Genomic DNA, 84,464 nt, shown 5'->3' on the forward strand with positions numbered 1-84,464 from the left:
ACGGGCGCGGGTCGGAGTTCCGTACGCCGTTGTACGGACCGTATGAGGGGTCCCGCCGTTCGCGCGGCGGGGGCGCTACCAGTGACACGGGCCGCGCACCGACGGCCGGAGGCCGGCGCAGCCGGGTGAAGCCCGGGAGGCCGCCTGCGGCCGAGCGGTGCGAGCCCGGCGTCCAGAAGGAGTCATGGCGGGCGCGGGTCGGAGTTCCGTACGCCGTTGTACGGACCGTATGAGGGGTCCCGCCGTTCGCGCGGCGGGGGCGCTACCAGTGACACGGGCCGCGCATCAAAGCGGTGCGAGCCCGGCGTCCAGAAGGGGGCTACACCATCAGCGAGCGGTCCGTCGGCTTGACCGGGTACGGGAGGGTGCTGGTGCCGGTCAGGTAGCGGTCCACGCCGCGGGCTGCCGAGCGGCCCTCCGCGATGGCCCACACGATGAGCGACTGGCCGCGGCCCGCGTCACCGGCGACGAAGACGCCGTCGGCGTTGGTGGCGTACGAGGCGTCGCGCGCGATGTTGCCGCGCTCGTCCAGGTCCACGCCGAACTGCTCGACGAGGCCGTTGGCCTGGTCGGTGCCGGTGAAGCCCATCGCCAGGGTGACCAGCTGGGCCGGGAGGACCCGCTCGGTGCCGGGCTTCTGGACCAGCTTGCCGCCCTCGAAGGACACCTCGACCAGGTGCAGGGCCTGGACGTTGCCGTCCTCGTCGCCCTCGAAGTGGGTGGTGGAGACGGAGTAGATCCGCTCGCCGCCCTCCTCGTGAGCCGAGGTGACCTTGTACAGCATCGGGAAGGTCGGCCACGGCATGGACTCCGGGCGGTCCTCCGACGGACGCGGCATGATCTCCAGCTGGGTCACCGAGAGGGCGCCCTGGCGGTGGGCGGTGCCGACGCAGTCCGCGCCGGTGTCGCCGCCGCCGATGACGACCACGTGCTTGCCCTCGGCGGTGATCGGCGGGGCCAGGAAGTCGCCCTCCTGGACCTTGTTCGCGAGCGGGAGGTACTCCATCGCGAAGTGGATGCCCTTGAGGTCACGGCCCGGGACCGGCAGGTCGCGGGAGACCGTGGCGCCCGCCGCGACGACGACCGCGTCGAACCGCTTGCGCAGGTCCGTCGCCGTGATGTCACGGCCGACCTCGATGCCGGTGCGGAACTTGGTGCCCTCCGCGCGCATCTGCTCGATGCGGCGGTTGATGTGCACCTTCTCCATCTTGAACTCGGGGATGCCGTAGCGCAGCAGGCCGCCGATGCGGTCGGCGCGCTCGTACACGACCACGGTGTGGCCGGCCCGGGTCAGCTGCTGGGCGGCGGCGAGACCGGCCGGGCCGGAGCCGATGACGGCCACGGTCTTGCCGGACAGGCGCTCGGGGGCCTGCGGGGTGACGTCGCCGTTGTCCCAGGCCTGGTCGATGATCGAGACTTCGACGTTCTTGATCGTGACGGCCGGCTGGTTGATGCCGAGGACGCACGCCGACTCGCACGGAGCGGGGCACAGGCGGCCCGTGAACTCGGGGAAGTTGTTCGTCGCGTGGAGGCGCTCCGACGCGGCCGCCCAGTCCTCGCGGTACGCGTAGTCGTTCCACTCGGGGATCAGGTTCCCGAGCGGGCAGCCGTTGTGGCAGAACGGGATGCCGCAGTCCATGCAGCGGCCGGCCTGCTTGCTGATGATCGGGAGCAGCGAGCCCGGGACGTAGACCTCGTTCCAGTCCTTGAGGCGTTCGGCCACGGGACGGGTGCAGGCGGTCTCGCGCGGGGTGGTGAGGAAGCCCTTCGGGTCAGCCATTGGTCGCCGCCTCCATCATCTTCTCGGTGGTCTCGGACTCGGAGAGTCCGGCCAGCTCAGCGGCGTCCTTGGCGGCGAGCACTGCCTTGTACGTGGTCGGGATGATCTTGCTGAAGCGGGCCGCGGCGGCGTCCCAGTCAGCCAGGAGCTTCGCGGCCACGGTCGAGCCGGTCTCCTCCTCGTGGCGGCGCACCACATCGTGCAGCCACTGCTTGTCGGCGTCCGAAGGGGCCTCGACGGCCTCCGCGTTGCCGACGTTGACCTGGCGGGGGTCGAGGTCGATGACGTACGCGACGCCGCCCGACATGCCGGCCGCGAAGTTGCGGCCCGTCTCGCCGAGGACGACCGCCGTACCGCCGGTCATGTACTCGCAGCCGTGGTCGCCCACTCCCTCCGAGACGACCAGGGCGCCGGAGTTGCGGACGCAGAAGCGCTCGCCGGTGCGGCCGCGCAGGAACATCTCGCCGCCGGTGGCTCCGTAGCCGATGGTGTTGCCAGCGATGACGGAGTACTCGGCGAGGTGGTCGGCGGCGCGGTCCGGGCGGACCACGATGCGGCCGCCGGAGAGGCCCTTGCCGACGTAGTCGTTGGCGTCGCCCTCCAGGCGGAGGGTGACGCCCTTCGGCAGGAAGGCGCCGAAGGACTGGCCGGCCGAACCGGTGAAGGTCAGGTCGATCGTGTTGTCGGGCAGGCCCGCGCCGCCGAACTTCTTGGTGACGTGGTGGCCGAGCATGGTGCCGACGGTCCGGTTGATGTTGCGGATCGCCACCTGGGCGCGGACCGGCTGGGCCGCCTCGGCGGTCTCGGCGTTCAACGCGTCGGCGGCGAGCTCGACGAGCTCGTTGTCGAGGGCCTTCTCCAGGCCGTGGTCCTGCTCGACCAGGGCGTGACGGACCGCGCCCTCGGGCAGGTCGGGCACGTGGAAGAGGGGCTCCAGGTCGAGGCCCTGGGCCTTCCAGTGCGTGACGGCCTTGCTGGTGTCGAGGAGCTCGGCGTGGCCGACGGCCTCCTCGATGGTGCGGAAGCCCAGCTCGGCGAGGAGCTCGCGCACCTCCTCCGCGATGAACTCGAAGAAGTTGACGACGAACTCGGGCTTGCCGGAGAAGCGGTCGCGCAGGACCGGGTTCTGGGTGGCGATGCCGACGGGGCAGGTGTCCAGGTGGCAGACGCGCATCATGACGCAGCCGGAGACGACGAGCGGCGCGGTCGCGAAACCGAACTCCTCGGCGCCGAGCAGCGCGGCGATGACGACGTCGCGGCCGGTCTTGAGCTGGCCGTCGGTCTGGACGACGATGCGGTCGCGCAGCCCGTTGAGCAGCAGGGTCTGCTGGGTCTCGGCGAGGCCGAGCTCCCAGGGGCCGCCCGCGTGCTTGAGCGAGGTGAGCGGGGAGGCGCCCGTTCCGCCGTCGTGGCCGGAGATCAGGACGACGTCCGCGTGGGCCTTGGACACACCGGCCGCGACCGTACCGACGCCGACCTCGGACACGAGCTTCACGTGGATGCGCGCGACCGGGTTGGCGTTCTTGAGGTCGTGGATCAGCTGGGCCAGGTCCTCGATGGAGTAGATGTCGTGGTGCGGCGGCGGCGAGATCAGGCCGACACCCGGCGTCGAGTGACGCGTCTTGGCGACCCACGGGTAGACCTTGTGGCCGGGCAGCTGGCCGCCCTCGCCGGGCTTGGCGCCCTGCGCCATCTTGATCTGGATGTCGTCCGCGTTGACCAGGTACTCGCTCGTGACGCCGAAGCGGCCGGAGGCGACCTGCTTGATCGAGGAGCGGCGCGCCGGGTCGTACAGGCGGTCGGGGTCCTCGCCGCCCTCACCGGTGTTGGACTTGCCGCCCAGCTGGTTCATGGCGATGGCGAGGGTCTCGTGCGCCTCCTTGGAGATGGAGCCGTACGACATGGCGCCGGTGGAGAAGCGCTTGACGATCTCGGAGACCGGCTCGACCTCGTCGATGGAGATCGACGGGCGGTCGGACTTGAAGCCGAACAGGCCGCGGAGCGTCATCAGGCGCTCGGACTGCTCGTTCACCCGGTCCGTGTACTTGCGGAAGATGTCGTACCGGCGGTTGCGGGTCGCGTGCTGGAGGCGGAAGACCGTTTCCGGGTCGAACAGGTGCGGCTCGCCCTCGCGGCGCCACTGGTACTCGCCGCCGATCTCCAGCGCGCGGTGCGTGGCGGGGATGCCGGAGGCCGGGTACGCCTTGGCGTGGCGCGCGGCCACCTCCTTGGCGATGACGTCCAGGCCGGCGCCGCCGATCTTGGTGGCGGTGCCCGCGAAGTAGGTGCCGACGAACTCCTCGTTCAGGCCGACGGCCTCGAAGACCTGGGCGCCGCGGTAGGAGGCGACGGTGGAGATGCCCATCTTCGACATGACCTTGAGGACGCCCTTGCCGAGGGCGTAGATCAGGTTCTTGATGGCCTTCTCGGGCTCCAGGCCGGAGAGGAAGGTGCCGGCGCGCAGGAGGTCCTCGACGGACTCCATGGCCAGGTACGGGTTGACTGCGGCGGCGCCGTAGCCGATGAGCAGGGCGACGTGGTGGACCTCGCGGACGTCACCGGCCTCGACGAGCAGGCCCACCTGGGTGCGCTGCTTGGTGGCGATGAGGTGGTGGTGCACGGCGGAGGTGAGCAGCAGCGACGGGATCGGCGCGTGCTCGGCGTCCGAGTGGCGGTCCGAGAGGACGATCAGGCGGGCGCCGGCCGCGATGGCGGCGTCGGCCTCGGCGCGGATCTCCTCGATGCGGGCGGCGAGGGCGTCGCCGCCGCCGGAGACCCGGTAGAGGCCCGACAGGGTCGCGGCCTTCATGCCGGGCATGTCGCCGTCGGCGTTGATGTGGATGAGCTTGGCGAGCTCGTCGTTGTCGATCACCGGGAAGGGCAGGGTGACGCTGCGGCAGGACGCGGCGGTCGGCTCCAGCAGGTTGGACTGCGGGCCGATCGAGGACAGCAGCGAGGTGACGAGCTCCTCGCGGATGGCGTCCAGCGGCGGGTTGGTGACCTGCGCGAAGAGCTGGGTGAAGTAGTCGAAGAGCAGCCGGGGGCGCTCGGACAGGGCCGCGATGGGCGAGTCCGTGCCCATGGAGCCGAGGGCTTCGCCGCCCGTGCGGGCCATGGGCGCGATGATGACGCGCAGCTCTTCCTCGGTGTAGCCGAAGGTCTGCTGGCGGCGGGTGACCGAGGCGTGGGTGTGCACGATGTGCTCGCGCTCGGGCAGGTCCGTCAGCTCGATCTCGCCGGTCTCCAGCCACTCCGCGTAGGGGGCGGCGGCGGCCAGCTCGTCCTTGATCTCGTCGTCCTCGACGATGCGCTTCTGCGCGGTGTCGACGAGGAACATCTTGCCGGGCTGGAGGCGGCCCTTGCGGACGACCTTGGCCGGGTCGATGTCGAGGACGCCGACCTCGGAGCCGAGGACGACGAGGCCGTCGTCGGTGACCCAGTAGCGGCCGGGGCGCAGGCCGTTGCGGTCGAGGACCGCGCCGACCTGGGTGCCGTCGGTGAAGGTGACGCAGGCCGGGCCGTCCCAGGGCTCCATCATCGTGGAGTGGTACTGGTAGAACGCGCGGCGGGCCGGGTCCATGGAGGCGTGGTTCTCCCAGGCCTCCGGGATCATCATCAGCACGCTGTGCGGCAGCGACCGGCCGCCGAGGTGGAGCAGCTCCAGGACCTCGTCGAAGGAGGCCGAGTCGGAGGCGTCCGGGGTGCAGATCGGGAAGATGCGGTCCAGGGCGGCCTCGCCGAAGGCGGAGGTGGCCAGCTGGGACTCGCGGGCCTTCATCCAGTTCCGGTTGCCCTTGACCGTGTTGATCTCGCCGTTGTGCGCGACGAAGCGGTACGGGTGGGCGAGCGGCCAGGACGGGAAGGTGTTCGTCGAGAACCGGGAGTGGACCAGGGCGAGCGCCGAGGCGAAGCGGCGGTCGGAGAGGTCCGGGAAGAAGGGCTCCAGCTGGCCGGTGGTCAGCATGCCCTTGTAGACGATGGTGCGGGCGGAGAGCGACGGGAAGTAGACGCCGGCCTCGCGCTCGGCGCGCTTGCGCAGGACGAAGGCCTTGCGGTCCAGCTCGATGCCGGTGCTGCCGTTGCTCACGAAGAGCTGCGAGAAGGCGGGCATCGTGGTGCGGGCGCCGTTGCCGAGCAGGTCCGGGGTGACCGGGACCTCGCGCCAGCCGAGGACCGTGAGGTTCTCCTCGGCGGCGATGGCCTCGATCTGCTCCACGGCGACGGCCTGTGCGGTGCCGTCGGCGGGGAGGAAGGCGATGCCGACGGCGTAGGCGCCGGCCTCGGGGAGATCGAATCCGGCGACCTCGCGGAGGAAGGCGTCCGGCACCTGGGACAGGATGCCCGCGCCGTCGCCGGAGTCCGGCTCGGAGCCGGTGGCGCCGCGGTGCTCGAGGTTCCGCAGGACGGTCAGGGCCTGCTCGACGAGGGTGTGGGTGGCCTCGCCGGTGAGGTTCGCCACGAATCCGACGCCGCAGGCGTCCTTCTCGTTGCGCGGGTCGTACATGCCCTGCTGGGCGGGGCGACCGTCCATGGGCGACCAGGCGGTGTTGCTGAGGCCGGTCGCGGAGTGCGTGGATGCGGAACGCATCGGCTCTCCCGTCGTCGTCGTGGCAATGTGCTAGCCGAGGGACGACGTTGGCCCTCTGCGAAATTTCGTGCAGGTTACATGATGACGGTAATTCCGAGAACCGGATATCACATTCCAGCATGCGGACACTGCGCGAGGCAGAAAGAAGGGACCTTCAAGGGGTTTCTCGGGGGTGCAGAGGCTCCTGCGAGGAGTGCCGCGGCTCTGCGGGGGCTTCGCGGAGGCTTCTGCTGGGACAACACGGGTCGAAGGTCCCGGCGCGAGAGGGCATCGTTGCCCGGCGCCCTGGTCTGATGCCCAGCGGTGACGGAACCGAAACCACCGGGTAACGGACTACTTATGTTGCGTACTGCATAGTGTCTCACTCCCGACGCCGTTAGCCTATGGCGCCGCCGATCCAGGTTCCCAGGATGTACGTCACACCCGCGGCGGCGCCACCCAGGACAAGCTGGCGCATACCGCTGTACCACCACGACCGGGCCGTGACCCGCGCGACCACCGCGCCGCAGACGAAGAGCCCGAGCAGCGCCAGCAGCACGGCCGGCCACAGGGCGGTCGCCCCGAGCAGGTAGGGCAGGACGGGGAGCAGCGCGCCCAGCGCGAAGGAACCGAAGGACGACACGGCCGCGACCAGCGGCGAGGGCAGGTCGTCGGGGTCGATCCCGAGCTCCTCGCGGGCGTGGATCTCCAGCGCCTGGTCCGGGTCGCGGGAGAGCTGCATCGCGACCTCGCGGGCGAGGGCGGGCTCGACCCCGCGCGAGACGTAGAGCTCGGCCAGCTCCTCCATCTCGTCGACGGGGTGCTTGCGCAGCTGCTGGCGCTCCACGTCCAGCTCGGCGAGGACCAGCTCGCGCTGCGAGGCGACGGAGGTGTACTCGCCGGCCGCCATCGAGAACGCGCCGGCCGCGAGACCGGCGAGGCCGGTGATGACGATCGTCGCGGGGGCCACCGCACCGCCGGCCACACCGGTCATCAGGGCCAGGTTGGAGACGAGCCCGTCCATGGCGCCGAAGACAGCCGGCCGCAGCCATCCGCCGTTGACGTCGCGGTGGGTGTGGTTGTCGCGGTGGGCGGTGTGCAGCGGTGCTTCGATGTCGATGATGGACATGCGGCATATCTCCCCTCTTGTACGAGCGGGGACGAGCGGGTACGCGAAAGCAACGCGCAGCTGTGCCCGGGCGCGGGGCGCTCCCCCTGAACACCTCGAAAGTACGCACGATTTTCGGCTCCCGCCAGCAAGGAAGGCCGTACTTACCTGGGGTTTCGCGGGTCGGCGACCGGGTGACGGGGGTGCGCGGGGGGCGTTTCGCGGCGACCGACAAACCTCATGCCGTGGCACAAATCCCCCAAGGGCTCATGATGGGTCCCCCACCAAGTGGAGAGGCGCGCCATGGAGCTGATTGCATGCAATCCGCAGGTCCTCCTCGAACGGGCCAGGGGCGCGCTCCTCGGCCTCGCCGTGGGTGACGCGCTGGGCGCCCCCGCGGAGAACATGAAGCCGTCGGAGATCCGGGCGAAGTGGGGCCGGATCGAGGGGTTCGTCTCGGACGACCCGGCGGGCACCGACGACACCGAGTACGCGATCTTCTCGGGCCTGCTGCTGGCCCGCCACGGCTCCGCCCTCACCGTCGCGCACGTCGAACGGGCCTGGCACCACTGGATCGCGGACCTGGACGAGGGCCCCTTCCGGGGCGCGGGCTTCTCGGAGCGCGGCACGCTGGAGAACCTCCGCCGGGGCCTGGCGGCGCCGATCTCGGCCCAGCACCGGCACGCGTGGTCGGACGGCCTGGCGATGCGGGCGGCGCCGTTCGGGGTGTTCGCGGCGGGCCGCCCGGCGGAGGCGGCCCGGCTCGTCGCCATCGACGGCACGGTCAGCCACGACGGCGAGGGCATCTACGGCGGCCAGGCCGTCGCCGCCGGGGTCGCGGCCGCCATGGCCGGCGGCTCCCCCGCCTCGGTCGTCTCGGCCGCCCTGTCGGTCATCCCCTCCGACTCCTGGACGGCCCGCTCGCTGCGCCGCGCCGTCACGGCCGCCCCGCGCGGGGAGCGGGCGGTGCGCTCGGCGGTGGTCATCGGCGGCTACCCGTGGACCGACCTGGCGCCGGAGGCGGTGGGGCTGGCCTTCGGGGCCTTCGCCGCCTGCGGGGGCGACTTCCCGGGCTCGGTCCTCACCGCAGTGAACATGGGCCGGGACGCCGACACCACGGCGGCGGTGGCGGGCGCCCTGGCGGGGGCACTGTCGGGCGCCGCCGCCGTCCCCGCCCCCTGGGCCGCGGCCATCGGCCCGGTCCGCGGCAGCTGCCTCCCGTCGATGCGCGGCTACCACGTCCTGGACATCGCCGACCTCCTCACCCCGGAAACCGAGCCCGCCCGATGACCCCGGACACCGCCCTCACCGACCCGCCCGCCCAGGACCTCCCCCGCACCCCGGCCCCAGCGGCCGAGGGGCCGCACCCGGGCGACGGAGCCGGGCCGGGCACGGCCCCGCGCCCGCCCACCGCCCCGGGGGACGCGACGCCCCCGGCCACTGCCGGCGCCCCGCCGCCCACCGGCATCACCTGGGCCGGCCGGCCCGGACCGGCGGCGCCCACCCCCGCCACCGCGACCGCCCCCGCAGCCGGGGCCGGGACGCGGGCAGCCGGAGGCGGGGCCCCGGGGGCCGGGGGCTCGCCCCCGGTTCCGGGAAGGGGCGGGGCGGGGGACATCGCCGCCCCCGGCCGGACCCCGCGCACGGAGCCGCGTACCGCACCGGCCCCGCCGCCGCAGGCGAGCCGTGCCCCCGCCACCCCGCCGGAGGCCGCCCGGCGGATCGAGGGGGTGCTCCTCGGGCTCGCCGCGGGCGACGCCGCCGGGTGGCCCGCCGCCCGGCACCGGGCCAGCCGGATGCCCGAGTGGACCCGCCGCCTCACCCGCGAACTCGACACCTTCGCCGAGCAGAACGCCACCACCACCCTCCCCGTCCCCATCGCCCTCAACCAGCCCCCCGAACCGCTGCGCCTCGGCCCCTCCGACGACGCCGAATGGGCCGCCTTCGCCGCCGAATCCGTACTCACCGCCGCCGGCGTGCTGCTCAGCGACCTCTCCCGCTCCCGCCGCATGCGCGCCGCCATCGACCTCGCCTGGAACGCCCTGGCCAGCGAGGTGGCCGCCGCCGCGGAACGCGCTCCCGAGGTCGAGTCCGCCGTCCTGCCCATGCGCGCCCGGATCTCCGTACGCGCCGGTCTCGGCAACCTCGCCGCCGGGCTGCGCCCGCCCGCCACCGGCCACGACAACCCGCACTACTTCGACGACGCCGCCTGCGTCCGCGCCTGCGTCCTCGCCGTCGTACACCCCGGCGACCCCGAAGCGGCGGCGGACCTCGCCGAGTTCGACGCCCGCTACACCCAGGACGGCGACGGCGTCCACGGCGCCCGCGCCATGGCCGCCGCCGTCGCCGCCGCCCTCGCCGGAGCGGACACCGACACCGCCGTCGAGGCCGCGCTCGCCCAGCTGCCCGCCGTCACCGAGGTCGGCCGCAACGCCCGCCACGCCGTCAAGCTCGCACGCGCGGAGACCGGCGGCGCCTTCGCCCTCGTCCCCCTGCTGGAGCACCAGATCGTCGACCACGTCTACAGCTACGGCATCGCCGCCGCCGAGACCGTCCCCGTCGCCCTCGCCCTGGCCACCGCCGCCCGCGGCAGGGCCTGCGAGGCCGTCCCGGCCGCCGCCTGCCTGTCCCGCGTCGCCGACTCCGCCCCCGCCCTCGCGGGCGCCCTCACCGGCGCCCTCGGCGGCGGCGGCTCCCTGCCCGCCTCCTGGCGCGAGGCCTGCCGCACCCTCTCCGGCTGCGCCCTGCCCCGGCTGGCCGGAACCGACCTCGTCGAACTCGCCGCGCTGCTCTCGCGTACGGAACTCACCACCCTGAAGGGATGATTCGGGCATGACCCTCACACTGGAGGACCGGTTCTCGGGCGCTCTCGTCGGCGCCGCCGTGGGCGACGCCCTCGGCGGGCCGGTGGAGGGCTGGTCCCCGGAGCAGATCAGCGAACGGCACGGCGGCCGCGTGCACGGCATCGTCGGCCCCTGGCACGAGGACTGGCGCACCGCCCGGCCCATCGCCCCGTACCACAAGGGCGACGGCCACGTCACCGACGACACCCTCATGACGCACGCGCTGGTGCGCGTCTACGCGGCCGTACGCGACCACCTGGACGCCTACGCGGTCGCCGAGCACCTCGTGCCCGACCTGATGGGCACCCCGCGCTGGATCCCCGAGCTGGAGACCGAGGCCCTGCCCCTCCAGCGGATCTTCCTCGCCGAGAAGTGGATCGTGGCCCGGCTGCACTACGCGCACGCGGACCCGCGCGAGGCCGGCGCCGGCAACATCGTCAACTGCGGTGCGGCGATGTACATGGCGCCCGTCGGCCTGGTCAACGCCGGCAACCCGGCCGCCGCCTACGCCGAGGCGCTGGACGTCGCGGGCGCGCACCAGTCCTCGTACGGGCGCGAGGCGGCGGGCGTCTTCGCCGCGGCCGTCGCGGCGGCCTGCGCCCCGGGCGCGACGGCCGCGTCCGTCGTGGACACCGCGCTGGCCCTGGCCAAGGACGGCACCCGCGACGCCATCGCGGCCGTACGCGAAGTCGCGCTGCGGCACCGGGAGTTCGAGTCGGCGCTCGCCCCGCTGCGGGCCGCCGTGGCCCCGTACGACTCGGTCGGTCCGGACTACCGGGCGCCCTCGCTCGGCGCCCGGCGCCCCTCGCGGCTGCACTCCATCGAGGAGCTCCCGATCGCCCTCGGGATGCTGCTCGTCGCCGGCGGACGGTACGAGACCTCGGTGCTCGGCGCGGTCAACTACGGCCGCGACTGCGACTCCACCGCCACCATGGCCGGGGCGATCGCCGGCGCCCTGGGCGGGGAGTCGGCGGTACCGGCCGCCTGGGCGAAGCAGGTCGCCGAAGCCAGCCGGCTCGACCTGCACGCCCCGGCCGCCGCACTGGCCGCCGTGGCCCGGGAGGTCTTCGACCGGGACCGCGCCCGCCGGCGCGCCCACGAGGCCGCCTTCGCCGCCCTCACCCCCGCGCGATGACGGCCCCCTGCACCGGGCACACCCCGGCCCCCGCCACCGCCCCGGGCAACGCCGCCGCCTTGGGCACCCCCGCCAACACCGCCCCGCCCACCACCGCCGCCCTGGGCAGCACCGACGCCTTGGGCACCCCCGCTCCGGCCACCACCGCCCCCGGCCGGGTGCGGCTCACCTGGGTGCAGCCCGAGGACCTGGTCGGCCACGAGCTGCGCCAGGCCGCCGAGGACGGCCGCGACCCCGGCCCCGCCCTGCGCGCCTGGCTCGCGGCGGGCGGCCGCCCGGCCCCCGCCCGGGCCGGGGCCTCCGCCGCCCCGGCCGCGCCGGACCTGCGGGCGCTCGCCACCCGCCTGCTGACCGGGCTCGCGGAGCTCCCCGTCCCCTCGGCGGCCGCGGAGCCCACCGACTGGCCCGCCATCCGGGCCACCTGGCCCGCGCCGCAGACCCGGGAACCGGCCGCGGCCGGGACCGGCCCCGCCACCGCGCCCGCGCACCCCGGCCCGCCCGGCACGGCGCCGGAACCCGGGCTGCGCCGCAGGCTGGAGGCCGCCTGGCTCGGGCGGGCCGTCGGCTGCGTCCTCGGCAAGCCCGTCGAGAAGCTCCCCCTCGACGGCATCCGGGCCCTCGCCCGCGCCGCCGGGAACTGGCCGCTGGACGACTGGTTCACCGCACGCGGCGTCCCCGCCGGGCTGCTGGCCGCGTACCCGTGGAACCGCCGCTCCGCGTCCACCTCCCTCGCCGAGAACATCGACGGCGCGCCCGAGGACGACGACCTCGACCACCCCCTCCTCGGGCTGCTGCTGCTCCGGCGGCACGGCAAGGGCTTCACCACCGCCGACCTGGCCCGCCTCTGGCTCGACGAACTCCCCGCCGGCCGCACCTTCACCGCCGAGCGCGTCGCCTACCGCAACCTCCTCCAAGGGCTGGAACCCCCGCGCACGGCCACCCACCACAACCCCTTCCGCGAGTGGATCGGCGCCCTCATCCGCGCCGACGTCCACGGCTGGACCAACCCCGGCGACCCGGCCGCGGCCGCCGAACAGGCCTGGCGGGACGCCACCCTCACCCACACCGCCAACGGGGTGTACGCCGCCCTCTTCGCCGCCGCCGCCATCGCCGAGGCCGCCTCCGGCCGGGCCGACGTGCACCGCGCGCTGCGGGCCGGGCTGGCCGTCGTACCGCCCGCCTCGCGCCTCGCCGAAGCCGTCCGCTTCGGGATCCGCGCGGCCGGCGAGGAGGCCTGCTTCGACCGCGTCGTAGACCGGCTGCACGCCCGCTACGGCCGCTACCACTGGGTGCACGCCGTCCCGAACACCGCCCTGATCGCCGCCGCCCTCACCCACGCCGACGGGGACTTCACCCACTCCGTGTGCCGGGCCGTGTCCGGCGGCTGGGACACCGACTCCAACGGCGCCACCGCCGGATCGCTCGCCGGGCTGCTGGCCGGCTCCCCCGACCGGATCCCGGACCGCTGGACCGCCCCGCTGGGGAACCGCCTCGCCACCACCGTCGCCGGTTTCGACGGCGTCGGCTTCGACACCCTCGCCCACCTCACCGCCCAGGAGGCAGCCCGCTCATGACGGCCATCGCCGTGCTCGGCAGTACCAACATGGACCTCGTCGCCTACGTGCCCAAGGCCCCCCGCCTCGGGGAGACCGTCACCGGGCGGGAGTTCCGCACGGTCCCCGGCGGCAAGGGCGCCAACCAGGCGGTGGCCGCCGCGCGCCTCGGCGGGGAGGTGGTGATGATCGGCGCGGTCGGGGCGGACGAGTTCGGCGTACGGCTGCGGGCCGGGCTGGCCTCGGCCGGGGTCGAGACCGCCGCCCTGCGCACCGTCGAGGGCGCCAGCGGCACCGCGCACATCACCGTCGACGACGAGGGCGCCAACAGCATCGTCGTCATCCCCGGCGCGAACGGCCTGGTCACCGGCCTGGAGGCGGGCGACGCCTCGCGGATCGGCGCCGCCGACTGCCTGCTGCTCCAGCTGGAGCTGCCGCTGGAGGCCGTCGTCGCCGGGGCGGAGGCGGCCCGCGCGCACGGGGTCCGCACCGTCCTCACTCCGGCCCCCGCACAGCCGCTGCCCGCCGGGCTGCTGACCGCCACCGACCTCCTGGTGCCGAACGAGCACGAGGCCGCCGCGCTCACCGGGCTCACCGATCCGCACCGGGCCGCCGAGGCGCTGCTGCGCGAAGTGCCCGAGGTGGTGGTCACCCTGGGCGCGGCCGGCTGCCTGTACGCGGCCCGGGGGCGCGAGCCCCTCACGGTGGCGGCCCCCCGGGTGCGGGCGGTGGACACCACCGCCGCCGGGGACACGTTCGTCGGGGCGCTGGCGGTGGCGCTCGGGGAGGGCCGCGCCATGCCCGAGGCGCTGCGCTGGGCCTCGCTGGCGGCGGCGCTGTCCGTCCAGCGGCCCGGGGCGCAGGACTCGATGCCGACCCGCGCCGAGGTCACCCGGGCCGAGGCCGCCCGGGCCGCCGAGGGGGCGGCGTGGTGACGCGCCCGGAGGCGACGGGGACGGCCCCGGCCGGGACGCAGGCGTCCGGCGGCCCCCTGGCGGGGCTGCGCGTGCTCGACCTGGCCACGCTCTTCGCCGGACCGCTGGCCGCCACCCTGCTCGGGGACTTCGGCGCCGAGGTGGTGAAGGTCGAGCACCCCCGCCGGCCCGACCCCTCCCGGGGCCACGGGCCCGCCAAGGACGGGGTCGGGCTGTGGTGGAAGCTGCTCGGGCGGAACAAGCGGACGATGACCCTCGACCTGTCCACGCCCGGCGGCCGGGACACCCTGCTGCGGCTGGCCGCCACCGCCGACGTGGTCGTCGAGAACTTCCGCCCCGGCACCCTGGAGCGCTGGGGCCTGGGCTGGCCGGAGCTGTCCGCCGCCAACCCGCGCCTCGTCCTGGCCCGCGTCACGGCCTTCGGGCAGCAGGGCCCGTACGCCCATCGCCCGGGCTTCGGCACCCTCGCCGAGGCGATGAGCGGCTTCGCCTCGATCACCGGGGAGCCGGACGGGCCGCCGACCCTTCCACCGTTCGGCCTCGCCGACTCCATCGCCGCGCTGACCTGCGCGTACGCGGTGATGACCGCGCTGGCCGGGCGGGAGCGGACCGGTCACGGGCAGGTGGTCGACCTGGCGATCATCGAACCGATCCTGACCGTCCTCGGCCCGCACCCCCTCTGGTACGACCAGCTCGGTTACGTCCAGCCCCGCACCGGCAACCGCTCCGCCAACAACGCCCCCCGCAACACCTACCGCAGCGCCGACGGCCGCTGGCTGGCGGTGTCCACTTCGGCGCAGTCCGTCGCGGAGCGCGTGCTGCGGCTCGTCGGCCGGCCGGAGCTGATCGCCGAGCCCTGGTTCGCGACCGGTTCCGGCCGGGCGGCGCACGCGGAGGTCCTCGACGGGGCGGTCGGCGGCTGGATCGCCCGTCACAAGGCCGACGACGTGCTCGCGGCCTTCGAGGAGGCCGAGGCCGCCGTCGCCCTCGTCTACGACGTCCGGGACGTGATGGCCGATCCGCAGTTCGCGGCCCTCGACACGGTCACCGAGGTCGAGGACCCCGAGCTGGGCCCCCTCCGGATGCAGAACGTCCTCTTCCGGCTGTCCGAGACCCCCGGCGGGATCCGCTGGGCCGGCCGCCCGCACGGCGCGGACACCGACTCCGTCCTGACCGAGCTCGGCCTCACCGGCGCCGAGATCTCCGCTCTCCGCCTGGAGGGGGCCCTGTGATCCTGACCTGGCTCTACGCACCCGGGGACCGCCCCGAGGTGGTGGCGAAGGCCCTGCGCAGCGGGGCCGACGCCGTCATCGTCGACCTGGAGGACTCGGTGTCGGTCTCGCGCAAGGAGTACGCCCGCGCGGCCACCGCCGAACTGCTCACCGAGCGGCCCCCGGTCCCCGTCCACGTCCGCGTCAACGCCCTCGGCTCACCCTGGTCGGGCGCCGACCTCACCGCGCTGTCCCGGCTGCACGGCCTCGCGGGTCTGCGGCTGCCGAAGGTCGACGCGCCGGAACAGATCGTCCGGGTCGCGGACCGCACCGGAGGGGTGGCGCTGTACGCGCTGCTGGAGTCCGCGCTGGGGGTGGAGAGGGCGTACGAGATCGCACGCGCCCACCCTTCCCTGCAGGGGCTGACGCTGGGCGAGGCGGACCTGTGCGCGGACCTCGGCGTCTGCGCCGAGAGCGGGCTGGACTGGCCGCGTTCCAGGGTCGTCGTGGCCGCCCGGGCCGCAGGGCTGGCTCCGCCGGCCCAGTCGGTCTTCCCTGACATCCGGGACCTGGAAGCGCTGGCCGCCTCCTGCGCGCGGGGCCGGGCCCTGGGCTTCCTCGGCCGTGCGGCGATCCACCCGCGGCAGCTGCCGGTGATCGAGCGGGCCTTCCTCCCGGGGCCCGAGGAGGTCACCGCCGCCGAGGAGATCGTCACGGCCGCCCGTGCCACGCCGGGGGCCCTCGCCCTCCCGGACGGCCGCTTCGTCGACCCCGCGGTGGTCGCGGCCGCCCACCGCACCCTGTCCTTGTCCCAGCGCGCCCATTCCTGACGGGCCGGGGCCGGTGTGCGTGGCTGGGGGCGGTGGGTCGTGTGCGGCTGGTCGGCCGCTGCGCGGGGCCCCTCCCCGCCCTTCACCCGTTCTCGCCTCAATCGCCGGCGGGGCTGGATCTTCCAGCCCCGCCGGCGATTGAGGCGCGGGGTCTGGGGCGGAGCCCCTGGGAACGGCGGAAGGGCGGGTAGGGGACCAGCCCCGCGCAGCGGCACGCCCGACGGCAGCGGCCGGGTACGCCGGAGGGGGCACCGCTACCCACGCGGCGCCCCCTCCGGTACGACCTGGTCAGCTCTTGTCGGCCTCCGCGGCCTTCGTGAGGCTGGTGGTCGGCTTGGCGTCGGCACCTGCCTCGACGGCCCGGACCGCACCGCCCTTGGCGTCCTTCGGCTCGGCCTCAACGGCCTTGGCGTCGGCCTTGGCCGCGTCAGCGGAGGCGGCGTCAGTGGAGGCGGCGTCACCCGCCCCGGAACCCCCGGAGGGACCCGGCTCGACGACCGCCTCACGCCCCGGCCGCAGCTTCGCCGACACCACGAAGTAGACCACCGCGAGCACCAAGCACACGATCGCGGTCCACACGTTCAGCCTCAGGCCCATGATGTGGTGCGCCTCGTCGACGCGCATGTACTCGATCCACACGCGCCCGGAGCAGTACGCCGCCACGTACAGGGCGAACGCCCGGCCGTGCCCCAGCTTGAAGCGCCGGTCCGCCCAGATCACCAGCGCGGCGACACCCAGGCACCACAGCGACTCGTACAGGAAGGTCGGGTGGTAGGTGCCGGCGACCCGGTTCGGGCCCTCGCTGATCTTCAGCGCCCACGGCAGGTCCGTCGGGCGGCCGTACAGCTCCTGGTTGAACCAGTTGCCCCAGCGTCCGAAGGCCTGGGCGATGGCGATGCCCGGGGCGAGCGCGTCGGCCCAGGCGGGCAGCGGGATGCCGCGCAGCCGGCAGCCGATCCAGGCGCCGACCGCGCCGAGCGCGATCGCGCCCCAGATGCCGAGGCCGCCCTCCCAGATCTTGAAGGCGTCGACCCAGTCCCGGCCCTCGCCGAAGTAGAGCTGGTAGTCGGTGATCACGTGGTAGAGGCGACCGCCGACCAGGCCGAACGGCACCGCCCACACGGCGATGTCCGCGACCGTGCCCGGCTTTCCGCCGCGCGCGATCCACCGGCGGTTGCCGAGCCAGACGGCGACGAAGACGCCGATGATGATGCAGAACGCGTAGCCGCGCAGCGGGATCGGTCCGAGATGGATCACGCCGGTCGACGGGCTGGGGATGTAAGCAAGGTCCATGGCAGACATGACGCTACCTTGCCGGGCGGTACGGACCGCAACCCGCCCGGCAAGCTGAAACCAAAACCACACATGGCGGGGCCGCCCAGGTCAGCCTCCCGAACCCGTCCCGGCCCCGGTCCCGGCCCCCGTCCCGGCCCCGGTCCTGGTGCCGGAAGCGGAACCGGATCCGGACGCCGTGGAAGCCTTGGCTCCGCTCTTCGGCGCGCCGTTCCCGGAGGCGGACGCCGACGGGGACGCGGACGGTGACGGGGCCGTCTTGCCGGCCGCGCCCTCGACCTTCTCCTTCAGCTTCTGCGGGGTCAGCGGGTTGGCCTGGTCGGAGAAGATGTCCTTGCCGTCGAGCAGCACGGTGGGCGTGCCCCGGAAGTTCCCGGCGCGGAACGCCTCGTGCGACTTGCCCACCCAGCTGTTGTGGGTGCCCTCCTCCACGCAGGAGCGGAAGGCCGGGGTGTCCAGCCCGTCGACCTTGCCCGCCAGCTCCAGCAGCCTGGCGTTCTTGCCGAAGGCGTCGTCGGTCTCCTGTGGCTGGTTCTGGAAGAGGAGGTCGTGGTACGCGGCGAACTTGCCGGCGTCCTGGGCGCAGGCGGCGGCGTTCGCCCCCTTCAGGGAGCCGGTGCCGCCCATGTTGCCGTCGATCAGGGTGACCAGGTGGTACTCGACCTTGAGCAGCCCCTTGGCCTCCAGCTCGTGGATGGTGGTGCGGTAGTTGTCCTCGAAGGCCTTGCAGGCGGGGCAGCGGAAGTCCTCCCAGACCGTCAGGGTGGACTTGGCCTCGTTCCCCCCGGTCTGGATGGCGAGCGCGTCCTTGCCGGTGGCTCCGGAGGGCGCGGCCACCGGGCCGGACTTGGCGGACTTGTCGCCCTTCCCGGCGTTGGCCGCGATCACGCCGACGACGGCGGCCAGGCCGAGCACGCCGACGACCGCTCCGGCGACCAGGAAGGTCCGCCGGCGCTTGTCCCGGCTCTTCTGCCGCTCGCGCTCCTCCTGGAGTCGCTCCCGGGCCGATCGTTTCGTCGCATCGCGGTTCGCACCGCCGTTCTTCTCGCTCACGTTCCGCCAAACGAAGCGGGGAGGCACTCGCGTGCCTCCCCGCCGTCGAATCCACCCGATCGGGCTACAGAACCTCGTTCCGGGCCCGCGCTGGGTCAGGACCTGCGTACGCCTTCCGCAAGCTCGCCCGCCAGGGCCCGCACGGCGGACAGGCCCGCCGGCAGGTCGGGGGCGTCCAGGAGCAGCTTCACGAAGGCCGAGCCGACGATCACACCGTCGGCGAAGCCCGCGACCTGCTTGGCCTGTACGGCGTTGGAGACGCCCAGGCCCACGCAGACGGGCAGCTCGGTGGTGGCCCGGGTGCGGCGGACCAGCTCCTGGGCCTCGTCGCCGACGGACTCGCGGGTGCCGGTGACGCCCATCAGGGAGGCGGCGTAGACGAAGCCGGAGCCGGCGGCGGTGATGGTCGCCAGGCGCTCGTCCTTGCTGCTGGGGGCCACGACGAAGACGGTCGCCAGACCGTGCTTGGCGGCGTGCTCCCGCCACAGCGCGGACTCCTGGACCGGCAGGTCGGGCAGGATGCAGCCCGCGCCGCCGGCGGCCGCCAGTTCGGCGGTGAAGCGCTCGACGCCGTAGCGGTCGATCGGGTTCCAGTACGTCATGACCAGGATCGGGACCCCGGTGGCCTCGAAGGCCTCGCGGACGGTGCGGAGCACGTCGGCGATCTTGACGCCGCCGCGCAGGGCGATGTCGTCGGCGGTCTGGATGACGGCGCCGTCCAGGACGGGGTCGCTGTGCGGCAGGCCGATCTCGACGACGTCGGCGCCGCCCGCGATGACCGCCTTGGCGGCCTCGATGCCGCCGTCGACGGTCGGGAAGCCGGCCGGGAGGTAGGCGACGAGGGCCGCGCGGTCCTCGGACTTCGCCTTGGCGAGGGTGTCGCTCAGCAGCTGGATGTTGCCCGTGGTCACTTCGTTTCCCCCTCGGCGCCCTCGCCGTCGTACAGCCCGAAGTAGCGGGCCGCCGTGTCCATGTCCTTGTCGCCGCGGCCGGACAGGTTGACGACGATCAGGCCGTCCTTGCCCAGCTCCTTGCCCAGGTCGAGGGCGCCCGCGAGGGCGTGCGCCGACTCGATGGCCGGGATGATGCCCTCGGTGCGCGACAGCAGGCGCAGGGCCTGCATGGCGGCGTCGTCGGTGACCGCGCGGTACTCGCCGCGGCCGCTGTCCTTGAGGTAGGAGTGCTCGGGGCCGATGCCCGGGTAGTCCAGACCGGCGGAGATGGAGTAGGGCTCGGTGATCTGGCCCTCCTCGTCCTGGAGGACGTAGCTGCGGGAGCCGTGCAGGATGCCGGGCTCGCCCGCGGTGAGGGTGGCGGCGTGCTCGCCGGTCTCCACGCCGTGTCCGGCGGGCTCGAAGCCGACCAGGCGGACGTCGGCGTCCGGGATGAAGGCGTGGAAGAGGCCGATGGCGTTGGAGCCGCCGCCGACGCACGCGGCGACGGCGTCGGGCAGCCGGCCGGCGCGCTCGATGATCTGGCGGCGGGCCTCGACGCCGATGACACGGTGGAAGTCGCGGACCATGGCCGGGAAGGGGTGGGGGCCGGCGACGGTGCCGAAGAGGTAGTGGGTCTGGTCCACGTTGGCGACCCAGTCGCGGAACGCCTCGTTGATGGCGTCCTTGAGGGTCCGGGAGCCGGACTTCACGGCGATGACCTCGGCGCCGAGCATGCGCATGCGGGCGACGTTGAGGGCCTGGCGCTGGGTGTCGATCTCGCCCATGTAGATGGTGCAGTCGAGGCCGAAGAGGGCGCAGGCGGTGGCGGTGGCCACGCCGTGCTGGCCGGCGCCGGTCTCGGCGATGACGCGGGTCTTGCCCATGCGCTTGGTGAGCAGCGCCTGGCCCAGCACGTTGTTGATCTTGTGCGAGCCGGTGTGGTTGAGGTCCTCGCGCTTGAGGAAGATCCGGGCGCCGCCCGCGTGCTCGGCGAACCGGGGCACCTCGGTGAGGGCGCTGGGCCGGCCCGTGTAGTTGACCATCAGGTCGTTGAGCTCGGCGGCGAAGGCCGGGTCGCCCTTGGCCTTCTCGTACTCGACGGCGACCTCGTCCACGGCGGCGACGAGGGCCTCCGGGATGAACTTGCCGCCGAAGTCACCGAAATAGCCCTCGGTGTTGGGGACGTGACCCTCCGGGTCCGGGATGAAGAACGAGCTGGTGGACATGTGCCACTACTCCTACGGGTACGGAATGCGAGGCTTCGCTCGACGCGGGCTGGATGCACCGTATTGCGCCGCCGGTCCGTCGCCCGCGCACCCCGCTGGGAGGGGTGGGCGGCGTACGGACGGGACGGCCCGCGCCCACGGGAGGGGCGGGGGCCGGACACGGGCGCCCGCGGCCGGTACGTCAGGGGTACCGGGCCGGGAGGGCCGCCGTTACGACGCGGTCGTGCCGCGCCATCGCATGCCGTTGACCTGTCCGGGCTCGGAGCCGATCACGTAGCGCACCCGCCTGCCGTGCACGCGGCGGGCCGGGGCGCGGCAGCCGCGGGGGCGGCAGCCGCGCGCCAGCGGCGCGTGCGCCGTCGGCACGCCGGCCGGGCCGTGGCCCGGGCGGGTGCGGACGGAGGAGGAGGCGGGGGGCATGGCCGTGGTCAGCTCCGCCCGTGGCGCAGGGCGGGGTGGGCGCCGGCGGCCACGAGGTCGGCCACGGCCGCCTTCGGGTCGCGTCCGGTGACCAGGGACTCCCCGACGAGGACGGCGTCGGCGCCCTCGTTGGCGTAGGCGATCAGGTCGTGCGGTCCGCGGATGCCGGACTCGGCGACCTTCACGATGTGGGCCGGGATCTCTCCGACGACCCGCTCGAAGGTGGAGCGGTCGACCTTGAGGTCCTTCAGGTTGCGCGCGTTGACGCCGATGATCTTGGCGCCGGCGGCGACGGCACGCTCGATCTCCTCCTCGTCGTGCACCTCCACGAGCGGGGTGAGGCCGATGGACTCGGCCCGCTCGATGAGGGAGACCAGGGCCTCCTGCTCCAGGGCCGCGACGATCAGCAGCACGAGGTCGGCGCCGTAGGCGCGGGCCTCCCACAGCTGGTACGCCGTGACGATGAAGTCCTTGCGCAGGATCGGGATGTCCACGCGGGCGCGGACGGCCTCCAGGTCGGCGAGCGAGCCGCCGAAGCGGCGCTGCTCGGTGAGGACGGAGATGACCGCCGCTCCGCCGGCCTCGTAATCGGCGGCGAGCCCGGCCGGATCCGCGATCGCGGCCAGCGCGCCCTTGGAGGGGCTGGAGCGCTTGACCTCGCAGATCACCTTGACGCCGTCGCCGCGCAGTGCGGCGACACCGTCCTTGGCCTGGGGCGCCTTGGCGGCACGCTCCTTGAGCTCGTCGAGGCTCACGCGGGCCTGCCGTTCGGCAAGGTCTTCGCGGACCCCTTCGATGATCTCGTCGAGCACACTCACGCGAGCGGCCCCCTTCCGGGTTGATGACGGTCGGCCGCCTTGCGGACAAGTACCTCTGCAAGGTCGACACTCAAATGGTATCCGCAGGTCGCCACGGCCTCCGCACGGAGTTCCCGGTTTCCCATGGACTGGACACTCGGAATATGGCCTTCCCGTAGTCCTTGCCAGGCCCCCCTTGAGGTCAGGGGGCCAGGGCGGAACCGAACGGGAGGTTCCGGACAATCGAGAAGGCCAGGACCAGGGCCCCGATCCCCCACCAGTACGCCGGCCGCAGGGCGATCCCGGGGGCCGGCCCGCCGCGGAAGGCCCGCAGCAGCCACAGGGCCGTGAACCCGGCGAAGACCAGGTAGCCGGCCACCGCCACGGCATTGGCGCCCAGGGCGCCCGCCAGGTCTCCGGTCGCGAAGGCGTGCGCGCTGCGCAGCCCGCCGCAGCCCGGGCACAGCACCCCGGTCAGCCGGAAGAGCGGGCAGACCGGATAGTGCCCGGGTTCGTTGGGATCCACGGCGCCCACGTACGCGAACGCCGCCACCGCCCCGGCCAGGGTCAGCACGGGGGCGGCGAGCCGCCGGGCCCGGGAGGGCCGTACGGGCGCCGGGGCGGCCGGCTGCGGCCCGGGGACGGCGTGCGCGCTCTCCGCCGCGTGTACGGGGTGCGCGGGGCGCGCCGCGTGCGCCGCGGCGTCGGTGCGAGAGGCGTCCACCCGCTGATTCTCTCCGCTCATGACAAAAGGCGCAGCCCGACGGGCCGCGCCTTTCGAACCGCGGGCCGGCGGACCCGCGGGACCGCGCTCAGACCTTGGCGGGAACCCGGTTGGCGGCGATGACCTCGGCGAGGTCGCGGTGGGTGGCCTTCGGCGCGCCCATGCCCGCCGCACGCATCGCCATGCCGACGACACCGCCGAGCGCGACGACGACCAGGCCGGCCCAGAACCCGAGCGGGTTCGCCAGCACCATGAAAGCGCCGGAGACGCAGAAACCGATGAAGGCGATGATGACACCGGTCCAGGCGGCCGGGGTGTGTCCGTGGCTCGTGCCCGCCATGAGTTGCTCCTCGTTGCTCTGTCTCAAGCTGTGTAGGGAGCGCGCTCTGTGTCGCGCTTCCGCTGTCATTGTCCCGCACCGGGCCGCCGGATTCTCCAGCGGGTGGCGATCTCCGGCGGGTGCCGTCTAGCGGGTGGGGTCCTCGCCTCGGTCCAGGGCCTTCCACAGGTCCTCGGGCCGGTCCGGGTCCACCGGGGCGGGGGTCCGCCCGCGCGGACTGCCGTCGCGCTCGTAGCGGCCTCCCATCGCGGGCCAGCTGCGGCCGAAGCGCAGTGCGAGCAGCCCCGCGAGCAGGATCAGGGCCGCGCCGGAGGCGGTGACGTACGGCCACGCCGTATGGCTCAGGTCGACCACCCGGGCGGCGGTGTCGGCGGTCGCGGTGGCGGCCCGCTCGTCCAGCGCCCGCCGGTCGCCGGCGGCGGCCACCGCGGCCAGGGCGGCGCCCAGGCCGCTCAGCGCGAGCAGCCCGGAGACCAGCAGCCGGCCGGGGCCGCGTACGGCGAACACCGCGACCAGGGCCGCGAGGCCGACGATGGCCAGGGCCGCGGGCAGGCCCGTGACGGCCCGCCCGTCCGCGGTCAGCGGCAGGGTCCCGCCCCCGATGGCGGCGCTGCCCCGGGCCCACGTGCGGCCGGAGGCGAGCAGGACGACGGTGGCGCCGAGCGCGCCGAGCAGCAGGGCGACGGCCACGGTGCGGCGGCCGGTGCTGCTGTCGGGGGCCTCGGCCTCGTTGCGGGGGTGGGGTACGGCACTCACGTACCCCACTATCCCTTACGGCCTCAGCCGCGGTGGAGGCGGTTCGCCGCTCCGACGGCCCGGAGCACGGCGGCGGCCTTGTTGCGGCACTCCCGGTCCTCCAGCTCGGGCACCGAGTCCGCGACCACGCCGGCCCCGGCCTGCACGTACGCCGTGCCGTCGCGCAGCAGCGCGGTGCGGATGGCGATGGCCGTGTCGGAGTCCCCGGCGAAGTCGAGGTAGCCGACGCAGCCGCCGTACAGGCCCCGGCGGGAGGGCTCCAGCTCCTCGATGATCTGCATGGCCCGCGGCTTGGGCGCGCCCGAGAGGGTGCCGGCGGGGAAGCAGGCGGTGAGCACGTCGAAGGCGGACTTGCCCTCGGCGACGCGTCCGGTGACGGTGGACACGATGTGCATGACGTGCGAGTAGCGCTCGATGCTCATGAAGTCGACGACCTCCACCGAGCCCGGCTCGCAGACCCGGCCCAGGTCGTTGCGGCCCAGGTCGACGAGCATGAGGTGCTCGGCGCGCTCCTTGGGGTCGGCCAGCAGCTCCTCGGCGAGGTCGTTGTCCTCCTGCGGGGTCGCGCCCCGGTGGCGGGTGCCGGCGATGGGGTGGACCATGGCCCGGCCGTCCTCGACCTTGACCAGCGCCTCGGGGCTGGACCCGACCACGTCGAAGCCGTTCTCGAAGCGGAAGAGGTACATGTACGGGGAGGGGTTGGTGGCCCGCAGGACCCGGTACACGTCCAGCGCGGAGGCGTGGCAGGGGGTCTCGAACCGCTGCGAGGGCACCACCTGGAAGGCCTCGCCGGCCCGGATGCGCTCCTTGATGTCCTCGACGGCGGTCTGGTACTTCTCGCCGCCCCACAGCGCGTCGAACGGCGGCAGCTCGGACTCGGGGAGCGCGGCGGGCGCGTAGGGCGCGGGCCGCGCGAGGTCGGCCTCCATCGCGTCGAGGCGGGCGACGGCGTCCGCGTGGGCCTCGTCGGCGCCCGAGTCGAGGGCGTTGTGGTTGATCGCGTTGGCGATGAGCAGGACGGTGCCGTCCCAGTGGTCGAGGACCGCCAGGTCGGAGGTGAGGAGCATGGTCAGCTCGGGGAGCTCCAGGTCGTCCTCGGTGTGGTCGCCGATACGCTCCAGGCGGCGGACGATGTCGTAGCCGAGGTAGCCGACCATGCCCCCGGTGAAGGGCGGCATTCCGCCCGCGAGGTCGCGGGGGGTGTGCAGGGCCTCGACGGTGGCGCGCAGGGCCTCCAGCGGGTCGCCGTCGACGGGGACGCCGACGGGCGGGGTGCCGATCCAGTGGGCCTGGCCGTCCTTGACGGTGAGGGTGGCGTCGCTGCGGACTCCGACGAAGGAGTAGCGGGACCAGGAGCGGCCGTTCTCGGCCGATTCCAGCAGGAAGGTGCCGGGGCGTTCGGCGGCCAGCTTCCGGTAGAGCCCGACGGGGGTGTCCCCGTCGGCGAGCAGCCGGCGGCTCACCGGGATGACGCGGCGGTCGGCCGCGAGCTTGCGGAACGTCTCGAGATCCATGGGGTGGGACCCTAACTGGCTAGCGGGCGTCGCTGAAAAGGACATCGGCGTCGAAGCAGGTGCGGGCGCCCGTGTGGCAGGCGGCGCCGACCTGGTCGACCTTGACGAGCACGGTGTCCGCGTCGCAGTCGAGGGCGACGGACTTCACGTACTGGAAGTGGCCCGAGGTGTCCCCCTTGACCCAGTACTCCTGCCGGCTGCGGGACCAGTAGGTGCAGCGGCCGGTGGTGAGGGTGCGGTGCAGGGCCTCGTCGTCCATCCAGCCGAGCATGAGCACCTCACCGGTGTCGTACTGCTGGGCGATGGCCGGAACCAGGCCGTCCGCGGAGCGCTTGAGGCGGGCGGCGACGGCGGGGTCGAGGGAGGACGTACTCATGGGCCCCATTGTGCCGCGCGGAAGGACCTGTTACGGATCACCGTCCGCCTGATGAGCGGCCGCGGGGCGGGTTCCGGTCGTAGGCTGGCCCGCATGTCTACCCATGCGAAGCGTGAACGCCTGCTGCTGGCGGACCTTTTGGAGGCGGCGGGACCCGAGGCGCCGACGCTGTGCGCCGGCTGGACCTGCCGGGACCTGGCGGCGCACGTGGTGGTGCGCGAGCGCCGCCCGGACGCGGCCGGCGGACTGCTGCTGAACGTGCTGAAGGACCGCCTCGACCGGGCGATGGCCGAGTACACGGCCAAGCCGTACGAGGAGCTGATCCAGCTGATCCGCACCGGCCCGCCGAAGCTGTCCGTGTACGCGCTGAAACAGATCGACGAGGCCGCGAACGCGGTGGAGTTCTACGTCCACGCGGAGGACGTGCGGCGCGCGCAGCCGGACTGGTCGCCGCGGACGCTGGACCCGGTGTTCTCGGACGCGCTCTGGGCGCGGCTGGAGAAGCTGGCCCGGCTCACGGGCCGCCGCTCCCCCGTGGGACTGGTGCTGCGCCGCCCGGACGGGCGTACGGCGGTGGCGCACAAGGGCGTGCCGGTGGTGACGGTGACCGGGGAGCCGGGCGAGCTGACGCTGTTCTGCTTCGGCCGCCAGAACTCCGCCGCGGTGGAGCTGGACGGCGAGAAGGAGGCCGTGGCCAAGCTGACGGTCGCCCAGCTCGGCATCTGAGGCGGCCGGCGGCCCGGCCGCCCCGTGAAGGGCGGCCGGGACCGGCGGGCGGGTCAGCGGACCGGGTGGCCGGCTTCCCGGAGGGCCGACTTGACCTCGGAGATCCGCAGGTCGCCGAAGTGGAACACGGAGGCGGCGAGGACCGCGTCGGCGCCCGCGTCGATCGCGGGCGGGAAGTGCTCCAGCTTCCCGGCGCCGCCGGAGGCGATCACCGGGACCGTGACGTGCCGGCGCACGGCGGCGATCATCTCGGTGTCGTAGCCGTCCTTCGTGCCGTCGGCGTCCATGGAGTTCAGCAGGATCTCCCCGGCGCCCAGTTCGGCCGCGCGGTGCGCCCATTCGACGGCGTCGATGCCGGTGCCCCGGCGGCCGCCGTGGGTGGTGACCTCGAAGGATCCCGACTCGGTGCGGCGGGCGTCGACCGACAGGACGAGGACCTGGCGGCCGAAGCGCTCGGCGATCTCCTGGATGAGCTCGGGCCGGCCGATGGCCGCGGTGTTGACGCCGACCTTGTCGGCGCCGGCCCGCAGCAGCTTGTCGACGTCGTCGGCGGTGCGGACGCCGCCGCCCACGGTGAGCGGGATGAAGACCTGCTCGGCGGTGCGCCGGACCACGTCGTAGGTGGTCTCGCGGTTGCCGGAGGACGCGGTGATGTCGAGGAAGGTCAGCTCGTCGGCGCCCTCGGCGTCGTAGAGCTTGGCCATCTCCACCGGGTCGCCGGCGTCGCGCAGGTTCTGGAAGTTGACGCCCTTGACGACCCGGCCGTTGTCCACGTCCAGGCAGGGGATCACGCGTACGGCGAGGGTCATCGCGCGACCTCCTTGAACGCCTCGACCTCGACCTCGACGACCATGCCCGGGTCGACGAACCCGGAGACGATGAGCATCGTGGCGGCGGGGCGGACGGTGTCGAACAGCGCCTTGTGGGCGCGGCCCACCTCGTCCACGTCCCGGGCGTGCGTCAGGTACATGCGGGTGCGGACCACGTCCTCGGGGCCGAGGCCCGCCTCGGCGAGGGCCTTGAAGGCGGTCTCGAAGGCCTTGACCGTCTGGTCGTACGGGCCGCCCGCGTCGGCGGCGGTGCAGCCGGAGACGAGGACCAGGCCGTTGGGGAGGGCGACGGCGCGGGAGTACCCGATGACGTCCTCGTAGGGGCCGCCGGAGGAGATGCGGCGGATGTCGGAGGAGCTCATGCGCGGACCGCCTCCAGGGCCTCTTCCAGGGTGAACGCCTTGGCGTACAGGGCCTTGCCGACGATGGCGCCCTCGACGCCGAGCGGGACGAGCTCGGACAGGGCCCGCAGGTCGTCCAGGGAGGAGACGCCGCCGGAGGCGACGACGGGCCGGTCGGTGGCGGCGCAGACGTTCCGCAGCAGCTCCAGGTTGGGGCCGGTGAGGGTGCCGTCCTTGCCGATGTCGGTGACGACGTAGCGGGCGCAGCCCTCGGAGTCCAGGCGGGCGAGGGTCTCGTAGAGGTCGCCGCCCTCGCTGGTCCAGCCGCGGCCCTTGAGGGTGGTGCCGCGCACGTCGAGGCCGATGGCGATCCTGTCGCCGTGCTCGGCGATGGCCTTGGCGGCCCACTCGGGGGTCTCCAGGGCGGCGGTGCCGAGGTTGACGCGGGTGCAGCCGGTGGCGAGGGCCGCGGCGAGCGTGGCGTCGTCGCGGATGCCGCCGGACAGCTCGACCTTGATGTCCATGGCGCGGGTGATCTCGGCGACCAGGGCGCGGTTGTCGCCGGTGCCGAAGGCGGCGTCCAGGTCGACGAGGTGCAGCCACTCGGCGCCGGAGGCCTGCCACGCGAGGGCCGCCTCCAGCGGGGAGCCGTAGGAGGTCTCGCTGCCCGACACACCGTGCACGAGGCGTACGGCCTGACCGTCGCGGACGTCGACCGCGGGGAGCAGTTCAAGCGTGTTCGGCATCAGAGGGTCTCGATCCAGTTGGTGAGGAGCTGGGCACCGGCGTCGCCGGACTTCTCGGGGTGGAACTGGGTGGCCCACAGGGCGCCGTTCTCCACCGCCGCGACGAACCGCTCGCCGTGCGTGGCCCAGGTGACCTTGGGCCCCTTGATCCTGGGGTTGGTGACCTCCAGCGTCCAGTCGTGGGCCGCGTAGGAGTGCACGAAGTAGAAGCGGGCGTCCGCGTCCAGCCCGGCGAAGGCCTGGCTGCCGGGCGCGGCCTCCACGGTGTTCCAGCCCATGTGGGGCACGACCGGGGCCTTCAGCGGGCTGACGGTGCCGGGCCACTCGTCGAGGCCCTCGGTCTCCACGCCGTGCTCGATGCCGCGCTCGAAGAGGATCTGCATGCCGACGCAGATGCCCATGACGGGGCGCCCGCCGGACAGCCTGCGGCCGATGATCCAGTCGCCGCGCGCGTCCTTGAGGCCCTGCATGCAGGCGGAGAAGGCGCCGACGCCGGGCACGAGGAGGCCGTCGGCGTCCATGGCCTTGTCGTAGTCGCGGGTGATCTCGACGTCCGCGCCGACGCGCGCGAGGGCGCGCTCGGCGGAGCGGACGTTGCCGAAGCCGTAGTCGAAGACGACGACGTTCTTCTTGGCGCTCATTCCCAAATCCCCTGGATTCGCAGGACTCCCGCGGCCAGACACATCGCGGAGCCGAGGGCGAGCAGAATGATCACCGACTTGGGCATCTTCTGCTTCTGGAAGGAGTAGACGCCCCCGGCCAGGAACAGGCCGAGGACGATCAGGATGGTGTTCAGGCCGTTCACTGCTAGAGGGCGCCCTTCGTGGAGGGCAGGATCCCGGCGGCGCGCGGGTCGAACTCGGCGGCGTAGCGCAGGGCCCGGGCGAGGGCCTTGAACTGGCACTCCACGATGTGGTGGGCGTTGCGGCCGTACGGGACGTGCACGTGCAGGGCGATCTGCGCCTGGGCCACGAAGGACTCCAGGATGTGCCGGGTCATCGTCGTGTCGTACGCGCCGATCATCGGCGCCATGTTCTCGGGCTCGGTGTGCACCAGGTAGGGGCGGCCGGAGAGGTCGACGGTCACCTGGGCGAGGGACTCGTCCAGCGGGACGGTGCAGTTGCCGAAGCGGTAGATGCCCACCTTGTCGCCGAGGGCCTGCTTGAAGGCGGCGCCCAGCGCGAGGGCGGTGTCCTCGATGGTGTGGTGGCTGTCGATGTGCAGGTCGCCGTCCGTCTTGACCGTGAGGTCGAAGAGGCCGTGGCGGCCGAGCTGGTCGAGCATGTGGTCGTAGAAGCCCACGCCGGTGGAGACGTCGACCCGGCCGGTGCCGTCGAGGTTTATCTCGACGAGGACCGAGGTCTCCTTCGTGGTCCGCTCGACCCGTCCGATGCGGCTCATGCCTGCTGCTCCTTCTTCAGTGCGCGAACCGCTTCAAGGAACGCGTCGTTCTCGGCCGGGGTGCCCGCGGTGACCCGCAGCCGGCCCGGTACGCCGTTGTCCCGGACCAGGACGCCCTGGTCGAGGATCTTCTGCCAGGCGGTGTGGGAGTCCTCGAACTTCCCGAACTGGATGAAGTTCGCGTCGGACTCGGTGACCTCGTAGCCGATGGCCCGCAGCTCGGTGACGAGGCGGTCCCGTTCGGCTTTGAGCTGCTCGACGTAGCCGAGCAGGGTGTCGGTGTGCTCCAGGGCGGCCAGCGCGGTCGCCTGGGTGACGGCGGACAGGTGGTACGGCAGGCGTACGAGCTGCACGGCGTCGACCACGGCGGGGTGCGCGGCGAGGTAGCCCAGGCGCAGGCCCGCGGCGCCGAAGGCCTTGGACATGGTCCGGGAGACCACCAGACACGGGCGGCCCTCGATCAGCGGGAGGAGGGAGTCGCGGTGGGAGAACTCCACGTACGCCTCGTCCACGACGACCAGGCACGGCTTGGCGGCCTGGGCGGCCTCGTAGAGGGCGAGGACCGTCTCCGCGTCGACCGCGGTGCCCGTGGGGTTGTTGGGCGAGGTGATGAAGACGACGTCGGGGGCGTTCTCGGCGATCGCCTGACCGGCCGCCTCCACGTCGATGGTGAAGTCCTCGTGGCGCGGGCCGGAGATCCAGCCGGTGCCGGTGCCGCGCGCGATGAGCGCGTGCATCGAGTACGAGGGCTCGAAGCCGATCGCCGTGCGCCCCGGGCCGCCGAAGGTCTGGAGCAGCTGCTGGAGGACCTCGTTGGAGCCGTTGGCGGCCCAGACGTTCTCCTTGGCGACGGGGTGCTTGCCCGTACGGGTGAGGTAGGCGGCGAGCTGGGTGCGCAGCTCGACCGCGTCCCGGTCGGGGTAGCGGTTGAGGGTGCGGGCCGCCTCGGCGACGCGCTCGGCGATGCGCCGCACCAGCGGCTCGGGCAGCTCGTACGGGTTCTCGTTGGTGTTCAGCTGGACGGGAACGTCGAGCTGGGGGGCGCCGTACGGGGTCTTGCCGCGGAGCTCGTCCCGGATGGGGAGGTCGTCGATGCCGATGGTGCTCACTGGCCGGGGACCTTCCATCCGAAGCGGGCCTTGAGGGCGGCGCCGTGGGCGGGCAGGTCCTCGGCCTCGGCGAGGGTCACCACGTGGTGGGTGACCTCGGCGAGGGCGTCGCGCGTGTAGTCGACGATGTGGATGCCGCGCAGGAAGGACTGCACGGACAGGCCCGAGGAGTGGCAGGCGCAGCCGCCGGTGGGCAGGACGTGGTTGGAGCCGGCGCAGTAGTCGCCGAGGGATACCGGCGCCCAGGGGCCGACGAAGATCGCGCCGGCGTTGCGGACGCGGGCGGCCCAGGCGGCGGCGTCGGCGGTCTGGATCTCCAGGTGCTCGGCGCCGTACGCGTCGACGACCTTGAGGCCGTCCTCCAGGCTGTCGACCAGGACGATCGCGGACTGCTTGCCGGCGAGGGCGGGCTTGATCCGGTCCTCGACGTGCTTGGTCGCGGCGACCTGCGGCTCCAGCTCCTTCTCGACGGCTTCCGCGAGCTCCGCGGAGTCCGTGACGAGGACGGCGGCGGCCAGCGGGTCGTGCTCGGCCTGGCTGATCAGGTCGGCGGCGACGTGCACCGGGTCGGCGGTGGAGTCCGCGAGGACGGCGATCTCGGTGGGGCCGGCCTCGGTGTCGATGCCGATCCTGCCGGTGAAGTAGCGCTTGGCGGCGGCGACCCAGATGTTGCCGGGGCCGGTGACCATGTTGACCGGCAGGCAGTCCTCGGTGCCGTACGCGAACATCGCGACGGCCACGGCGCCGCCGGCCGCGTACACCTCGTCCACGCCGAGCAGCGCGCAGGCCGCCAGGATGGTGGGGTGCGGCAGGCCGCCGAACTCCTTCTGCGGCGGGGACGCGAGCGCGATCGACTCGACGCCCGCCTCCTGGGCCGGGACCACGTTCATCACGACGGACGACGGGTACACGGAGCGGCCGCCGGGCGCGTACAGGCCGACGCGCTCGACGGGAACCCACTTCTCGGTCACGGTGCCGCCGGGGACCACCTGGGTGGTGTGCTCGGTGCGGCGCTGGTTGCGGTGCACGATCCGGGCGCGCCGGATGGACTCCTCCAGGGCGGCGCGGACGGCCGGGTCCAGCTGTTCCAGGGCGGCCTTGAGGGCCTCCGCGGGTACCCGGACCTGCGTGAGCTCGACCCCGTCGAACTTCTGCGCGTACTCGATCAGCGCCGCCGTGCCACGATGATGGACGTCCTCGCAGATGGGCCGCACCTTCTCCAGGGCGGCTTCCACGTCGAACTCGGCACGGGGCAGCAGGTCGCGCAGGGCGCCGCCCTCGGGGAGGGCGTCACCGCGCAGGTCGATACGAGAGATCACCCCCCAATTCTCTCAGACCGTCTCCCACCGCCGTCCGCCCGTATCACTGGCTGATACACGTCCCGGATGTCACCGGTGCCCCTTAGCGTTCTCGTACACATGAATGACAGCGGGGGGGCTGCCATGACCGAAGCGCACGGGGACGGACGGCCGGACGGTCTCACCGAGGCCGAGGAGCGGATGTGGGAGACGTTCCGGGCGGGCACCGTCTGTGATCTCGGTGCGCACACCGCCGGCCTGGACGATCCGCACGCCGACCGGGTCTGGGGCCCCGAGCGGCGGGTCCGGGCGGAGGTCGTGGCGCACCTGCTGCTGGCCGGGCCGGCGCCGGTGCCCGGGCGGGTCGGGTGCCTGAAGCTGCGCGGCGCGCAGATCACCGGGCGGCTGGATCTGTCCGGTGGCACGGTGGCCCCGTACGTGGAGATCCGCTCGTGCCGCTTCGACGGCGAGATCCAGGTGTCCGAGACCCGCTTCGGCACGCTGCGGCTGGACAACTGCGCGATACCCCGGCTGGAGGGGGCGCGGCTGCACACCGAGGGCGACCTGCACCTCGCACGCTGCCGGGTCGCGGGCGGCCTCCGGCTGACCGACGCGCAGATCGGCACGGACCTGCTGATCAGTCACGCGGTGGTGCGGCGGGACGGGCGGGGCCGGGCCATCGCCGCGGACGGGATGGCGGTGGCGCAGGACCTCCAGGCCGACATGCTGGAGACGCACGGCGAGGTGAGCCTGCGCGGGGCGAAGGTCGGCGCCTCGATGAGCCTGCGCGGGGCGCGGCTGAGCAACCGCTACGGCCGGCGGGCGCTGAACGCCCCGACCCTGGCCGTCGAGCGGACCCTCTACCTGACGTCCATCGGCCTGGCCTCGCCGACGGGCGATCCGGACCGGCCGTACGACTGGAGCCAGACGCCGACGACCGGCGGGCCGTCGCAGCACTTCGAGTGCCGGGGCGGGCTGCGGCTGGACGACGGCCGTTTCGGGGACTCGGTGGACTTCTACGGTGCCCGCTTCGAGCTGCGTCCCGAGCAGGAGGTGTCGCTGCGGCGGGTCCAGACGCCCGAGCTGCGGTTCGTAGGGGAGGCGCCGGAGCGGGGGCGGGTGGTGGTCTCGGGGGCGAAGGTGGTCAAGCTCGTCGACCGGTCCACGAGCTGGCCGGGCCGGGGCCGGGTGTCCATGGAGGGCTTCGTGTACGAGGAGCTCGCGCCGCGGGGCCACTTCCCGCTCTCCCGCCGCCTGGAGTGGCTGGAGGCGGCCACTCCCGAGTACTCGCCGGAGCCGTACGAGCGGCTGGCCGCCGTACTGCGGGCCGGCGGGGAGGATTCCGGCGCCCGGGAGGTGCTGGTGGCCAAGCAGCGGCGCCGCCGGGCCACGCTGCCGCCGGCGGCGCGGGCCTGGGGGTACCTCCAGGACTGGACGGTGGTGTACGGGTACCGGCCGGGGCGGGCGGCGCTGTGGATGGCGGTGCTGTGGGCGGCGGGCACCCTGCTGTTCCTGCGGCGGGAGCCGGCGCCGATCAAGGCGGAGGAGCACCCGCGGTGGGACGCCGCCCTGTACGCGCTGGACCTCCTGCTGCCGGTCATCGATCTCGGCCAGCAGGGCCAGTGGAGGCTGGACGGCGGCTGGCAGTGGGGTTCGACGGCGCTGGTGCTGCTCGGGTGGATCCTCGCCACGACGGTGGCGGCGGGCGCGTCGCGGCTGCTGAGGCGGGGTTAACGGGTGACGGCCCGGGCCTTCCGGCCACTACCCTGTGCCTCGTGACCACCGTTCGCCTGCCCCTCTTCCCGCTGAACTCGGTGCTGTTCCCGGGCCTCGTGCTGCCGCTGAACGTCTTCGAGGAGCGGTATCGCGCCATGATGCGCGAGCTGCTGAAGACCGGGGAGGACGAGCCGCGCCGGTTCGCGGTCGTCGCGATCCGCGACGGCCGGGAGGTGGCCCCGACGGCGCCCGGGCTGCCGGACCAGACGGCGCTGCCCGAGAAGGGCCCGGGAGCCGGCTTCGGCCCCGACCCGGTCCAGGCGTTCCACCGGGTGGGCTGCATCGCGGACGCGGCGACGATCCGGGAGCGGGAGGACGGCAGCTTCGAGGTGCTGGCCACCGGCACCACCCGGGTGCGGCTGCTGTCGGTCGACGCGTCGGGACCGTTCCTGGTCGCGGAGCTGGAGGAGCTCGCCGAGGACGCGGGCGAGGGCGCGGGCGCCCTGTCCGAAGGGGTCCTGCGGGCGTTCCGCAGCTACCAGAAGCGGCTGGCGGGGGCCCGCGAGCGCTCGCTGGCGTCGACGCCGGACCTGCCGGACGAGCCGTCGGTGGTGTCGTACCTGGTGGCGGCCGCGGCCGTGCTGGACACGCCGTCGAAGCAGCGGCTGCTCCAGGCCCCGGACACGGCGACCCGGCTGGCGGAGGAGCTCAAGCTGCTCCGTGCGGAAACGGCGGTCATCCGCCACCTGCCGTCCTTGCCGGCGGTGGACCTGACCCGCACTCCTACGAGCCCGAACTGAGGCCATGGCGAAGAAGAAACCGCAGTCGTCCGGCACCCCGGCCATCACCGCCCTGACCGGCTCGGGCGTCGCGTTCACCACGCACTCCTACGAGCACGACCCGGCGCACCCCTCGTACGGGGAGGAGGCGGCGGAGGCGCTGGGCGTCTCCGCGGACCAGGTGTTCAAAACCCTGGTCGCCGACGTGGACGGGGCCCTGACGGTGGCGGTGGTGCCGGTTTCGGGCTCGCTGGATCTGAAGGCACTGGCGGCGGCGGTGGGCGGGAAGCGGGCGGCGATGGCCGACCCGGCGCTCGCGGAGCGGACGACGGGCTACGTCCGGGGCGGCATCTCCCCGCTGGGGCAGCGGCGCCGGCTGCGGACGGTGCTGGACGCATCGGCGTCGGCGCACGCCACGATCTGCGTCTCGGCGGGCCGCCGGGGCCTGGAGGTGGAGCTGTCCCCCGCAGACCTGGCCGCCCTCACCGAAGCCACCCTGGCCCCGATCGCCCGCCCGTAGCCGCCGGCGGCGCCCCGGCGCGACCGGCTTCCGGACGGGTCAGCCCTGCGGCGGAGCGCTGTCGGCGTGCACGTGCGGCGGCGGGTACGTGCCCTCCCACGGCTCGGGCTCCGGCTCGCGCGGCCCCCACAGGGCCGTCAGGCCCAGGTGCACGGCGACGGCCGCCATCGGCCACACCAGCAGCACCCCGTGCGCGAGCAGCTGCAGCGGGGCGTCGAAGGGCACTCCCCTGCCCGCCTTGGCGGCGGCGGCCGGGACGTCCGTGCCCGGGCCCAGCCACAGCCCGAACCGCCACCCCACCAGGGCGGCGAAGCACGCGCCGACGGCCAGTCCGATCACCAGCGGGACGCCTCCGCGCCGGCGCCACAGGAACACCGCGACCCCGCTGAGCACTCCGAGCCCGAGCGCCAGCAGGAAGAAGGTGCCGTCCGCACCGATCCGCCCCTCGCTCTCGGTGTTGCGCAGGAAGACGGCCTCACCGTTGGAGACGTACTGCACGCGCGGCGCGAGCCACGTCCACAGCAGCCCGAGGAGCGCGCCGGACACGCCCACCACGAGGGTGACGGCGGCCGCGTCGCGGATCTCCGCCGGGGTGACGGGGGCTTCCCGCTCGGGGAGCTCGGGCACGGTCGGGGGCTGCTGCTGCGGGGTCACGGCTTCGGTCACCCCCACATCGTGCCAGGTGCGGCGGCCGCCGGCGTCAGCGGACCGCGGCCCGCCGGTAGGCCCAGGTGGCCACGGCCAGCGACAGCACGCCGACGGCGGCGCACACGCCGAGGTCGAGGAGGACGGCCGCCCAGTCGGGGTGCGGGGCGAAGGTCTCCGCGAAGGCCTCGACCCCGTACGTGGACGGCAGCAGGTCCCGCGCCCACACGATGGGCTCCGGCATCCGCTCGGCCGGCAGCACGCCGAGCAGCAGCGCCGCCGACATGCCGAGCTGCCCGGCCAGCGTGGCCAGCTCCTGGCGCGGCGCGAGCAGCCCCAGCGCGGCGCCGAGCCCGGCGAGCGCGGCCCCGGCCAGGGGCACGACGGCGGCCAGGATCCACAGCCCGCCCATCGGCAGGCCGAACAGCACACAGCCGAAGACGGCCGTGACGAGGGTCCCCGGCAGGGTGAAGGAGGCGTACGCGGCGGCCGCGCCCAGCACCACCGAGGCGGGCGGCACCGGCAGGGTGGCGTAGTGGTCGAGGCCGCCGCCGGCCCGCAGCTGGCCGAAGTACTGCGCGAGCAGGTTCAGCGCGACGAAGGCGACGACGAGGACGGAGGAGCCCGCGACGACGGCCCTGGCCTCCGAGCCGCCGTCCACGACGCCCCGCATCAGGATCATGATCCCGACGGACTGGAACGTGGCGACGAACAGCAGGGGGATGCGGGCCACCCGTGCTCGGGACAGCTGGGCCCGGTAGACGGCGGCGAGGGCGGGGAACAGCCGCGCCCTGGGGGCCAGCACCCCGGCGGGGGCGGCGGCAGCGGTGGTCACGACTTGACCAGACCCTTCATCCGGCCGCCCAGCGCGAGGTACACGTCCTCAAGGCTCGGCGTGGCCAACGTGAAATCGTCGAGGGCGGCGAAGGCCGGGCCGCCGGTGACGGCGGCGACGGCCGCGCGGGCCTCTTCCTGTCCCAGCCGCAGCACCCAGCGACGGCCGGACTCGGCGGCCCGCGGGGCGAGCGCGGCGACCTCGGGGACGTCGAGCGGCGCGGCGGTGCGCCAGACCAGCTCCAGGCGGACCTCGTCGGACACCTGGGCCTTGAGCCCGGCCGGGGTGTCGCAGGCGATGACCTTGCCCTGGTCGACGACGGCGACCCGGTCGAGGACGGTCTCGGCCTCGATGACGTTGTGGGTGACGAGCAGGACGGTGGCGCCCTGGCTCAGGCGCCGCCGGTCCACGGCCTCCCAGACGGCCCGCCGGGCGACCGGGTCCATGCCGGTCGTGGGCTCGTCGAGGACGAGGACCGGCCGCTCCCCGACCAGCGCGGTGGCGAAGCAGGCGAGCCGGCGCTGTCCGCCGGAGAGCTTCTTGAGGGGGCGCGCGGCGATCTCGGTGAGTCCGAGCTCCTCCAGTACGGCGTCCCGCGCGGCCCGTGCCTCGCGCAGGCCGAGCCCGCGCAGCCGGCCGGTGGTCTCGGCGGCCAGGGCGACGGTGAGCTCGTCGAGGGCGGTGGACTCCTGGCCGAGGTAGGCGAGGAGCCGGGAGGCCCGTCCGGGGTGGCGTACGAGGTCGTGGCCGAGCAGGGTCACCGAGCCGGAGTCGGGCCGCAGCAGGCCGGTGAGCTGGCGGACCAGGGTGGACTTGCCCGCGCCGTTGGGGCCGAGCAGGCCGAAGACCTCGCCGCGCCGGACCTCCAGGGAGATGCCGTCGTTGGCCCGGGTCTCGGGCAGGGCGGGAGCCCCGCGCCGGCCGCGTACGGCGGGGTACGTCTTGACCAGGTCACGCACCGCGCAGACCACGTCGGGCGCGGCTCCGGCGGCCGCCGACGTGGTTGGTCCTGCCTGTGCTGTGCCCGTACTCACGAGGGAGCAGCCTACGCGGCTTCCGGCCCTACTCGGCCGCCGGGGTCATCGCGGCCCCGGGGACGGGGGCCGTCGGGCCGCCGACGTGCTCGGCTGCGGCGCGCACGTCGATCTCCCGCCAGAACCCGGCGCGGATGGCGTAGCGGTCGTGCTCGTCGATCTGGTCGTCCTTGTGGGCGAGGAGCCCGAAGCGGGCGGCGTAGCGCAGCAGCTCCCCGTCGATGCGGTGCGGGACGCGCGGGTACATGGTGGCCAGTTTCTGCAGGTGGGCGGCCTCGGGGAGGCGTTCCATCCAGCGGCGGGCGAAGACCTGGCCGACTTCGAAGGGGTCGCCTCCGACGGTGGTGATGTCCTCCTCGCGGTCGGCCCAGCGCTGCTCGGCGCTGGTGAGCTGGGCGAGGGTGGGCAGGGAGGCGGTCTCGGCGGGTTCGCCGAGGGGGCCGGCGCGGTCGATCCAGCCCTTGTCGGAGGACCAGCGCAGGGCGCTGCCAGCGGGGCTGGGGGTGCTCTGGGCGGCGGAGGCGGCGGGGGCCGGGGCGGGGCCGCGCAGTGCGGCGAGGTCCTTGGGGGTGGGGACGGGTTTGGCGCCTTCGGTGGCGGGCGCCGGGACGGGTGCTCCGTTCGGGCGGTCCCCGGGGGTGGCGGGGGCGCCGTTGCGGGCGGCTTCGGCGAGGGCGGCCTCGGGCAGGGGCGCGGAGAGGATCGCGGCGATCTCGGGGCGGGGTGCGGGCGGCGGGGCGCAGAGTCCGGCGAGGTCGCGGGCGCGGACGGCGCGGGTGATCCAGGCGCGGTCGAGGACGCGGCGCTCGTCGGCCTCGGCGACGAGGTCCTCGGACTGGTTGTAGTCGCCGTCGGCGGCCTGTACGGCCCACAGGTGGACGGCGACGCCGTGTTCCTTGGCGGACATCAGCCCGGGGAGCAGGTCGCCGTCCCCGGTGACGAGGACCACGTCGGAGCAGGCGCGGTTGCGGGCGAGTTCGGTGAGTTCGGCGTGCATCGCGGCGTCGACGCCCTTCTGCGCCCAGCGGCCGTCGCTGCGGGTCAGGGCGCCGAGCCGGACGGTGACGCGGGACATGACGCGCAGGCGGCGGTGTTCGGGCTGGGGGACCCGGTCGGGGGCTCCGTCGAACCAGTAGATCCGCAGGAGGGGCTGCTGGGTGTCGGCTTCGGCGCGTTCGCGCAGGCCCTGGATGAGGGCGGAGTGGTCGACGGTGATGCGGGAGCGGGAGGGTTCTCCGGCGAGGAGGCTCGCGGCGGCGCCCAGCAGGTATCCGGCGTCCACCAGGACGACGCAGCGGTCCACGTGTTCCACCCTCTTCCGTGGGGGTCCTCGACAGGTTTTCCCCGAGTCTGCCCGACCGCAAGGGTGTTGACGGCCGGAACTCGATCAACGGCGTGGCGGATCTCGCCGGGGACGGCGCGAAGGCCGCCGCTACGCACGGCAATGATCCAAAATGCGTGGTTTGTGGGGGTGTGTGAGTGTGAAGGCGGCCCTGGCCCCTACTACCCCCACGGAGGCATTCCATGGCCAAGAACAAGAACCAGAAGCAGCCCGCGAAGCAGCAGCAGCGTTCGTCCGCCCAGGAGCGGAGTTCGACCGAGGCCTCGCCGGAAGAGCGCCCCTCTCAGTCGCCGAGCCCGCTGGACATGGCGCACAAGAGCAAGCAGAAGCGCTTCGGTCACAACTGACGCCTCCGCGCGGCGACGGAAGGGCCCGCCGGCACAGTCGCCGGCCGGGCCCTTCCGTACGCGCGTGCGCGCGCCGCGCTCCCGCGCCCTTCGCTCCCGCGCCCCGCGCTCCCGTCCCCCGTACGGGCTAGCCGGCCAGGCAGGAGGGGCCGAGCAGCACCTTGAGGTCGCCGAAGAGGGCCGGGTCGGGCTGGACGCGGTGGCGGTCGAGGCGCAGCACGGTGGTGGTGCGCGGCCCCTGGAGCTTGATCCGCACCTCGGTGTTGCCCTTGTGGTGGCGCAGGATCTCGCCCAGACGGGTCACCATCGGCGGGGTGACCTTGACCGTGGGGATGGTGAGGACGACGGGGGCGTTGGTGCCGGCCGAGGAGAGGTCGGGGACCATCATCTCCATGGCGACCAGGCGGGGGACGTCCTCGCGCTTGTCGAGGCGGCCCTTGACGAAGACGACGGTGTCCTCGACCAGCTGGGTGGAGACGAGCTGGTAGGTCGCGGGGAAGAACATGCACTCGATGGAGCCGGCGAGGTCCTCGACGGTGGCGATGGCCCAGGCGTTGCCCTGCTTGGTCATCTTGCGCTGGAGGCCCGAGATGATGCCGCCGATGGTGACGACGGCGCCGTCGGAGTGCTCGCCGCCGGTGAGCTGGGAGATGCCGGCGTCCGTCTTGTCGGACAGGACGTGCTCCAGGCCGAAGAGCGGGTGGTCGGAGACGTAGAGGCCGAGCATCTCGCGCTCCTGGGCGAGCAGGTAGGACTTCTCCCACTCGACGTCGGAGAACTCCACGTCGAGGCCGAAGCCGGGCTCGTCGCCGCCGTCCTCGTCACCCATTCCGCCGAACAGGTCGAACTGTCCCTCGGCCTCCTTGCGCTTGACCGCGACCACGTTGTCGATCATCGATTCGTGGTGGGCGACCAGGCCCTTGCGGGTGTGGCCCATCTCGTCGTAGGCGCCGGCCTTGATCAGCGACTCGACGGTGCGCTTGTTGCAGACGACGGCCTCGACCTTGTCGAGGAAGTCGGGGAAGGAGGAGTACTTCCCCTTGGACTTCCTGGTCTTGATGATCGAGTCGACGACGTTCTGGCCGACGTTGCGCACGGCGGTGAGGCCGAAGAGGATCACGTCGTCGCCCTGGGCGGCGAAGTTGGACTCGGACTCGTTCACGTTCGGCGGGAGCACCTTGATGCCCATGCGCCGGCATTCGTTCAGGTAGATCGCGGACTTGTCCTTGTCGTCCTTGACCGAGGTGAGCAGGCCCGCCATGTACTCGGCGGGGTAGTTCGCCTTGAGGTAGGCGGTCCAGTAGGAGACGAGTCCGTAGGCGGCCGAGTGGGCCTTGTTGAAGGCGTAGCCGGCGAAGGGGACCAGGACGTCCCAGAGGGCCTGGATGGCCTGGTCGGTGTAGCCGTTCTTGCGGGCGCCCTCCTGGAAGATCGTGAAGTTCTTCGCCAGTTCCTCGGGCTTCTTCTTGCCCATGACACGGCGCAGGATGTCGGCCTCGCCGAGGGAGTACCCGGCGATGATCTGGGCGGCCTTCTGGACCTGCTCCTGGTAGACGATCAGGCCGTAGGTGACCGCGAGGACCTCTTCGAGCGGCTTCTCCAGCTCGGGGTGGATCGGGGTGATCTCCTGCTGCTTGTTCTTGCGCAGGGCGTAGTTCGTGTGCGAGTTCATGCCCATCGGGCCCGGGCGGTAAAGCGCGGACACGGCGGAGATGTCTTCGAAGTTGTCGGGCTTCATCAGGCGCAGCAGGGAGCGCATGGGCCCGCCGTCGAACTGGAAGACGCCGAGGGTGTCGCCGCGCTGGAGCAGCTCGAAGGTCTTGGGGTCGTCGAGCGGGAGGGCCAGGAGGTCGATGTCGATCCCCTTGTTGGCCTTCACCATCTTGACGGCGTCGTCCATGATCGTGAGGTTGCGCAGGCCGAGGAAGTCCATCTTCAGCAGGCCGAGCGATTCGCAGCTCGGGTAGTCCCACTGGGTGATGGTGACGCCGTCGGTGTGCCGCACCCAGACGGGCACGTGGTCGGTGATCCTCTCGCTGGACATGATCACGCCGGCGGCGTGCACGCCCATCTGGCGGACCAGGCCCTCGACGCCGCGGGCGGTGTCGATGACCTTCTTCACGTCGGGTTCGTTCTCGTACATCCCGCGGATCTCGCCGGCCTCGCCGTAGCGGGGGTGCGAGGGGTCGAGGATGCCGGAGAGCGGGATGCCCTTGCCGAGGACGTCGGCGGGCATGGCCTTGGTGAGCCGGTCGCCCATGGCGTAGGGGTAGCCGAGGACGCGCGCGGAGTCCTTGATCGCGTTCTTGGCCTTGATGGTGCCGTAAGTGCCGATCATGGCGACCTTGTCCTCGCCGTACTTCTCGGTCACGTACCGGATCACCTCGACGCGCCGACGCTCGTCGAAGTCGATGTCGACATCGGGCATGGAGACGCGCTCGGGGTTGAGGAAGCGCTCGAAGATCAGGCCGTGCGGGATCGGGTCGAGGTCGGTGATGCCCATGGCGTACGCGACGATCGAGCCGGCCGCGGAGCCGCGGCCGGGGCCCACCGCGATCCCCTGGTTCTTGGCCCACATGATGAAGTCGGCGACCACGAGGAAGTAGCCCGGGAAGCCCATCGAGATGATCGTGTCCATCTCGTACTCGACCTGCTTCATGCGGTCCTCGGGGATCCCGCCGGGGAAGCGGCGGTGCATGCCCCGCATGGTCTCCTCGCGGAACCAGGTGACCTCGGTGTAGCCGTCCGGGATGTCGAACTTCGGCATCAGGTTCCGGAAGGTGAACATGCCCTCGGTGTCGATCTGGTCCGCGACCAGCTTCGTGTTGGCGCAGCCCTCCTGCCAGGCGTCCGAGGAGTCGATCGCGTACATCTCGTCGGTCGACTTGAGGTAGTAGCCGGAGCCGTCGAAGCGGAAGCGGTCGGGGTCCGAGAGGTTCTTGCCGGTCTGGATGCACAGCAGGGCGTCGTGGGCGCCGGCCTCGTGCGCGTACGTGTAGTGCGAGTCGTTCGTGACCAGCGGGGGGATGCCGAGCTTCTTGCCGATCTCCAGGAGGCCGTCGCGGACCCGGCGCTCGATCTCGATGCCGTGGTCCATCAGCTCCAGGAAGTAGCGGTCCTTGCCGAAGATGTCCTGGTACTCGGAGGCCGACTTCAGGGCCTCGTCGAACTGTCCGAGGCGCAGACGCGTCTGGAGCTCGCCGGAGGGGCAGCCGGTGGAGGCGATCAGGCCCTCCGACCACTGGCTGATGGTCTCCTTGTCCATGCGCGGCCACTTCGTGAGCCAGCCCTCCTTGTACGCGTCGGAGGACAGCCGGAAGAGGTTGTGCAGGCCGGTGGCGTTCGCCGCCCAGATCGTCTTGTGGGTGTAGCCGCCGGAGCCGGAGACGTCGTCCCGCTTCTGGTGGGGCTGGCCCCACTGGATGCGGCGCTTGTTGCGCCGGGATTCGGGGGCCACGTACGCCTCGATGCCGATGATCGGGGTGATCCCGGCCTTCTGCGCGGAGTGGAAGAAGTCGTACGCCCCGTGGAGGTTGCCGTGGTCGGACATGGCGATGTGCGTCATGCCCATTTCATTGCAGGCAGCGAACATGTCCTTCAGCCGCGCGGCACCGTCCAGCAGCGAGTACTGGGTGTGGACGTGCAGGTGCGTGAACGGCGTCTTGGTCACGGTGGGGGCCTCCGGGGGAGAGAGGGGCGGCAGCTACGAATCCTACGTCCCACGAGTGACAGAGCCGGGGCACCGACGGGTACGGTCGGGCGTTGCAGAAGTCGCAGAACCAGGAAGACCGGCCCGGCGTCCAGTCGGTCAGAAGCCGTACCACCCCGTGCACCAGGAGGCATCCGCCATGGCGGTCACCGAGACCACCGACGAGCAGCGCGCCGAGCAGATACTCGATGTGTTCGACACCGCATTCGGCCGGCTGCTCGCCGCCGACCCCGCCGCCTTCCAGGTCAAGTTCCGGAAGATGGCGGCCTCGGCGTTCGCCTTCTACCGGGGCACCGCCTGCCTCTTCTACGCCGACCTGGAGCGCGACCGCCACGGCGGGCCCTACCTGGACGAGCGCACCGGCCGGGTCTGGATCCACGGCGACCTGCACGCCGAGAACTTCGGCACGTACATGGACGCCAACGGCCGGCTGGTGTTCAACGTGAACGACTTCGACGAGGCGTACGTCGGCCCCTTCACCTGGGACCTCAAGCGCTTCGCCGCCTCCGTCGCCCTGATCGGCTACACCAAGGCCCTCAGCGACGAGCAGATCAGCTCGCTGGTGCGGACGTACGCGGCCGCCTACCGGGAGCGCATCCACCAGCTGGCCGCGGGCGCCAAGCACGAGGAGGTCCCCTCCTTCACCCTGGACACCGCCGACGGAGCCCTGCTGGGGGCCCTGCGCGCGGCCCGGGCCCGCACCCGCTTCTCCCTGCTGGACTCGATGACCGAGATCCGCGACCACGAGCGCCGCTTCAGCTCCGGCGGCGGGGCGATCGAGCTGGACGCGGCCACCCGGTACAAGGTGCTGGCCGCCTTCGACGGCTACCTGGAGACCCTGCCCGAGGAGTCCCTGGTGCGCCCGGACTCCTACCGGGTCAAGGACGTGGTGGGACGCCGGGGCGTGGGCATCGGCTCGGCGGGCCTGCCCTCGTACAACATCCTGCTGGAGGGGCACAGCGACGCCCTGGAGAACGACGTCGTGATCTACCTCAAGCAGGCGCAGACCCCGGCCGTGTCCCGGCACATCACCGACCGGGCGGTCCGGGAGTACTTCCAGCACGAGGGCCACCGCACGGTGATCTCCCAGCGGGCCCTCCAGGCGCACGCCGACCCGTGGCTGGGCTGGACCGAGCTGGACGGGACCGGCCAGCTGGTCGCGGAGGTCTCCCCGTACGCGGTGGACCTGGACTGGTCGGACCTGGACGACCCGGAGGAGATCGCGGCGGTGGTCGCGGACCTGGGCCGGGCCACGGCGACGATGCACGCCTCGGCCGACGAGGCCGAGAGCGGGCAGTCGCTGGTGCCGTTCTCCACCGAGCGGGCCATCGACGCGGTGATCGCCGGCGACGAGGAGGGCTTCCCGGAGCTGCTGGTCGACTTCGCCCACGCCTACGGGGCCCGCGCCCGCGCCGACCACCAGATCTTCGTGGACCTGTTCCGCAACGGCCGGATCATGTCGTAATCCGTGGGACGCGAGGGGTCCGGGGCCTTGATTCACAGGACCCGGACCCCTCTTCCACAGGAACTCATGGCAGACTCGCGGCGATGGACATATCAGGGGTGAGGATCCGGGGGCTGCGGGCCGCGCTGTTCAGCGCGCTCGTCGTGCTGCTCTCGGCCGGTTCCCACGTGCTCATGTCCCAGGTCCCGCTGCCGCCCGCCCTGGTCGCGGGCGCCTTCGCCGGGGTCTTCACGATCGCCTTCGCACTGGCCGGCCGGGAGCGCGGCTTCGGCCCGATCGCCGGGCTGCTGGTGCCGCTGGAGCTGGCGGCCGACACCGTCTTCACCGCCGGGCAGCACCTCTGCTACGGCCCGGCGGGCGGGCCGGTCTCCGGGCCGCTGCGCGCGCTGGGCCTGGACGCGCTGTGCGGCGGCACGCCGGTGGGCGGGCCGCTGACCGAGGTGGCCGGGCCGGCCGGGGATCCGGCGGCGCTGCTGGCCTCGCCCGGGCCGTGGACGCCGTGGCTGCTGCTCGGCGCGCACGTCGCCGTCGGGCTGGCGGCCGCCGCGTGGCTGCGGCACGGCGAGCGGGCCCTCGTGCGGCTGCTGCGGGCGGTCGCCGCCTTCGCGTTCCGGCCGCTGCTGCTGGCGGCGGCCTCGGCCGGGGGGGTCCCCGGGCGGGCCGGGCGGGCGCTGCGGCCGGTGTTCCGCGGCGCGGTGGCCCGTACCCGCTTCCCGGCGCATTCCGTGGGCCGGCGGGGTCCTCCCGTACGTGGGGCGCTCGCGGGCGCCTGAGCACGTACGGCAGTACCCCCCTACCCCTCCCCGTCCCACGGAGATCACCATGAGTGCACGCAACAGCCAGCAGAACAAGGCCGCCGCCCGCGAGAAGCTGCGCGTCGAGCGCGAGCGGCAGGCGAAGAAGGACAAGGCCCGCCGGCAGCTGGTCGTGGCCGGCGCGGTCGTCGGCGTCCTGGCACTGGCCGGCGGCGTCGGCTACGCGGTCGTCCAGGCCAACGAGCCGGGCTACTGGGACAAGGCCGCCGATGCCGTGCTGGTCAAGCCGAAGAACACCACGGGCGAGGACGGCCTGACCGTGGTCATCGGCAAGCCCGAGGCGAAGAAGACCCTGGAGCTGTACGAGGACTCGCGCTGCCCGGCCTGCGCCTCCTTCGAGCAGGCGGTCGGCGAGCAGGTCAAGAAGGACGTGGAGGCGGGCAAGTTCAAGCTCCGGTACTTCGGCGCCACCTTCATCGACAACGGCGTCAAGGGCGAGGGTTCGAAGAACGCCCTGAGCGCGCTGGGCGCGGCGCTGAACGTGAGCCCGGAGGCCTTCCTCGACTACAAGGGGGCGCTCTACTCGAAGGCCCTGCACCCCGAGGAGACGAACGACGCCTTCGCCAAGGACGACTACCTGCTGAAGGTCGCGGACACGGTTCCGGCGCTGAAGGACAACGCCGAGTTCAAGAAGGCGGTCCAGGACGGCACGTACGACCGGTGGGCGCTGGAGATGTCGAATGCGTTCGACAAGTCCGGTGTGACGGGCACCCCCACACTGAAGATGGACGGCAAGAAGATCGAGACCCCGGCGACGCCGGAGGCCTTCACGGCGGCGATCGACAAGGCCCTGGCGGGCTGATGACCCGACAGATCCGGTCATAACGCCGGACCGTCACAACGGGCGGGCGAACTCTCGGAGTTCGTCCGCCCGTTGCCGTTCCGTGGCTGTTCCCAGCCACGTACCGGTCAGTAATATGATCGGCCGTGACCAGTCATCTCACCCCTTCACACCCGCGCCGCCGTACGGTCGTCCTGGCCGCCGCGGCCACGGCCGCACTCGCGCCGATCACCACCCTCGGCGCCCCGTCGGCCCACGCCGCGGAGGCCGCGCCCGCGTTCCTCCACGGCGTCGCCTCGGGCGACCCGCTGCCCGACGGCGTCCTGCTCTGGACCCGCGTCACCCCCTCCCCCGAGGCGGTGCCCGGCTCCGGTCTGGGCCCGGCCACCGCGGTGCGCTGGGAGGTGGCCGAGGACAAGGCCTTCTCCCGCGTCGTCGCGAGCGGCTCCGTCACCGCGACCGCCGCCGCCGACCACACGGTCAAGGCCGACGTGCGCGGCCTGCGGCCGCAGACCCCCTACTGGTACCGGTTCACCGCCGGCACCGCCGTCTCCCCCGCCGGCCGCACCCTGACCGCCCCGGCGGCCGACTCGACCACGCCCGGCATCCGCTTCGGCGTGGTCTCCTGCGCCAACTGGGAGTCCGGCTACTTCTCCGCGTACCGCCACCTGGCCGCCCGTACCGACCTGCACGCGGTGCTGCACCTGGGCGACTACATCTACGAGTACCAGACCGGCGGTTACCCCGAGGCGAAGTACGTCGTACGCCAGCACGAGCCGAAGAACGAGATCGTCTCGCTCTCCGACTACCGCACCCGGCACGGCAAGTACAAGACGGACGGCGACCTCCAGGCGCTGCACGCGGCCCACCCGGTCGTCGCCATCTGGGACGACCACGAGTTCGCGGACAACTCCTGGTCCGACGGGGCCGGGAACCACACGGCGGGCACCGAGGGCGACTGGGCGGCGCGCGCGGCCGCCGCCAAGCAGGCGTACTTCGAGTGGATGCCCGTACGCCCCTCCATCGCGGGTACCGTGTACCGTCGCCTGCAGTTCGGCACCCTCGCCGACCTGCACCTGCTGGACCTGCGCTCCTTCCGCTCCGAGCAGGCCAAGACCGGCAGCGGCTCGGTGGACGACCCGGAGCGCACCCTGACCGGGCGCGCGCAGCTGGACTGGCTCAAGTCCGGCCTGGCGGCCTCGAACGCGACCTGGAAGCTGGTCGGCACCTCGGTGATGATCTCGCCGGTGGCCTTCGCCTCGCTGCCGGCGCACCTGATGAAGCCGCTCGCGCACCTGCTGGGCCTGCCCGAGGGCGGGATCGCGGTCAACACCGACCAGTGGGACGGCTACACGGACGATCGCAAGGAACTCCTGGGCCACTTGAAGGACCGGAACGTCAAGAACACGGTGTTCCTGACCGGCGACATCCACATGGCGTGGGCGAACGAGGTCCCGGTGAACATGGCGACGTACCCGGGTTCGGGGACCGCGGCCACCGAGTTCGTGGTCACCTCGGTGACCTCCGACAACATCGACGACATGCTGCACGTGGCGCCGCACACCCTCTCGGTCGTCGCGGAGGGCGCCATCAAGGCGGCGAACTGGCACGTGAAGTGGCTGGACATGGACTCGCACGGCTACGGCGTACTGGACGTGACGGCCGAGCGCTCGCAGATGGACTACTACGTCATCTCGGACAAGCGGCGGCAGGACGCGAGCTCCTCCTGGGCCCGCTCGTACCGCACGCTGAACGGCACCCAGAAGGTGGAACGGATCTACCAGCCGGTCCGCTGACCCCCCGTCAAATCTGTCGCGGAAGGGGACTCCTGGTGCAGACCAGGAGTCCCACCGGTCACATCGGCAACAAATCTTTAACCTACGAGTACTTGCCATCTCGATGACATGCACACATAAACTTCCGGCCAGCGTGAGGAAATCCCTCACCCCCCACCACGCTTGCCGAGGAGTCACCGTGCGCGCCGCTGCCCGCATATCCCCCCTTCTCCGCCGCCGCCTCATGGGTACGGCCGTCCTGGCCTCCACCCTGGCCTTCGCCCCGCTGACCGCCCCCACCACGGTCGCCGCGGCCGCCCACCAGACCGGCGCCGAGGTCTGCGCCGAGGAGGGCTCCGCCCCGGCCAACGCCCGCGTCGCCAAGCCCAAGCACGACCACGCCGCCGAGCCCAACGAGGTCAGCGAGGCCGAGGTCAAGGCCATGGACGCCGACCTGAAGAAGAAGCTCTCCCAGATCCAGCTGTCCCCGCAGCAGGTCTTCGGCTCCGGCGAGGCCTCCGTCTCCGCGGTCGCCGCCGCCACGAACGTCCCGGTCTACGTCCACGTCATCCACTCCGGCACCACCGGGAAGCTGACCGCCACGGAGATCAACAACCAGATCGCCGTCCTCAACGCCGCCTACAGCGGCCAGGGCACCGGCAACGTCGACTCCGGCTTCCAGTTCACCCTGGCCGGCACCGACTACACGGACAACGCCTCCTGGTACAACGTCTCCAGCGGCAGCCAGGCCGAGAAGGACATGAAGAACGCCCTGCGCAAGGGCGACAAGAACGCGCTCAACATCTACACGGCCAACCTCGGCGGCGGCCTGCTCGGCTGGGCGACCTTCCCGAGCTCCTACGCCTCCCAGCCCAAGATGGACGGCGTGGTCCTCCTCAACACCTCGCTGCCCGGCGGCTCCGCCGCCAACTACAACGAGGGCGACACCGCCACCCACGAGGTCGGCCACTGGATGGGCCTCTACCACACCTTCCAGGGCGGCTGTAACGGAAGCGGCGACTCCGTCTCCGACACCCCGGCCGAGAAGAGCGCCGCCTTCGAGTGCCCGACCGGCCGCGACTCCTGCGCCAGCAAGGCCGGCGTCGACCCGATCCACAACTTCATGGACTACACGTACGACGCCTGCATGTACCAGTTCTCCGCGGGCCAGGTCTCGCGCATGAAGAGCATGTGGACCGCCTACCGCGGCTGATCCCCCGGCTCTCCGCACCCAAGGCGATGCCCCCGGCGCCCCGCGCGCCGGGGGCATCCCCGCGTCCTACAGCGTGTCGAGGAACGCCAGCGCGGTCCTCCAGGCCTCCTCCGCCGCCCCGGCGTCGTAGTCCTCCAGCTCCGGGTCCGTGAACAGGTGCCCCGCGCCCGCGTAGCCGTGCACCTCCACGTCCGCCCCGGCCCGCCGCATCCGCAGGTACCAGGCCGTCAGCCAGTCGTGCGTCTCGTACGGGTCCGGGTCGGCGATGTGCAGCTGCACCGGCAGCTCGTCCGCCGAGGCACCCTCGTCCAGGTCCGCCGTGCCGTGCAGGAGCAGCAGCCCGCGCGCCTTGTCGTCGGCCAGCGCCAGGTGCTGCGCGACGGAGCCGCCGAAGGAGAAGCCCGCGTACACCAGCCCCTCGTCGGAGAACGGCGCGGACGCCAGCACCGCCCGCTTCAGCAGCTCGTCGCGGCCCACCTCCTCCTGGTAGGCCGCGCCCTCCTCGAACGTGGCGAACGTACGGCCCTCGAAGAGGTCCGGCACCTGGACCCGGTGCCCGGCCGCGCGCAGCCGGTCGGCCGCGTCGAGGACCGCGGGCCGCAGCCCGTACGTCGAATGGAAGAGCATGATGTTCATGCCCTCCATCGTGCCATTCGCACGGAAAGGAGGAGTCCCGGGGCGCCCCGTGGATACGTTCTCCACCATGGAGATGGACAACGTTCTGCGTCCCGCCGCGGTCGTCCTCGCCGCGCTGGTCCTCACCCTGATCGCCGGCTGGCTGCTCGACCTGCTGCTGCGCCGGGCCGACGCCCGGCACCCGGAGACCCCGCTGTGGGGCCTGCTGCGCCGCTGCCGCCTGCCCTTCCGGCTCGTCCTCGGCACCGCCGTGCTCCAGGCCTCCTACCGCCCCGCGGGCGTGCTGCCCGGCCACGCGGCCGGAGTGGGCCACGCCCTGACCCTGGTGCAGATCGCCTCGACGGCCTGGCTGCTCGTCGGCATCGCCGCGGCGGTCGTCGAGGCCACCTACGCCCGCTACGCCGCCGCCTCCCCCGACGACGCGCGCGTGCGCCGGGTCCGCACCCAGGTCACCCTGATCCAGCGCGTCCTGACGGCCGTGGCCGTGGTGGTCGCCGCCGCCGCGATGCTGCTGACCTTCCCGCCGATGCGCACGGTCGGCGCCTCGGTGCTGGCGTCCGCCGGGGTGCTGGGCATCGTCGCCGGCATCGCCGCGCAGGCCTCCCTCGGCAACCTCTTCGCCGGACTGCAGATCGCCTTCGGGGACACCGTGCGGATCGGGGACACCGTGGTCGTGGACAAGGAGTGGGGCAAGGTCGAGGAGATCACCCTGACCTTCCTGGTGGTCCGCACCTGGGACGAGCGCCGGATCACGATGCCGGTCTCGTACTTCACCGCCAAGCCGTACGAGAACTGGTCGCGCGGCGGCGCCCAGATGACCGGCACCGTCTTCTGGCACCTGGACCACTCCGCGCCGGTCGCCCTGATGCGGGACAAGCTCGCGGAACTGCTCAAGGACATCCCCGAATGGGACGGCCGCACCGGCAGCCTGGCCGTGACGGACACCACACCGCACACCATCGTGGTGCGCGCGGTCGTCACCGCGAAGGACGCCGACGACGTGTGGACCGTGCGCTGCGCGGTCCGCGAGCAGCTGATCGGCTGGCTGGCCGCCCACCACCCCTACGCCCTCCCCCGCGTCATGACGGCCGAGGCGGCCCGGCCCGAGACGCCTTCGGACACCCCCTAGCCCAGCAGGGCCGCCGCGGACTCCTCCGCGAGGTCCTCGGCGTGCGGGGGCAGCGGCAGGCCCGCCCGCAGGGGGCGGCGGACCACGGCGAGCGGCAGGTCCACCAGCGCCAGGGCGATCCGGTCCAGGCCCTCGGGACCGGTCGCGCCGAGCGCCTCCCCGAGTTCGCCGAGGCGGGCGAAGACCCGCCCGTTGCCCCGGTCGGCGCGCTCGCGGTGCTCCTCGGACCAGCCGGAGCGGCCGAACTCCTCGGCGCCGTACAGGAGCAGCGCCGCCTCCCGGGGGCGGACCCGGCACCAGGCGACGACGTGCCGGGCGCCGGCCCGGGCGGCCCGCCGCGGGTCGGGATCGCCGTCGAGCGCGGCGAGGTAGCCCTCCTGGAAGCCCTCGACGGTGCGCAGCCACACCTCGGCGAGCAGCGCGGGGCGCCCGGGGAATCGGTGGTACACGGACCCGCTGGGCGCGCCCACGGCCTGGGCGACGGCGGACATCGTGACGGCCGCCGGGCCGCCGGCGGCGGCGAGGAGGACGGCGGCGTCGAGGAGTTCGCCGGTGTCGAAGCGGGCTGGTCTCGGCATGAATCGGAGAGTACTCTCCACATCAATTAGAGAGATCCCTCCAATTGAAGGAGCGTGCGCACCCATGCCCGTCCACAACGTGCACGAACGGCTGCTGCCGATGGGCGCCGCCGAGGCCGGGGCCCTCCTCGACTCGCTGTCCGCCGGGACCGCCGACCGGCTCTGGCCGCACCGCACCTGGTCCCCCATGGAATTCGACCGCCCGCTGTCGGCGGGTGCGGAGGGCGGGCACGGGCCGGTCCGCTACACGGTGGCCGCGTACGTCCCGGGGACCTGGATCCGCTTCGCCTTCACCGGTCCGCGCGGGTTCCACGGCTTCCACGAGTACGCCGTCCTGCCCGTGGACGGGCAGCGCACGGTGCTGCGGCACACCCTTTCGATGCGGGTCACCGGCCTCGCCCGGCTGAGCTGGCCCCTGGCCTACCGCTGGCTGCACGACGCCTTGCTGGAGGACAGCCTCGACCGGGCCGAGCGCCCGGCCCGGCGCGCCCGCTGGTCCCCGTACGTCCGGCTGCTGCTGGCCGTCGCCCCGAAGGAGCGCTGACCGGACTACGGGCTGCGCAGGCTGCGGACGTCCAGGTGACGCAGGACCCGGTCGACGATCTCCGGGTCGGAGCCCGGTTCGCTGCGCGCCGCGAGGACCTCGTGCCGGGCGGCGGACATCATCTCCCGCTGGATGCGCTGGACGTCGCGGATCCGCTCCACCCGCTTCGCGTAGGCCTCCCGCCGCTCCTCGTCGACCAGGTCGGGGCTGATCCTCGCCCCGACGTCGTACGCGCGCCGGTACAGGACCTCGACCAGGTCCTCCGGGAGGTCCTCGACCTCCTCGATCTGCTTGAGCCGCCGCTTCGCCGCCCTCGCCGCGCGCAGCGCCAGCTTCCGCTCGGTCTCCCGCGCCGCGTCCGTGTCCGCCTCCACCCCCAGCCGGCGCACCAGCCACGGCAGGGTGAGCCCCTGCACCACCAGCGTGGTCATGATCACCGCGAAGGCGATGAAGACGATCTCGTCCCGCGCGGGGAAGGGCTCGCCGGAGTCCGTGCGCAGGGGCAGCGCCAGGGCCAGGGCCACCGAGGCCACCCCGCGCATCCCGGCCCACCACATCACGAGGCTCTCCCGCCAGCTCAGCGGGATCTCCTCCGCGTAGTCGCGGCGCCGGTGGAGCCTCTTCGCCAGCCAGCCCGCCGGCAGCAGCCAGAGCAGCCGTACCCCGACCACCACCGCGACCACGACCGCCGCCCAGCCCGCCATGGCCGCCTCGCGGCCCGAGGCCACCCCGAAGACGTTGTGCAGCTCCAGCCCGATCAGCCCGAACGCCGCCCCGGTGACCAGCATGTCGACGATCTCCCAGAAGGTGTGCCCCGCGAGGCGCCCCAGCACGTCGTCGGCGTCGCCGGCGTACTCGGCGAGGAACAGGGCCGTCGTCAGCACGGCCAGCACCCCCGAGCCCCGGAGCTCCTCCGCCACCACGTACGCCACGAACGGCACCAGCAGCGTCAGCCCGATCCGGAGGGTGGCCTCGCCGAGCCGGCCCATCAGCCGGTTCGTCGCCCAGCCGAGCGCCAGCCCGACGGCCACCGCCACCACCGCGGACAGGACGAAGTCCCCGAGCGCGTCGGGCCAGGAGAAACTGCCGCTCACGGCGGCGGCCACGGCCACGTGGTAGAGCACGATGGCGGTGACGTCGTTGAACAGGCCCTCGCCCTCCAGGATCGACACCAGCCGGCGCGGCAGCCCGAGCGCCCCGGCCACGGCGGTCGCGGCGACGGGGTCGGGCGGCGCGACGAGCGCGCCCAGGGCCACGGCGGCGGCCAGCGGCAGCCCGGGCACGACGGCGTGCGCGACGCCGGCCACGGCGGCGGTGGTCACGAAGACCAGGGCCACGGCCAGCAGCAGGATGGGGCGGACGTTCGCGGCGAACTGCCGCCAGGAGGTCCGCTGCGCGGAGGCGTACAGCAGGGGCGGCAGCACCAGCGGCAGGATGAACTCGGGCGGGACGTCGACGTCGGGCACGGCCGGCACCACCGCCAGGCCGGCCCCGCCGAGGGTCATGAGCACGGGCGCGGGCAACCCGAGCCGGTCCCCGAGGGGTACGGTCACCACGGCCCCGAGCAGCAGCACGAAGAGCAGAGCGAGCTGATCCACGCCCCCACCCTGTCAGCCCGCCGCGCGGCTCCCGCGCAGGGGCGCGCGGGCTCCGTCCGCGCCGAGGCGCGGGCACCCGGGGCAGAGCTCCCGCAAGGGGGGTCCGGGGCGGCGTCCCGGCGCAGGATCGAACGGCGGGGAGGGGCGAGCCCAGCACAGCCCCCCGGCCCGCTACGGCAGGCGGCGCCGCATCGCCCGGTGCGGGATGCCCGCGTCCTCGAACTCCGGCCCGTACGCCTCGTACCCCAGCCGCTCGTAGAAGCCCAGCGCGTGCGTCTGCGCGCCCAGGTCCACCGCGGCCAGCCCGAGGCGGGCGGCCTCCGCCTCGATCGCGCGGACCAGCGCCACCCCGACGCCGAGTCCGCGCGCGGACTCGCGTACGGCCAGCCGGCCCAGGGAGCCGACCTCCGGTGAGCCCGTCTTGGCCAGGGCCCGTGGCCCGTGCAGCAGCCGGCCGGTGCCCAGCGGCTCCCCGTCCGGGCCGACGGCCAGCACGTGCAGCGCGACGGCGTCGTACGCGTCGTACTCGACCGACTCCGGCACGGCCTGCTCCACCACGAACACCTCGGTCCGCACGGCGCGGCAGGCCGCGAGGTCGGCCTCGGAGGAGGCCACCCTCACGCGGACGCCGGAGACGGAAGTCACTGGCTCTCGGCCCGGATCACGTCCAGCGCGTGCTGCAGGTCGGCCGGGTAGCCGCTCTCGAACTCCACCCACTGCCCGTCGGCCGGGTGCTCGAAGCCGAGCCGTACCGCGTGCAGCCACTGCCGGGTCAGGCCGAGCCGCTTCGCGACGGTCGGGTCGGCCCCGTACGTCAGGTCGCCGACGCACGGGTGCCGGTGCGCGGACATGTGCACGCGGATCTGGTGCGTGCGCCCGGTCTCCAGCTTGATGTCCAGCAGGGACGCGGCCCGGAAGGCCTCGATGAGGTCGTAGTGCGTGACCGAGGCCTTGCCGTCCTGGGTCACCGCCCACTTGTAGTCGGCGCTCGGGTGGCGCCCGATGGGCGCGTCGATCGTGCCGCTCATCGGGTCCGGGTGGCCCTGCACCAGGGCGTGGTAGCGCTTGTCGACCACGCGCTCGCGGAACTGGTTCTTCAGCGAGGTGTACGCGCGTTCGGACTTGGCCACGGCCATCAGGCCGGAGGTGCCGACGTCGAGGCGGTGGACGATGCCCTGGCGCTCGGAGGCACCGGAGGTGGAGATCCGGTAGCCGGCGGCGGCGAGGCCGCCGATGACGGTGGTGCCGGTCCAGCCGGGGCTGGGGTGGGCGGCGACGCCGACCGGCTTCATGATGACCACGACGTCGTCGTCGTCGTGGATGATCTCCATGCCGGGCACGGGCTCGGCCACGAGCTCGACGGGCCGCGGCGGGGCCGGCATCTCGACCTCGAGCCAGGCGCCGCCGTGGACGCGCTCGGACTTGCCGACGACGCTGCCGTCGACCGAGACCTTCCCCTCCGCCGCCAGCTCGGCCGCCTTCGTCCGGGAGAAGCCGAACATACGGGCGATGGCGGCGTCGACGCGCTCGCCTTCGAGGCCATCGGGAACGGGCAGGGTGCGGATCTCGGGAATCGTACTCACCTGTCGAGTATGCAGGACTCGGCAGACGAGGACGCCCGCCCGGGCTCGGCGATCAGTCCTTGTGGACGGTGCCGTCCGGGTCCAGGCCCTTGAAGGACAGCACGACGATCAGGATCCCGCCGCACACGATCGCCGAGTCCGCGAGGTTGAACACGGCGAAGTGGGCCGGCGCGATGAAGTCGACCACCGCACCCCGGAAGACGCCCGGCGACCGGAAGATCCGGTCGGTGAGGTTGCCCAGCGCACCGCCCAGCAGCAGACCCAGGGCGATCGCCCACGGCAGGCTGTACAGCTTGCGGGCCAGCCGGACGATCACCACGATCACGGTCGCCGCGATCATCGTGAAGATGATCGTGAAGGCCTCGCCGAAGCCGAAGGCGGCGCCGGGGTTGCGGATCGCGGAGAACTTCAGCAGGTCCCCGATGATCTCGATCGGCGGCTGGTGCTCCAGCTTGGCCACGACCACCATCTTGCTGCCGAGGTCGAGGAGGTACGCGAGTACCGCCACGATCAGCAGCGCCGCGATCCGCCTGCGCCCCCGGGGCGCGGCGTTCTCCGACTGCGGCTCGGCGTCGTCCCCGACTTCCGGCATACCGATGATGCGCTCCGCCTCTGCCACGTGAGTCCCTCGAACTAGCTCGAACCAGGTACGGGAAATGGATCCCGACGAGACACGAGAGTACGTCAGTGGGCGTAGGTCCTGGCTAGTGCCTGCGTTCCTGCTTCTGCTTGCAGTCCACGCACAGCGTGGCCCTCGGGAAGGCCTGCATGCGCGCCTTGCCGATGGGCCGCCCGCAGTTCTCGCAGAGCCCGTACGTGCCCGCCTCCAGCCGTTCCAGGGCCCGCTCGGTCTGTTCCAGCATCGAGGTGGCGTTCGCGGCCAGGGCGAGCTCGGACTCCCGGGTGATGTTCTTGGTGCCGGTGTCGGCCTGGTCGTCGCCCGCGCCGTCGCCCGAATCCCGCATCAGGCCCGAGATGGCCACCTCGGAGGCGTCCAGCTCGGCACGCAGCCGCAGCACCTCGCTCTCCAGCTCCGCCCGCGCCTCGGCGACCTCCCCGGCGGTCCAGGGGTCCTCCCCCTCGCGGACGGCGAGCTCGCCGGGGGCCGTGGCCGCGGCGGCCTTCACCTTGGGGAGCCCGCTGGTGGCGGTCCCGGCCGTCTTCCTGGCCGTACCCGCAGTCTTCTTGGCAACCACTTTCCGAGCTCCCGTCTTCCGCGCGGCCGGGGCCGCCCCCTCGGACGCGGCCGTCTTGGCCGCGGCCTTGCTCGTGGTGCGCTCGGCCACCGCCGCACCGGCGCCGGCCGCCTCGGCCGCGGCCTTCCCGGCCGGAGCCGCCTTGGCCGTGGCCCGCTGGGCCGGAGCCTTCTCGGCGGCCGCCGTCCTGGCCGAAGCCTTCCGGGCCACGGCCTTCGTGGCCGGAGCCTTCTTGACCGCAGCCTTCGTAGCCGCAGTCTTCGTAGCCGCAGTCTTCTTGGCCGGAGCACGCTCGGCCGAAGCCTTGTCGGTCGCAGCCTTCGTGGCCGGAGCCTTCTTGGCCGCAGCCTTCTTGGTCGCAGCCTCCTTGGCCGAAGCCTTGTCGGCCGGAGCCTTCTTGGCCGCAGCCTTCTTAGTCGCAGCCTTCCTGGCCGGAGCCTTCGTGGCCGCAGCCCGCTCGGCCGCTGCCGCCCCGGCCCTCGCCTCCTCGCCGGAGGCCTTCGCGGACCGGGACGCCTTGGCCGGAGCCGCCCCGGCCGTGGCCCTCCCGGCGGCGGCCGCTTCGGCCGCGGCCCCGGCCACCTCCTGTTTCGCCGTCTTCTTCGCCACCATGGCCGCGGCCCCTTTTCACATACTGTGATCTTGTTCGCAGATCGTGCCGGAACGATAAATCGCCTCCGACCCCACGGCAACGGGGCACGCGTCCGTCGAGCTCAACCTGCATCCGTTGTGCCCAGCGGGGAGCCCCGTAATCCGCCCCACCCGCCCCAGTGGATCCCGGACCGGCCCGTCAGCCCATCCGGGTCACGCCGGAACCCGCCCCGCGGCGCGCCGCCCGCCCCCGCGAAACCGGTCTGCCGACCGGCCCCCCGGCCCTTACACTGGGCGCAGCGAAAGGCATGGATGGGGACGAGTAGCGTCGGACGCAGCCAGGAGCGACCCGGGGACGGTGAGAGCCCGGGGGCGAGCGCGACGTGAAGGATCACCCCGGAGCCGCCGGAAGAAAGCCCGCACGGATCCCCGTACGGCGAGTAGAACCGGCTTCGCACCCCAATGAGGGGGCCGCCGGACCCGTCCGGAGGCCAAGGAGGGTGGTACCGCGGGAGCAGCAGACGCTCTCGTCCCTCCGGACGGAAGTGACACACCGCCGGAGGAAGAGTTCAGCCTCATGACCACACCGCCGCAGTACCGCCCGGTACCCGCCCAGGTCGACCTGCCCGCCCTCGAGCACGCCGTCCTCGACTTCTGGCGCGAGAGCAAGACCTTCGCCAAGACGCTGGAGCAGTCCGAGGGCCGCCCCGAGTGGGTCTTCTACGAGGGCCCGCCCACCGCGAACGGCATGCCCGGCGCGCACCACATCGAGGCCCGCGTCTTCAAGGACGTCTTCCCCCGCTTCCGCACCATGCGCGGCTACCACGTGGCCCGCAAGGCCGGCTGGGACTGCCACGGCCTGCCCGTCGAGCTGGCCGTCGAGAAGGAACTCGGCTTCAACGGCAAGCAGGACATCGAGGCGTACGGCATCGCCGAGTTCAACGCCAAGTGCCGCGAGTCCGTGACCCGCCACACCGACGCGTTCACCGAGCTCACGACCCGCATGGGCTACTGGGTCGACCTGGACGACGCGTACCGGACCATGGACCCGGAGTACGTCGAGTCCGTCTGGTGGTCGCTGAAGGAGATCTTCAACAAGGGCCTGCTGGTCCAGGACCACCGCGTGGCCCCCTGGTGCCCGCGCTGCGGTACCGGCCTGTCCGACCACGAGCTGGCCCAGGGCTACGAGACGGTCGTCGACCCCTCCGTCTACGTCCGCTTCCCGCTGACCTCCGGCCCGCTCGCCGGCGAGGCGGCGCTGGTCGTGTGGACCACCACTCCCTGGACCCTGGTCTCGAACACCGCCGTCGCGGCGCACCCGGAGGTCACGTACGTCGTGGCCACCAACGGCGAGGAGAAGCTCGTCGTCGCCCAGCCGCTGCTGGAGAAGGCGCTCGGCGAGGGCTGGGAGGCCACCGGCCAGAGCTTCACGGGCAAGGAGATGGAGCGCTGGACGTACGAGCGCCCCTTCGCGCTCGTGGAGTTCCCGGAGCCCGAGGCCGCCCACTACGTGGTCAACGCCGAGTACGTCACCACCGAGGACGGCACCGGTCTCGTCCACCAGGCCCCGGCCTTCGGCGCCGACGACCTCGCGGTCTGCCGCGCGTACGGCATGCCGGTCGTGAACCCGGTCCGCGCCGACGGCACCTTCGAGGAGGAGGTCCCGCTCGTCGGCGGCGTCTTCTTCAAGAAGGCCGACGAGAAGCTGACCGCCGACCTCGACGCGCGCGGCCTGCTCTTCAAGCACATCGCCTACGAGCACAGCTACCCGCACTGCTGGCGCTGCCACACGGCGCTGCTCTACTACGCGCAGCCGTCCTGGTACATCCGCACCACCGCCGTCAAGGACGCGATGCTGCGGGAGAACGAGAAGACCAACTGGTTCCCCGAGTCGGTCAAGCAGGGCCGCTTCGGCGACTGGCTCAACAACAACATCGACTGGGCGCTCTCCCGCAACCGCTACTGGGGCACCCCGCTGCCGATCTGGCGCTGCGAGGACGACCACCTGACCTGCGTCGGCTCCCGCGCCGAGCTGTCGGAGCTGTCCGGCCAGGACCACTCGTCCCTGGACCCGCACCGCCCGTACATCGACGACGTCACCTTCCCCTGCACGGCGGAGGGCTGCGCGCACACCGCGGTCCGCGTGCCCGAGGTCATCGACGCCTGGTACGACTCGGGTTCGATGCCGTTCGCGCAGTGGGGCTACCCGTACAAGAACAAGGAGATCTTCGAGAAGCGCTACCCGGCGCAGTTCATCTCGGAGGCCATCGACCAGACGCGCGGGTGGTTCTACACCCTCATGGCGGTCGGCACCCTCGTCTTCGACAAGTCCTCGTACGAGAACGTGGTCTGCCTGGGCCACATCCTCGCCGAGGACGGCCGCAAGATGTCCAAGCACCTGGGCAACATCCTCCAGCCGATCCCGCTCATGGACCAGCACGGCGCGGACGCGGTGCGCTGGTTCATGGCGGCCGGCGGCTCCCCGTGGGCGGCGCGGCGCGTCGGCCACGGCACGATCCAGGAGGTCGTCCGCAAGACGCTCCTCACGTACTGGAACACGGTCGCCTTCCAGGCCCTGTACGCCCGTACGTCGAACTGGGCGCCGTCCGCCGCCGACCCGGCGCCGGCCGACCGCACGGTCCTGGACCGCTGGCTGCTCTCCGAGCTCCACACCCTCGTCTCCGAGGTCACGGAGGCCATGGAGGCCTACGACACCCAGCGCGCGGGCAAGCTCCTCTCCGCGTTCGTGGACGACCTGTCGAACTGGTACGTGCGCCGCTCGCGCCGCCGGTTCTGGCAGGGCGACGCGGCCGCGCTGCGGACGCTGCACGACGTGGTGGAGACGGTGACCCGGCTCATGGCCCCGCTCACGCCCTTCATCACGGAGCGGGTCTGGCAGGACATGGTCGTCCCGGTCGCCCCGGACGCCCCGGAGTCGGTGCACCTGTCCACCTGGCCGGTGGCCGACGCCTCGGCGATCGACCCGGCCCTGTCGCAGCAGATGCTGCTGGTGCGCCGCCTGGTCGAGCTGGGCCGGGCGACCCGTGCCGAGTCCGGGGTCAAGACCCGCCAGCCGCTGTCGCGCGCGCTGGTCGGTGCGGTGGGCTTCGACGCCCTCTCCCCGGAGCTCCAGGCGCAGATCACGGAGGAGCTGAACGTCTCCTCCCTGGCCTCCCTGTCCGAGGTCGGCGGCTCGCTGGTGGACACCACGGCCAAGGCGAACTTCCGGGCGCTGGGCAAGCGCTTCGGCAAGGGCGTGCAGGACGTCGCGAAGGCCGTGGCCGCCGCGGACGCGGCGGCGCTGTCGCTGGCGCTGCGCTCCGGTTCGGCGACGATCACGCTGAACGGTGAGGAGATCTCCCTCTCCCCGGAGGAGGTCATCATCACGGAGACCCCGCGCGAGGGCTGGTCGGTGGCGTCGGACTCGGGTGCGACGGTCGCCCTCGACCTGGAGATCACCCCGGAGCTGCGGCTGGCGGGCCTGGCGCGTGACGCGATCCGCCTGATCCAGGAGGCCCGGAAGAACTCCGGTCTCGACGTGGCGGACCGCATCGCCCTGCGGTGGTCCTCCGCGGACCCGGAGGTCGTGACGGCCCTCACGGATCACGCGGCGCTGATCTCGGACGAGGTCCTGGCGACGGACTTCGCGGCGGGTGAGGCCGATGCCGCGTACGGCGACCCGTTCACGGACGAGTCCCTGTCCCTGACGTTCCGCCTCCGCAAGGCGTAACGCCTCCCGGCCCGTGGCCCGGCCCACCCCTCCGGGGGCGGTGCCGGGCCACAGCCGTCTCCGCCCCCGGCCCGCCCGCCCCCGGACACGCGAAACGGGCCGGGCCCGGTATCCCCCTTGGGGGTACCGGGCCCGGCCCGTGAAGCGACTGCCGACAGACGCGGCGGCGACGCCTAGTTGTCGTCCTCGTCGATCAGGAAGCCCCGCATCGGAGACGGCGCCTGCATCGGCTGCGGCGCGGCCGGCCGCACCGGAGCCATCGGCTGGGTCATCGCCGGGGACATCTGCTGCTGACCGCCGTAGGACGGACCGCCCGCCATCGGCGAGGGGGCGCCCATCGGCGACGGGCCCCCGCCCATCGAGTGCCCCATCGCACCGGCCGGAGCCATCGACGGGGACGGCGACGGCGGCAGGGCCGGGCCGGCCGGGGTGCGCGGCGGCGCGAGGGAGTCGTCGGCCTGGGTCTCCAGCTGGCGCAGCTGCGACTCCAGGTAGGACTTCAGACGCGTACGGTACTCACGCTCGAAGCCCCGCAGGTCCTCGACCTTCCGCTCCAGCGTGGCGCGGGCGGACTCCAGGGAGCCCATCGCGACGCGGTGCTTCTCCTGGGCGTCCCGCTCCAGCGCGTCGGCCTTGGCGCGGGCGTCCCGCTCCAGGCCCTCGGCGCGGCTGCGCGCCTCGCCGACGATCTTGTTGGCCTCGGAGCGGGCCTCCGCGATCGCCTGGTCGGCGGTCTGCTGCGCGAGCGACAGGACGCGGGCGGCGCTGTCGCCACCGGGGCCCTGCTGCGGGAGCTGCGGCTGCCCCATGGGCTGCATCTGCTGGCCCATCGGCTGCATCTGCTGCCCCATGGGCTGCATCTGCTGCGGCATGGGCTGGCCCAGCTGGTTCTGGCCGCCCATGGACTGCTGCTGCATCTGCTGCGGCATGGGCGGCTGGCCCATCTGCGGCTGCTGCGGCGCCATCGGGTGCTGGCCGCCCATGGACTGCTGCTGCATGGGGCCGCCCATCGGGCCGGGACCCTGCGGGCCGTGTCCGCCGGGACCGGCCGGCAGCTGCGGCTGACCGCCCGGGAGCTGCGGCGGGCCCATCTGGGGCTGCTGCTGCTGCGGCGGGCCGGATATGGCCGCCGGCACGGGGGCGCCCGGGCCGCGCTGGTCCTGGGGCTCCGGCTTGCGCATGTTCTGCTGCTGCTGGTTCTGCGCGGCGGCACGCGTGGCGGCGGCCAGCTTCGCTCGCAGGTCCTCGTTCTCGCGCAGCAGACGCGTCAGCTCGGCTTCGACCTCGTCGAGGAAGGCGTCGACCTCGTCCTCGTCATAGCCTTCTCGCAGGCGGACGGTCGTGAACTGCTTGTTCCGCACGTCCTCGGGAGTCAGCGGCATGTCTTCTTCACCTCTACGTAGTCGTCGGCAGTCGGCAGGACCGTATCGGGACTGTCCCCGCGCCTGCGGGGAAGCTCATCGTTCACACGCTTCTCGCAGCGGTGCTCACGAAACTGATGAGGATGTAAACGATGATCATCAGAACGAAGAAGGACAGGTCGAGTGCCACGCCCCCGAGACGCAACGGCGGGATGAAGCGCCGAAGAAGCTTGAGTGGTGGATCGGTGACAGTGTAGGTGGCCTCCAGAACGACCACCATCGCCTTGCCGGGTGTCCACGAACGTGCGAACTGGAACACGTAGTCCATGACCAGTCGGAAGATCAGCACGATGAGGAAGCACATCAGCGCGATGTAGACCACCTGCAGTGCGACGCCCATCCCGTGCTTCCCTCTCCCCTGCTTCCGCTCTGTTCCCGGTCCCGTTTCTGACGGATCGGTCTAGCTTTGGTTGAAGAACCCGCCCTCCGCGATGCGGGCCTTGTCCTCCGCCGTGACATCGACGTTAGCAGGAGACAGCAGGAACACCTTCTGTGTCACGCGTTCAATACTGCCGTGCAGACCGAAGACAAGACCGGCGGCGAAGTCCACGAGACGCTTCGCGTCCGTGTCGTCCATCTCCGTGAGATTCATGATCACCGGGGTGCCCTCACGGAAGTGTTCCCCGATGGTACGGGCCTCGTTGTAGGTCCGGGGGTGCAGCGTCGTGATGCGGTACGGCTCCCGCTCGGAGACGACCTTGGGCATGATCACGGGGGCGTTCTTCTCCAGGTTGGTGCGGTCAGGTGTGATGGATGCCACGGGGGCAATTCGCGCGGGACGTCCGTTTTCTGACGGAATTGGGAGGGGTTCGCGCGGAGCCGGCGGCTGTACGACTCGTACCGGTTCGTCCGTTACGGGCGTTTGGTGCACCGGCTGCTGTCTACGATCCCGGTCCCGTGCCCGCTCCGGTTCCGGTTCGGGCTCGAACTCGTCATCGGGGTCGTACCCCGGGTTGTCGTACCGGTCGTCCTCCACGAGGCCGAGGTAGACCGCCATCTTGCGCATCGCGCCGGCCATTCTCCGAGTCCTCCGCTCTGTGGTGGATCGCCCTGTCGCAGGTGTCGAGTGTCCGTCAGCAAAGTAGCTGTGTCACCAAAGTCACCAACTGCCCGCGATCCACGTGGTCTGTCCGCTCATCTGCGGAAATGACCATATTTTCTGCTGTGGTCCGACTTTCTTCGCGACGTTACCCGAGGCGGGGTCTCGCGCCGAGTACCGCAGTGCCGACGCGTACATGTGTCGCACCCGCCAGCACGGCCTGCTCCAGGTCGGCGCTCATCCCGGCCGAGACCATCGTGGCAGCCGGATGGGCCGCGCGCAGGCCGGATGACAATTCCATCATCCGCTCGAAGGCGGCCTGTTCGCGTCCCGCGTAGGGACCCGAGAGGGGAGCCACGGTCATGAGACCGTCGATCCGCAGCCCTGGCGCCCCGGCCACGAGGTCCGCCAACTCCGCCATCTGCTCCGGTGCCGCACCGCCCCGGGCCCCGCGCTCGCCCGACTCGGCGTCGAGCGCGATCTGCACGAGGCAGCCGAGCTCCCGCCCGTGACCCTCCGCGGCCGCCGACAGCGCCGTGACGAGCTTCGGCCGGTCGACCGACTGCACCACATGCGCGTATCCCGCCACGGAACGGACTTTGTTCGTCTGCAACTGGCCCACGAAGTGCCAGCTCAGCGGCAGATCCGCGCAGGCGGCCGCCTTGGGGGCGGCGTCCTGGTCACGATTTTCCGCAACATGACGGACACCCAGGTCCGCCAGCAGTCGTACGTCGCTCGCCGGGTAGGTCTTGGTGACCACGATGAGGGTCACCTCCTCCCGCTTCCGGCCCGCCGCGGCGCACGCGGTCGCGATGCGCCCCTCCACCCGCGCGAGGTTCTCGGCGAGCTCGGCCTTACGATCCGTCATTCGTCAGTCCAACCAGACATATCCGGCAAGCCGCCCGGTCACCCGGTCGCGGCGGTACGAGAAGTGGTCCCGCGACTCCAGTGTGCAGACCGGGGAGCGGTGCGCGTGCGCCACCCCCGCCTCGGCCAGCTGCGCGTGCACTCCGGCGACCACGTCGACGGCCGGCGTCCCCCAGCTGGTCTCGGCCCATGCGGCCGGGACCACCTCGGCGACCGCCTCCCGCATGTCGGCCGGCACCTCGTAGCACCGGCCGCAGACGGCCGGTCCGGTACGGGCGACCATGCGCGCGGGGTCGGCGCCGAGGGCGACCATCGCCTCGACGGCGGCGGGCACCACCCCCGCGACCAGCCCGGGCCGCCCGGCGTGGGCGGCACCGGCGATCCCGGCGACGGGGTCGGCCAGCAGTACGGGCGTGCAGTCGGCGGTGAGCACCGCGAGGGCGAGCCCCCGACGGGCGGTCACCACCGCGTCGACCGACGGGATCGGCTCCCCGGCCCCCCAGGGTCCGTCGACCACGGCCACGTCGCGTCCGTGCACCTGGTTCATCCAGACCACCAGGTCCGGGTCGATGCCCAGGCCGCGGGCCGCCGTCGCCCGGTTCGCGCGAACGGCGGCCGGGTCGTCTCCGACCGCGCCGCCGAGATTGAGCTCCTCGTACGGAACGGCGCTCACCCCGCCCCACCGGTCGGTGAAGGCGAAGTGGGCGCCGTTCTCGATGTGCTGCCCCAGTGTCACTTCAAGAAGTCCGGTACATCCAGCTCTTCGGCCGGGCTGTCCTGGTAGGGCCGGGCCGTCGGGACCTGCGGGGCGGGGGCCACGGCCTCGACCGGGATCTCCACCGGAGCCGGGGGCTCCTCGCGGGGGGTGACCGTGCCGAGTCCGCCGAAGGCCGGGCGGACCGGCTCGGGCGCGCGGACCGGCGCGGGGGCCGGCTCCTCGCGCTTGGTGGACGCGGCGCCGATGACGTTGTCCCGTCGGGCCGGGGGCTGTCCGCCGTCGAAGCCGGCCGCGATGACCGTGACGCGCACCTCGTCGCCGAGCGCGTCGTCGATGACGGCGCCGAAGATGATGTTCGCCTCGGGGTGGGCGGCCTCGCTGACCAGCTGCGCGGCCTCGTTGATCTCGAAGAGACCGAGGTCCGAGCCGCCGGAGATGGAGAGCAGCACGCCGCGGGCGCCGTCGATGGACGCCTCCAGCAGCGGCGAGGAGATGGCCATCTCGGCGGCGGCCACCGCGCGGTCGTCGCCGCGGGCCGAGCCGATGCCCATCAGGGCCGAGCCGGCCTCGGACATCACGGACTTCACGTCGGCGAAGTCGAGGTTGATCAGGCCGGGGGTGGTGATGAGGTCGGTGATGCCCTGGACGCCGGAGAGCAGGACCTGGTCGGCCGACTTGAAGGCGTCGAGCACGCTGACCTGGCGGTCCGAGATGGACAGCAGGCGGTCGTTGGGGATGACGATGAGGGTGTCGACCTCTTCGCGGAGCTCGGCGATGCCGTCCTCCGCCTGGTTCGCGCGGCGCCGTCCCTCGAAGGTGAACGGCCGGGTGACCACACCGATCGTCAGGGCGCCGAGCGAGCGCGCGATGTTGGCGACGACGGGTGCGCCGCCGGTGCCGGTGCCGCCGCCCTCGCCGGCGGTGACGAAGACCATGTCGGCCCCCTTGAGGACCTCCTCGATCTCCTCGCGGTGGTCCTCTGCCGCCTTGCGGCCGACGGCCGGGTTGGCTCCGGCGCCGAGGCCCCGGGTGAGTTCACGGCCGACGTCGAGCTTGACGTCGGCGTCGCTCATCAACAGCGCCTGGGCGTCGGTGTTGATGGCGATGAACTCGACGCCCTTGAGACCGACCTCGATCATTCGGTTGATGGCATTGACACCACCGCCGCCGACACCGATGACCTTGATGACTGCGAGGTAGTTCTGCGGTGCTGCCACGTCGAAGGCCTCTCGCCTCGAGTTACGTGTCGCCGCCTCGCGGGCCTGCGTTGCGACGACTGATGCCGAAATGTGGGACGGTCCGTACGCGCCGACCCGAACCCTCACCCTTAAGTTTAGGGTTAGGGGTGTGTCTGTTCCCTGGACTCTTCCGAACAGGACACTAAGTCGACAAGTAGCGCGTGTTCAACGAACACGCCGAACCTCCCGTTTTTCTTTTCACCCTATGTGATCACCCGTATCGGTGGCCAACCAGGGTGCGTCGGTGTTCGACCTGACGTCAACTCCCGGACACCGCAGGCGCCGTGGGAACGCTCACGTCGAAGTGGTCGGCCTTGGGCGCGGCTTTCAGCAGGGCCGTCAGCGCCTTGCCCTTGGCCTCACCCAGTTCGCCGCTCCCCCACACGACCGTACGGCCCTTCGTGAGGTGCAGTACGACCGAATCGTACGACCGGACCGTGACCTGCAGCGTCTCCTTGGAGACGGCTCCGGGGAGGCTTCCGGCGATGCCGACGGCCTCCCGCAGCAGCCGTTCGGTGTCGAAGCGGCGGGCGCTGGGCGAGCCCTCCGCCGCCAGTTCGAGGACCGGAACGTGCGCGGGTGCTTGCCTGACCGTGTCGAATCGCACACCGGAAGCGTCCACTTCGACGAACTCCGCGTCCTTTTTGATGAGCAGGACGGGTTTGCGCTCCGTCACCTTCAGGGCGATGCCGTGCGGCCAGGACCGCGTCACATCGACCGAATCGATGCGGGGCAGCCTGCCCCGCACCCGGGCCGCGATCTCGTCGGTGTCGACGCCCACCAGGGGCGCACCGACGGGCACGGCCGCGGCCGCGAGGACCTGCTCGGGGGTGAGCACCTCGGTGCCGGAGGCCGTGACCTTCTCGACGCGGAGCCAGGAGGAGCCGTAGAGCGCCCAGGTGACGCCGGCGGCGAGGAGCACCGCGGCGGCGAGGGCGAGCAGCAGGGGGAGCCGGCGCGGCAGTGCGCGGCCCGGTCCGCCCGGGCCGGATCTCCCGGGCCGTTTCGGCGACTTGGGCCCCTTGGGCGCTTTGGGTGCTTCGCCGCCCTTGCCGCCCTTGCCTCCCGGGCCCTCCCGGCCGCTCCTGCCGGAAGGGCCGCGCCGCGCCGTCGTCGCTCCGGCCACTCCTGTGCCTCCTGGGTCAGCGGTTACCCGCGTGCGGCCGCGATCGCCTCGTAGACCAGGCCGACGAGCAGGTCGTCGGCGTCCCGGCGGCCGAACTCGGCGGCGGCGCGGGACATCTCGTACAGGCGGTGCGGATCGGACAGCACCGGGAGGACCTGGCCGAGCACCCAGTCGGGCGTCAGTTCCGCGTCGTCCACGAGCAGGCCGCCGCCGGCCTTGACCACCGGCTGGGCGTTGAGCCGCTGTTCGCCGTTGCCGATGGGCAGCGGTACGTAGGCGGCCGGCAGTCCGACGGCGGAGAGTTCGGCGACGGTCATCGCACCCGCGCGGCACAGCATCATGTCGGCGGCGGCGTACGCGAGATCCATCCGGTCCACGTACGGTACCGGCACATACGGCGGCATCCCGGGCATGTTGTCGACACGCGGCAGTTCGTTCTTCGGGCCGACCGCGTGCAGGATCTGGACCCCCGAGCGCTGGAGGGTCGGCGCGACCTGCTGGATCGTCTCGTTGAGGCGGCGGGCGCCCTGGGAGCCGCCGGAGACCAGCAGGGTCGGGAGGTTCGGGTCCAGACCGAAGGCGGCCCGCGCCTCGGGGCGCACGGCGGCCCGGTCGAGGGTGGAGATGGACCGGCGCAGCGGGATGCCGACGTAGCGGGCGCCGCGCAGCTTGCTGTCCGGGGTGGAGACGGCGACGGCGTGCGCGTAGCGGGAGCCGATCTTGTTGGCCAGGCCGGGGCGGGCGTTGGCCTCGTGGACGATGATCGGCACCCCGAGCCGTTTGGCGGCGAGGTAGCCGGGCAGGGCCACGTAGCCGCCGAATCCGACGACCACGTCGGCCTTGGTGCGTACGAGGATCTCCTCGGCGGCCTTGATGGTGCCGCGCAGCCGCCCGGGGACGGTGATCAGCTCCGGGGTGGGCTTGCGCGGCAGCGGTACGGCGGGGATGAGGCCCAGCTCGTAGCCGCGCTCCGGCACGAGACGGGTTTCCAGGCCGCGTTCCGTGCCGAGGGCGGTGATGCCCACGGTCGGGTCCTGCCTGCGCAGTGCGTCCGCGAGGGCCAGCGCCGGCTCGATGTGGCCGGCGGTCCCCCCACCGGCGAGTACGACATGCACCGAAATTCACCGCTCTCCGGACGGACGCCTCTTGACGCGCCGTCTCATCGACTTCCATATCGGCCCGCTCCGCTTCCAGCCGGCTCTCGGCTGTCGCATCGCGAGCGCCGCCCGCGCGGCCGGTTCCTCCCGCGCGAACGCGATGAGCAGTCCGACCGCGAACATGGTCGGCAGCAGGGCCGACCCTCCGTAGGAGAACAGCGGGAGGGGGACGCCGGCGATCGGCAGCAGGCCGAGCACCGCACCGATGTTGATCACGGCCTGGGCCGTGATCCAGGTGGTCACGCCTCCCGCGGCATACCGTACGAAGGAGTCCTCCGTGCGTCCGGCCACGCGGATACCCGCATAGCCTAGAGCCGCGAAGAGGGCGAGCACCGACAGCGTCCCCGCCAGACCCAGTTCCTCACCGGTGATGGCAAAGATGAAGTCGGTGTGGGCTTCGGGGAGTTGCCCCCATTTCTCCACGCTCGCCCCGAGACCGGATCCGAACCATCCGCCGGACGCGAGGGCGTAGATCCCGTGTACGGCCTGCCAGCAGAGGTCGTTCTTGCCCGGTTCCGTCGCCCCGAGGCAGGCGAGCCGGTCCATGCGGTGCGGGCTGGTCTTGATGAGCAGTGCGACGATCACACCCGCGAAGGCGAGCACGCCCACGAACAGCCGCGTCGGCGCCCCGGCGAGCCACAACAGGCCGAAGAGGACGGCTCCGAGGATCATCGCGGTGCCCATGTCACCGCCGAGCATGATCAGCCCGAGCAGCAGGAAGGCGACCGGCACCAGCGGCACCAGGAGGTGCTTCCACTGGGTCAGGAGTCCCTTGTCGCCCTTGCGGGCCAGCAGGTCGGCGCCCCAGAGGATGAGCGCGAGCTTGCCGAACTCGCTGGGCTGGAGCATGAACGGGCCGCCCAGGGAGATCCAGTTCTGGTTGCCGTTGATCGAGACCCCTATCCCGGGGATCTGGACCAGGACCATGAGGAACAGGGTTCCCGCGAGCACCGGATAGGACAGCGCGCGGTGGAGCTTGACCGGCATCCGGGAGGCGGCGAAGAGCAGGACCCCGCCGATCAGGGCGGCCAGGAACTGCTTCTTGAAGAAGTAGGCGTCCCCCAGGCCCAGCTGGAGCGCCTTGATCATGGAGGCCGAGTAGACCATCACCAGCCCGAGCACGGTGATGAGCAACGAGCTGCCGAAAATCAGGTAATACGCCGTGAGCGGGCGGTCCCAGGCCTTGCTCAACTGCCGCTGCGTGCGCCGGATCCCGGCGAGCGGCCCGCGTCCGGCGGGCCGCTTGGCACCGCCCGCCGGACGTTTGCGGCCCTGCGCCTTGACGGCGGCGGGCCGCCGCCCCGGCAGCATCTGCTTGGCCGGCATCTGTCCTCTTCCCCTCCACTCGTACGGAGCGAGCAGCCGGCCGGAGGGAACCTGTCCCGGCGCCCCCGGCCTAGGCCGTGTCCGCCGCACTCCCGGAGGCCAGTTCGCGCACCGCGTCGGCGAACGCGTCCCCACGCTTGTTGTAGTTCGCAAACATGTCCATCGACGCGCACGCGGGCGCCAGCAGGACCGTGTCCCCGGGCTCCGCGAGCCGGGCCGCTTCCCGGACGGCTGCGAGCATCGCCCCAGTGTCGGTCCGTTCGAGGTCGGTCACCGGGACATCAGGCGCGTGTCGCGCCAGCGCCTCGGCGATCAGCGCCCGGTCGGCGCCGATGAGCACCGCCGCGCGCAGCCGCTTCGCGGACTTCTGGACGAGCTCGTCGAAGGTCGCGCCCTTGGCGAGGCCGCCGGCGATCCAGACGACCGGCTCGAAGGCCGCCAGGGAGGCCTCCGCCGCGTGGGTGTTGGTGGCCTTGGAGTCGTCGACGTAGCGGACACCGTCGACCTCGTCCACGTACGCCACGCGGTGCGCGTCGGGGCGGAAGTCGCGCAGCCCGTCGCGCACGGCGCGCGGCTCCACGCCGAAGGCGCGCGCGAGGGCGGCCGCGGCGAGGGCGTTGGCGATGTTGTGCGGGGCGGGCGGGTTGACGTCGTCGACGTGCGCCAGCTCCTGGGCGTTCTTCTGCCGGTTCTGCACGAAGGCCCGGTCCACGAGGATCCCGTCGACCACACCCAGCATGGAGGGGCCGGGGGCGCCGAGGGTGAAGCCGATGGCCCGGCAGCCCTCCTCGACGTCGGCCTCCTCGACCAGCCGCTCGGTGGCCGGGTCGGCGACGTTGTAGACGCAGGCGACGGTGTTGCCCTCGTAGATGCGGCCCTTGTCGGCGGCGTACGCCTCCATGGAGCCGTGCCAGTCGAGGTGGTCCGGGGCCAGGTTGAGGACGGCCGCCGAGTGGGCGCGTACCGAGGGCGCCCAGTGCAGCTGGTAGCTGGACAGCTCGACGGCGAGGACGTCGTACTGCTCCTCGCCGGTCACCACGTCGACGATGGGGGTGCCGATGTTGCCGACGGCGGCGGTCTTCAGACCGGCCGCCCTCAGGATCGAGGCCAGCATCTGGGTGGTGGTCGTCTTGCCGTTGGTGCCGGTGATGGCCAGCCAGGGTGCGGCGTTCTCGCCGCGCAGCTGCCAGGCGATCTCGACGTCGCCGACGACGTCCACGCCCGCCTCGGCGGCCGCCAGGAAGAGCGGGCTGTCGGGCTTCCAGCCCGGCGAGGTCACCACGAGGTCGGTGCCCTCGGGCAGTACCTCGCCGGCTCCCTCGCCGCCCTCCAGGCGGCCGAGGCGGACCTCGATGCCCAGCTCCGCGAGCTCGGCGGCCCGCGCACGGTGCGCGTCCCCGTCCCCGTTGTCGACGACCGTCACAACGGCGCCGAGGCCGGCCAGGGCGCGGGCGGCACTGATGCCGCTCACGCCGAGACCGGCGACGGTGATGTTCCTGTCCTGCCAGGAGGTCACTTGTCCGCTGCCCATCCCGCGTAGAAGAGGCCGAGACCCACGATCACGCACATGCCCTGGATGATCCAGAAGCGGACCACGACAAGGACTTCCGACCAGCCCTTGAGTTCGAAGTGGTGCTGGAGCGGGGCCATTCGGAAGACTCGCTTGCCGGTCAGCTTGAAGGAGCCGACCTGGATGACGACCGACATCGTGATGAGCACGAAGAGGCCGCCGAGGAGAGCCATCAGGAACTCCGTGCGGGAGCAGATGGCGAGACCCGCGAGCGCGCCGCCGAGCGCGAGCGAACCGGTGTCGCCCATGAAGATCTTGGCGGGCGAGGTGTTCCACCACAGGAAGCCGAAGCAGGCACCCATCAGGGCGGAGGCGACGACCGCGAGGTCCAGTGGGTCCCGGACCTCGAAGCAGGCGTTCGGGTTGGTCAGGGTCACCGCGTTGGCGCAGGACTCCTGGTGCTGCCAGACGCCGATGAAGGTGTAGGCGCCGAAGACCATCACGGCGGCGCCGGTGGCCAGGCCGTCCAGACCGTCGGTCAGGTTCACGCCGTTGGACATGGCCAGGATCATGAACAGGGCCCAGACCACGAACAGCACCGGGCCGATGGACCAGCCGAAGTCCGTGACGAACGACAGCCTGGTCGAGGCCGGGGTCAGGTCGCGCGAGTCCTTGAACTGGAGCGCGAGGACCGCGAAGGCGATGCCGACGATCAGCTGGCCGGCCATCTTGGCCTTGGCCCGCAGACCGAGCGAGCGCCGCTTGACGATCTTGATGTAGTCGTCGAGGTAGCCGACGAGGCCCATGCCGGCCATCAGGAACAGCACCAGCAGGCCCGAGAAGGAGGGCTCCTCGCCCGTGATGACCTTCGTCAGGGCGTACGCGATGAGCGTGGCCAGGATGAAGGAGATGCCGCCCATGGTGGGCGTGCCCTTCTTCCCGAGGTGGCCGCGCGGGCCGTCGTCGCGGATGAACTGGCCGTAGCCCTTGCGGGCCAGCAGCTTGATCAGCAGCGGGGTGCCGATGACGGTGAGGAACATGCCGATGACACCGGCGAACAGGATCTGCCTCATCGGCCGGCGACCTCGCCCTCGCCCTCGAGCAGCGCCAGCGCCACCCGCTCCAGACCGACCGACCTGGAAGCCTTCACCAGCACGACGTCCCCCGGGCGCAGTTCACTGCGCAACAGGTCGACCGCCGCCTGCGCGTCGGACACGAGCACCGACTCCTCACCCCACGAACCCTCGTTATATGCGCCCAGTTGCAGCCAGGACGCTTCCCTGCCCCCGACTGCCACGAGCCTGCTCACGTTGAGCCGGACGGCAAGCCGCCCCACCGCGTCGTGCTCGGCCAGCGATTCGTCGCCGAGCTCGGCCATCGGGCCGAGCACCGCCCACGTACGTCCCCCGTCCGCCTTGCCGGCCTCACCCATCGCGACAAGTGCGCGCAGGGCGGCCCGCATGGACTCCGGGTTCGCGTTGTAGGCGTCGTTGACGATCGTCACGCCGTCCTCGCGCTCGGTGACCTCCATCCGCCACCGGGACAGCGTGCCCGCCCCGGAGAGCGCTGTGGCGATCTCCTCGACCGGCATGCCCAGGACATGGGCGACGGCGGCCGCGGCGAGCGCGTTCGACACGTGGTGCTCACCGTACAGCCGCAAGGTCACATCGCTGCACCCGGTCGGTGTGTGGAGTGTGAAGGAGGGCTGTCCCGCGGGCGTCATCCGGACCTCGGTGGCGCGTACGTCGGCGTCCTCGGCCTCGCCGAAGAGGACCGTACGGGCCTTCGTGCGGGCGGACATGGCGCGCACCAGCAGGTCGTCGGCGTTGAGTACGGCGACGCCGCCCTCGGCCTCGGACGGCAGGGCCTCGACCAGCTCCCCCTTGGCCTGGGCGATGGCCTCGCGGCCGCCGAACTCGCCGATGTGGGCGGTCCCGACGTTCAGGACGAGGCCGATGCGCGGCGGGGTCAGACCGGTCAGGTAGGCGATGTGGCCGATGCCGCGCGCGCCCATCTCCAGGACCAGGTGGCGGGTGTCCTCGGTGGCCTTCAGGGCCGTGAGCGGCAGGCCGATCTCGTTGTTGAGGGAGCCGGGCGTCCACACGGTGGGCGCGTGGTGCTGGAGCACCTGGGCGATGAGGTCCTTGGTGGAGGTCTTGCCGGCGGAGCCGGTCAGGGCCACCACGTCGGTGCCGAGACGTTCGACGACGGTGCGGGCGAGGGCGCCCAGCGCCTTCTCCACGTCGGGGACCACGATCGCCGGGACGCCGACGGGCCGGGCCGCGAGGACGGCGGCCGCGCCGGCGGCGACGGCGCGCTCGGCGTAGTCGTGGCCGTCGACGTGCTCGCCCTCGAAGGCGGCGAAGAGGCTGCCGGGCTCCACCTGGCGGGAGTCGATGACGACGGGTCCGCCGATCCGCACCGACGGATCCGGTATGTCGTGGGGCCGCCCGCCGGTGATGTCGGCGATCTCGGCGAGGGAAAGGGCGATCACTGGTCCACCTCGGCCTGTCGGGCGCTGAGCTGCTGGTTCTCGATGGCCGCGCGGAGCACGGCGCGGTCGTCGAAGGGGCGTACGACGCCCGCGGTGTCCTGGCCCTGCTCGTGGCCCTTGCCGGCGACGAGCACGGTGTCGCCGGCCTCGGCGCGCGCCACGGCGGCGGCGATGGCGGCCGCCCGGTCGGCGTCGACGAGGACGGTGCCCCGCTCCTCGGCGGGCACGGACACGGCGCCCTCGAACATCGCGGCGAGGATCTTCAGCGGGTCCTCGGAGCGCGGGTTGTCGGAGGTCAGGACGGCGGTGTCGGCGAACCGGGCCGCCGCGGCGCCCATCGGGCCGCGCTTGGTGGTGTCGCGGTCGCCGCCGCAGCCGAGGACGATGTGCAGCTTGCCGGTGGTGACCTCGCGCAGGGCGCGCAGCACCGACTCGACGGCGTCCGTCTTGTGGGCGTAGTCGACGACGGCCAGGTACGGCTGGCCCGCGTCCACCCGCTCCAGGCGTCCGGGGACGCCGGGGACCGCGGCGACGCCGTCGGCGGCGGCCTGCGGGTCGAGTCCGGCGGTGGCGAGCGTGACGATCGCGGCGACGGTGTTGGCGACGTTGAACGGGCCGGGCAGCGGGGCCTTGGCCCGTACGCGCTGCCCCTCGGGCCCGAGCAGGGTCAGGGTGGAGTCCATGTGGCCGCTGACCACGTCCTCGGCGCGCCAGTCGGCGGCCGGGTCGCCGGTGGCGGAGAAGGTGACGACCGGGATCGGCGCCTCCTTGGCGAGGCGGCGGCCGTACTCGTCGTCGACGTTGACCACGCCGACGCGGGCCCGGCGCTCGGTGAAGAGCTGGGCCTTGGCCTGGAAGTAGTCCTCCATGCCGGTGTGGAACTCCATGTGTTCCGGGCTCAGGTTGTTGAAGACGGCGACGTCGAAGACGCAGCCGTCGACCCGGCCCAGGACCAGGGCGTGGCTGGAGACCTCCATGGCCACGGCCTCGACGCCGCGTTCGCGCATGACGGCGAACAGGGCCTGGAGGTCGGTGGCCTCGGGGGTGGTCCGCTCGGACTTGATGCGCTCGTCGCCGATGCGCATCTCGACGGTGCCGACGAGTCCGGTGGTACGTCCGGCCGCGCGCAGCCCGCCTTCGACGAGGTACGCGGTGGTGGTCTTGCCGGAGGTGCCGGTGATGCCGAGCTGGAGCAGGGCCTCTCCGGGCCGGCCGTAGATCTCGGCGGCGACCTCGCCCATCCGGGCGCGCACGTCGGCGACGGCGAGGACCGGCAGACCGGTGGCGGCGGCGCGCTCGGCGCCCTCCGGGTCGGTCAGCACGGCGGCGGCACCGAGGGCGGCCGCCTGGGCGGCGAAGTCCGCACCGTGCAGGCGGGCGCCGGGCAGGGCCGCGTACAGGTCTCCGGGGCGTACCGCACGGGAGTCGTGCGTGATGCCGGTGATCTGAGCGGCGCCGGACTCGGGCAGACCCAGCAGGGTGGCCAGCTCGCCCAGCGGGATCGGGCGGGCGGACACGGGCCGGGGCGCTCCCGGCGGCGCTGCCGGGGCGTCTTTCTGGGCGATTCTGGGCTGATCAGCGTGGGGCACGGCGGTGAGCGTACCGGGCGGGGCGGGCCGCTCGCGAAGCGAGGGGCCCGGCTGGGCTCCGTCGGCCGTCTGGTTCCCCGGTTCCGGGGTGATCGTTGTCACTGGTCGTGCCTCACGCTCTGGTGGCTGGACGGTCGGTTCACTGCCCGGGCTGCGGGGCGGTGGGGGCGCTGCTCGGGGCGGCGGGCGGCGGGCCCGCGTCGTAGGTCACGGGCAGGCCGGCGGGGGCCGTTCCGGTGGGTGCGACCTGGAGGGTCTTGAGGGCGAACTCCATGACCGTCTTGTAGATCGGGCCGCAGATCTGGCCGCCGAAGTAGCTGCCCTTGGTGGGGTTCTGGATGGCGCAGTAGACGGTGACGCGGGGGTTGTCGGCGGGGGCGAAGCCGGCGAAGGAGGCGGTGTAGCCCTTGTAGCGGCCGGTGGCCGGATCCACCCGGTTGGAGGTGCCGGTCTTCCCGCCGACCCGGTAGCCGGGGATCTTCGCCTTGGTGCCGGTGCCCTCCTGGTCGTCGACCACGGACTCCAGCATCTCGGAGAGGGTCCTGGCCGTCTCGGCGCTGATCACGCGGGTCCGCTCGGGGGCCGGGGCCGGGGTGAAGCGGCCGTCGGGGCCCTTGCTGCCGCGCACCAGGGTCGGGGTGATGCGGACGCCGCCGTTGGCGATGGTGGAGTACACGGAGGCCGCCTGCATGGCGTTGACGGACAGGCCCTGCCCGAAGGGGATCGTGTACTGCTGGGAGGTGGACCAGGCCTCGGGCTTGGCGAGGATGCCGCGGGATTCACCGGGGTAGTTCAGGCCGGTGGGGCGTCCGATGCCGAATTTGTCCAGGTACGAGTAGAGGACACGGTTGGCCTCGGACTGGGTGGCGCCGAGCTGGCCGGTGGCCAGGATGGTGCCGATGTTGGAGGACTTGGCGAGGACCCCGTTGAGGGTCAGGTACCAGGTCGGGTGGTCGACGTCGTCCTTGAAGAGCCGGTCGCCGCGGTGCAGCCGGTTGGGGACCTCGACGTGGGTTTCGGGGCGGGCCTTGCCCTCTTCCAGGACGGCGGCCATCGACATCACCTTGGCGGTGGAGCCGGGCTCGTACACGTCCTGGAGCGCGGCGTTGCCCATGGCGGCGGAGCGGGCCCGGGTGAGGTCGTTGGGGTCGAAGCCGGGGGCGTTGGCCATGGCCAGCACCTCGCCGGTGCTGGTGTCCTGGACGATGACGTAGCCGCGGTCGGCGCCGGACTTCTCGACCTGCTCGGCGATGGCGCTCTGCGCGGCCCACTGGATGTCGCGGTCGATGGTCAGCTCGATGTCGTCGCCGGGCACGGCGGGCTTCTCGCTGGAACGGGCCGTGGGGACGCGGCGGCCGCCGGACTGGGCGTAGGTCAGCTCGCCCTCCTTGCCGGCCAGCTTCTTGTCGAGGGCGGACTCCAGGCCGCCGCCGCCCTTGCCGTCGGCGTTGACGTATCCCAGTATCCCGGCGGCGAGGTCGCCGTTCGGGTACACGCGCTTGCTGCTGACCTCGTTGAACACTCCGGCGATGACGTTGGCGCCGGGGCCGTTGTTCTTCTTGTCGGCGGCCGCCTTGTCGGCGAAGAGCTTCTTGAGGTCCCGGATCTGGTTCCAGACCTGGGGGGTCTGGCGGCGGGCGAGGACGACGTAGCGGGTGTTCTCGGTCTGGAGGCGCTCGGTGAGCTGCTTGACGTCGGCCCCGAGGATGGGGGCGAGGAGGGCCGCGGCCTGCTGGGGGGCGTCGGGGGCCTTGCTCTCCTGCGGGGTGAACATCTTCGGGTCGGCGGTGATGTCGTACGCGTCGACGCTCGTGGCGAGGGCCACGCCCTTGCGGTCGGTGATCTCCCCGCGTTCGGCGGCCAGGGTGTGGCTGGCGAAGCGGTTCTCGCTGGCCTTGGCGGAGTACGCGGAGGCGTCGACGGCCTGCACCTGGAGGAGCCGGACGACGAAGGCGAGCATGACGAGGGTCAGCCCGACGCCGACCAGCCGCAGCCGGGGCTTGGGACTGCCAAGCCGAATGGTGTGCGGCGCCTGGCCCGGCCGGGCGGTGACCCGGGCCCGCGGCACCGCCGCCTTGGGGCTCACCGGCGCGCTCCGCGGCCCGGGACGGCCCCGGCCCCGCAGCCCCGGACGCCGCCCGGCAGGCCGGCCCCGCCGGCGTTCGAGGCACAGAACCCGGCGGCGCCCGACCGACCGGCCCCGCCGGCGTTCGAGACGCAGGCCCGGGCAACGCCCGACCAGCCGGCCCCGCCGGCGTTCGAGGCACAGAACCCGGCGGCGCCCGACCAGCCGGCCCCGGCGGCGTTCGAGGCGCGGGTCCGGGCGGCGCCCGGGGAACGGTGGAAGGGCGGGGAGGGGAGCTGTCCCGCAGGGTCCCGGGGACCGGGAGCGGGCCGGGCGGGGCCCGGAGTGGGGTGGGGTCCCGGAGGGGTCCGCGTCACGACGTCACCTGCCTGGGGTAGGGGTGGGCTGCGGAGTTCCGCTGGGGGCGGGGGCCTGGGCGGCGGGCGGAGCCGCCGCCGGGGCCGACGCCGACGCCGACGGCGCGGGAGACCCCGCGGCCGGGCTCGGCGGAGCCGGAGGGGCCGGCGAGGCCGGAGGGGCCGGAGGCGGCGCCGGGGCCTCCGCCGGCGCGGCGTTGCCCGCGGTCTTGCCGTCGGGCCCGAGGAACACGGGGCTGCCCCCGGGTACCAGGCCCAGTTCGCGCGCCCGCCGCTGAAGGGCGTCCGGCGCCGAGTACGCGTCCACGTCCCGCTGGAGCGCCTGCTGCTCGTCCGTCAGCGCGGTGGTCTCCTTCTTCAGCCGGCTCAGCTGGAAGGAGCCCTCGTTCAGCGCCGAGTTCAGCAGCAGCAGGCTGATCAGCCCGCCCGCGAGCAGTGCCACCACCAGCAGGACGAACGGCATCCGCGCCGCCCCGCCCGCCTGCGGCCGCGGCCGGCCGCCTCCGCGGGCCTTGGTCACAGCCGCGCCTCGCGGATGCGCTCGACGCCACGGAACCGGGCCGGGGCGGCGCGCCGGTTCTCGGCGATCTCCTCCTCGGTCGGCAGCTCCGCGCCGCGCGTCAGCAGCTTCAGCTTCGGCTGGTACTTCTCGGGTACGACCGGCAGCCCGGGCGGGGCCGTGGAGGTGGCGCCCTCGGCGAAGACCTGCTTGACCAGCCGGTCCTCCAGGGAGTGGTACGAGAGCACCGCGATCCGCCCGCCGACCGCGATCCGGTCGACCGCCGCCGGGATGGCCCGCTCCAGGCCGGCCAGCTCCGCGTTGACCTCGATGCGCAGGGCCTGGAAGGTCCGCTTGGCGGGGTTGCCGCCGGTGCGCTTGGCCGCCTGCGGCAGGGCGTCGCGGATCAGCTCCACGAGGCGGGCGCTGTTGGAGAAGGGCTCCTTCTCCCGCTCCCGCACGATCGCGGACACGATCCGCTTGGCCTGCTTCTCCTCGCCGTACTGGCGCAGGATCCGCACCAGTTCGCCGGGGGCGTAGGTGTTGAGGACCTCGGCGGCGCTGATGCCGGTCGTCTGGTCCATGCGCATGTCCAGCGGCGCGTCCTGCGCGTACGCGAAACCGCGGTCGGCCTCGTCCAGCTGCATGGAGGAGACGCCCAGGTCGAAGAGGATGCCCTGGACGGCCGGGAGCCGCAGGCCGTCGAGCACCTCGGCGAGGTCGGCGTAGATCGCGTGGACGAGGGTGGCCCGGTCGCCGAAGGGCGCGAGCCGCTCGCCGGAGAGCCGCAGGGCCTCCTTGTCGCGGTCGAGGCCGATCAGGCGCACCTCGGGGAACCGGGTCAGCAGGGCCTCGCTGTGGCCGCCGAGGCCCAGGGTGCAGTCGACGACGACGGCCCCCGGCCTCTCCAGCGCCGGGGCCAACAGGTCCAGGCACCGCTGGAGCATCACCGGGACATGTCGGGACTCGCTAGTCAAAGCGCCCTCTCAGATAACGGCGCGGCAGGCATACGCCGCGCCGCGCACGCGGAGTGTTACCAGGGGGCCGGGCGGCCGGTGAGGGCCGGGCTCCGGCCGGTTCGCGTCACTTTAGTGCAACGGTCGCCGCGGTCAACGAACCGCCCCGCGCCCGGTGCGCCCTTCCCCCGGAGAAAGCCCAAAAGCCTCGAATCACCCGAACAGCGGCCCCCGCCTCACCCCTGTGGATTAGCTCACAACGAGGTTCGTTGACCTTCTCCGTCCACCCTCGCCCCATGCTCGGCCCGGCCGTGACCACTGACGTCGTCACCATCCGCAACGCCGGCGGCGTCGTCACCGACGACACCATCCGCTCGCTCACCATCAGCCGGCGGGCCCTCGGCACCCGTTCGGTCGACCAGGACGTCCGCCAGGCCGTGCAGCGGCTCCGGACCGACCCCTTCCTGCTCCACAAGGACGATGTGCGAGGCTTCGTCTTCGACGTGCACACCGGGCTCCCGCGGGAGATCGATCCGGCCACCTGAGTGACAGGGGCGCCGCAGGCCGTCAAGAATGCGGGGAGACGTCGCCCTGAACCCGTCCGGGGCGGTGTCCGTGTTTTCGGGGTGGGCCGGTTCAAGCGCGACAGCGTCGGCCCTGAGAAAGGGCCGAGGAGAACCAGGTGACCACGTACGACGACCGAGCGAGCCTCGCTGATCTGACCAGCACGGCCGAGCGGGTCCGCCGGTCCGTCGAGAGCGTGATCGAGGGCAAGCCCGAGGTCGTACGGATCGCGCTGACCGTGCTGCTGGCCGAGGGGCACCTGCTCATCGAGGACGTCCCCGGCGTCGGCAAGACGATGCTGGCGAAGACGCTCGCCAAGTCCATCGACTGCTCGGTCCAGCGCATCCAGTTCACGCCGGACCTGCTGCCCTCGGACATCACCGGCGTCAGCATCTACGACCAGCAGCGCCGCGAGTTCGAGTTCAAGCCCGGCGCGATCTTCGCGCAGATCGTCATCGGCGACGAGATCAACCGCGCCTCCCCCAAGACCCAGTCCGCGCTGCTGGAGTCCATGGAGGAGCGCCAGGTCACCATCGACGGCACCACCTACGCCCTGCCCAGCCCGTTCATGGTCGTCGCCACCCAGAACCCGGTCGAGATGGAGGGCACCTACCCCCTCCCCGAGGCCCAGCGCGACCGCTTCATGGCCCGCGTCTCCGTCGGCTACCCCAGCCCCGAGGCCGAGCTCCAGATGCTCGACGTCCACGGCGGGCTCTCCCCGCTCGACGACCTCGCCGCCGTCGCGCACGCCCACGACGTGGTCAAGCTGATCGAAGCCGTCCGCGAGGTGTACGTCGCCGCGCCCGTACGCCGCTACGTCGTCGACCTGGTCTCCGCCACCCGCAGCCACCCGGAACTGCGCCTGGGCGCCTCGCCCCGCGCCACCCTCCACCTGCTGCGCGCCGTCAAGGCCTCCGCCGCCCTGTCCGGCCGGGACTACGTCCTGCCCGACGACGTCCAGCAGCTGGCCGCCCCCGTGCTCGCGCACCGGCTGCTGCCCACCGCGCAGGCCCAGCTGAACCGGCGCACCGCCGAGCAGGTCGTCCACGACATCCTCCAGCGCACCCCCGTCCCCGCCTCGCACCCCCGGGGCGAGATGCCGCCCGGCGCGGCCGCCCGGAGCTTCTGATGGCGGCCGGTGCCCCGCACGGCGCCGGCGGGCAGGTGCGGGACCCCGGGGGGCTGCGCGCCTCGCTGGCCGGGCTCACCACCCGGGGCCGCTCGTTCCTGGCCGCCGGAGCCGCCGCCGCCGTCTGCGCGTACGTCCTGGGCCAGGGCCAGCTCCTGCGGGTCGGGCTGCTGCTCGTCGCCCTCCCGCTGATCTGCGTCCTCGCCCTGCACCGCACCCGCCACCGGGTGACCGCGAGCCGCCGCCTGACCCCGCCGAGGGTGCCCGCCGGCGGCGAGGCCCGCGTCCAGCTGCGGCTGGAGAACGTCTCCCGGGTGCCCACGGGCCTGCTCATGCTCCAGGACCGGGTGCCGTACGTCCTCGGACCCAGGCCCCGCTTCGTGCTGGACCGGGTCGAGCCGGGCGGCCGCCGCGAGGTCTCGTACCGGGTCCGCTCCGACCTGCGCGGCCGCTACCCGCTCGGCCCCCTCCAGCTGCGGCTCACCGACCCCTTCGGGCTGGTCGAACTCACCCGCTCCTTCACCGCCTACGACACCCTCACCGTCGTCCCCCGCACCCAGCCCCTGCCCGCCGTCCGCCTCACCGGCGAGACGAACGGCTACGGCGACGGCAGCCGCCGCGCCCTCGCGCTGGCCGGCGACGACGACGTGATCCCGCGGACCTACCGGCGCGGCGACGACCTGCGCCGCGTCCACTGGCGCTCCACCGCCCGCTACGGCGAGCTGATGGTGCGCCGCGAGGAGCAGCCCCAGCGCAGCAAGGCCACCGTCCTGCTGGACACCCGCGATCTCGCGTACGAGGGCGCGGGCCCCGACTCCGCCTTCGAGTGGGCGGTGTCCGCGGCCGCCTCCACCCTGCTGCACGTCCTCGAACAGGGCTTCTCGGTGCGGCTGCTGACCGACACCGGCGACTCGGTGCCCGGCACCGCCGGCGGGGGCTTCACCTCCGGCGGACCGGAATCCGCCGAGGCGGCCGGGCTGATGATGGACACCCTCGCGGTCGTCGGCCACTCCGACGGCAGCGGGCTGGGCCGCGCCCACGAGGCGGTCCGCAGCGGCGGAACCGGCCTCGCCTCCTCCGGCGGCGACGGCCTGCTCATCGCCTTCTTCGGCGACCTCGACGACGAACAGACCGAAACGGCGGCCCGGATGCGGCAGCGCAGCGCGGGCGCGGTGGCGTTCGTACTGGACTCCGCGACCTGGGCCGGAGCGCCCTCACGGGCGGAGGAGCGGCTGCGCAGGCTGCGGGACGCGGGCTGGACGGCGCTGGCCGTCCCGCCCGGCGCCGCCTTCGCCGAGCTGTGGCGGCAGGCCGGGAACGCTCCCCTCGGCCCGGAGACCTCCGGAGGCCGGGTATGAGCGGGCGCACACGGGTGACGCTCTTCGGAACGCTGGCGACGCTGCTGACCTCCTGGTCGCTGGCCCCGCTGGTGGAGTCCTCGGGCTGGCTGCTCCAGGCGGCCGCCCTGCTCGCGGTGCAGGCCGCGGTGGGAGCCGGAACGCGGCGGGTGCCGCTGGCCCGGTCGCTGACCGTGGCGGCGCAGCTGCTGGTGTCGCTGCTGCTGCTCGCCTTCCTCTTCGCGGGGAAGGCCGAGTCCACCGGGGGCGGGGCGCTGTCCTTCCTGGTCACCGACTTCGGGGCGCTGTTCCAGCAGGGCGTGCGGGACGTCGGCGAGTTCGCGATACCGGCCCCGCTGACCGACGGCATCCGCCTGCTGCTGCTGGCCGGGGTGCTGCTCATCGGGCTGCTCGTGGACGTCCTGGCCGTGACCCTGCGCACCGCCGCGGCGGCCGGGCTGCCGCTGCTGGCCCTGTACTCGGTGGCCGCCGGGCTGTCGACGGGCCAGGGCGGCTCCTGGTTCGCCTTCCTGCTGGCCGGCGCGGGCTACCTGATGCTGCTGCTGTCGGAGGGACGCGACCGGCTGGCCCAGTGGGGCCGGGTCTTCGGCGGCGCCCCGAGTTCGCGTGTGTCGGCGGCCTCCGGCTACGGGGGCGGCGGCGGCCGGGCCGTGGCGCCCGTGCGCTTCGGGCGCCGGATCGGCGTGGTCGCCCTCGGCCTGGCGGTGGCGGTGCCCGCCGTACTGCCGTCCCTGGACGGCGGACTGCTGGGCACCCCGGGCGACGACACGGGTGCGGCGGGCCGCGGCGGCGGCACGATCTCGGCGGTGAACCCGCTGGTCTCGCTGCAGAGCAGCCTGAACGCGCAGGACAACCGGGTGGTGCTGAAGTACCGCACGGACAGCCCGCAGCTGGGCGAGCAGTACCTGCGGATCCTGGCCCTGGACGAGTTCAACGGCGTCAAGTGGGAGGCCTCCGGGCGCCCGCTGACCGACGTCCCGGAGCGGCTCCCGAACCCCTCGGGGCTGAGCGACCGGGTGCGCGAGAGCGCGACCGAGGTGCGCACCTCGGTCTCGTCGGCGGAGACGTACGCGCAGCGCTACCTGCCGATGCCGTACCCGGCGACGCAGATCGACATCGCCGGGAAGTGGCGGTACGAGCCCGCCGGCCGGACCCTGGTCGGGGACCAGCTGGGCAAGGACCGCTTCCAGAACGTGCAGGGCGCGCAGTACACCGTGCGGAGCCTGCTGCTGCGGCCCACGGCGGCGCAGCTCCAGGCCGCCCCGGCCCCGAACCCGGGGGTGCGGGAGGAGTACACGAAGCTCCCGGACAACCTGCCGCCGGTGGTGGCGGAGACCGCCCGGCGAGTCACCCAGGGCGCGCAGGACGACTACACGCGGGCCGTGAAGCTCCAGGACTTCTTCGCGGTGAACGGCGGCTTCCGCTACGACACCAAGGTGTCCTCGGGGACGGGCTCCCAGGCCATCGCCCGCTTCCTGGCGGACAAGGAGGGCTTCTGCGTCCACTTCGCCTTCTCGATGGCGGCGATGTCCCGCTCCCTGGGCATCCCGGCGCGGGTGGCGGTCGGCTTCACCCCGGGCGAGAAGCAGGCCGACGGCAGTGTGAACGTCTCGATGCGGGACGCGCACGCCTGGCCGGAGCTGTACTTCGAGGGCGTGGGGTGGACCCGGTTCGAGCCGACGCCCCGCTCGGGCATCTCGCTGCCGGAGTACAGCCGCACCGAAGCCCCGGCCCCGCAGCCGTCGGCGCCGTCCTCGCTGCCCTCGCAGGCCGCGTCGGCTCCGGCGCCCATGCCCTCGCAGGCCGAGGCGTGCCCGCCGGAGCTGAAGAAGCTCGGCGAGTGCGGGGTGCCCGCCGCCCAGCAGGACACGGGCGCGGGCTCCGGCGGCTTCCCGGTCGGCGCGGTGCTCGGCTGGACCGCCGTCGCGCTGGTGGTGCCGGCGGTGCTGCTGCTGCCGCTGCTGTGGCGGCGCCGGGTCCGCGAACGCCGGCTGGCCCCCGCCGGGCCGGGCCGGCCGGGCGGCGGGGTGCCGGGGTCGGCGTCGGCGGCCGGGGCTGCGTCCGGGGCTGCCCCGACCGGTGTGCTGGCCGCCTGGCAGGAGCTGGGCGACAGCGCCTGGGACGTGGGCATCCCGCCCGACGAGGCGCTGTCGCCGCGCCGGGCGGCGGGCCGGGTCGTGGTCCTGGGCCGGCTGGACGGGGAGCCCGCGCAGGCCGTGCACCGGGTCGCCGGCGCGGTGGAGCGGGCCCTGTACGCCCCGCCCGGCGTGGACGTCTCGTACCCGGAGCTCCCGGCCGACGTACGGCTGGCCCGGGCTGCGCTGCTGGCCGCCGTGGGCCGGCGGGCCCGCCTGCGGGCGCTGCTCCTGCCCCGCTCGGCGGCCCGCGTCACGGATGCCGCCGCGCTGCGCGTGTCCGCCGTCGCGGCCCGCGCCGCAGCTCTCCCGTCCCGCCTCCGCCCCCGCCGCCCCTGACCCTCCGGGGGCGAAGGCGGCCGCGCGCCGGAAAGGCGGAACGCCGGTGGGGGGGGGGGGGGGGTCCCCCCAACCCAACAAAACCAAGCGTTTTTTCCCCCCCCCCAACCCCACAACAACCCCCCCACCCCCCCTCCCCCCCTCCGGCC

74 protein-coding genes are annotated in these 84,464 nt (G+C 72.9%); 24 read left to right on the forward strand and 50 right to left on the reverse strand.

All coding sequences use genetic code 11. The features are described from left to right. Positions 1 to 319: 319 nt before the first annotated feature. The 3 genes from AC069X_RS12045 to AC069X_RS12055 form a co-directional block, all read right to left on the reverse strand. Positions 320 to 1,780: a glutamate synthase subunit beta gene (locus AC069X_RS12045; protein ID WP_478727692.1), complete on the reverse strand. Its 1,461-nt coding sequence runs from the start codon at positions 1,778 to 1,780 to the stop codon at positions 320 to 322. Then, positions 1,773 to 6,311: a glutamate synthase large subunit gene (gene gltB / locus AC069X_RS12050; protein ID WP_478728161.1), complete on the reverse strand. Its 4,539-nt coding sequence runs from the start codon at positions 6,309 to 6,311 to the stop codon at positions 1,773 to 1,775. The genes AC069X_RS12045 and gltB overlap by 8 nt, the downstream gene beginning before the upstream one ends. Positions 6,312 to 6,744: 433 nt before the next feature. Beyond that, a complete protein-coding gene (locus AC069X_RS12055; RefSeq protein WP_478727693.1) occupies positions 6,745 to 7,476 on the reverse strand; it encodes a VIT1/CCC1 transporter family protein in 732 nt (243 codons plus the stop codon). A gap of 282 nt (positions 7,477 to 7,758) precedes the next feature. On the opposite strand from AC069X_RS12055, the gene AC069X_RS12060 reads away from it, so the two are divergent. The 7 genes from AC069X_RS12060 to AC069X_RS12090 are packed head-to-tail and all read left to right on the forward strand — an operon-like array spanning position 7,759 to position 15,962. After that, entirely contained in the window at positions 7,759 to 8,745 is a 987-nt protein-coding gene (locus tag AC069X_RS12060; protein WP_478727695.1) for an ADP-ribosylglycohydrolase family protein, read from the forward strand. Then, positions 8,742 to 10,280 (forward strand): ADP-ribosylglycohydrolase family protein, encoded by a 1,539-nt coding sequence (locus AC069X_RS12065; RefSeq protein WP_478727697.1) that lies wholly within the window; start codon positions 8,742 to 8,744, stop codon positions 10,278 to 10,280. The genes AC069X_RS12060 and AC069X_RS12065 overlap by 4 nt, the downstream gene beginning before the upstream one ends. Before the next feature lie 7 nt (positions 10,281 to 10,287). Next, complete coding sequence (locus AC069X_RS12070) at positions 10,288 to 11,433, forward strand: ADP-ribosylglycohydrolase family protein (RefSeq protein ID WP_478727699.1); 1,146 nt, start codon at positions 10,288 to 10,290, stop codon at positions 11,431 to 11,433. Beyond that, a complete protein-coding gene (locus AC069X_RS12075; RefSeq protein WP_478727701.1) occupies positions 11,430 to 13,007 on the forward strand; it encodes an ADP-ribosylglycohydrolase family protein in 1,578 nt (525 codons plus the stop codon). The genes AC069X_RS12070 and AC069X_RS12075 overlap by 4 nt, the downstream gene beginning before the upstream one ends. Beyond that, on the forward strand, positions 13,004 to 13,921 hold the full coding sequence (gene rbsK / locus AC069X_RS12080; protein ID WP_478727702.1) for a ribokinase: 918 nt from the start codon (positions 13,004 to 13,006) through the stop codon (positions 13,919 to 13,921). The genes AC069X_RS12075 and rbsK overlap by 4 nt, the downstream gene beginning before the upstream one ends. Then, the gene (locus tag AC069X_RS12085; protein WP_478728163.1) at positions 13,918 to 15,153 is read left to right on the forward strand and encodes a CaiB/BaiF CoA transferase family protein; all 1,236 of its coding nucleotides are present in this window, start codon (positions 13,918 to 13,920) and stop codon (positions 15,151 to 15,153) included. Before rbsK ends, AC069X_RS12085 begins: the two co-directional genes overlap by 4 nt. Continuing rightward, entirely contained in the window at positions 15,150 to 15,962 is an 813-nt protein-coding gene (locus AC069X_RS12090; protein WP_478727704.1) for an HpcH/HpaI aldolase/citrate lyase family protein, read from the forward strand. The genes AC069X_RS12085 and AC069X_RS12090 overlap by 4 nt, the downstream gene beginning before the upstream one ends. Positions 15,963 to 16,250: 288 nt before the next feature. On the opposite strand, the gene lgt is transcribed toward AC069X_RS12090, so the two are convergent. From lgt to hisI, 11 genes are all read right to left on the reverse strand, one after another. After that, positions 16,251 to 17,255, reverse strand: coding sequence for a prolipoprotein diacylglyceryl transferase (gene lgt, locus AC069X_RS12095; RefSeq protein ID WP_478728165.1), 1,005 nt, complete (start codon positions 17,253 to 17,255; stop codon positions 16,251 to 16,253). Positions 17,256 to 17,345: 90 nt separating this feature from the next. After that, positions 17,346 to 18,308: a DsbA family protein gene (locus AC069X_RS12100; protein WP_478727706.1), complete on the reverse strand. Its 963-nt coding sequence runs from the start codon at positions 18,306 to 18,308 to the stop codon at positions 17,346 to 17,348. 95 nt (positions 18,309 to 18,403) lie between these two features. After that, positions 18,404 to 19,219 (reverse strand): tryptophan synthase subunit alpha, encoded by an 816-nt coding sequence (gene trpA / locus AC069X_RS12105; RefSeq protein WP_478727708.1) that lies wholly within the window; start codon positions 19,217 to 19,219, stop codon positions 18,404 to 18,406. Further along, positions 19,216 to 20,469, reverse strand: coding sequence for a tryptophan synthase subunit beta (trpB, locus tag AC069X_RS12110; RefSeq protein WP_478727710.1), 1,254 nt, complete (start codon positions 20,467 to 20,469; stop codon positions 19,216 to 19,218). Before trpB ends, trpA begins: the two co-directional genes overlap by 4 nt. Before the next feature lie 210 nt (positions 20,470 to 20,679). Next, entirely contained in the window at positions 20,680 to 20,889 is a 210-nt protein-coding gene (trpM, locus tag AC069X_RS12115) for a tryptophan biosynthesis modulator TrpM (protein WP_405981123.1), read from the reverse strand. 8 nt (positions 20,890 to 20,897) lie between these two features. Continuing rightward, positions 20,898 to 21,707 carry an indole-3-glycerol phosphate synthase TrpC gene (gene trpC / locus AC069X_RS12120; protein ID WP_125816880.1) on the reverse strand — a complete coding sequence of 270 codons (810 nt, stop codon included), beginning with the start codon at positions 21,705 to 21,707 and terminating at the stop codon, positions 20,898 to 20,900. 181 nt (positions 21,708 to 21,888) lie between these two features. After that, a complete protein-coding gene (locus tag AC069X_RS12125; RefSeq protein ID WP_478727713.1) occupies positions 21,889 to 22,431 on the reverse strand; it encodes a DUF2752 domain-containing protein in 543 nt (180 codons plus the stop codon). 67 nt (positions 22,432 to 22,498) lie between these two features. Beyond that, complete coding sequence (locus tag AC069X_RS12130; RefSeq protein ID WP_478727715.1) at positions 22,499 to 22,750, reverse strand: HGxxPAAW family protein; 252 nt, start codon at positions 22,748 to 22,750, stop codon at positions 22,499 to 22,501. A 126-nt stretch (positions 22,751 to 22,876) separates the two neighbouring features. After that, positions 22,877 to 23,515: a TIGR02234 family membrane protein gene (locus tag AC069X_RS12135; RefSeq protein ID WP_478727717.1), complete on the reverse strand. Its 639-nt coding sequence runs from the start codon at positions 23,513 to 23,515 to the stop codon at positions 22,877 to 22,879. A gap of 14 nt (positions 23,516 to 23,529) precedes the next feature. Further along, positions 23,530 to 25,020, reverse strand: a complete 1,491-nt coding sequence (locus AC069X_RS12140; RefSeq protein ID WP_478727719.1) for an anthranilate synthase component I — start codon at positions 25,018 to 25,020, stop codon at positions 23,530 to 23,532. Positions 25,021 to 25,039: 19 nt separating this feature from the next. Beyond that, entirely contained in the window at positions 25,040 to 25,405 is a 366-nt protein-coding gene (gene hisI, locus AC069X_RS12145; RefSeq protein WP_478727721.1) for a phosphoribosyl-AMP cyclohydrolase, read from the reverse strand. 84 nt (positions 25,406 to 25,489) lie between these two features. On the opposite strand from hisI, the gene AC069X_RS12150 reads away from it, so the two are divergent. Next, entirely contained in the window at positions 25,490 to 26,122 is a 633-nt protein-coding gene (locus tag AC069X_RS12150) for a TIGR03085 family metal-binding protein (protein ID WP_478727722.1), read from the forward strand. 53 nt (positions 26,123 to 26,175) lie between these two features. Here AC069X_RS12150 and hisF read toward each other — a convergent pair whose 3' ends face one another. Genes hisF through hisD form a run of 8 tightly spaced genes read right to left on the reverse strand, consistent with a single transcriptional unit; the run spans position 26,176 to position 31,868 of the window. Continuing rightward, positions 26,176 to 26,931 (reverse strand): imidazole glycerol phosphate synthase subunit HisF, encoded by a 756-nt coding sequence (gene hisF, locus AC069X_RS12155; RefSeq protein ID WP_478727724.1) that lies wholly within the window; start codon positions 26,929 to 26,931, stop codon positions 26,176 to 26,178. Continuing rightward, positions 26,928 to 27,314 (reverse strand): RidA family protein, encoded by a 387-nt coding sequence (locus AC069X_RS12160; protein WP_478727726.1) that lies wholly within the window; start codon positions 27,312 to 27,314, stop codon positions 26,928 to 26,930. The genes hisF and AC069X_RS12160 overlap by 4 nt, the downstream gene beginning before the upstream one ends. Beyond that, entirely contained in the window at positions 27,311 to 28,039 is a 729-nt protein-coding gene (gene priA, locus AC069X_RS12165; protein WP_385770893.1) for a bifunctional 1-(5-phosphoribosyl)-5-((5-phosphoribosylamino)methylideneamino)imidazole-4-carboxamide isomerase/phosphoribosylanthranilate isomerase PriA, read from the reverse strand. The genes AC069X_RS12160 and priA overlap by 4 nt, the downstream gene beginning before the upstream one ends. Then, the gene (gene hisH / locus AC069X_RS12170; protein WP_478727728.1) at positions 28,039 to 28,680 is read right to left on the reverse strand and encodes an imidazole glycerol phosphate synthase subunit HisH; all 642 of its coding nucleotides are present in this window, start codon (positions 28,678 to 28,680) and stop codon (positions 28,039 to 28,041) included. The genes priA and hisH overlap by 1 nt, the downstream gene beginning before the upstream one ends. Then, the gene (locus tag AC069X_RS12175; RefSeq protein WP_363062085.1) at positions 28,677 to 28,844 is read right to left on the reverse strand and encodes a hypothetical protein; all 168 of its coding nucleotides are present in this window, start codon (positions 28,842 to 28,844) and stop codon (positions 28,677 to 28,679) included. The genes hisH and AC069X_RS12175 overlap by 4 nt, the downstream gene beginning before the upstream one ends. Before the next feature lie 2 nt (positions 28,845 to 28,846). Continuing rightward, a complete protein-coding gene (gene hisB, locus AC069X_RS12180) occupies positions 28,847 to 29,440 on the reverse strand; it encodes an imidazoleglycerol-phosphate dehydratase HisB (protein ID WP_478727730.1) in 594 nt (197 codons plus the stop codon). Then, the gene (locus AC069X_RS12185) at positions 29,437 to 30,549 is read right to left on the reverse strand and encodes a histidinol-phosphate transaminase (RefSeq protein ID WP_478727732.1); all 1,113 of its coding nucleotides are present in this window, start codon (positions 30,547 to 30,549) and stop codon (positions 29,437 to 29,439) included. The genes hisB and AC069X_RS12185 overlap by 4 nt, the downstream gene beginning before the upstream one ends. Then, positions 30,546 to 31,868: a histidinol dehydrogenase gene (hisD, locus tag AC069X_RS12190; protein WP_478727733.1), complete on the reverse strand. Its 1,323-nt coding sequence runs from the start codon at positions 31,866 to 31,868 to the stop codon at positions 30,546 to 30,548. Before hisD ends, AC069X_RS12185 begins: the two co-directional genes overlap by 4 nt. Before the next feature lie 123 nt (positions 31,869 to 31,991). Here hisD and AC069X_RS12195 point away from each other — a divergent pair, with 123 nt between their 5' ends. The 3 genes from AC069X_RS12195 to ybaK are packed head-to-tail and all read left to right on the forward strand — an operon-like array spanning position 31,992 to position 34,862. After that, a complete protein-coding gene (locus AC069X_RS12195; RefSeq protein WP_478727734.1) occupies positions 31,992 to 33,581 on the forward strand; it encodes an oxidoreductase in 1,590 nt (529 codons plus the stop codon). Positions 33,582 to 33,622: 41 nt separating this feature from the next. Further along, a complete protein-coding gene (locus AC069X_RS12200; RefSeq protein WP_478727736.1) occupies positions 33,623 to 34,363 on the forward strand; it encodes an LON peptidase substrate-binding domain-containing protein in 741 nt (246 codons plus the stop codon). 4 nt (positions 34,364 to 34,367) lie between these two features. Then, a complete protein-coding gene (gene ybaK, locus AC069X_RS12205; RefSeq protein ID WP_478727738.1) occupies positions 34,368 to 34,862 on the forward strand; it encodes a Cys-tRNA(Pro) deacylase in 495 nt (164 codons plus the stop codon). A 39-nt stretch (positions 34,863 to 34,901) separates the two neighbouring features. Here ybaK and AC069X_RS12210 read toward each other — a convergent pair whose 3' ends face one another. Genes AC069X_RS12210 through AC069X_RS12225 form a run of 4 tightly spaced genes read right to left on the reverse strand, consistent with a single transcriptional unit; the run spans position 34,902 to position 38,688 of the window. Continuing rightward, positions 34,902 to 35,528: a hypothetical protein gene (locus tag AC069X_RS12210; protein ID WP_478727740.1), complete on the reverse strand. Its 627-nt coding sequence runs from the start codon at positions 35,526 to 35,528 to the stop codon at positions 34,902 to 34,904. Positions 35,529 to 35,562: 34 nt separating this feature from the next. After that, on the reverse strand, positions 35,563 to 36,342 hold the full coding sequence (locus AC069X_RS12215) for an ABC transporter permease (RefSeq protein ID WP_478727742.1): 780 nt from the start codon (positions 36,340 to 36,342) through the stop codon (positions 35,563 to 35,565). After that, complete coding sequence (locus AC069X_RS12220; RefSeq protein ID WP_478727743.1) at positions 36,339 to 37,376, reverse strand: ABC transporter ATP-binding protein; 1,038 nt, start codon at positions 37,374 to 37,376, stop codon at positions 36,339 to 36,341. Before AC069X_RS12220 ends, AC069X_RS12215 begins: the two co-directional genes overlap by 4 nt. Before the next feature lie 28 nt (positions 37,377 to 37,404). Beyond that, entirely contained in the window at positions 37,405 to 38,688 is a 1,284-nt protein-coding gene (locus AC069X_RS12225; RefSeq protein ID WP_478727745.1) for an NYN domain-containing protein, read from the reverse strand. A 212-nt stretch (positions 38,689 to 38,900) separates the two neighbouring features. Here AC069X_RS12225 and AC069X_RS12230 point away from each other — a divergent pair, with 212 nt between their 5' ends. Next, positions 38,901 to 39,065 (forward strand): hypothetical protein, encoded by a 165-nt coding sequence (locus AC069X_RS12230; RefSeq protein WP_478727747.1) that lies wholly within the window; start codon positions 38,901 to 38,903, stop codon positions 39,063 to 39,065. A gap of 127 nt (positions 39,066 to 39,192) precedes the next feature. Here the strand turns inward: AC069X_RS12230 and dnaE are convergent, their stop codons facing one another. Further along, the gene (gene dnaE, locus AC069X_RS12235; RefSeq protein ID WP_478727749.1) at positions 39,193 to 42,735 is read right to left on the reverse strand and encodes a DNA polymerase III subunit alpha; all 3,543 of its coding nucleotides are present in this window, start codon (positions 42,733 to 42,735) and stop codon (positions 39,193 to 39,195) included. A gap of 178 nt (positions 42,736 to 42,913) precedes the next feature. On the opposite strand from dnaE, the gene AC069X_RS12240 reads away from it, so the two are divergent. The 5 genes from AC069X_RS12240 to AC069X_RS12260 all read left to right on the forward strand — a co-directional run bounded on the left by AC069X_RS12240 (position 42,914) and on the right by AC069X_RS12260 (position 48,823). Continuing rightward, complete coding sequence (locus AC069X_RS12240; RefSeq protein WP_478727751.1) at positions 42,914 to 44,239, forward strand: DUF2252 domain-containing protein; 1,326 nt, start codon at positions 42,914 to 42,916, stop codon at positions 44,237 to 44,239. Between the two features lie 83 nt (positions 44,240 to 44,322). Then, the gene (locus AC069X_RS12245) at positions 44,323 to 45,012 is read left to right on the forward strand and encodes a hypothetical protein (protein WP_478727753.1); all 690 of its coding nucleotides are present in this window, start codon (positions 44,323 to 44,325) and stop codon (positions 45,010 to 45,012) included. A gap of 49 nt (positions 45,013 to 45,061) precedes the next feature. Then, positions 45,062 to 45,856, forward strand: a complete 795-nt coding sequence (locus tag AC069X_RS12250) for a DsbA family protein (protein WP_478727755.1) — start codon at positions 45,062 to 45,064, stop codon at positions 45,854 to 45,856. A 125-nt stretch (positions 45,857 to 45,981) separates the two neighbouring features. Further along, the gene (locus AC069X_RS12255; protein ID WP_478727757.1) at positions 45,982 to 47,631 is read left to right on the forward strand and encodes an alkaline phosphatase D family protein; all 1,650 of its coding nucleotides are present in this window, start codon (positions 45,982 to 45,984) and stop codon (positions 47,629 to 47,631) included. 223 nt (positions 47,632 to 47,854) lie between these two features. Next, on the forward strand, positions 47,855 to 48,823 hold the full coding sequence (locus AC069X_RS12260) for a zinc metalloprotease (RefSeq protein ID WP_478728167.1): 969 nt from the start codon (positions 47,855 to 47,857) through the stop codon (positions 48,821 to 48,823). Positions 48,824 to 48,889: 66 nt separating this feature from the next. Here the strand turns inward: AC069X_RS12260 and AC069X_RS12265 are convergent, their stop codons facing one another. After that, a complete protein-coding gene (locus AC069X_RS12265) occupies positions 48,890 to 49,459 on the reverse strand; it encodes a dienelactone hydrolase family protein (RefSeq protein ID WP_478727759.1) in 570 nt (189 codons plus the stop codon). Positions 49,460 to 49,532: 73 nt separating this feature from the next. Between AC069X_RS12265 and AC069X_RS12270 the strand changes: the two genes are divergently transcribed. Further along, positions 49,533 to 50,588 (forward strand): mechanosensitive ion channel family protein, encoded by a 1,056-nt coding sequence (locus AC069X_RS12270; protein WP_478728169.1) that lies wholly within the window; start codon positions 49,533 to 49,535, stop codon positions 50,586 to 50,588. On the opposite strand, the gene AC069X_RS12275 is transcribed toward AC069X_RS12270, so the two are convergent. Then, positions 50,585 to 51,166, reverse strand: a complete 582-nt coding sequence (locus AC069X_RS12275) for a TetR/AcrR family transcriptional regulator (protein ID WP_478727761.1) — start codon at positions 51,164 to 51,166, stop codon at positions 50,585 to 50,587. The two genes, AC069X_RS12270 and AC069X_RS12275, sit on opposite strands and share 4 nt — an antisense overlap. 64 nt (positions 51,167 to 51,230) lie before the next feature. Here AC069X_RS12275 and AC069X_RS12280 point away from each other — a divergent pair, with 64 nt between their 5' ends. Continuing rightward, positions 51,231 to 51,710, forward strand: a complete 480-nt coding sequence (locus AC069X_RS12280; protein ID WP_478727763.1) for an SRPBCC family protein — start codon at positions 51,231 to 51,233, stop codon at positions 51,708 to 51,710. Positions 51,711 to 51,715: 5 nt separating this feature from the next. Here the strand turns inward: AC069X_RS12280 and AC069X_RS12285 are convergent, their stop codons facing one another. From AC069X_RS12285 to AC069X_RS12305, 5 genes are all read right to left on the reverse strand, one after another. Beyond that, a complete protein-coding gene (locus AC069X_RS12285; RefSeq protein ID WP_478727764.1) occupies positions 51,716 to 53,308 on the reverse strand; it encodes a Na+/H+ antiporter in 1,593 nt (530 codons plus the stop codon). A gap of 171 nt (positions 53,309 to 53,479) precedes the next feature. Next, entirely contained in the window at positions 53,480 to 53,953 is a 474-nt protein-coding gene (locus AC069X_RS12290; RefSeq protein ID WP_478727766.1) for a GNAT family N-acetyltransferase, read from the reverse strand. Beyond that, a complete protein-coding gene (locus tag AC069X_RS12295) occupies positions 53,950 to 54,891 on the reverse strand; it encodes an RluA family pseudouridine synthase (protein ID WP_007263598.1) in 942 nt (313 codons plus the stop codon). The genes AC069X_RS12290 and AC069X_RS12295 overlap by 4 nt, the downstream gene beginning before the upstream one ends. Before the next feature lie 52 nt (positions 54,892 to 54,943). Next, positions 54,944 to 55,510, reverse strand: coding sequence for a signal peptidase II (lspA, locus tag AC069X_RS12300; protein WP_478727768.1), 567 nt, complete (start codon positions 55,508 to 55,510; stop codon positions 54,944 to 54,946). A gap of 85 nt (positions 55,511 to 55,595) precedes the next feature. Then, positions 55,596 to 56,699 carry a TraR/DksA family transcriptional regulator gene (locus AC069X_RS12305; RefSeq protein WP_478727770.1) on the reverse strand — a complete coding sequence of 368 codons (1,104 nt, stop codon included), beginning with the start codon at positions 56,697 to 56,699 and terminating at the stop codon, positions 55,596 to 55,598. Between the two features lie 556 nt (positions 56,700 to 57,255). Between AC069X_RS12305 and ileS the strand changes: the two genes are divergently transcribed. Next, complete coding sequence (gene ileS / locus AC069X_RS12310; protein WP_478727772.1) at positions 57,256 to 60,408, forward strand: isoleucine--tRNA ligase; 3,153 nt, start codon at positions 57,256 to 57,258, stop codon at positions 60,406 to 60,408. Between the two features lie 173 nt (positions 60,409 to 60,581). Here the strand turns inward: ileS and AC069X_RS12315 are convergent, their stop codons facing one another. From AC069X_RS12315 to rsmH, 16 genes are all read right to left on the reverse strand, one after another. Further along, entirely contained in the window at positions 60,582 to 61,790 is a 1,209-nt protein-coding gene (locus AC069X_RS12315; RefSeq protein WP_478727774.1) for a DivIVA domain-containing protein, read from the reverse strand. An 82-nt stretch (positions 61,791 to 61,872) separates the two neighbouring features. After that, positions 61,873 to 62,169, reverse strand: a complete 297-nt coding sequence (locus AC069X_RS12320; protein ID WP_030155988.1) for a YggT family protein — start codon at positions 62,167 to 62,169, stop codon at positions 61,873 to 61,875. Between the two features lie 60 nt (positions 62,170 to 62,229). Then, positions 62,230 to 62,847: a cell division protein SepF gene (locus tag AC069X_RS12325; protein ID WP_478727775.1), complete on the reverse strand. Its 618-nt coding sequence runs from the start codon at positions 62,845 to 62,847 to the stop codon at positions 62,230 to 62,232. A gap of 169 nt (positions 62,848 to 63,016) precedes the next feature. After that, positions 63,017 to 63,736, reverse strand: a complete 720-nt coding sequence (locus AC069X_RS12330; protein ID WP_478727777.1) for a YggS family pyridoxal phosphate-dependent enzyme — start codon at positions 63,734 to 63,736, stop codon at positions 63,017 to 63,019. A gap of 3 nt (positions 63,737 to 63,739) precedes the next feature. Then, positions 63,740 to 64,471, reverse strand: coding sequence for a peptidoglycan editing factor PgeF (pgeF, locus tag AC069X_RS12335; RefSeq protein ID WP_478727779.1), 732 nt, complete (start codon positions 64,469 to 64,471; stop codon positions 63,740 to 63,742). After that, the gene (gene ftsZ / locus AC069X_RS12340) at positions 64,468 to 65,670 is read right to left on the reverse strand and encodes a cell division protein FtsZ (protein ID WP_267035330.1); all 1,203 of its coding nucleotides are present in this window, start codon (positions 65,668 to 65,670) and stop codon (positions 64,468 to 64,470) included. The genes pgeF and ftsZ overlap by 4 nt, the downstream gene beginning before the upstream one ends. 280 nt (positions 65,671 to 65,950) lie before the next feature. Next, positions 65,951 to 66,817, reverse strand: coding sequence for a cell division protein FtsQ/DivIB (locus AC069X_RS12345; protein ID WP_478727781.1), 867 nt, complete (start codon positions 66,815 to 66,817; stop codon positions 65,951 to 65,953). 23 nt (positions 66,818 to 66,840) lie between these two features. Continuing rightward, complete coding sequence (gene murG, locus AC069X_RS12350) at positions 66,841 to 67,932, reverse strand: undecaprenyldiphospho-muramoylpentapeptide beta-N-acetylglucosaminyltransferase (protein ID WP_478727783.1); 1,092 nt, start codon at positions 67,930 to 67,932, stop codon at positions 66,841 to 66,843. Positions 67,933 to 67,938: 6 nt separating this feature from the next. Further along, positions 67,939 to 69,300 (reverse strand): putative lipid II flippase FtsW, encoded by a 1,362-nt coding sequence (gene ftsW, locus AC069X_RS12355; RefSeq protein ID WP_478727785.1) that lies wholly within the window; start codon positions 69,298 to 69,300, stop codon positions 67,939 to 67,941. A gap of 70 nt (positions 69,301 to 69,370) precedes the next feature. Then, the gene (murD, locus tag AC069X_RS12360) at positions 69,371 to 70,831 is read right to left on the reverse strand and encodes a UDP-N-acetylmuramoyl-L-alanine--D-glutamate ligase (protein ID WP_478727787.1); all 1,461 of its coding nucleotides are present in this window, start codon (positions 70,829 to 70,831) and stop codon (positions 69,371 to 69,373) included. After that, complete coding sequence (mraY, locus tag AC069X_RS12365; RefSeq protein ID WP_478727789.1) at positions 70,813 to 71,883, reverse strand: phospho-N-acetylmuramoyl-pentapeptide-transferase; 1,071 nt, start codon at positions 71,881 to 71,883, stop codon at positions 70,813 to 70,815. Before mraY ends, murD begins: the two co-directional genes overlap by 19 nt. Further along, a complete protein-coding gene (locus tag AC069X_RS12370) occupies positions 71,880 to 73,304 on the reverse strand; it encodes a UDP-N-acetylmuramoyl-tripeptide--D-alanyl-D-alanine ligase (RefSeq protein WP_478727791.1) in 1,425 nt (474 codons plus the stop codon). Before AC069X_RS12370 ends, mraY begins: the two co-directional genes overlap by 4 nt. Further along, a complete protein-coding gene (locus AC069X_RS12375) occupies positions 73,301 to 74,995 on the reverse strand; it encodes a UDP-N-acetylmuramoyl-L-alanyl-D-glutamate--2,6-diaminopimelate ligase (protein ID WP_478727793.1) in 1,695 nt (564 codons plus the stop codon). The genes AC069X_RS12370 and AC069X_RS12375 overlap by 4 nt, the downstream gene beginning before the upstream one ends. Positions 74,996 to 75,032: 37 nt before the next feature. Further along, the gene (locus tag AC069X_RS12380; protein ID WP_478728171.1) at positions 75,033 to 77,066 is read right to left on the reverse strand and encodes a peptidoglycan D,D-transpeptidase FtsI family protein; all 2,034 of its coding nucleotides are present in this window, start codon (positions 77,064 to 77,066) and stop codon (positions 75,033 to 75,035) included. A gap of 273 nt (positions 77,067 to 77,339) precedes the next feature. Beyond that, positions 77,340 to 77,855 (reverse strand): cell division protein FtsL, encoded by a 516-nt coding sequence (gene ftsL / locus AC069X_RS12385; protein ID WP_478727795.1) that lies wholly within the window; start codon positions 77,853 to 77,855, stop codon positions 77,340 to 77,342. Then, positions 77,852 to 78,781, reverse strand: a complete 930-nt coding sequence (gene rsmH, locus AC069X_RS12390; protein ID WP_478728173.1) for a 16S rRNA (cytosine(1402)-N(4))-methyltransferase RsmH — start codon at positions 78,779 to 78,781, stop codon at positions 77,852 to 77,854. The genes ftsL and rsmH overlap by 4 nt, the downstream gene beginning before the upstream one ends. Before the next feature lie 221 nt (positions 78,782 to 79,002). Here rsmH and AC069X_RS12395 point away from each other — a divergent pair, with 221 nt between their 5' ends. The 4 genes from AC069X_RS12395 (at position 79,003) to AC069X_RS12410 (ending at position 84,315) form a co-directional block, all read left to right on the forward strand. Further along, the gene (locus tag AC069X_RS12395; RefSeq protein ID WP_478728175.1) at positions 79,003 to 79,335 is read left to right on the forward strand and encodes a carbonic anhydrase; all 333 of its coding nucleotides are present in this window, start codon (positions 79,003 to 79,005) and stop codon (positions 79,333 to 79,335) included. 137 nt (positions 79,336 to 79,472) lie between these two features. Further along, entirely contained in the window at positions 79,473 to 80,483 is a 1,011-nt protein-coding gene (locus AC069X_RS12400) for an AAA family ATPase (protein ID WP_478727797.1), read from the forward strand. Then, positions 80,483 to 81,841: a DUF58 domain-containing protein gene (locus AC069X_RS12405; protein WP_478727799.1), complete on the forward strand. Its 1,359-nt coding sequence runs from the start codon at positions 80,483 to 80,485 to the stop codon at positions 81,839 to 81,841. Before AC069X_RS12400 ends, AC069X_RS12405 begins: the two co-directional genes overlap by 1 nt. Continuing rightward, complete coding sequence (locus AC069X_RS12410; RefSeq protein ID WP_478727801.1) at positions 81,838 to 84,315, forward strand: transglutaminase TgpA family protein; 2,478 nt, start codon at positions 81,838 to 81,840, stop codon at positions 84,313 to 84,315. The genes AC069X_RS12405 and AC069X_RS12410 overlap by 4 nt, the downstream gene beginning before the upstream one ends. Positions 84,316 to 84,464: the final 149 nt, after the last annotated feature.

The sequence above is a fragment of the Streptomyces sp. NPDC043896 genome (assembly GCF_056435605.1).

Coding starts and splice junctions, on each gene's coding strand:
- AC069X_RS12045 (WP_478727692.1), bottom strand. CDS start 1,780: ATGGCTGACCCGAAGGGCTTCCTCACCACCCCGCGCGAGACCGCCTGC.
- gltB (WP_478728161.1), bottom strand. CDS start 6,311: ATGGACGGTCGCCCCGCCCAGCAGGGCATGTACGACCCGCGCAACGAG.
- AC069X_RS12055 (WP_478727693.1), bottom strand. CDS start 7,476: ATGTCCATCATCGACATCGAAGCACCGCTGCACACCGCCCACCGCGAC.
- AC069X_RS12060 (WP_478727695.1), top strand. CDS start 7,759: ATGGAGCTGATTGCATGCAATCCGCAGGTCCTCCTCGAACGGGCCAGG.
- AC069X_RS12065 (WP_478727697.1), top strand. CDS start 8,742: ATGACCCCGGACACCGCCCTCACCGACCCGCCCGCCCAGGACCTCCCC.
- AC069X_RS12070 (WP_478727699.1), top strand. CDS start 10,288: ATGACCCTCACACTGGAGGACCGGTTCTCGGGCGCTCTCGTCGGCGCC.
- AC069X_RS12075 (WP_478727701.1), top strand. CDS start 11,430: ATGACGGCCCCCTGCACCGGGCACACCCCGGCCCCCGCCACCGCCCCG.
- rbsK (WP_478727702.1), top strand. CDS start 13,004: ATGACGGCCATCGCCGTGCTCGGCAGTACCAACATGGACCTCGTCGCC.
- lgt (WP_478728165.1), bottom strand. CDS start 17,255: ATGGACCTTGCTTACATCCCCAGCCCGTCGACCGGCGTGATCCATCTC.
- trpB (WP_478727710.1), bottom strand. CDS start 20,469: ATGTCCACCAGCTCGTTCTTCATCCCGGACCCGGAGGGTCACGTCCCC.
- trpM (WP_405981123.1), bottom strand. CDS start 20,889: ATGCCCCCCGCCTCCTCCTCCGTCCGCACCCGCCCGGGCCACGGCCCG.
- AC069X_RS12125 (WP_478727713.1), bottom strand. CDS start 22,431: ATGAGCGGAGAGAATCAGCGGGTGGACGCCTCTCGCACCGACGCCGCG.
- AC069X_RS12130 (WP_478727715.1), bottom strand. CDS start 22,750: ATGGCGGGCACGAGCCACGGACACACCCCGGCCGCCTGGACCGGTGTC.
- AC069X_RS12140 (WP_478727719.1), bottom strand. CDS start 25,020: ATGGATCTCGAGACGTTCCGCAAGCTCGCGGCCGACCGCCGCGTCATC.
- hisI (WP_478727721.1), bottom strand. CDS start 25,405: ATGGGGCCCATGAGTACGTCCTCCCTCGACCCCGCCGTCGCCGCCCGC.
- AC069X_RS12150 (WP_478727722.1), top strand. CDS start 25,490: ATGTCTACCCATGCGAAGCGTGAACGCCTGCTGCTGGCGGACCTTTTG.
- hisF (WP_478727724.1), bottom strand. CDS start 26,931: ATGACCCTCGCCGTACGCGTGATCCCCTGCCTGGACGTGGACAACGGC.
- AC069X_RS12160 (WP_478727726.1), bottom strand. CDS start 27,314: ATGAGCTCCTCCGACATCCGCCGCATCTCCTCCGGCGGCCCCTACGAG.
- priA (WP_385770893.1), bottom strand. CDS start 28,039: ATGCCGAACACGCTTGAACTGCTCCCCGCGGTCGACGTCCGCGACGGT.
- hisH (WP_478727728.1), bottom strand. CDS start 28,680: ATGAGCGCCAAGAAGAACGTCGTCGTCTTCGACTACGGCTTCGGCAAC.
- hisB (WP_478727730.1), bottom strand. CDS start 29,440: ATGAGCCGCATCGGACGGGTCGAGCGGACCACGAAGGAGACCTCGGTC.
- AC069X_RS12195 (WP_478727734.1), top strand. CDS start 31,992: ATGACCGAAGCGCACGGGGACGGACGGCCGGACGGTCTCACCGAGGCC.
- ybaK (WP_478727738.1), top strand. CDS start 34,368: ATGGCGAAGAAGAAACCGCAGTCGTCCGGCACCCCGGCCATCACCGCC.
- AC069X_RS12230 (WP_478727747.1), top strand. CDS start 38,901: ATGGCCAAGAACAAGAACCAGAAGCAGCCCGCGAAGCAGCAGCAGCGT.
- AC069X_RS12240 (WP_478727751.1), top strand. CDS start 42,914: ATGGCGGTCACCGAGACCACCGACGAGCAGCGCGCCGAGCAGATACTC.
- AC069X_RS12245 (WP_478727753.1), top strand. CDS start 44,323: ATGGACATATCAGGGGTGAGGATCCGGGGGCTGCGGGCCGCGCTGTTC.
- AC069X_RS12250 (WP_478727755.1), top strand. CDS start 45,062: ATGAGTGCACGCAACAGCCAGCAGAACAAGGCCGCCGCCCGCGAGAAG.
- AC069X_RS12260 (WP_478728167.1), top strand. CDS start 47,855: ATGGGTACGGCCGTCCTGGCCTCCACCCTGGCCTTCGCCCCGCTGACC.
- AC069X_RS12265 (WP_478727759.1), bottom strand. CDS start 49,459: ATGAACATCATGCTCTTCCATTCGACGTACGGGCTGCGGCCCGCGGTC.
- AC069X_RS12270 (WP_478728169.1), top strand. CDS start 49,533: ATGGACAACGTTCTGCGTCCCGCCGCGGTCGTCCTCGCCGCGCTGGTC.
- AC069X_RS12275 (WP_478727761.1), bottom strand. CDS start 51,166: ATGCCGAGACCAGCCCGCTTCGACACCGGCGAACTCCTCGACGCCGCC.
- AC069X_RS12280 (WP_478727763.1), top strand. CDS start 51,231: ATGCCCGTCCACAACGTGCACGAACGGCTGCTGCCGATGGGCGCCGCC.
- AC069X_RS12305 (WP_478727770.1), bottom strand. CDS start 56,699: ATGGTGGCGAAGAAGACGGCGAAACAGGAGGTGGCCGGGGCCGCGGCC.
- ileS (WP_478727772.1), top strand. CDS start 57,256: ATGACCACACCGCCGCAGTACCGCCCGGTACCCGCCCAGGTCGACCTG.
- AC069X_RS12315 (WP_478727774.1), bottom strand. CDS start 61,790: ATGCCGCTGACTCCCGAGGACGTGCGGAACAAGCAGTTCACGACCGTC.
- AC069X_RS12320 (WP_030155988.1), bottom strand. CDS start 62,169: ATGGGCGTCGCACTGCAGGTGGTCTACATCGCGCTGATGTGCTTCCTC.
- AC069X_RS12325 (WP_478727775.1), bottom strand. CDS start 62,847: ATGGCCGGCGCGATGCGCAAGATGGCGGTCTACCTCGGCCTCGTGGAG.
- AC069X_RS12330 (WP_478727777.1), bottom strand. CDS start 63,736: ATGACGGATCGTAAGGCCGAGCTCGCCGAGAACCTCGCGCGGGTGGAG.
- ftsW (WP_478727785.1), bottom strand. CDS start 69,300: ATGCCGGCCAAGCAGATGCTGCCGGGGCGGCGGCCCGCCGCCGTCAAG.
- murD (WP_478727787.1), bottom strand. CDS start 70,831: ATGGGCAGCGGACAAGTGACCTCCTGGCAGGACAGGAACATCACCGTC.
- mraY (WP_478727789.1), bottom strand. CDS start 71,883: ATGAGGCAGATCCTGTTCGCCGGTGTCATCGGCATGTTCCTCACCGTC.
- rsmH (WP_478728173.1), bottom strand. CDS start 78,781: ATGCTCCAGCGGTGCCTGGACCTGTTGGCCCCGGCGCTGGAGAGGCCG.
- AC069X_RS12405 (WP_478727799.1), top strand. CDS start 80,483: ATGGCGGCCGGTGCCCCGCACGGCGCCGGCGGGCAGGTGCGGGACCCC.
- AC069X_RS12410 (WP_478727801.1), top strand. CDS start 81,838: ATGAGCGGGCGCACACGGGTGACGCTCTTCGGAACGCTGGCGACGCTG.